General features: G+C 50.5%; 42 protein-coding genes (2 of these 42 running past the window's edge). 11 read left to right on the top strand and 31 right to left on the bottom strand.

All coding sequences use genetic code 11. The features are described from left to right. The 4 genes from ICL07_RS20570 to ICL07_RS20555 all read right to left on the bottom strand — a co-directional run. Positions 1-642, bottom strand: partial view of a SusD/RagB family nutrient-binding outer membrane lipoprotein gene (locus tag ICL07_RS20570; protein WP_223152043.1) — the 5' portion only. Its footprint begins 849 nt before the window's first position; only the first 642 of its 1,491 coding nucleotides appear in the window; it begins with the start codon at positions 640-642; its stop codon lies off the left edge, out of view. Positions 643-734: 92 nt separating this feature from the next. After that, complete coding sequence (locus ICL07_RS20565) at positions 735-4,136, bottom strand: SusC/RagA family TonB-linked outer membrane protein (protein WP_188089928.1); 3,402 nt, start codon at positions 4,134-4,136, stop codon at positions 735-737. Positions 4,137-4,214: 78 nt separating this feature from the next. Beyond that, positions 4,215-5,192, bottom strand: coding sequence for a FecR family protein (locus ICL07_RS20560; RefSeq protein ID WP_188089927.1), 978 nt, complete (start codon positions 5,190-5,192; stop codon positions 4,215-4,217). Positions 5,193-5,300: 108 nt separating this feature from the next. Then, positions 5,301-5,885: an RNA polymerase sigma factor gene (locus tag ICL07_RS20555; protein ID WP_188089926.1), complete on the bottom strand. Its 585-nt coding sequence runs from the start codon at positions 5,883-5,885 to the stop codon at positions 5,301-5,303. A 271-nt stretch (positions 5,886-6,156) separates the two neighbouring features. Here ICL07_RS20555 and ICL07_RS20550 point away from each other — a divergent pair, with 271 nt between their 5' ends. Both ICL07_RS20550 and ICL07_RS20545 read left to right on the top strand, forming a co-directional pair. Beyond that, positions 6,157-7,059 (top strand): SDR family oxidoreductase, encoded by a 903-nt coding sequence (locus tag ICL07_RS20550; RefSeq protein ID WP_188089925.1) that lies wholly within the window; start codon positions 6,157-6,159, stop codon positions 7,057-7,059. A 62-nt stretch (positions 7,060-7,121) separates the two neighbouring features. Beyond that, positions 7,122-8,033 (top strand): helix-turn-helix domain-containing protein, encoded by a 912-nt coding sequence (locus ICL07_RS20545; protein WP_188089924.1) that lies wholly within the window; start codon positions 7,122-7,124, stop codon positions 8,031-8,033. A gap of 55 nt (positions 8,034-8,088) precedes the next feature. On the opposite strand, the gene ICL07_RS20540 is transcribed toward ICL07_RS20545, so the two are convergent. The 5 genes from ICL07_RS20540 to ICL07_RS20520 all read right to left on the bottom strand — a co-directional run bounded on the left by ICL07_RS20540 (position 8,089) and on the right by ICL07_RS20520 (position 18,573). Then, positions 8,089-11,559 (bottom strand): carbohydrate-binding protein, encoded by a 3,471-nt coding sequence (locus ICL07_RS20540; RefSeq protein ID WP_188089923.1) that lies wholly within the window; start codon positions 11,557-11,559, stop codon positions 8,089-8,091. Between the two features lie 91 nt (positions 11,560-11,650). Then, complete coding sequence (locus tag ICL07_RS20535; RefSeq protein WP_188089922.1) at positions 11,651-13,102, bottom strand: RagB/SusD family nutrient uptake outer membrane protein; 1,452 nt, start codon at positions 13,100-13,102, stop codon at positions 11,651-11,653. Positions 13,103-13,131: 29 nt separating this feature from the next. Next, positions 13,132-16,401, bottom strand: coding sequence for a TonB-dependent receptor (locus ICL07_RS20530; RefSeq protein ID WP_188089921.1), 3,270 nt, complete (start codon positions 16,399-16,401; stop codon positions 13,132-13,134). Between the two features lie 253 nt (positions 16,402-16,654). After that, complete coding sequence (locus ICL07_RS20525) at positions 16,655-17,866, bottom strand: FecR family protein (protein WP_188089920.1); 1,212 nt, start codon at positions 17,864-17,866, stop codon at positions 16,655-16,657. A gap of 122 nt (positions 17,867-17,988) precedes the next feature. Then, entirely contained in the window at positions 17,989-18,573 is a 585-nt protein-coding gene (locus ICL07_RS20520; protein ID WP_188089919.1) for an RNA polymerase sigma factor, read from the bottom strand. A gap of 134 nt (positions 18,574-18,707) precedes the next feature. Here ICL07_RS20520 and ICL07_RS20515 point away from each other — a divergent pair, with 134 nt between their 5' ends. Together ICL07_RS20515 and ICL07_RS20510 are read left to right on the top strand one after the other, a co-directional pair. Then, on the top strand, positions 18,708-20,126 hold the full coding sequence (locus ICL07_RS20515) for a glycoside hydrolase family 30 protein (RefSeq protein ID WP_188089918.1): 1,419 nt from the start codon (positions 18,708-18,710) through the stop codon (positions 20,124-20,126). A gap of 16 nt (positions 20,127-20,142) precedes the next feature. Continuing rightward, positions 20,143-20,868, top strand: a complete 726-nt coding sequence (locus ICL07_RS20510; protein ID WP_188089917.1) for an NAD(P)-dependent oxidoreductase — start codon at positions 20,143-20,145, stop codon at positions 20,866-20,868. A 78-nt stretch (positions 20,869-20,946) separates the two neighbouring features. Here the strand turns inward: ICL07_RS20510 and ICL07_RS20505 are convergent, their stop codons facing one another. The 11 genes from ICL07_RS20505 to ICL07_RS20455 all read right to left on the bottom strand — a co-directional run bounded on the left by ICL07_RS20505 (position 20,947) and on the right by ICL07_RS20455 (position 43,919). Next, a complete protein-coding gene (locus tag ICL07_RS20505) occupies positions 20,947-21,966 on the bottom strand; it encodes a PQQ-binding-like beta-propeller repeat protein (protein WP_188089916.1) in 1,020 nt (339 codons plus the stop codon). 3 nt (positions 21,967-21,969) lie between these two features. Continuing rightward, positions 21,970-25,602, bottom strand: a complete 3,633-nt coding sequence (locus tag ICL07_RS20500; protein WP_188089915.1) for a Hint domain-containing protein — start codon at positions 25,600-25,602, stop codon at positions 21,970-21,972. Between the two features lie 9 nt (positions 25,603-25,611). Beyond that, the gene (locus ICL07_RS20495) at positions 25,612-27,909 is read right to left on the bottom strand and encodes a fibronectin type III domain-containing protein (RefSeq protein WP_188089914.1); all 2,298 of its coding nucleotides are present in this window, start codon (positions 27,907-27,909) and stop codon (positions 25,612-25,614) included. A gap of 39 nt (positions 27,910-27,948) precedes the next feature. Further along, positions 27,949-29,664, bottom strand: a complete 1,716-nt coding sequence (locus tag ICL07_RS20490) for a hypothetical protein (RefSeq protein ID WP_188089913.1) — start codon at positions 29,662-29,664, stop codon at positions 27,949-27,951. Positions 29,665-29,666: 2 nt separating this feature from the next. Further along, positions 29,667-31,010: a PKD domain-containing protein gene (locus ICL07_RS20485; RefSeq protein WP_188089912.1), complete on the bottom strand. Its 1,344-nt coding sequence runs from the start codon at positions 31,008-31,010 to the stop codon at positions 29,667-29,669. Positions 31,011-31,015: 5 nt separating this feature from the next. After that, a complete protein-coding gene (locus ICL07_RS20480) occupies positions 31,016-35,092 on the bottom strand; it encodes a T9SS type A sorting domain-containing protein (RefSeq protein WP_188089911.1) in 4,077 nt (1,358 codons plus the stop codon). A gap of 19 nt (positions 35,093-35,111) precedes the next feature. After that, positions 35,112-35,867, bottom strand: a complete 756-nt coding sequence (locus ICL07_RS20475) for a hypothetical protein (RefSeq protein WP_188089910.1) — start codon at positions 35,865-35,867, stop codon at positions 35,112-35,114. A 21-nt stretch (positions 35,868-35,888) separates the two neighbouring features. Continuing rightward, complete coding sequence (locus ICL07_RS20470; protein ID WP_188089909.1) at positions 35,889-37,982, bottom strand: fibronectin type III domain-containing protein; 2,094 nt, start codon at positions 37,980-37,982, stop codon at positions 35,889-35,891. Continuing rightward, entirely contained in the window at positions 37,982-42,622 is a 4,641-nt protein-coding gene (locus tag ICL07_RS20465) for a hypothetical protein (protein ID WP_188089908.1), read from the bottom strand. The genes ICL07_RS20470 and ICL07_RS20465 overlap by 1 nt, the downstream gene beginning before the upstream one ends. A gap of 317 nt (positions 42,623-42,939) precedes the next feature. Continuing rightward, entirely contained in the window at positions 42,940-43,482 is a 543-nt protein-coding gene (locus tag ICL07_RS20460) for a hypothetical protein (RefSeq protein WP_188089907.1), read from the bottom strand. A gap of 53 nt (positions 43,483-43,535) precedes the next feature. Beyond that, positions 43,536-43,919 (bottom strand): DUF4240 domain-containing protein, encoded by a 384-nt coding sequence (locus ICL07_RS20455; RefSeq protein WP_188089906.1) that lies wholly within the window; start codon positions 43,917-43,919, stop codon positions 43,536-43,538. Between the two features lie 239 nt (positions 43,920-44,158). Here ICL07_RS20455 and ICL07_RS20450 point away from each other — a divergent pair, with 239 nt between their 5' ends. From ICL07_RS20450 to ICL07_RS20430, 5 genes are all read left to right on the top strand, one after another. Continuing rightward, the gene (locus ICL07_RS20450; RefSeq protein ID WP_188089905.1) at positions 44,159-44,695 is read left to right on the top strand and encodes an SMI1/KNR4 family protein; all 537 of its coding nucleotides are present in this window, start codon (positions 44,159-44,161) and stop codon (positions 44,693-44,695) included. Between the two features lie 15 nt (positions 44,696-44,710). Further along, a complete protein-coding gene (locus ICL07_RS20445) occupies positions 44,711-46,018 on the top strand; it encodes an alpha-L-fucosidase (RefSeq protein WP_188089904.1) in 1,308 nt (435 codons plus the stop codon). Positions 46,019-46,151: 133 nt separating this feature from the next. Further along, positions 46,152-48,647, top strand: a complete 2,496-nt coding sequence (locus tag ICL07_RS20440; protein WP_188089903.1) for a glycoside hydrolase family 95 protein — start codon at positions 46,152-46,154, stop codon at positions 48,645-48,647. Positions 48,648-48,826: 179 nt separating this feature from the next. Further along, positions 48,827-51,949: a SusC/RagA family TonB-linked outer membrane protein gene (locus ICL07_RS20435; protein WP_188089902.1), complete on the top strand. Its 3,123-nt coding sequence runs from the start codon at positions 48,827-48,829 to the stop codon at positions 51,947-51,949. 25 nt (positions 51,950-51,974) lie between these two features. Further along, the gene (locus ICL07_RS20430) at positions 51,975-53,681 is read left to right on the top strand and encodes a RagB/SusD family nutrient uptake outer membrane protein (protein WP_188089901.1); all 1,707 of its coding nucleotides are present in this window, start codon (positions 51,975-51,977) and stop codon (positions 53,679-53,681) included. Between the two features lie 40 nt (positions 53,682-53,721). Here ICL07_RS20430 and ICL07_RS20425 read toward each other — a convergent pair whose 3' ends face one another. Continuing rightward, positions 53,722-54,978 carry a GNAT family N-acetyltransferase gene (locus tag ICL07_RS20425; protein WP_188089900.1) on the bottom strand — a complete coding sequence of 419 codons (1,257 nt, stop codon included), beginning with the start codon at positions 54,976-54,978 and terminating at the stop codon, positions 53,722-53,724. A gap of 100 nt (positions 54,979-55,078) precedes the next feature. Between ICL07_RS20425 and ICL07_RS20420 the strand changes: the two genes are divergently transcribed. Then, positions 55,079-55,768: a hypothetical protein gene (locus ICL07_RS20420; protein WP_188089899.1), complete on the top strand. Its 690-nt coding sequence runs from the start codon at positions 55,079-55,081 to the stop codon at positions 55,766-55,768. 63 nt (positions 55,769-55,831) lie between these two features. Here the strand turns inward: ICL07_RS20420 and ICL07_RS20415 are convergent, their stop codons facing one another. From ICL07_RS20415 to ICL07_RS20370, 10 genes are all read right to left on the bottom strand, one after another. Next, complete coding sequence (locus ICL07_RS20415; RefSeq protein WP_188089898.1) at positions 55,832-58,498, bottom strand: ferritin-like domain-containing protein; 2,667 nt, start codon at positions 58,496-58,498, stop codon at positions 55,832-55,834. A gap of 94 nt (positions 58,499-58,592) precedes the next feature. Further along, positions 58,593-81,686, bottom strand: a complete 23,094-nt coding sequence (locus ICL07_RS20410; RefSeq protein ID WP_188089897.1) for a non-ribosomal peptide synthetase/type I polyketide synthase — start codon at positions 81,684-81,686, stop codon at positions 58,593-58,595. A gap of 652 nt (positions 81,687-82,338) precedes the next feature. Further along, on the bottom strand, positions 82,339-82,737 hold the full coding sequence (locus ICL07_RS20405) for a barstar family protein (protein WP_188089896.1): 399 nt from the start codon (positions 82,735-82,737) through the stop codon (positions 82,339-82,341). Between the two features lie 3 nt (positions 82,738-82,740). After that, complete coding sequence (locus tag ICL07_RS20400) at positions 82,741-83,508, bottom strand: ABC transporter permease (protein WP_188089895.1); 768 nt, start codon at positions 83,506-83,508, stop codon at positions 82,741-82,743. Position 83,509: 1 nt separating this feature from the next. Continuing rightward, complete coding sequence (locus tag ICL07_RS20395) at positions 83,510-84,274, bottom strand: ABC transporter ATP-binding protein (RefSeq protein WP_188089894.1); 765 nt, start codon at positions 84,272-84,274, stop codon at positions 83,510-83,512. 9 nt (positions 84,275-84,283) lie between these two features. After that, positions 84,284-85,162, bottom strand: a complete 879-nt coding sequence (locus tag ICL07_RS20390) for a pentapeptide repeat-containing protein (protein WP_188089893.1) — start codon at positions 85,160-85,162, stop codon at positions 84,284-84,286. 203 nt (positions 85,163-85,365) lie between these two features. After that, positions 85,366-86,949, bottom strand: a complete 1,584-nt coding sequence (locus tag ICL07_RS20385) for a hypothetical protein (RefSeq protein WP_188089892.1) — start codon at positions 86,947-86,949, stop codon at positions 85,366-85,368. A gap of 59 nt (positions 86,950-87,008) precedes the next feature. Then, on the bottom strand, positions 87,009-88,817 hold the full coding sequence (locus tag ICL07_RS20380; protein WP_188089891.1) for an OmpA family protein: 1,809 nt from the start codon (positions 88,815-88,817) through the stop codon (positions 87,009-87,011). An 18-nt stretch (positions 88,818-88,835) separates the two neighbouring features. Continuing rightward, a complete protein-coding gene (locus ICL07_RS20375) occupies positions 88,836-89,837 on the bottom strand; it encodes a PorP/SprF family type IX secretion system membrane protein (protein WP_188089890.1) in 1,002 nt (333 codons plus the stop codon). 37 nt (positions 89,838-89,874) lie between these two features. Continuing rightward, positions 89,875-114,630, bottom strand: a complete 24,756-nt coding sequence (locus ICL07_RS20370) for a DUF8202 domain-containing protein (protein ID WP_188089889.1) — start codon at positions 114,628-114,630, stop codon at positions 89,875-89,877. A 549-nt stretch (positions 114,631-115,179) separates the two neighbouring features. On the opposite strand from ICL07_RS20370, the gene ICL07_RS20365 reads away from it, so the two are divergent. Further along, on the top strand, positions 115,180-115,343 hold the 5' end (the start) of the coding sequence (locus tag ICL07_RS20365) for a response regulator (RefSeq protein WP_188089888.1). It continues 502 nt past the right edge of the window; the window shows 164 of its 666 coding nt (coding positions 1-164); its start codon is at positions 115,180-115,182; the stop codon falls past the right edge of the window.

Below are 115,343 nucleotides of genomic sequence, written 5' to 3'. Positions count from 1 at the left end.
AACTGCTTTCTCTATCCATTTTTTCCCGTTGACAGGATCTGCCTTCATGATACGTAATCCCAGCCTCAGCATCAGGCTATTCGCAAAACGTCTCCATTTAGAGAGATCCCCCTTATACACGATATCAGCAGCGGTGGGCACTTTCCTGGCACTGTCCAGTGCCCTGGAAGCGTCTTCCAGCTCGCGGAACATATCTTCGTAAATCTGCTGTTGTGCATCATAACGGGGTGTAAAGAGGCGGTCCATGTAGCCCTTACCTGCTTCAAAGTAGGGCACATCTCCATACAGGTCCGTCAACTGGTGAGCCACATAGGCTTTAATGATACGGCCAATATGCCGGTAGTTGGCATAGGCCGTGTCTTTTCCGCAACGAGCTATCAGGTCCACTACATTTTTGAACGGGTTTTCATATGCCCATTCAAAATGGTATCCCTGGTAACCTCCCGGCATCGTCAGTGATGAATAGGCTTTCCTGTTGGTGACATGCATCACGAAAGCGCCTACAAAATCGCCCTGCGTATAATAGGTGTTGTCCAGCATATAAAGTTCAATAGCCGGAAGCATAAAGTCGGGCGTAGGATCAGAAACAAAATCTACGCTTTTGTTGATGTCCTCAAAATTTTTATCACAAGCGGTAAACATACCTGTTATTATTATCAGTAGCAGGTATGCACCATATTTCCTCATATTTCTCATGCCGGAATATTTTATTAGATATATGTTTGTAAAATTGATCAAAGTACCAGCTTCAGGGTTACGCCATAGTTCCGGGTAACGGGATACACCAGCCTTTCAATACCTTGCGCATTTCCGCTCGCCACGCTGCTTTCAGGGTCCACATTCTCCGTTCTCTTATAAAGCGTGAACAGGTTTCTGGCTACCAGCGAAAACGTGGCGCTGTTCACACCAATTCTACCCAGCAGTGATTGTGGAAAACGATAAGCCAGTGATACCTCTCTCAGCTTCACAAAACTGGCATCATAGATAAACTCCTCCGCGATATGTGACAATTGCTGGTAGTAACCACTGATGTTACCACTACCCGCCGGCGGATTGGGTGTTTTGCTACCGGGCACCAATACGGTATTCGCTTTTCCCTCCTTGTTCACCCCTTCGCCGGTCAGTCCTTCTTCACGCCCCGTCAGCGTCATTTTGTGCCTGCCATTACCCACAGAAATGGCGTTGGTCTCGGAATAGATGGAAGCGCCAAACTTGGCATCCAACAGGCAATACAGCGAAAAATTCCGATAAGAAAAAGTATTACTGAAGCCATATAGCTGATCGTATACGCCATTGGCAAGGAAATCATTTTTGGAGGTATACAGCGGATAACCTTTCTCATCATATACTTTTTCACCTTTTTCATTACGCAGGTATTTGTAGCCATAGATCCCGCCATAGCGTTGTCCCTCTTCCAGTTGTATGATTACCTCCCCGCTTTTGGCGCTCGCCAGTAATACAGGCGCGCCTTCTACGCCGTCTCCCAGCGCTATTACCCTGCTATTGTTTTTGGAAAAAGTGGCTGTCATATTCCAGTTAAACTCCTTGCCCTTTACCGGTGTAGCTTTCACCAATAACTCCACACCATTGTTTTGCAGGCGGCCTACGTTCAACAGCGCCGTACGATAGCCGGTACTACGGGAGACCGCTGTTTTTACAATATCATCACGGGTAGTGCGGTTATAATAGGCCAGGTCAAAGCCAATACGCCCCTGTAGAAAATCCATTTCAAGTCCCAGTTCATAATCAGACGACAACAGCGGTTTCAGGTTTTTATTAGGTACGTTGGTGGTACCGATATACTGCAGGTTGCTGGACCCGTACGCTGTCTGTGTGAGAGAATAGCTAAGGTCCAGCTGTCCCGGACCGGTATCCCCGCTCACTTGTGCGGTCGAAGCCCTGAATTTACCGAACGACACCAGCGCAGGCAATTTGAAGGCATCCGAGAAAACAAATGACAACGACGCAGAAGGATAAAACAGATTGTTGTTATGAAGCGGCAGGGTCGAAAACCAGTCGTTTCTACCAGTCAGCGTCAGGTACAGGTATTTATTCCACGACAGTTCCACGCTACCAAACAGTGAATTGGTCTTCTGGCTGGTTTTACTGGTAGACGGCTGTTTGGTGGCCAGGTTATTGAAGGTATACACGCCCGGCACAACAAAACTGTTACCGGAGGTGCTCACCTCACTGCGTAAACGTTCCAGTGTATTGGCGCCTGCAAAACCATTCACACTGAATTTACCGGCACTCAATGGTTCTACCCCTATGATGATCTCATAGTTATTAACAGCACTTTCTATGGTGCGTTCTTCCAGCTGTCCCAGTGGGAAGCTCGTATACATATTACCTTCCGGGATATACCTGTTGCGTGCGCTGGCGTAGTAATCGCGGGTAATCCTACCCCTGGCGTACAGCCAGTTGGTGAAAGCATATTTGAGGTTAACAGCGCCAATCAACCTGTTCTTGGTATCTGCTTCCTTTGTTTTATTGACTACATAGTAAGGATTGGAGATACCACTGGCATAACTGAATTCGGAGCCGTCCGGATTGTATCCGGGTTTAAGGGTTTCCACATCGATGCTGCCAGGCATATAAGCCAGTGAATAAAACAGGTTGGAGTTATTTCCTCCGATAAAAGGTCTGTTGTTTGCCTTTTCCTGGATATAATTCAATACCAGGTCTGTGCTGAGTTTACCAAATGTAGAGGAGAGTTTGCTATTAACGCTGGTACGACTAAACTTCGCGTTGGGCACAATGTCTTTATTGCGTAGATCGGATATCGAAATACGATAATTATGCTGGTTGGTATTGCCGGATAATGCTACTGTATTGGTGATGGTACTACCGGTATTAAAAAACTTTTCGTAGTTATTTTTCACCGGCCTAAAGGGCCGTACTACTCCATCAAATTGCATGGATGGGCTGCCGTCGAACTTTGCGCCCCAGCTGGAAGAGCTAAAAGCCTCTGCAGGCGTAGCAGGCGGCATATCGCCCGTACCGCTTTGTCCATATACATACTGGAAGTCGGTGGTGTTGATCAGCTTATCTACCAGCAGGGACGAGCTTACTTCAACATTCATTTTACCTTTGGCCGACTTTCCCGTCTTAGTCGTTACCAATATCACGCCGTTGGAAGCTAATGACCCGTATAGCGCCGCTGCAGCATTACCTTTCAGTACGCTGATACTTTCGATATCATCGGGATTAATGCCTGTAAGGCCGTCGCCATAGTCCACCCCACCATAGGCGTCCAGGCCTCCCAGCGTGGTAGAGTTAATGGGAATACCATCTATCACCCACAATGGTTGCGTGTTGCCGGTCAGTGAAGAAGCGCCGCGGATGATGACTCTTTTCGTGCCTGCTACACCGTTAGCAATATTTCCTATATCCACCCCCGCAATTTTTCCGGAGAGCGCGCTGATCAGGTTAGGTGTTTGTACGGTGTTTACTTTACTGCCATCGAGCGTAGCTACGGAGTAGCCCAGGCTTTTGGCATTCCTTTTCATATTGAGTGCCGTGACCACCACCTCATTCAGGCTACTGTTGGAAGCCGTCATCCGGATATTGACTACAGCCCTGTTTTGAACAGGCACCTGTCTTGTTTCAAAACCGGTATGGGAAATTAAAAGCACAGCCTTTTCAGCATCTGCCGTGATGTTGTATTCTCCTCGCCCGTTTGTTTGTACCCCCCTGGTATCCCCCTTCACCATTACGTTTGCACCCGGGAGTGGTTCACCTTCTTCTGTGGTGACCATACCGCTGATCTGCCTGGAGACTGGTGATGTTTCTTTCGCCCGGATAATGAGAATACTTTTTTGCTGCTGTATAAAAGTCGCATTTGTTCCTTTCAGCAGCAGATCCAATACATGGTCTGCCAGCTCCCGGTTGGCAGTGATACTTACCCGACGTTCAGGGTCCAGTACATCATGTTTAAATTCAATCGTCAAGCCTGTCTGCCGTTCTATTTCCCGGAAGATTTCCTTTAACGGCCTGTTGTTGTTCTGCAATGTAACCCTGGCTGTCTTTACATCCTGGGCAACCGCCTGCCGTATCGTTAACAGGCAGCATAACCCTACCAGTAAAAAAACGAGGCGCTTTGCATGAAATACATTGTTACATGTACCTGATTTCATAGATTTGTGTTGCTTTTAGAGTCATTAATTATTATTGATGGCACTGATACCATCCCGTTGGCGCGGGATGGTTTTTTTTTATAAGGGATGACATGGTTCTCCTTTCACAATGACGGTTTTACCCTGCAGTTCAAACTGCAGATCACCCAGCAGCGTTAGTTTTTCCAACGCTTCCGCAAGTGTGAGTTGATTGAATGTGGTAGAATAGATGCAGCGGGACAACGCCGGGTCTTTCAGCTGGAACTGTACCCCATATTGACGACCCAGTGTTTTACAAATGTCGCCCAGGCAGGCATCCTCGAAAACAAACCGGTTTTCCTGCCAGCCACAGATGGCGGCCGTATCTACCGGCGACAGTGCAAAAAGATGATCTCTATTGCCATATACTGCCTGTTGCCCTGCTTCCAGGAAGATGGTACTATCTTTTTTAAGCACCGGGTAACGCGCCGACACACTTACTTTACCGGTTTTAACGGCAACAGATATACTGTTTTCATCAGGATAGGCTTTAATATTAAAAGAGGTGCCTAACACCGTCGTTTGCACATTGCCTGACTTTACCACAAATGGTTTGGAAGCCTGCTGCACAATGTCGAAGAAAGCCTCACCATGAAGTACCACACTGCGTTCATGGGCATCTTCCGAGAATTGGACACGGCTATCAGCATTCAGATAGACGGTTGATCCATCCGGCAGACGTATTTGCTTACCGGTAGTTCGACTGGTCGTGTATAACATCCTACCGGCTTTATCTAACCGGTACACCCGGAGCATCAGCAGGCCTGTAACCAGCAGTACTGCCACTGCCGCGGCGTACCATAAGCTTTTCCGGTAAAATTTTCTAACAGGTAATATTCTTGCAGGTATGCCAGTACGTAATGCTTTCGGCAACGGACCACCCATCGCCGCCTCCCATTCTTCAAAGGGCAACAGTTCTTCCGCGGTGTTGGCTATATCATGATCACGCAGATAAAGCGCCAGTTTTCTTTTCTCCTCTTCCGAGGCAGTTTGTTGCAATACTTTACTGAAAAGGATTTTTATTGCGTGTTCGTCCATAGTTTCTGCAGGCCAGCTGAATGCTGTTCTGCTATTATATACACAGATAATATTCCGCACACGTAAGGCGACTGTGTTAACTTAATATGAACAACTGAGGCAGGAAAATTAAGGAGTCAGCAATAAGATCATGACTATATATAAAGTATCTTTTAACTCATTGCGCATAATGGTCAGTACATGTGATACATGCGTTTCAACTGTACGAATGGAAATGCCTAATTTTTCCGCTATTTCTTTATTGGAGAGGCCTTGTTCCCTGCTCATCTGAAACACCTCTTTTCTTTTAGGCGCCAGTTTGTCCAACACACGGCAGTATTGCCGGAATACCTCCTGGTAGGTCATCCCCTGGTATGCGACAGCCTCTACATCATTATAGGTATCCAGGCTGCCTTCGGGCACCAGGGTATAGGCAGTTTGTTTCCTGGCAAAGTTGATGATATGGTTTCGTGCCACCGTAAAGAGAAAAACTTCAAAATTTAAATCAGGGTCAATGTTGGCACGGAATTGCCAGATCTTAAAAAAGATATCCTGCAACAGTTCTTCCGCATCTTCCTTTCTGGGCACTTGCTTCTTACAGTAATTTAATACCTTGGCCCCCAACAATGAAAAGATGGTTTTAAACGCATCCTCATCCCCACTTTTCAGCCGGAGCACTAATGCTTGCGTAATATTGGAATAGGTAGCGTGCAAAATATTCTTTTCGCAAAAGTATACAAGCAGTGTTAAGCGAATATTAAAATACTGAATGCATAAACATTATTATTCATATAAATCATCCATTCCCGGGTCTATCCCTTCATTGTTCCGGGTGATGGTCCACAGGTTCCTGGCGTTGGCGGTTAGCTAAGATGTTTGTCTCTCGTAAAATAAACCCATTATTTTTTGGCTACAACAACCAGCGTTCCGGCTACCTGCGCCAGGCGATTTGTATCCACCTTTGTGATACAAAATCATCAAACAAATGAGAGTATTTGTAACAGGCGCCACCGGATTCGTTGGGACAGCCGTAGTACAGGAATTGTTATCAGCGGGGCATCAGGTAACAGGCCTGGCCCGCTCGGAAGCGGCCGCGCAAAAGTTAATTGACCTGGGAGCCGAAGTACATCGCGGTGACCTGAACGACATCCCCAGTCTACAGGCCGGCGCAACAGCAGCCGACGGGGTTATCCACCTGGGATTCATTCATGATTTCTCCCGTTTTAAAGAGATGTGCGCGGTAGATGGAAAGGCCATTGAAGCTATCGGGGAAACATTGGCGGGAACGGATCGCCCCTTCATCGTTACCTCCGGGACCGGCGTTATTGCAAAAGACAGCATCATAACAGAACAAGACCGTCTCCAGGACGATCATAGTCCCCGTAGCGCCACAGAAAGAGCGGTCGATAAAATCGTCGCCAAAGGTGTCAGGGCTTCCGTAGTACGGCTTCCCCCCTGCACGCACGGAGAGGGAGACAAAGGCGGCTTTATTCCATTGCTGACAGGTATTGCCAAAGAAAGAGGCAGCTCAGCCATGATCAAAGACGGCTCCAATGTATGGCCGGCCGTACACAAAGAGGATGCGGCACGGCTGTACCGCCTGGCGCTGGAAGCGAATGCCCCTGGAGGCACCCGCTATCACGCGGTAGCAGAACAAGGCGTTCCTTTTAAAATTATCGCAACGGCCATTGGTGAAAAACTGGGCCTGCCGGTTATCTCGTTGCAACCTGATGATATAGCGGCGCACTTTACCTGGTTTGCGTATTTTGCCCAGTTTAACAACCTCTCCTCGGCAGCTATCACCCAAAATATGCTGGGCTGGACACCTATCCATCCTTCCCTCCGGGAAGACCTGGAAGGAGATGTCTATTTCCCCGCGAATAACTAAATTTACATACAGGCGGCAATACTACCGGTACCGCCGCCTGTTGTATACCAATACATGAAACCATGACCACTCCTTTGCTCATCAGAACAATCTCCGATTATCACGCGCTGCGGGGACTTCCCAAGCCCAAACACCCACTCATCAGTGTGATTAATTTCGATGATCTGCGGGACACCTATGAAACAGGCGTACAAACGCTCCTGTTCGACTACTACTCTATCTCCATCAAAAGAGGCATGACCCACCGCTACCGGTACGGCCAGCAGGACTATGACTTCAATGAAGGGATTATGTTTTTCATGGCGCCCAGGCAGGTACTGAGAATTGAGGTGGACGAACACCATCAAACTCCCAGTGGCTGGATGTTGCTGATCCACCCGGATTTCCTTTGGAACACCCCACTAGCCGGCAATATCAAAAAATACGAATTCTTCGACTATGGCGTACATGAAGCCCTTTTTCTCTCCGAAGATGAAGAACTCAAAATCAATCAGATCATCGAAAATATCCGGCAGGAATATCATACCAACATCGATCAGTTCAGTCAAAACATTATTGTATCCCAGCTGGAAACACTGCTGAACTACGCCGATCGTTTCTATCGCCGCCAGTTTATCACCCGCAACAAAGCCAATCACCAGGTGCTGGAACAACTGGAAAAACTACTGGAGGAATATTTTAATAACGATGCTTTAATCAGTAAAGGATTACCGACTGTTCAATATATCTCCGACCAGCTACATGTGTCACCCACCTACCTGCGCAGCCTGCTGAAAATGCTGACCGGCCTGAATACCCAACAGCTGATCCATCAGAAGGTTATTGACAAAGCAAAGGAAAAGCTGAGCACGACGGATTTAACAGTCAGCGAAATTGCCTATGACCTGGGTTTTGAACATCCACAATCTTTTAATAAATTTTTTAAGCAGAAGACAAGTCTTACCCCGATGGAGTTTAAACAACAGTTTAGCTGACATAAAAAAACCAGGGTAGAAACCCTGGCTCCTTTATGAATCCACATCTTCGTTTTTACATTTTCACCACCTGCACCGTCTTTGTCTGATCTTCACCTTCCAGTCTCAGAATATAGGTCCCTGCCGGCAATGCGCTGATATCTTTATTGACCAGCCGCTCTCCTTTCGGAATATTCCACTGCCGGAGTATATTACCCCGTATATCCATCAGCGTTAGCAACCGATAGGATAAACCCTTTAAGTCTATTGTCAACCGGCCACTGGTCGGATTAGGATAAAACGCCGGATTTTTACCTTCTGTATCCACCACAGGATGCTGTGACTTATTCATCGTCATCATGGCCGGTGATGGATTGACCGCGCAATTATCCAGGCTGAACCAGTTGAATTTAAAGGTACCGGACAATACGTGCACACCGGTGTAACTCAGGGCCGGGAGCCGGATGGTATCGGTAATCGTTTTCCAGACACCACCGGTAGACGGAACACTGATAGTATCAAACTTAAAAGTGCTGTGGCCGATCCATATTTTAGCCGGTGCGGTAGACAGCACCCGGAAACTGATCGTATACCGCCCTGCTACCGGCACATTCAGGGTGCTGTAGGCAAACCAGTCGCCCGCCTTCAGGTTGGTAAAGTCCTGTCCGCCGCCGGTGTCGGTACAGGCTTCCAATACCGGTCCGGTAGCACGGTTGGATGCGCTTTCTGCTTCGTACTTATCATTAACGGAACAGGTATAGTCTAGCATCACAGTGACGGAAGCACTGAGGGTACCGCCACTGGCTGTTACCGTATAAGTGCCGGGGGTAACGCCCGCCGTGAAAACGCCGTTGGTATCGATGCTGTTTCCGCCGCCGGTGGTGGTCCAGACCGGCTTAAAGGGCAGCACATTATTTCGTTGGTCGTAGCCCGTGGCGGTAAATTGCTGCGATGCCCGCAGCGGCACTGTCACCGAATCAGGTGCGAGCTCAATACGCGTCAGCACCGGCGGCGTGGTTACATGCACCAGGGAGGTATCACGGACTGTCCCCACGGTGGCTATGACCAGGGCATCTCCGGCAGCGCTGCCGGTAAACAGCCCGTTGTTATCAACCGTACCACTACTACCCTGCACCGTCCACACCGGCGATATGGGGAATATGCTGCTATCGGCCCCATAGCCCGCTACAGTGAACTGCTGCGTTTGCCCGACAATCAAGGTAGCGCTGTCCGGTTTGAGCACCAGGCGTGACAACGGCAGGGAGTCCGCTCTTGCAATATTGAGCCAGTTGAAGTTCCAGCCGTCTTTATTGGAATTGATACGGATCGTTTGTTGGCCCTGTTCCAATCGTATAGGCGCCGAGGTGACCGTGATCCATTTCTGCCAGCCACCGCTGACAGGCAGGTTTACGGTTTGCAGGTTGACAGAATCCCGTTGTATCGTCAGGCTGCTGGCACTGGTAACGGCTACACGAAATTGTATCCGGTAGGTATCACTGCGTGGCACGTCAATATCGTATTCAAACCAGGTGTTGGTACCGATGTAACTTACGTCTACACCTCCGCCGATGTCTGAGCAGGGTTCTGTACTTCCGCCGTTGGTGTTGTCAAAACTCTCGGCCTGTATCTTCGCCGGCACCGGTTTGTAATTGGCGGTACGCAGGTTCACAAAGGCAACACCGGTTCGGGTGGTGGTATCTACAGTAGCCGTGGCCGTTACCTTACCGGAGCCGTTCAGGGTAGCGAGACCATTGGCCGTAATGGTATTACCGGCGCCGGTAATGCCCCATACCGGTGTGATCGTCATGGGACGGCCGTTCTGGTCCAGTGCCCTGGCGGTAAACTGTTGTTGTTTGCCAGGTAAAAAAGACAGGTCCGACGGCGATACCTTAATAGTATCCAGCACGGGGGTGCCGATACCTTTCTGGTAAATACGGGCATAGTCTACCTGCATGCTGTCCGGCCAGTCCGCATCTACGATGGCGCCACCCATCCCTCCGCCGATAGCCAGGTTCAGGATCAGGTGGAACTGCTGATCGAAAGGCCAGTCCTTCCAGTCCGTATGTGGGTTAGCGTAAGACAATACTTTGGCAGTATCATAATAAAAACGGATCGTATCCGGGGCCCACTCCATCCAATATACGTGATATGCGGTATCGGCATCCATTAGTTTTTTGCTGCCGGTGATACCGCCGCCGTTGGTCCAGTTGTGGTTTTGATTATGAATGGTAGCCATCACCGTGCCGAAGTTGTTGCCTACATGTTCCATCACATCCAGTTCCCCGCTTTTAGGCCAGGCGCCGTAAGCGCTTGTAGTAGGCATCAGCCAGATAGCCGGCCAGGAACCACGCGCACGGGGTAGTTTGGCCCTTACCTCTACTTTGCCATAACGGAAATCGAACTTGCCCTGGGTGATCAACCGGCCTGAAGACCAGGGCTCGGTGGTATTGCCGGTAGGATAATCTTTTTTGCCGGTGATGACCAGGCCGCCGTTTCTCACACGGGCGTTGTCATGGGTGATATCCGTATATACCTGTTGTTCGCCGTTGATCCAGGCTTTGGGGCGCGGGTCCACGGTCCATTTGCCGGCATCCGGCAGCCCGTCGGTATTAAATTCATCTGCAAATACCAGTACCCAATCAGGGTTCCCTTCAAACACTACATTTCCTTTTGCCGTGTAGGCAGTTACGTTAGTGGTGGTGAGTTCCTGTCCGGCAATATTGAGTTTGAGGGTCGTCCGGGAATAATTGGCTGGAGAATTGCCACTGAGCGTAATAAGGGCCGTAGTATCGTTTAGCCGTTGTACGTTACTGATGCCGACGCCTGCCGGCAAATTGGAAGCCGTCCAGTTGGCGGCAGTGAGCGTGGGTTTCAGAGTACCGCCACTTACCTGTGCGGTGAGTACCGCCCCGTTTTCATACCCCATGCGGATGGTGGTATCTTTCAATATAATAGCGGTGGGATTAGGTCCCTGTAAAAAATCGAAGTACAGGATACCGTTGGCTTTTTTACCGTCAATATACTGTATGGCGATGGTGTTAAAATCCGTGCGGGTTTTGACGCTTTGGAAATTGTAGGTGGCTTCTTCCCAGTGATTTACCCTGGAAGGTTTGAAGGTGAAGAAAACTGCCTTGCTGTAATTATTGCCTGGCTGCAGCTTAAACATGATCTCATCTAACGTGCTGGCATACACGAGCATTTTAAAGGTGCTGTTTACCGAAAGGTCGAAGGAGTCTTTCAGTTGAACGGAGGCGCTCATGTACTCGAAACAGCTGGTGTCTTTGGTAAATCTGGCAACCAGCGGGCTGGTGTTCAGGCCCGATGGATTGGGATTCGGAACGCCAAACTCCACTTTACCGGTAGTGGTATTACCGGCATAGTAGGTCCATTTGCCGGAGCAGGGCCCATGGCCTTCCATGTCGTCCAGCAGGAGATATTGTGCGTTCAGGGTGTTGCATAGCAGCATACACGGCCACCATAACAGCAACAGGAATTTCAGCGCAGACAGCCGCCTGCGTGTAACAGATTTTGGTTTGCCCGTTTTCATAACGTTTGGTTTTGTGGAGGGCCGGCGCGGTTTTCTCCCTGCGCCGGCCCGGGTTTATCATACCACACGGGGTCCTGGGTTCATCAGCGAATCATAAATTGGGATTGACCAGCGCATCAGCGCCGGGTATTGGCATCCAGTAATTGGCTTTGGTAATGGCGGCAGCAGGCTGCAGGTCGCCGGGGTCCTTGCCGGCATTGGCTGCTTCCACCTGTTCCAGTCTCACCAGGTCGAACCACCGGTTCCATTCACCGGCGAATTCCCAGGCGCGTTCATTGACAACAGCAGCCGCAAAATCGCCGCCTGACAAGCCATCCGGCAATGCAGGCAAACCAGCCCGCTGGCGCACGGCGTTGACTGCCGTATAGGCATCCGGGTTAGGCGTGCCGGCAGCGCGGGCCTGTGCTTCTGCATAAATCAGCAGCACATGGGCATAACGCATCATTATAACAGGGTTGTTGGACATATACACGGCTTTCTGACCTGACTGGATGGTGAATTTTTTATAATAGGGATGTTTGGTAGTAGTCTGCTGCCAGGGAATCACCGTACCGTCGCTCAGGGTGAAGGAAGTGCTGAAAGTAGCGTCCTTCCTGGGGCCTGCAGGGAAATTATTGAAGAATTTCAGCTCAGGAAAAAAATCACTCCAGCCGCCTTCATCTTCCGGCATGGTAGACAGGCCATAGAAGGAATTATAGGTAACCCAGTTGCCACGGGTAAAGAGGGTAAACACGTCTTCCACCGTACCACCGGCAAATATTTTCAGGTAACCGCCATTATACAGATCAAAGCCATAGACGCCTTTATTGTCGATCACCTCTTTGGCTTTGGCGGCTGCCTGGGCATATTTCGACGCGTTTTTCAGCGGCCATCCGGCTTCCGTGAGATAAACGTCCGCCAGCAATGCTTTAACAGATCCTTTGTTGGGCCTGCCGGAACTCCGCCGCCCATTGGGTACCCAGGCTTCTGCCTTCGTCAGATCATCTTCTATGATAGCATAGATCTCCGCAGGCTTGCTCTTCTTCAGTTTAAGATAATCCGGATTATACTTTTCCGATGGAATAACCGGCACCTCTCCCCACAACCTCGTCAGCCAGTAGTACGACAGCCCGCGCAGGAAATAGGCTTCCCCCACCATGGCATGAATGGTGTCTGTATTACCATCCAATACTTTGCTGTAATTGTTGATGATATTGGTAGTGGATTGTATGGTTTTGTAACAGCCCAGCCAGATAGGATTCATCCGGCTATTGAGCGATGATACATTGAAACGGTCATACTCCCGGAACTCTTCCTTATTAGAACCCGGATGGGTAGTGAGATCATCGCCGCCCATGGTCATCGCAATCTGCGAAACGGTGGTAAAGCCGCTGGTCCAGGGTACCAACAGACTGCCATAAGCCCCGGAAAGCACCGTTTCCAGGCCGGCCTGGCTGCTCACAGCATCATCGCCGGCTACCAGGCCTTGGGGACTTTCAGTCAGTTCTTTGCTGCAACCCGCTGCGAGCAACAGGCAAGTCAACAGATATATAGTGTATTTCATGTGAAATCGTTTATTCATAACGGTTATTGTTAAAAGCTCAGCGTAACGCCGCCGGTAATGGTCTTCGCATTCGGGTAGGCGCCAAAGTCAATACCCTGACGGATATCACCGCCGGATGAATTACTTTCCGGATCAATACCTGAGTAGCTGGTCCAGGTGACCAGGTTGGTAGCGCTCACAAAAATCTTCACCCCCAGGGTGTTCTTCATGGCCACTTTAGGCACATCATAAGCCAGGCTGACATTCTTCAGTCGCAGGAAATTACCTTTCTCCAGGAAACGGCTGCTCTGGGTGAAATTGCGGTTGGTAGTGCTGAAAGCCGGGATATCAGACGTTTCGTTTACGCCCGGAATATAACGGTCCTTGATTTCTGCCAGTGTAGCTTCACGGGCATCGCCACCGTAGTACATGGCAGCCGCTTTGTTGTAGTTCAGCCGGTCGAAGCCGAAAAGCCCCTGGAACAGCAGGTTCAGCGTAAAACGTTTATACGTTACCGTGTTATTCCAGCCAAGGGAAGTGGTGGGAATACCGGTACCAATCACATGGTAATCGTTCGCATCAATGGTACCGTTGTTGTCCACATCGAGGTAACGGGCATCGCCTGGTTTAGCGCCGTACTGGCTGGCTTTGGCATCGCCCGGTTTCCAGGTGCCCAGGTAGGTAAGTCCCCAGATAGCGCCCAGCGATTCCCCGGGCATAATCACAAACTCCGACTGTGGCGACATACCACCACCGATTTTGCGGGTATTGGGGTCAAAGATCCTGGTCTTGCCTTCGCCGAGGGAGATCACCCTGTTTTGTACAAAAGACACATTAAAGGCACTGTTCCAGCGTATAGCACGATCAATCACATCGCCTTCTACGGAAAATTCCCAGCCTTTATTTTGTACGGAGCCTACGTTCCGGGTAATAGCGTTACCACCGAGGTACATCGGCAGATTTTCCTGCAACAGCAGGTCCCTCGTATCTTTCACGAAATAATCCACGCCTATCGAGATCCTTCCTTTTAACAATCCGATATCGATGCCTGCATTTTTTTGTTCTGTCGTTTCCCATTTAAGGCCGGGATTGCCGATGTTGCCCATCACCAGTCCCACGATGTGGGAACTATTGTTGAAAGAGGCCGGTATATTGGAATAGGATGAAAGTGTACTATAGGAGCTGATAGCCTGGTTACCTGTCACGCCCCAGCTGCCGCGCAGTTTTAAATAATTGATAGCGGGTATCGCCTGCATAAAAGGTTCGTTACTCACCACCCATCCTGCCGACACAGAAGGGAAATAGCTGTATTTGTTACTGCCCTGGAATTTGGACGAGCCGTCACGGCGCAGCACCGCAGAGAGCAGGTATTTGTCGTTATAGGCATAGTTAGCCCTGCCTACCAGCGAAAACAGCGCCCACTTAGTGTAACCGGAACCGGGAGAACCAGGTGTTCCCAGGGCGAGGTTATTCCACTGGAAATTTTCATAGGTAAGATTGGATGCACCGGCAGAAGACCAGTTACTGGTGGACTGCTGGTATTCCGCTACCCCGGTGAAATCCAGGCTGTGTTTTTCGTTGAATACTTTATGGTAATTGAGGATATTGGTATTCTGCAGTACCATTTCCTTACTGTATCGTATGCTGGCGCTGGACACATTGTTATTGGTAATTTTTCCGCCAAAAGTTTTTTCTTCATACTGCAGATAGTTGGCGCCATATTGCAGGTTGTAGGTTAGTCCCGGCAGTATTTCAAATTTGAATCCACCGATCATATTGGCCAGCATTCTGTCTCTGACAGCGATCCTGTTCACCGTCAGCGCTACCGGGTTGTAGAACAGGGAGCCTACCGGATCACTAATCACAAAACTACCGTCCGGATTCCTCACCGGCGTAGTGGGCGCCCAGGTGATAGCCTGTGCCAGCGGGCTGCTGGGACCGTCGGCAGAGATATCGGTATTCTGCCCGGTACTGTAGGAACCGGTAATATTCAGGAAAGTGGAGATTTTGTTGGAGAGACTGGCGTTGATATTGGAACGCAGCGTGTAACGTTTATAGAATGAATTGTTGATGACACCGTCCTGGTTAAGATAGTTACCGGAAATAAAATAACCACTTTTATCATTGCCCCCGGAGAGGCTGAGCAGGTATTCCTGTGAGGGCGCCGCGCGGAAAATCTCGTCCTGCCAGTTGGTACCGCCTTTAGCGCGATAATCTGCGATCTGTGCATCGGTGAATTTAGGCGGTGTACCTACCGCTACGGCATGCGCATTGGCTGTTTCTGCAAAGTCCGCAGCATTGAGCAGGTCCAGTTTTTTGATCACCGTGGAAGAAGAAAGCCGGGTAGTAAAGTTTACTTTCAGTCCGCCTTTACCACCTTTTTTAGTAGTGATGAGGATAACGCCGTTGGCGCCCCGGCTACCATACAACGCAGTGGCAGCAGCGTCTTTCAGCACCTGTATAGATGCAATATCATCCGGGTTGATGGCGAAGAACTCCGCTCCTACAAAGCCGTCCACAATATACAGCGGTTCGTTGCTGCCATTGATGGAGTTGGAACCACGGATACGGATACGTACACTACCACCGGGAGAACCGGCTGCATTGGTCACCTGCACGCCGCTTACCCGTCCTTGCAGCACCTGGTCCAGGCGGTTTACCGGCGCATCCTTAAAATCTTTGGCGGTGATGGAAGAAATAGCGTTGGTCAGCGTACCTCTTTTTTGTTCGCCATAACCTACTACTACCAGTTCATTGATATTGGAAGCGGAAGCCTGCAGCGTGATGGACAACGTTTTCCGACCATTCAGCGGCACCTCTGTTTTATCGTAGCCCAGGGAAGATATTACCAACACGGCCTGACTATCCGGCGCCGTGAGGACAAATTCACCGGCTTCGTTGGTCACTACTCCTTTGGCGGTACCTTTCACCTGGATGGCGGCGCCCGGGATGGGTTCGTTTTTTTCGTTGGTCACCTTTCCTTTTACTTGCTGTGCCTGCGGGATAGATGTTTCCTCCGTAACGGCCTTCCGTTTCACGATGATCACGTTATCGGATATACTGTAAGTGAGCGGCTGGCCATGGAAGCAGGTTTCCAGCGCCTCCTGCAGGGAGGCGTTTTTGAGTTGCAGGCTGACTTTCTTCCCCTGGAGCATCTGCTCATCAGTATACAGAAAAGTATAACCCGTCTGTTTCCGGATCTCCTGCAAGATCTTATCCAGCGGGGCGTTCCGCTGGGAGATCGTCACTGTCTGAGAATACCCTGCTGCGTGTACCTGCAACAGGGCAACGGTCATCAGTAGCACCGTTAATTTCATCATCAGTAAAATTTTTTTCGATAATCGTGGAAATTTTTTGTCCCGGGCAGCACGAGGTCGCCTGCTTTGGGAAAAAAGCATCAATTGCATACATTTGTATGGTTTGGGTAAATAATGAATAATTGCCGCAAGCGATTGTACATACAAACCCAGGCTTCACCGGGAGTGGTACGAACACTCCCGGTTTTTTTAGGCTTGTATGGGTAAAGGGATAGCTTTAAGGACCCATAAGTATCAGTTTTTACGTAGCTTAATATCAGGGCGATACGATGATTTGCCGGCCACTGATCTCGAAATGCACCTCTCCTGTCATCTCCAGTATTTTTAACACCTGCGATACCGGCACGTTCCGGGGAATGATACCACGAAAGTGAGCGGGGACGGGCGATTTAAAGACCACGTCCACATTATACCAGCGGGATATCATACGCATGACGGAAGCAATATCATTACCTTCCAGTTGCAGGTAACCATTTTTCCAGGCCACCGCTTCTTCTGTATTTACATGTGGTTGCAGTGCCAGCAGGTTTTGTCGTTTATCCAGATAAGCTCCTTGTCCGGGCGCCAGCTGTTGACTTTTACCATGACTGTTGACTTTCACGGCTCCTTCCAGCAGGGTGGTTTTCACCATGTTTTCATCAGTATAGGCCATGATATTGAATTGGGTGCCCAGTACCGCCACTTCCAGGCTATCCTTGCCGGTATGCACAGCCACTTTAAACGGCGTAGCCGCTTGTTGGGCAACGTCGAAGTAGGCTTCCCCGGTGAGTTCCACCTGTCTGGTGGCGCCTTTAAAGGCTACGGGGTATTTCAGCGAGCTGGCGGCGTTTAACCACACTTTGGTACCGTCCGGAAGAGTGACCTGGAACTGCCCTCCCCTGGGGGTGCGCAGGGTGTTATATTGCACCATTGTCCCTGGTTCCGCGCCGGCAGCGGAGTATATCAGTTGTCCGCCGGCTGGTTGGGTGATATGGGTATTCCCCTGTTGGGTTAAAGCGCCGCTGGCGGTGCTGTCCAGCGATATGGTGCTGCCATCGGCCAGGATCAGCACGGCTTTGTTACCGCCGGGGGCTACATCCTGTTTAACAGGCGCCGAAGCGATGATCTCCGGGCGACGGGCAGCTGGTTTCAGGAGCCAATACGCGCCCACTGCCAGCAGTAATACCGCAGCGGCAGCAGCCGGCAGCCAGCGCCGGCGGGATGAACGGATCGGAATCACCGTATCTCCGGCCATCTCCGGTTTATCGGCAGTCAGAATCTTCCCGGCAATCCCGTCCCAATAAGCGGCGTCATAACCGGCAGTTGCATTGTCTGGCAGTTCCTGCAACAGCAACGTTTCCACCTGACGGGTGATGGTGCCGCTGTGATCCTCCCGGATCAGCGCCAACAGCTCTTCCATCTCCGAATCGGAAGCAACGTGCTGCAAAGCCTGCCGCAGCAGGTAGGTAAGGCGGTCTTGTGTTGACAAATTCAGATTGTTTTGACAGTTTAACGTGGTGATGTTGGTCTATTCTTCAAACGTGAAATCCCCCTTCTGATAAACAGACGCGCAAACCGGGATTTAGGACCTATGGAAAGAAAAAAATTTTTTTACACCCTTAACAGCCACAAAACAAGCAGCGGAAAAAGCAGTCCCGCCTGCTCCAAATGCTGGCGGATGGCGTGTAAAGAGCGTACCAGGGAGTTTTTGACCGTGTTGGGCGACAGGGAGAGCTGCGCCGCGATCTCGGGTATTTTCAGTCCCTGTTCCCGGCTCAGCAGATATATACGTTTAGCCTGCGGGGGTAGTTGCTGCACCGCAACGCCTACCTGTTCTTTCATAAAAGCATAGGCCATGTCTTCCTCCGGGCTAAAAACCGGTTCCACCGGGGTGAGCGCGGCCATGGCCTTATTATGCACAGCCTGCTTACGCAGGTAAGTGAAACATTGGTAAAAAACGATGCGCAGCAGCCAGGAGCGCGGCTGTTCTATCTCTTTTAATTTATCCCTGCTGATCCATAAACGGAGAAATGTTTCCTGGATAATGTCTTCCGTTACCGCCGCCGTTTTGGTGATACGGAGCACCAGCGCGCGAAACTGAGGCGTATAGATGTGAAAAAGCCGCCGGAAGGCCGCTTCATCGCCTTCGGAAATCAATTGAAAAAGTTCCTTGTTGTCATGTAAATACGCATCCATGCCGACCGCCTTGCTGCTAAAGTAGCAAAATAATTGATAGTTGTTGCCCGGAAGCAGAAAGGGACGCCCGGTTTTGAAACTTATATTTTCCTTTTATCTTACCGGCCGAAAAAGATACACGCGAAATTTTTTTTATGAAGATATATTTTAATGCGGCGCTTCTCGCAGGGATATTATCTGCCTGTAGCAGCAATAAAAACATCACCCAACAACATCCCGCCACGGTGCAAGCCTGGATCAGCAGCGGCGACCAGCAGTATTTGCTGAAAGAACAAACCGCCCTCCATTTCTCCGTTGATAACGCCAACGCTTATACGACAATTACAGTAGACCCCACCCAAACTTTCCAGGAGGTGGAAGGCTTCGGCTACACCCTTACCGGTGGCAGCGCACAGCTGATCAACGCCATGGAACCTGCCGCCAAAAAAGCATTGCTGCAGGAACTGTTCGGCACCGGAAGCCAACAGCTGGCAGTCAGTTATCTGCGCATCAGCATCGGTGCTTCTGATTTGAATGCGACTGTTTTTTCCTATGATGACATACCTGCCGGTAAAACAGATACCTCGCTGGCACATTTTTCCCTGGCCCCCGATATGGCCACAGGCACAGGATTGATACCACTGCTAAAAGAAATACTAAGCATTCATCCGAAAATAAAAATACTGGCTACGCCCTGGAGCCCTCCTGCCTGGATGAAAAGTAACGACTCCACCAAAGGCGGTACACTTCTCCCGAAATACTATCCGGTATACGCGCAATACTTTGTAAAATATATCCGGGAAATGAATGCAGCAGGGATTCCTGTCGATGCTGTCACGCCGCAGAATGAGCCTTTGCATCCCGGCAACAATCCCAGTCTGCTGATGGTCGCCGAAGCCCAACGGGATTTTATCCGCGATCACCTGGGACCGGCATTCGCCGCCGCCCGCATCCGCACAAAAATTATTGTATACGATCATAACTGCGACCGGCCGGATTATCCGCTGACCATACTGGCCGATAAAGCAGCCGCCCAATACGTTCATGGCAGTGCTTTCCACCTCTATGCAGGCGATATCAGCGCACTCAGTACCGTACACCAGGCCGCACCGGATAAAGCCATCTACTTCACCGAACAATGGACCGGCTCCAATGAAAAGTTTGACAACAATCTTCGCTGGCATCTTAAAAATGTGATCATCGGCGCTATGCGCAATTATAGCCGTACAGCGCTGGAATGGAACCTCGCCAACGATCCGCATTACAAGCCGCATACACCCGGCGGCTGTACCATGTGCCGCGGCGCCCTGACCATCGACGGTAATCATATCACGCGTAACGTTGCCTATTATATCATTGGTCATGCTTCCCGGTTTGTACCCGCAGGCGCTGTCCGAATCGGCAGCAACAACGAAGGCAACTTTCACAGCGTAGCCTTTAAAAGGCCTGATGGGCGCAAAGTGCTGATTGTATTAAATGACAGTAATGCCGAAGCCTCTTTTAACCTGCGTTGCGAAGGGAAACAGACAGTCGCCGTGTTGCCGGCTGCCGGCGTAGGGACTTATGTCTTCTAAAACGTTATATTAGGGTATGACTATCTTCATTACCGGCGCCAGCGGCGCAACAGGGAAACTACTGGTAGAACGGCTCATACAGGCAGGGCACCAGGTTAAAATTATCGTGCGGCCTGGCAGTAATATTCCTGATACCTGGAACAATCATGACAAGATAACCGTTATCAGGGCCGTTATTTCAGAGATGAATACAGACCAGCTGGCAGCGGTACTTGCAGACTGTCAGGCGGTGGCTTCCTGCCTGGGACATACCCCCAACCTGAAAGGTATTTACGGTAAACCACGAAAACTGGTGACCAATGCGGTAGCATTGTTATGCAATGCGATATTGAATAGCGCATCCGGAAAGCCGGTTAAGTTTGTGCTGATGAATACAGCCGGCAATAGCAACAGGGATCTGAAAGAACCCGTTTCATGGACGCAGAAAATAGTAATATCCCTGGTGCGTTTACTGGTACCTCCCCATGCCGATAATGAAAACGCAGCCGATTATCTACGGGTAAAAATCGGACAGCAGCATCCGGCTATTGAATGGGTAGCCGTTCGGCCGGATACTTTAACGGATGCAGCCCATACTACCGCCTACAGCATACGTGTGTCTCCTCCGCGCAATGCACTCTTTCAACCGGGCAAAACCAGCCGGATCAATGTTGCTCATTTTATGGCACAGTTGATAACGGATGAAGAACAATGGAACCGCTGGAAAGGGCAAATGCCGGTGATTTATAATGAAAACGTATAGTCGTTATGTGATTTTTCGTGTAATCGTTACAGATATCAATCCTGTCTTCCCGAATATTCATCTCCTATATATGCATTCCTATTCGAATGCATATATATGAACTGTCTTGTCGCTATCCTGGACAAACAGATACCGGTCATTGACCTCCGGCATATTTATCTGAAAAGCTTTTGTTTCAACCAGGAACAACTGCTCTACTTCAAAGGTATCCAGGTTGATAATTCCTATTTGTTTTTTACGGGGCTCGCAGAAATACAGTTTATTTTTTACAACCTTAAAGGCATTATAGACAGACACATCGTCCGGCAGCTGACCCGACAGGTCTATCAAATCTTTAGGCTCTCCTGTACCGGCATCCAGCAGTTGTATTTTTCTACCGCGCATGTACACGATATCATTACCATAAAACTGAACGTTTCCGCCGCCGTACAGCGCCGACCGCCGCTGCCAAACAATCTCCCCATTATCTCCATTCAAGGCTATATATTGCCTTCCCTTTGCATTTTCCTCCTCATTACAGCTGGCAAACAGGATCAACATATTATTCTTCACCGCAAAATCACCCGTAATATATCCTTCTTCCCACCTTTCTTCTTTTTCATCATAATACCGGCCTGTTTCACGGGCATCGAACTTCCACAAATCTTTTCCGGTATGAATATCAAAAACCACAAATTCCTTTTCCATGGTGGCTATTTCAAGCCAGAAAAAGATGTTTCCTACTGTACTCAGCAACTTGTCATTGACAATATTCAATATTTCGTGACCATCTTTAAAAATGATGTGCCGTCTTACCTCTTCTTCCTCGTCTATCTCCTCCAAACAAAGAATATATTCACCTCTTTTATATATGGATGTTGCATTGTAAGCGAAGATTTCCTGCAACCGGTCATCTTCTTTTACTTCAAAAAGTTTCTTGTCGATGTTTACATAGATCCCACTATCATCCACTTCAACATCAATATCTTCTCCGCCTGCCAACCGTTTTTTATCCTGCAGCACACTATATACAAACAACCCATCCTGTTGAATATAATATACCTTTTCACCCGATAAATAATAGGAACTAATATTTTTTAACTGATCAACGAGCTGCATAAATTATTTTATTTGAAAAATATCATTAAAGTTTTGATCCAGCATCTTTAAAAAAGCTGCCTTCGTGAGTTTGTTTTTACCTTTTGAAAATTTCTTCAACACTTCTGCTGAATAGTCAATATTCTTCAACGCGTCCGTCATCTGGCTTTTAAACGCAGCGGCGTCTATACCTCCCATGTCCAGCTTATCCTTATCAAACCACCATTTAATATCTTCTTTCAGATTATTGATTTCACTATTCTCCAGGTCATGCAGGAACTGTCTGGCAAAGTCAGTCGGCGGCAACGTTTGATATGATTTTAATTCATAGAAGATAACGGCTCTGCCATCATCAAATATCACATCATATCGCCTGAACACGCCATCCGGCACTTCAAATCTAATATGCGCAGCCGGGAATTCTGTCCTGTATCTCCTTAACGTAGTTAACACCCAGTTGGCTCCATCAGCGCTTCCATAGGAACTTTTCTGAAGGGCTGTCACGATCTGTTCAAATCCGCTACAACGCATATAGTCCCCAAAGTGGTCCAGATCTGCCAAAAACTCCCCTATCGCGGTGGCCCTTTTCTTTAGGGTTCCGTTAGTCAGGATAATCGTCTTCAGCTCTGCGGGGGATACGAACCCTTTGCTTAGAATGCTTTCAGCGGTCATTAAATGCGCCAGGTCAGCCCGGGCTTTTTTAGAGCTCTGCAATACCCGCCAGCTGTCGAGGCTTAACTCTCCGTTATCAAACTTAGTTAAAATATTCGTTTTGCCGTTGAGCTGTTCAGCAAACTTATCAAATTCGGCAGCCTGGGTAAACCGGCTACGCAACCTCGCCAATATCTGACAGGTATTGTGTACCACGATAGCCTGCGTTCCCACACAATAGTTATGGGTGCCGGACACCTCCATGTTATACACGGTAACGGTGGTATCTAATGGCAAGACAGCCAGCACCTTTAGCTTGTTGTTATCTGCCAGCCTGATCTCCCTGCCGGGGTAAAGCAAGGCGGCGCTCTGCCAGCCATCTTCGGTCAGGAACGGGTGTTCCGGCGTAGAAAACAGTGTATCCTTTCCGGCTATGATCCGTATAAGGCGGGAAGCTTGTCTGCGGAAAGTATGCAGTACCGGTTGCCATACAGTATCTTTCCTGTTGGTATCCAGACTCAGTACCTGGTCTGTTTCGTTCACCTGCTCAATAGGTTTTAACCCATTTCGTGTATGCACCGGCGTGCCCGCTACAAAACACGCGCCGCGTATGCAAACGATACTGCCATCTGCCTGTTGAATCACCAACAGGTCTTCCGTTACTTCACCGGCGTTTTCGGCCGACCGGAAATGGGCACCCTCCACGATATCCAGCACCTTACTGTTCTCACCCACTACTTCCGCGGTTTTATCAACTACCAGGGAGCCGTCTGCCAGCGTATGGGCCATAGCCTCATTTTTGTTGTCCAGAAAACGGATAATACCGTTTTTGCTTTCCTGTTTCAGGAAAGAGACATTCTTAAACCTTTCAATGGTCTGGGCAAACGCTTTATTCAACGTATTTTTCAGGCTGGCGTACCATGCTTTGCCATAACCCGCGGCTTCGCCGGCCTGCTCCAGTTCCCTGGAGAATTGTTTCATCTCATTCACTACTGCCGGCTGGCTCTCAGCCATACTCGCCAATGCCGGTTCTGCACGATAGTAACTTTCCAGGAACTCCGCTGCTTCCTGTTTGGCCACACGGGCTAACTGCGCATTTTTAATGGTAGCTCCAATGTTGGTCAACTGTAATAAGGCGGTGATGGCCTGGTATTTTTTTATCATGATAGCCAGATCGCTGCCTGGGGTTACAACGTCCGTATTCAATGCCAGATTAGCTACCGCGCCCACCTGGGCGCTGATTTCAATACCCCGGTAAATATAGTTGGCGACTTTTCCCAGGTAAACCACCTTGCTCACCGGTATGGCCAGCGTAAGTACATCGAGCCCCATCTCAATACCCTTCCCGATATCCTGGTTCATCTTTTTATCCTGCGCATATTGCAACACGATGGCAGGCACAAATTGTTCCCTGATGTCCTCGCCCTTTTTAGCCACCGGGCCCGCCACATCAGCCAGCAGGTTCAGGTCCGAACGATTGGTAAACGATACCAGGTCAAACGGCTGTAATGTTACCGGTCCTTCTTTTTCCCATACCGGGTCTTCATAACTGATGCTCGCCGTAACACCAGGAGCGCCATCCACCCGGCTGGATGCTGTTTTGGTGACATAGTGCGTGAGTTGTTCCTTGGACAGTACCAGTGAACCATCTTTCGCATTCACCGTCACATCATAACGGTTGGTCCCTACGGGCATGCGCGACACCAGCGCTAACGCATAACTGCGGTCCCAGATGATCTTACGTTTTTCAACGTCGGAACTGGTATAATACGCCTCCAGGGCATTGGCCAGGGCCGGCGACTTCATCGTCAGCCTGGTAAAGGCCTGCATCAACCGCTGATAATTGTTCTTACCCCACCATAGTACCTCGTCCTCCGTGTTATAGATGATGCTCTGCATCAGGCACCAGCCTATTTTAGGATTCGGCAGCGGAGCGCCATCCGGTCCGGGATAGGTGGGTGGTACTTTATCATTCAGCTTCTGCATGCTGGCAAGCAGGTCTGTGATCTGATCCGCCGGTGTGGCCTCCAGCAGCTGATTAATCATTGTCTCCCTGCGATCGGGTATATCTTCACCGGACAATACTTTCAGGGAATGTACCCGCTCCTCCAGCGATAACCCAATGTAATTAGCAGGGTCTATCGGTTTCAACAAACCCTCCATTTCAAAAGCGTTGTTTACCTGCAATATTTTGCCCCTTACATCCGCCAGCTGTATATATTCACGGTTATTACCGCCTATGCCGGCAATAAAAGTGCCCATAAACTGCTCGCCGCTTTGGTACGCTATGCCGGCAATGTAATTGCCCAGGAGCTTCTGATAGGAATCTGCATCCGTCGGTTGTTGTATGTTATGATGCGGGTAATACACCACGATTTCCCGGGCCGATTTTGAGTTGAAAAAAGTCCTGAACTTTAAAAACCCGCAGAATAAGGTGGTGACTGCACCCTGCTCTTTCAGGAAAGGCCCGGTAATATCCTTTATTACGGTCTCTGCTTCTGCCTGTGCCTGATGGGCGGCCTTGTTGTTAGCATCCTCTTCAAACACCCGGCCGGCAAAAAGATCCTCCAGAGTTGTTTTCGGCGGTACCTCCCGGTCAAAATACATCGGCACAAAATCTAACAGCAACAGGTAGGTTTTAATTTTGTTGCCCGGCTCTTCATTCAGCCGGCGCAACCGCGCATTAAGCGTATCCAGTTTCGTTATATCCTTTACCAACAGCTCACGGCCTTTTAGTTCACCTTCCGCCAACTGTTTCAACTCCCGCTGCTTGATAAATTCCCTTTCCGGCGGCGCATCTGCCGTGACGATATTGAGCACATACTCATTCCGCTCTGCATGCCCTTCCTGCTCATTACGCTGATTCTGCGCCTGCAATTGCCGGAACTGCTCACGCCCCCTGGCGATAATGTTGGCCAATACACTATCCCTGTTCTCTGCTACCGCTGTATGCATCCACAGCAGCAGCACCGGCAGTATCAAATATTTATAGAAAGTCTTCATCATCTGCTTACATTATTTGTCCAGTAATTGGATTAATAACTCATCGAGCTTTTCTTTCAGGGTTGTTATCATGGCGGTATCGTTCACCCCCGCCGCTCTTTGTTCATTGATAAAAGTGATCACACCCTTGCCGTTTACCTTAAACATGGTTGTAAACAAGCTGTAATACTGCTTTCCGGTGATGTCCCTGTCGAGGATGTTAACCGCGGTTGTTTTACCCACACCGATTTCAGCCTGACGGGCAGCACGTCCCAGGCGGGTAAAATCACTGTTGTCAGTATCCGTCAACGTTAGTTTACCGGTGGCTACGATGATGGCAGCGCCGGAAGTACCTGCACCTGTAGCGGGGGTACTGCTGCTACCCAGCTCTTTCCTTGCCCGTGCCGCATATTCATCAAATGCCTTCTTTTTCTCTGCGGCTGCCTGTTTCAGCGCATCCCGCTGCTGATCATAATCTTTCTTCAGCGCTTTCACGGCTTTCACCAGCAAATCGGCGACCCCTTTTACAAATGTTTCCTTCTCTTTGATGGCCGTATCTACCTCTTTCTTCGCCTGTTCAAATTTCTCTTTGGCTGTTTCCATTTCTTTTTTGGCCCTGGCTTTTTCTTCCGGGGTCTGTGCTTCTTCATAGGCTTTCTTCGCCTTATCATACTCCTGCTTGGCGCTCTCCAGGTTCTGCGCGGCGTTTTGCAATTTTTCTTTCAGCTCCTTTGGCAGCTCTTCTTCCGCCTGCCGGCGGATTTCATCCGCCATTTGTTTGATGGCCTGGTAATCCTTGTCAATACTCATTTTGGCCAGGTCGTTGACCACAGTGGCCAGATCGCTGAAAGCGTCTTTTACCTCTCCGACGTTTACTATCTGCCCTTCTGTAGGATCATAGGTGGTTTCTATCACACCCTTGATCAATTGCCCGTCGGTATTAACGCTGATATTGGCAAAACGCACCTTCAGCCGGTTATACCCCAGGAATGGCACCGTCACGTAACCGGCGCCGGTCAACGAACTGCCATTGCCGCTCACTTCCATCAGCTTCACCGGGAAGCCGCCAGCCATAATGGTTTCACCTACGGTCAACTGCTCAGCGGGTTTCCGGTTTTCAATTTTTATATCCGGTAATACCTGGCATTTACCACCTTTCGCGATGTCTGTAGGCGGAACGGTGAATCCACGGAGGTCACCGGCTGTTTTTACACCCGGCATACAATAACAGCTGACACGGTATTCATAATTTTTACCGGGAGAAACATCGTATAACATCGCCCTGGGCTCGGTGACTTTCGTGGAGAACCATTTTCCTTTTTCTGCCAGCCGGTATTCTACCAGGTATTCAAAAACACGGGGATCATTTTCCCATACCAGGCTCACACGGCCGCTTTCGATGGTGGCCGCTACCTGCTGCGGCGGGTTACAATTGTCCTGCACTTCAAATACCTGTATGTTGGAATAACCATTATTCACAAACAACACCGGGTCTTCTGCACCTTCCTTCCATACGGCCTGCACCTGCCAGGCGTATTTGTATCCGGGGTCCAGCTGGCGCGACAGCGCGTCCAGCCGGAAGGTGGTGCCCTGCGATATTTCCTCCTGTATAAAAGGCGGAGAACTCATAAAAGCGGCTTCCGGACTGATACCGGTATCCGTAATCTTCACCACCCGCAGGATATATTTCGTGTTGATCATCGCGAAAGGCACGCTCAGATGCCGGGGCGTCCAGTTGAAAGTAACAGACTGCGGCTGCCGGTAAGGCAACACGTCCTTATCCATCGGGAAATTCAACAGTGGCGCATCTGCCCGCCCCACGAAGGCGCTGTAAGAACAACAGTCTGTATTAAACGAGTTGGACACAACGGGCGCCGACAACGCCGCACCGGTATAGGCATGTACAACCTGGAAACAGAACTGGTAATAATCATCAGGCAGGGTGCCGGGCTGCTGCGGATTCATACTACGCAAAGGAAGCCCTGCGAAATAAACACCCAGGTCCTGCTCCCCTTCCAGGCGCAGGGGCATTCCCCTGTCCAGATGGAGAATCGGCTCCGTACCTCGCATGTTGCTCACCCACTGATTATTACCACTGCGAACAACCAGCTGTAGTTTCACATCCAGCACTGGTTGCTGCAGGTCGGTATTCAGCAGGGTGACACTCATCTTTGGCCGGCTGCCGGTATAAAAGGCAGACAGCACCACGCTGAGCGGCTCCCTGATAGCTACCTGTACCCGCACGGGGTAAGTCTGGCTGTACAATCGGTGCGCTGTCAGCTGTAACAACAGCACTGTCAGCAGCACATACAATAACTTTACATGTTTCATAAAACAAATTCCCTTATTCCCGTATACCCGTCATCGTTATTAAAAACTATAATTATATCCTACGGTTGCACTCATATCAGTTGTTTCCCCTTTCTGTGGCGAATGCCTCAACTGCTGACCAATATTAGCGCTGATATTATGCTGCTTGAGGAAGCGGTAAGCGCCGTTGAGCCGCAGGTTCAACACATTTCCTTCCGACCGCCCCTGGTTCATAGTAGTATTGTAAGCGCTGCTCAGGCTGCCGTTCACTTTTTTGTCGAAAAAACGGGCGCCGACTGTCAGCGTGGGGCCCCATGTGAAATAATCATCACGGCCTACCGTGTTATAACTGCCGTTTATCAATGCGCTGATCATGATCTGCCGTGGTAAAAGCTGCATCGTGTAACCGGCGCTCATGTCATACACCTGCGACCCCTGGCCCTTACGCAGCACGCCATCCTGCAGGTTGGCGGCGTCTACGAAGTTGAAACTGGCATCCAGCCGCTGGCTGCGTTTATCATTGGCTGAGAGTTGATAGCCGACATTGATCATGGCGTTTTGTGATACCTGCTTGATCTCCCTGGTAGTGTCCCTGTCCACCGGCAACATCTGGTTGATGTATTCAAACTGCGATTTAATACGCTGGTAGGTTTGATAATTGGACCAGGAGGTATTCACGTTTAACCGCTTGCCGTTATAGGCCAGGTTCAGGGCGCTGGTCATCCGTGATCCGGCCCTCGCCTTGTGATGGTCCAGGTCATCGCGTTCATACCCGGCGTTGACGGCTGCATTGACTTTACTGTTAAAAAATGAGCGGGACAGCCGTACGGAGATATTCTCCCGGTCGCCGGCAAAATATTGGTTTCCGAGTGATTTATAACCGGGGTCTATTCGTTCATAACTCAATCCCACAGCGCCATGACCAATGGAATAATCCATCCCTGCCTTCAGCGCTTTGTAATAGGTAATGGCGCCAGCTGCGGGCATAAAGGGCTTTAACAGATGACCATCGCCGGAAGCGGCATACACTGTTTTATCCCTGCTATCGGCTGTCAGCGCACTGTTGGCATATTCCATTGATAATACTAACCCTTTGCGTGGCCGCAGCGCGGCATTGATACTCACCACCAGGTTTTGCTGCGGAAAAATACCGGTACTGTCCGGCGCCTGTGTAAGGGAAGCGGCATCGTCTTTTGCATGAAACACGGTCAGGCCTATAGTATAGCGCTCCTGCGCGTAGTCAACTTTGGCGCCATATCCCATACGCCTATACGCAGCAAACCCCTGTATACCTTCTTCATAAGGCACTGCCTTTTGTAAGCGGCCATACATGGCGCTGAACTTCCAATGCCCTGCCGGCGTAAGGTCCACGCCGGCGCCGGTAAAAGGTTGTCCGCTTAAAGTATAGGGCGAAAAAGTCATGCTTACATCACCAATATGCCCCTGCACCCACTTGTAGGTGGGATGCAGACTTAAGCGATTGGGCAGCGTGGGCAGTGAATACCCCGATCCCACATTGGTAAGGTTAAAAGAGAAAGGCAGATCGATCAGTCCAAGGAGGTTCAGGTTAAGGTTGCCGTTCAGCATATAACCGAAGGACTGGCGCTCTACGCTGGCATTTCCGCCATAAAACATTGTATTGGCGCTAAAGCCGCCATTAATCTTATATGGCTTTCCTTTGCCAAACTGCCGGCCGATATTACCCAGGTCAATATGCTGCCCCAGCACATAGCCGGGGACCATCAGCATCAGGTATAGTAATAAGTGTCTCTTCATGATTACACCGGCATTTTCTGTACTTTGATGTCTGCCAGGATATAGGACTGCTGCCCCGCCTGTACAAACTGTTTAATGCTGATCACCCCTTTACGCCCGTCTTTTGTTTGAAAAAGTATGATCCTTGGGGTAACACTGTTATCAAAGGGCGTATCTCCGCTACCGTCGTCGGGTATACGAATTTTACGCAGGGGCGTATCGTCAGTCATGTTATCAAAATCAGCCGCGGAGAAGGTGATACCGCAACTGCAGCTCTCCTGTACATTCACCAGACGTGTAGCCATAGCGCCGGGGATGGCGCCCAGCGTATAGTATTGCGCCGAATCCGGTGAGAGGAATTTGGCGGAAGAGAATCCCTGGTTGATACCAAAAAACACCAGGTCGATGTCTTTACCCGCGTCCGTCAGGTCATCGCCTTTCCTGAATACCTGCCGCAGTTTGGTAGAATAGAAACAGCCAATGGCGCTATGTGCGCTGCTGATGCCCAATCGTATATCCTTCAATGTGCGCAGGTTGGTATTGGGTAGTACGGTGATGCTTTTGGTTACCGGTTTGTTTTCCTTTCCGTTGGAGGCGGTGAGCGTAACCTGGTAAGTACCCGGCGCTGTAAAAGTGATGCTGGTATTGCCAGCCGCAGGCTGGTCAATTATGCCGCCGGTGGCAGACCATTGCCAGCTCAGGCCACTGATGGTTTTGTTCTCCAGCGCGGCGGTGAGCGGTGCCTGCCCGTCTTCATCTTCAAAAGAAGGGATGATGTTAAACGCAGGCTGGAGTGCAGGCTTTACCGTTATACGGGTGCTATAGGTAAAATCTTTGCTGCCATTGTTTGCCACGAGGGTGATCGTATGTTCCCCCGGGGTGGCAAACGTTACCGGCGGAGGCTGCGGGCCTTCTGCCATGGCGGGTTCCCCGCCTTCAAAAGTCCACTTGTACGTGGTGGCTCCGGTGGTTTTATTGGTAATGTCCACCTGTACGGGTGAAAAGTCATTGATCCGTACTTTGGCATCAAAACCGATATCTACCAGTTTATCAGTTTCCACCGTCAGGGTTTTGTTTTGCCGCTGGTCGTCATTCCAGGCTTCCAGCGTTATTTTATGCGCGCCGGCCTCTTTAAAAAGGATGACACCAGGATTACGCTGCGTGGAGCCGGCGGGTTCTCCGCCATCAAAAGTCCACTGGTAATGGTCTGCGCCGGCGGTTTTATTAGTAATTTTCACGCTCACCGGTACGGTGCGGTTATTATCCGCCAGTTCCCAGGAAAAATCGGCTGTTACCGGGATGTCTACCTCTCTGCGGCAGGCTGGTCCCGTCAACATCAGCAGCGTTATATATACATACCTTCTCATGATCTTTATTGTATGATGATCTTGCGTGTATCTTGTCCCTGCGCGGTTTCCAGCACCAGCACATAAGTACCGGCGGGGAGTACCAGGCTATAGGGAATATTGAAAGCATCGGCGCTGGCCAGCTGCCGGTCACTCACCAGCGCGTGGGAAATGACGTTCAGCATCCGCAGGCGTACAGCGGAAGGACGGTCCAACGATATCCGCACGTTAAATTGTCCGCTACTGGGGTTGGGTACCAGGGAAAACTCTTTGATAAAAGGTGTTCGCGCATCGCCGGGATTGCCGAAAGACTGCGGTTCCAGCACGGTCACGGTTTTATGGAACGCCTGTATGCAATCGCCTACTTGCGCCTGCATACCGATGGTATAGGTACCGGTACGGTCAAAACGCAATTCTGCAATGGTGGCGTTCTGTTGCAATATCGTAATGCCCGGATCATCCGGCACCTGCCAGGTTACCTTTTCCGGCGCCGGATGACTGGTATTGACCAATGTTACGGGAACACCTCTCAACACTTCCGTTCTCACGACAAACTCGGCGGCTACCTGTTGATCATTGCGGGCGATACGGATTTTTCCTTCCCCGAAACAACCTTTGGCATCGGTAACGGTTACACGATAAGTGCCGGCTTTTTCCAGGGTAACCCCGGCAGTTACAGCACTGAAGCCGTTGTCACTTTCCCATTTGTAAACCGCCGCCGGATCCGCGATGGCTACGTTCACCGGCCACACCTGGTCGCGGCAAAGCGTTTTATCCGTTCCGGGATCTGCCGGCACCGGCGCGGGATCTTTCAGATGGAACAACTGTCCGCGCTGGCAACCATTGGCATCTGTAATAGTAATAGCATATCTGCCGGCAGGTAAATTGTCCAGGTCCCTGGTAGTGGCGCCGTTGTCCCATTGATAGCGGTAGGGCGTTTTTCCGCCGGTCACGTTCAGGTGAATATACCCGTTCGTATAGGCGTGGCAGACAGGTGAGCTACTATCCACCGTTGTTTTAAGTCCTGCGGGATCGTAGAGGTCTACTTGTTTTTGCAATTGACAACCCCGGATATCTCTTACCAGCAGCAGGTAACTGCCTTCCGGAATATTGCGCAAGGCGGGTGTTTTATCACCTGTAGTCCAGTTATAATCATACGGCGTAGTACCGCCAGTCACCGTGGAGGTAATGCTGCCATCACTATAAGTGGTACAACTGGCAGGCGTTGTGCGGAAGTTGATATTCAGTTTATCGGGTTCTACCAGCACAAACACCGGCGATAACGTTGAAATATTATTATAGTCTGTGATCTTTACCTGGTATACACCTGCCGTGAGGCCGGTCAGGAGGCTATCCGTAGCAGGCAGCGGTTCAAAATTGCTGCCGTTTTGTTTTGACCATTCATATTTATAAGGCAGTCCTGCAACAAAAGGAATACCTCCCCTGGCGGTTGCCATGACCTGACCGTCTGCAAAATCTTTACAGCTAACGTAATGATACTCGCTCAGCGCTACTGTCAATGGTAACGGCTGTTTCAGCAGGTAGCTCCCTGCGGCCATACAACCGGCCGTACTGCCAATAGCAGCGGTGGCGTATTGTGCATCCGTCACCTCCAGTGTATATATACCGTCGCCCAGGTTGGCTAAGGTCGTTACATAACCATCCGGCGTAACAGTATTGCTGCCATTTAAAAGCTGACCCTTGCCGTCTTTCCAGCGCACGGTATAGGAGCCATCGCCAAAAGCGGTACCACCGCGGATAGTAGCGGTAACGCTTCCATCGGTATAACCATAAGCCTTTGGATTGATGGTGACCACATCATTGATCGTGAGTGCGGCGGCAGGCTGGGCTACATATCCGGTGGCAACAACTTCACAGCCATGATCGTCCTTTACCTGCAAACGATAGCTGCCGGTAGTAAGTCCGCTGATAACAGCAGCACCGGTAACACCATTGCTCCAGGCGACCAGGTAAGGCAAGGTGCCTCCGGTGATGGCGGCACTCACACTGCCATCCTGCCCACCGTAACAGTTCACTGATTTAATGGTCAGCGGTGCTTGTAACAACACCGGTTCTGTAAGGGTAAAAGGTGCTGACTCCTTGCTGATACCGTTCTTATCGGTCACTTTTACTTTATAATTACCCGCAGGCAACAGCGTAGCGACAGCAGTGCTTTGTCCGAGGCTCACGCTGACGCCACCGGTGATACTAAACCACTCGTAGCGGTAAGGCGCCGCCCCGCCATAGGGAATACCCCCGGCCACCTTCGCTTCCAGCTCTCCATCACGGTCACCATTACACGAAATACGATGATGCAGTTGTATCGCTACGGTCAAGGGTGGCGGTTCTTCCAGGTTAAAGGTTTGTGTATAGGCGCAGGTAGTTTGCCCGTTGAGTGCTCCGCTGTAATTGGCATCTGTTACTGAAACGATATACACTCCAGCTGGCAGCGCGGAGAGCTGAGTGCGGTATTGGCCGGCGCCGTCTATACTGTTCACCGGTGTTAATACCGTTCCATCCTGCCGGGTCCAATTGATATTATAAGAGCCGTCGGGATTAGGCGTGCCGCCTTTCAGCACAACGGTAATGCTGCCATCGGCATAACCATGGGCTAACGGCGCTTCCATACCCCAGGAGGCAGCCTCCAGTGCAGCGGTTGGCTGTTGCAGGGTAACCGTGATGATTTTGTCTGTAGCATCCGTATTTTTCGCAGAACAGCCTTTACTGTCGGCTATCCTGATCGTATAAGTACCGGCTGGCAGGTTACGCAGGGTATGGCTGTCAGGATTATCGAAAACGACAGCAGGCCGCCAGTCGGCCTCACCAGCGGCTTTATAGTAACAAACAAACCCACCTTTGCCACCGGCGGCTTTTAAAGAGATCGATCCATCGCTGCCTTCAAAACAGGAAATATCACGTTTGGCGGTAGTACTGGCGGTGACCAACATAGGCGCGCTGATCGTAAACTGCCGGGTATGCCTTACCGGGTCGTCGCTGAATGTACCGGTACGTGGCTGATCCAGTCCTTTAGGATAATAAATTCCCTGCAACTGAATAGTATAGGCGCCCGGTAATATATCCTGTGGCCAGGTATAGCTCATATCCGCTGCTAGTACGGCGTTGGCTTGCTGATACGCCAGTTCCCCTTTGTCATTCAGCAGGTTAATGGTCAATCCTTCATTCGCATCTGCATACAACTGGCGGTCAAACCAGATCTTCAGTTTTCCTTTACCATCGGCACAAACAGGATCTTCAGTGCTGTGCCCCGTCATACCGGGAGATGACAACTTACAGGTCAGCGTAACCTTGGTACTAAAGGTATTATCACAAAGCCGTATGCGGAAGTAGACCTGCCCACCAATACGGGCGGCCTGGTCGAAATTGTCGCCCAGCAGCTGTTTCCCCGTAAAAGTAGCAGTAGGTGTCCCGTTGGCATATAACGAATAAGGGAAACTATTCCAGTTGTCGCCATCTGTAGAATATTCCCAGTTATAAAGCGAGGGAACAAATCCCTCCGGAGCGGACAGCTGCACTGGTGCGTTCTCCGGAAGAATATTATCTACATTACTGACTCCTATTTTATTGATAAATGGGAATGCTGAAAAAAAGTAGCCACCACTGCTTCCATCGGAGAAGGGGCTATAAAATGCCATACTACACGGATCTGTTACCGTAAATTTATGGGGGTTGGGATCGGGCGTCCAAAAGTGTCTGCCATTACAGGTATTACATTTACCGGAATTCCTTTTCTGGCACTTTACATCATACGTCATTTCTACCGAACGTACCAGCTTGGAAGGGGGAACAATAAAACTCTTCGCCTCCAAAATCTCAAAGTGCGGTACACATTTGATTTCATTTTGTCCCCAGTCCACCAATTTATCTACCTGTCCATCCTGGTAGGTAAGGTAAAATCGTACATAATCCCCGCAGGGCCATTCGTCTTCATGCTTATAGTGAAAGTTATAGGTAATCATATACCCACCATCCTGCGCAGTAGCAGGTAATATCCCGGCGATCACCAGGATAAGGCACAAGGAGTACTTTATCCAGGTCCTCCTGTTGAGATGCAATAGAGAAAGGGATAGTATAAATTTGTTCATAGGTCGGGATATAGATGAACTATTGCTGATATTCAAAAATGCTGGTGGATGTTTCGGTTGCCGATTTTATCATATGCCCTTGCGCGTTATACTCCTGCTGACCACCGACGGTGTCCTGCTCTCCGCTGTCATATATCGAATGGTAGCTAACAGGGTTATTGCTGCTCATGTTGTTTATTCCCATAGCCCGTTGGATGTAAGAGAAATCTTTTACATTGCCACAGACATTGGGTTTATCATCATAACCCCAGGTCGTCGTCTCCCGTAGCAGGTTAGCCACCCCGGTCCCATTATCGGAATAACGTTCATATTTGACCACATTCCCGTTACGCCAGGAGTATACGTGCCGTTCGCGTATTATGCTACCAACCAGCACATACACACCTGCAATTTTATTTTCCGCGTTATAAATCAGCGAATCGGTATTGTAAGGTTTGGTGGCATTGCCGTGGTAGTAACGTATTTTCCGGATACGGTTGTTTTCATATACATAAACCGCACTAATATCGCCGGTGGTAGCCATCGGATCTTTTGAGAACAGCAGTTTGGATAACCTGCCCTTCTCATACACAGGGAAAAACACATAATACTTCAGCCCTCCGTTAGGCAGCCCGTATGCCTGCACGATTTTATGCAACGTCTTGTTGGAATTATAGGTAAACACCACGGTATCTGTCAATCCATCGGATGTCGTGGTAATTTTACTGATATACGGAGGATCCATTCGAAAAGACAACGTCAATACCGCTACCACTAACAAACATATCTTCTGCATGAGGTTATATTTTTTTTACGTTTAATACTGAACTTCCAGTGCGGCATATTTTCCCTGGACACCATTCTTCAATACAGCTTTTATCCGGTACTCGTAGTTTTCACCGGTTTTCACCTGGCTGTCCACCATACGGCGTTGTCCGGCTGGCAATACCTTCCACAACAACATCGGTTTGCCTTTTAATGCACGATAACAATGATACTCCTGTAAATCCTCTATACGATCTGTCCAGGAGAGTTCTACATACCGTTGTTCCCTGTTGACATATGCCGTAAAGTTCTTCACCATATAGTCGTTAGGATTAGATGGCACGTGAATGGTGAGCGGAGCCAGGGGTTTGGACTCCAGCCCGCTGCTATCCCGTGCCAGGATCAGGTAACTGTATTGTTTTCCCCCTGTCACTCTCGTATCGGCAAAGGCGCTGGTAGTATCGGCAAACTGTTTTAGCAGCTGCCATTGAGTAGTAGCAGCAACGCCTTCCCGGCGGTACAATAAGTGCAGTGCTACGTCTTCATCGCTGCTGCGGGCCCAGGTTAGCAGCACGGTATCCCCTGATATTTTATATCCGCTGAAAACGGGTGCGCCAGGCGGAACGATGTCCGGTTTCTTTAGTTCCAGTACAAGAGAGAAAGGCGACTGGTTATATCGTTTATCCAATGCAGCCACTGCGTAATACACCTTGCTGTTAAGGCTTTTTAACACCACGGTATCATGATACAACGGTGAGGTGAGATGGATGCTGTCCAGCAGGGGACTTAGCTCTTCTCCCCAATTACTGGCCCGGAATACTTTATAACCCATTAAATCTTTTTCTGTATTGGCATCCCAGGTAAGCGTTACCGCACCCGTACTATCGATACTGCCTTTCAGGCCTGCCGGTGCCGCTGGTGGTATAGAATCCACCGGTTGAACGAGCACCGGAAAAGAGGTGGAGGCGCCACCATCTTTACCGATGGCTGTAATAGTAAAATAATTGGTAGCCTCCAGTTTATCATACACCAGCTTGCGGCTGGCAGGTGCAAGTCGCTCCAGCACCGGCACGTAAGGGCCGTCTGCTGCCAGGCCCTGGTTCAGTGTAAAACCGGTAATGAGGCTATCACCGGCCTGTTCAAAGTCCCAGGTTAGTTCCATCTCTCCTTTTTCATTCACATCACGGGTACGGATATTGGGGACATAGGCCAGTACATGACGCCCCTTTCCTTTGGCTTCCACAGAAGGCGGGCCGGCTTCGCCAAAGGGCGACAAACCGCGAACCCGGTAATAATAAACAGTATGATTGTCCCTCAGCGAATCTATAAAATACATGCGCGGAGAAGGGCGCTGATCTTTATTATTAAAGTTGGTGACCGGCGTGCGGTTTACCCGCTCAAAAGTCTTACCATCCACCGATCTTTCTATGGCCCAGGACACATAGTAGCTGGTGAGCAGGCTGTAATCCCAGCTCAGCACCACGCTCCGGTCTCCAAACAAAGCACCCAGGTCGGTCACTGCCGGTAAAGGCTGATGGTCTTTCAGGCCGATGAACACGCCACCGGAATCTATTTTCATTTTCGAAGCCGGTACCAGTGGCCGGATACGGTACAGGTATTTTTCATCTGGTTTTACGTGTACATCTTCCCAGCCCCAGCCTGCCAGCCGCGCAGCAGCAAAACTATGATCTGCCGCATATAAGGAAAAAGAAAAACGTTGTTCCAGTTCCTGCGACTGGTTCACCAGCTTCGCAATGCCTTTATCGTCTCCTCCGGTCACTTCAAACTTATCTCCGTAAATAGCCTGTGCAATGATCGCTGCATACTGGTCTTTTTGAGACGGCCCCTCCCACTCTTTCAAAGGTTTGGGCTTAAACGGGAATGCATATACCTGTCTTACCTCCGGCTGGTCGAGTACTTTACCGGCGCGGACTACGGTATAACGCCACAATTCAAAGCCGTATTGGTTACATAGTTTCCATGCACGAGGCGTCGTAGCCGCCCACCGCAACAGGATGCTGTTGCTGCCTGCCCGGGCAATGAGCTGCACCCTGGCAGTGTCCTTTCGCTGTGCATCGCTGCACAACGCAAACAACATACATATAGCCGTCACCATTAGTCCTCTGTGTATCCTGTCCTTCTTCATTACTTTATAGGGTTCATGTATTCAAAAATCTTACTGCTTCCTTTTTTACCACCTGGCAGTATGTACCGGTAAACTACCTTGTACTTACCGTAACGGATAAACGGATAATAGGCTTTGATCAGGTAAGCATATTTGCTCTGCTCCGGTGTACCCAGGTAACGGTTCACCAGTTGGTATTGCAGATCTGTGAAGTCTTGTTTGTAAACCAGCGGCAAATCGTAAACATAAGGCAACCTGGTTTGCAGTAGCCCCGGCACCGGCGATGCTTCCGGATTGGTGGCCGCCGCCAGGTAACTGCTCATTATCGTGATCGCTCTGCTGGGCACAATACCCCACTCTTCCACGTTCCGGTGTGTGAGATAAATCTCTTTGTTGATCGGGTAGTTCCAGTACAGCAGCGGATTAATATCTTCCCGGTAATAAGCGTCCTCCATAATAGCTTCGGGTTGTACCATCGGTTTATAATCAGTATAGGCAGTACCTGCCAGTTCAGCAGGTTCAAACGGTTCATAGCTGCCTACTTCCGCCTGCAGGCTAACCACATCGCTGCTTACTTTTGCGGCCAGGCCCTGCTGTAGCGCCAGGGATGCCATCTTATCCTCAAAAGTGGCATGTTTGCTGGTATGCAGGGCATAGGAGAGCAACGATTTAGCGATATCCCCACGGGTCACACTTTGCGCCTGGTTGTTTTTCACGGAAAAGCTGCCACCTTCTTCGTTGTCATTCCGGCTATAGGAAGCCACTGCATCACCGGTGTTGCTGCCGGGAGGAAGGGCCACCACATCCAGTTGATAACCGGCAGATCTCTTCAGGGCGGGCAGATCGTAACCCAGCTCCTGTGCTTCACTGTTATAACCGACAGAGGTCACCTGTGTACTACCGGCAACGGACATACGCAATTCATATTTCCAGCGGGAATCAAACAGGTAAGTCTGGCCACGTTTTAACCGGATATATCCCCGATCATATTCATTGCGATAAAGGTTACGCTGGTCTACTACCGGGTACGCATAAGCGATATTGTTCAGCGGGATGTAATCCGGTGCCGTAGCAGTGGTAAAGTTGACGGTTTCTACCTCCTCGCTTTTCTTGCCATTCATGTATACGGTTTGCCAGCTACCGCCTTTCAGTTCCTCAAAGCTCACTTTCACCAAGGCCTGTAGCTGTTTCTGTGGCGGTAATACTTCTTTGGAATAAAAAGACACCACATCGTTGTTGTCATTCCATTTCAGCGTGCCTGGAATTGTTTTTCCTTCCTCCGTTACGGTGAATTCATCCAGTTTGATCCGGTAGGTTTTGGCGCCGTCATCGCCATCTACGTCAAAAGCTTTGTTCAGCTTCATATTAAAGGCCGCCTGTGGTACGGCAAAAACGTCTATCTTATCCGATCCTGTTTTGGGTGTGAGGTCGGAAATAATTTTCACATCTACCGGGCTGCTGGCCGCTCCTTCTATCTCACATTCCTGGCCTATGGTCACTTTCATACGCATTTTACCGCTTACCAGTCCGCCTAAAACACTGAACTTCACGCCCAGGTAACCGCGTATCCAGGTAGGATTGGGTAGTTTGGCCTGCATTAATACGGCCGCGGCGCCCGACAGAATGGGGAATCGGGCTTTGATAAACCGCAGGTTCACCTTCACCCCCACTTCGCCCTGCAAATACACATAGGCCTGACCGTTAGCATACCATCCGTCAATACCGATGGGATCGGAGCTACCTTTACAATGTGCATCGCCATAGTCTTTCAGCATAATATCAAAACCGACACCTGCCTTGAAATTGGCATACAGGATCAGGAAGGTGAGATCGCCGGTTTCAACAGACAACCGGGCGCCGAATGCCATTCCACGGCCGTCGCCCAGCGCATTGAGATCGCGCATATAGTCCAGCTCCGACAGCTCCACACCGAGGATATCCGCTACTTCCTGCGGTGGCGGCGGTGATCCGGGAATCTTATCTCCCGCCATCAGGTAAGAGGAAACTTTCAGGCTGACGCTCCCGATACCAAAGCGGATGCCGATCGGATTGGTGGGCGTTCCGCAATGCATATACCATTCACCCGGACCAGCATGGAATACCGCCCATCCCGCGCGGTTACCGGTAGATATGCCCTGCAGCAGACCACCGGCCACGTTCAGATAAATATCGAAGTTGGAATGAAAAATGGAATGTTCAAAATCGTATTGCATGCCCAGGTAGGCAGACAACCCGTTCTCTCCGACGCGGTATTGATCTGAGGAAAACGCAGCCGCCACTTTGGTGGGATCTGACAACTTGAGTCTTTGCAACGCCTCTCCTGCCGCTCCCAGCTGGCCCATCACCTTATTTTCCAAATCCGCCAGCTTCTGGAATTTGCCGGCCAGGAAATCACCGGCATTGCCCATCACATTGGGTAGGACATTTAATATTTTCGCATAACCGAAGAAGCCGATATAGTTTAAACCTCCACTGTTATTAAATGCTACTTCCAGCGTTACGTCACCGTTGACCAATACTTTCTGGCCGACGGTAAACAACAAGGTGGCTTTGATACCCAGCCCGGTATTGGCATCCGGCACGTAGTTGACCCCGGTGGGTGAAGCCTGTAAATCCACACCGGATTTTTTCATATGGTAATAAGCGCCGCCGCCGAAGCCCTGCATATTCAGCATGGGCGGTAACAGCGGGATACCCAGCCCGAAATCAGCTTTAGCGTCTACATACCAGTAACGGAAGTCTTTACATCCGAACATAGCCCTCGCTTCAACTTTTATTTTACCGATGATATCTGCTTTGACACTGCCACTAACGGCGTCGCCATAAACAGGATCGTCATCGTAGATGTTCAGCTGACCGTCAATATTCAGGGCGCCCAGGTTCGCTTTTATCGCCACCTGTGACAATGACAAGCGGTCAAAATGCCAGCGCTGTGCCCCGTCTTCTTCGCTCATTTGTCCTATCAGCTGTATCCGGGTAGCGCCCCCAAACTTGCCTTCCATAAGGTTGAGCTTTACGCCCAGTATCAGCGCGGCCTGGCGTTCGCTGAGGGAGACGGCGATCTCGTTGATCGCAACCGGGAAACCGGCTACTTTTCCATCGTCCTTGTATCCGAAGTATTCCGCGGTAATCACCGGAGCTGTTGTTTGCAGGTGCAGGTTACGGAACTGGATACCTTTAAAGTTGACCAAACTGCGATCGTCGTTCGATTGTTTATTGCTGGCGGAGATTTCCAGTTGTCCGTTCAGCATGGCTTCCGGCAGGAAACGGCCATCGGCCACACGCAACTGTACCCAGCTATTGGGCAACAGCTCCGCTTTAGCCTTCCAGATGTTGAACGACAGTTTGTTCAGCGTTCCTACCTTCAGCATGTATTCATTATCCGCAGTAATCAGTGCGGTGTAAGCCAGTGGGTCTTTCGCTACCGGTAGACTGATAGTCCCGTCAAAACTGGCCCCTGTGAGATGATTGGCTTCCAGGTCCAGCGTAAAACGGTCTACCGTAAACCGCCAGCCGGAAGCGCTGCCGTCCGGCAATATATTGCCGGCGAAAAGATGTCCGGTCAACCCGTTGTTGTCTATCAATAACTGCGTAGCGCCAAAAGATACGCGGGTACCGGGTTTCGTTCGACTGGCGAACTGCCTGGGCAACACTACTTCCAGGTCTTCTATATATATTCCGCGCCACAGGTTCTCATCGCCGGGCTGCATATACCGCTCGCGGTAACCGGCAGGATACAGTACATCCGGTGCATTACGGATATCGCTACCATCATATACTGCCTTGCCTATATGGAAGGTAAATCCCTTTAACGGGGTTATCTCAAATGAAGGCAGACTAACACCCACCAATATATCATTCCAGTTACCGACAATGGTGCGGAAAGAGGAACGTACCAATGTTTTCTCATCTGCAATCCTTTCCCCTGCTGCATCTACCGGTACCATCATGCTACGGGGGAACATGATATCTGCCGATAATCCTAATTCCTTGAAACCGTTACAGTCAATGGATACATAAGTCATATCCAGTCCCTTTCCCGTTTGCAGGTCCAACGCGCCTTTCAGCACCAGCGCTGCCGTGCCACCGTTGATACGGATGGTATAATCTCCCAGCAGCACCAGTTTGGCATCTCCCTGGATATTTCCTTCATAGGACAGTTTAACGCCCTGTACGCCGAAGAACAGCTCCCCGGGTTCCTGTGGTATCTGTACCCTTGCGTACAGCGTTAGTTCCGCATAACCTTCATGGAAAGTAGCATTGCTGACGGCTATTTTCACCGTGCCGTCTTCATTGGACAAGCCAATGGGCAGTTCATTGAGGTCGTCCGGTTCCAGCCTGTTCACATAGTGGTTGCTCTTCTCCATTTTGAGGTACTCCGCTTTCGCTTTCTCTCGCAGCACATGCGTTTCCGGATCGCCAGGCGACAGGCTGGCCAGCTGTTCAGCGGTAAAAGGCATGGCGGCGACAGGCAGCTGCTGCGCCAATAGTTTATCTACCGGCTCAAATGTTCGTATATCCGGTACAGTGATAGCCGGCGACGATGCCGGCGGATATGTCAGGGGGGCAAGGTGTAGGGAGTCCTTTCCGGCCGCATGGGATAGGCGTGACTGTAACAATAACAGGCACAACACCAGCAGCCACGGCAAATTAATTTTCAAGCGTTGAAACAATTTACTGGTTTGCAATCATAGGTATAGCTATAAGGTTAACCATCCACCATCTGTATACACCGCTCCGGCATATACGATAGAATTGGGATCACCTCTACTGACAGGGTACTATCAATGGGCTACATAGGTATTTATTTACATTCAGGTACGGGATAATTCATCAATAACATGTAACAGCGCTCTATTACCTGCCAACAAATATATTGTATTATATATAATATAATCTAATTTAATATTAAAAATTTCTTTACACTAATGTAATCAAGGGGTAAGGGATGCCTGTGGATGCTGCAAACTTATCTGGTTTAAACATCTCTATAGGGTCTTTTTTCCCAGTTTCTATACATCTCTGTAAAATGGGATTGCAGGTCAGCTACACCTACCTGCATAGCGTGCTTACTCTGGTAGAAATCATCCATCGCGCCCATCATAACATAATAATCGTTGTGCAGCGACCTTTCGGGATCTTTATTAATATTCAGTAAATACTGTTCGGTCAAAAACATAGCATGCAGCCTGAACAACAACCCTTTCTCTACCGGGTCCTGTTCATCCGGCATCAGCGACTCCAACAGCTGAATGGCGGCGGTCACTTTATCGTCCCATTGACAAAACAGATGATTAAATTTAAACCTACCCTCCTCATCTCCCCCTTTCATCAATATCTGGAGCAGCTGCCATCGCCGGTTCCTTCTTTGATCGTAGGGCAGCAGGTTCCACGCCATCATTCCGGTCACCCTTTCAAGCGTATTCCTTTCCCTGAACAGCGCTTCGGTATTCACCTCCTTCATGGCCTGGCTGTAAACGTCTACCAGGGAAGTAAATAAATCATATTGCTCTCTCTCCAATGTATTTTCTTTTATAGGTGGATGTATGACGATTACCAAAAGTTTATCACGCCTCAATAAATACCAGTGGATTCCCCAAACTTATCTACACAAACTTCATCTGCAATACCATACAAAATAACATCTGTGTTACCGGTTACAGTACGGGGTATTTTTTCAGGGTGTTCCACGATATCGGCGTAAAACGTTTTTCCTCTACTCACAACCCAGTGGGAAATGTCTTCTATGCCATCTTCCGATTCCTCCATATAGTCTGTAAAAGGCTCGTCCTGTAGTTCCACGGCTGCATCTACAAACTGCTCCTGGAATCGCAGGATGTCTGCTTTATCCATAGCCAGCAGGATTTCCCGCAGGGTGTTTCTGTTCTCCGCTGCGCGGCTGATAATATCCCAAAACCAGTCGCTGATATGATCAAAATTAACTACTGCATTACTCATATATGTAAAAATAGTAATTAAATTAACAATCCCCGTTTTTGACACAAGTCAATGGTTTGATCATTATTTATTGGAAACCTGAGCCTCTAATTCTTCCCTATAACAACCCGTTCACAAAATGTACAGCTATATCCTGGAATACAGGATGACGGCCATCACCTCCAAACTCAGCAGCCTTAAAAAATGGGCTTGCCGAAGTTTTTACACCGATGCTAAAAAAAGTCACTACTTTCATTCGCATGTACGAGAAAATAGTAACGAATCATTCCCACACACATACACCAGGAGACAGCACCTACCTGGATACGTTCCGTTTCCCGGATGGACGCGCCTTTCCACCTTCCTATCAGGCATTTTGCAAAGAACTGGGCTATGGAAGGCTCTGCGAGCTGTTCCTCGTTTATGTGCCATTGGGTGATTACCCGGACTCCTGGCTGGTACAACACCGCAAAATAAAGTTTTTGTTTGATGACTATCTGAACCCGCCGTTATTTGTGATCCGTGAAGACCCGCAGGGAATTGAACTGATTGAACATGCCATACCATTCGCCCGCAGTGAAAACGAAGATTTTTTATTCTGGGATATGCGGCACCCGCTTCCCGACGGAGAATATCCTATCTATTGCACCGCTTTTTCTTCCGGTATTTATTTCGCCGGTAATTCTTTACCGGAATTTATCCGGAAGGTTACTTCCCCTGAACATTTCAAATCCGTTCTAAATTTCCATACACAGCCGCTGAAAGCGGTCTTTGAAGGATTTAAGGTACTGACCTGATCTAAAAAACCACTTATGAAAACAAACCACCTGTTCCTCTCGTTTTTGCTATCCGTCTGCGTTTCTTACGGGTACGCACAAACGCCGTCGAAAACAACCGCGCTCCGGCAGTTTATGAACGACCGCTTCGGCATGTTTATTCACTGGGGCCCCGTTAGCCTCCGAGGCGCCGAAATAGGCTGGAGCAGGGACAAAGAAGTACCTATCAGCGACTATGACAGTTTATACAAAGAGTTTAATCCCGTATTGTTTGATGCGGACGCCTGCGTTAAAGCGGCCAAGGATGCAGGGATGAAGTATTTAACCATTACCGCCCGCCACCACGACGGGTTTTGTTTATGGCCCACGAAATACACGGATTACAACATTTCCAACACGCCCTATCGAAAAGATATTGTAAAAGCCTTACAGGCAGCCTGTAAAAAGCAGGGCATCAAATTCTGCATTTACTATTCTGTATTGGACTGGCATCATCCTGATTATCCGCTTCATTCGGCCTACAACGCCCAGCCCGACCCAAAGTCGGATATGGGCAAATACGTGGCTTATATGAAACACCAGCTGAAAGAACTGATTGAGCAATATGATCCTTACATGCTTTGGTTTGATGGACAATGGGAAAGCCCCTGGACGGATGATTTGGGCAAGGAGATCTATGCCTATGTTACGCAGCTGAAACCTTCCATTATTACCAACAATCGCCTGGGGAAAGAGTTTGCAGCAATGGAAAACAAAAACATCGATGCCGGTAAAATGATAGGCGACTACGACACCCCTGAAAGAGTGATAGGTCGTTTAAATATGTCTACTCCCTGGGAAAGTTGTTTTACTATCTGCCAGCAATGGGCCTGGAAACCGAATGATAAAATGGAATCCCTGGACAAATGTTTGTCTATACTCTCCCAAACCGCCGGCAGCAACGGTAACCTGCTGTTAAACGTAGGTCCCATGCCCGACGGCCGCATTGAAGCACGGCAGGTCAAACGCCTGAAAGAAATCGGCGACTGGCTGAAACTCAACGGCACGGCGGTTTACAACACCCTGGGCGGTCCTTACGAACCGGCTAAAGACTATGTCACCACCCGCCAGGGCAAACGTATCTATATACATGTATTGAATACGCTTCTTCCGGAAATATCCCTGAAAGCTATTCCTGGTGTTCATATCAGGAACGCACACACGATGAGCGGCGCTAATGTAATGCTGACAACAACAGATACTACTTATCGGCTAACACTACCCACCGGGCTGAAAGGGAAATTACAATATGTGATTGCTCTGGAAACAGATAGTAATACAGAAACCCTTCCGATAGTGAAATAGTGCCCTGTTTCCTGTCGCTTCAAATATTAATTAATCAATTGCTGGTATTATTTTACCGGTGGCTGAAATTTGCCGCCGGTGATGCTATTTATTTTATAATTTCCTCCTGTTGTCCCTGTAAAACAACAGATGAATGTTACAACCTACAAGTTCCGCGTACAAACGATATAGCTGGATAACAGGAATGGTGTTATACGCCACTGCTGTACATGCGCAAACCGCCGCCCCTGCGGCGGAAAGGGCTACTGACGTCACCGCCAAATGGGAAGACAGGGCGCATTGCAGCGGGCAGGTGAATAAACCATCAGGTGAAAACATATTATGGTACCGGAACCCCGCCCGGGTATGGGAAGAAGCCTTACCGATCGGTAACGGCCGCATGGGTGCTATGATATTCGGCGGCGTAGCAGATGAACGGATACAGTTAAACGAAAGTACTTTATGGGACGGCTATCCGATGGATGCCGATAATCCAGCGGCCTTAAAATCCCTGCCGGAGGTAAGACGGCTGCTGTTTGAAAACAAAAATAATGAAGCTGTAAAACTCGCCGGCGAAACCATGCTGGGCATCCCGAAAAGAATAAAGCCCTATCAATCACTGGGAGAAGTGTGGCTGGACCAGCCTGCCACCGAAGCTACAGCATACAGCCGCAGCCTGGATCTGGCAACAGCCATAGCTACTGTAAAATATACCTCCAATGGCATAACATATGTCCGGGAGAATTTTGCATCGCTGGCAGACAACGCGGTAGTCGTAAAATTCACGGCCAGTAAACCCGGTAACGTCAACTTCAGGCTTACCCTGAAACGTCAGCAGGATGCCCATTGTATCACCGATGCAACAGATCCCACAGCGTTGCTGCTCGAAGGGCGGCTGCCTGTCAAAGATACCAGCGGCACAGCACGCGGCATCAAATTCGCCGCACGCGCCAAAGTGGTGACTAACGGCGGACGGATATACGTAAAAGAAGGCATACTGCATGTAGAAAATGCCAACGACGCTGTTTTATATATCACCGGCGCTACCAATTATCCCGGCCTGAAAAATCTCACTAAAGGCATCACCACTGTTAATACAGATCCGGTACAACTATGCCGCAGCCATGCGAAAGCAGTTGCCGCCAAAACATATAATACGCTGAAAACGGCGCATATCGCGGCATATCGCCGGTATGCCGACCGCTCCGCGTTACGTTTTGATACACCCGATACCGTAGCGGCTAACATGCCTACCGATGAACGATTGGCGTACGCTAAACGTACCGGTAGCCCCGATCCAGGCCTGGTAGCACTCTATTTTCAGTTCGGCCGTTACCTGCTGATCTCCAGTTCACAACCGGGGGTAATGCCGGCCAACCTGCAAGGCATCTGGGCCTGGCAGATGACGCCACCATGGAATGCCGACTATCATACCAACATCAACATACAGATGAACTACTGGCCGGCAGAAATCACAAACCTGAGCGAACTGCATCAGCCGTTGTTCGACCTGGAAGAAGAGCTGTCCAAACCCGGCGCCCGTACTGCACGGCAGACCTACGGCGCCAGAGGATGGGTCGTACACCATCTGACCGATGCCTGGGGTTTTACCGCGCCAGCCGATGGCCCGCAGGGAATATGGCCCATGGGCGCCGCCTGGCTGGCACAACATCTGTGGGAACATTATACTTATACAGGAGATAAACAATTCCTTTCCCGGCGCGGCTACCCTTTGATGAAAGGCGCGGCGGAATTTATACTCGACTTCCTCGTGGAAGCACCTGCAGGAACGGTTTGTGCGGGTAAACTGGTCACCAACCCCTCCTATTCTCCCGAAAATGCTTTCCTGCTGCCTGATGGTCAGCAATCCGTTTTTACCTACGGCGCTACCATGGATATAGAAATCATCCGGGACCTGTTGGGTAATTGTATCGCAGCAGCGCAGCAACTGGGCATAGACCGGGCTTTCCGGGATTCCTGTGCCACCGCGCTGCAACGGCTGGCGCCGGTGCGTATCAGTCCCGCTACCGGCCGTATCATGGAATGGGCGGAAGATTACAAGGAAGTAGAACCGCATCACCGCCACACATCTCACCTGTTTGGATTATACCCCGGTAACCAGATCACCATGGACGGTACCCCCGAACTGGCGGCGGCTGCCCGCAAAACACTGGAAGGCCGCGGCGACGATGGCACCGGCTGGAGCCTTGCCTGGAAAATCAATATGTGGAACCGCCTGCATGATGGTAACCATGCCTTTCGTTTGTTATCCGGACTGCTCACCAAAAAAACATTACCCAACCTCTTTGATAATCACCCGCCTTTTCAGATCGATGGTAATTTCGGCGCCACCGCTGCCATAGCGGAAATGCTGCTGCAAAGCCAGCACCGGAAAGACGACGGTACCTTTGAACTGGCATTACTGCCTTCCCTCCCCGATGCGCTGGCCAGCGGACAGGTGTCCGGACTGTGCGCCCGTGGCGGATTTGTAGTAGATATAACCTGGCAAAACGGAAAACTGAAACAGGCAACTATCACATCCAGACTTGGCGGCCCCCTGCACGTTAAGGCAGGCAGCCAATCTGTGAGTTATCCCACCCGGAAAAACGAAGTCATAAAGCTCAACAGTCAACTCATGAAAGTCATGTAAATTTTTTTTCACCGTTTATGCAAACCTTTGCATAAACTTCAACCAACATCTTTTTACAGCTTAAAACACGTTACTGAAAGAAACTTCAATACCTACAAACAACGGAAAACACAGGCAGCTGTTATGACTGCCCGACATCGCTTTATCACCAAAATATCTAACACAAAAAAAATCGTTTTATGGGAGGAATAGGGAAAACAACTATTGCCATCATGCTGGCACTTTGTGCTATGGTTGTTCGATCTTACGGACAGAACAATGCCGGCAATGTAAACGGCACCGTCACCGATCAGACGGGAACGCCATTACCCGGCGCTACAATAGAAGCTGCGGCTAACGGCAAACGGGTTAACATCGCCATTTCAGACAATGTCGGAAAATTTGTTTTTAAAAATTTACCGGCAGGCAACTACGCCTTTAATGTGAGCATGATTGGTTACGATACCAAATCATTTAAAGGATATAAAATTGTAGCAGGAGATAATCCGGCGCTGTCATTATCCCTGACATCTACTGTCAGTGAACTGAACAGCGTGGTGGTGATCGGATACGGTACCCGGAAAAGACAGGACGTCACCGGCGCTGTAGCCAAGGCGGACCTGCAGGTACAAAAACAATCACCCAACGCCAACGTGATGTCCTCCCTGAGAGGTACGGTACCTGGCCTCACGGTGGGACAGGTCAACAAAGCCGGCAGCGATCCTACCCTCATGGTACGTGGCCGTAACTCCATCTCCGGCACTACTTCCCCGCTGATCGTAGTGGATGGACTCATTTACAGAGGCTCGCTGACCTCTATCAATCCATCCGATATCGCCAGCATCGACCTGTTGAAAGATGCCAGTGCTGCCGCCGTATATGGCTCCCAGGCATCTAACGGCGTGGTGCTGGTCACCACCAAAAGCGGCGCCGGTATGGATAAAATCACCGTCGATTACAGCGGTTCCTATTCACTGCAGGAGATGACCAAGAAAAGCATGAAGCCTGCTACCGGTGCGCAATACGTTGCGAAACTGGGCGACTGGTACCTGTCTGAAAGCCGGGACCCCAACGATATGACGAAAATGAATCCTAACTGGGACCCCACTACGAAAATGCCCGGCATCGAAGCAGATAACTACCGCAACGGCTACGAAGCCAACTGGTGGGACCTGATGACCAACGCCAGTCCCAGGATTATGAACCATAACATCGGTTTAAGCGGTCGCTCTAAAAAACTCCGCTACTATCTCGGCTACGGTTACTTCGATCAGAAGAACCTCATCATGAATGATAACTACCGCAGGAACAGCGTACGTATCAATGTAGAGGCCAAACCGGCCGACTGGCTCACTATCGGCGCTCAAACAGGACTTTCTATCAACGACTACAGCGGCGTTTCTCCCAAGTTCTCTGATATCATGCAGCTGAAGCCCTACAACCTGCCCTTCGATCCTAAGACGGGCCAGATGCTGGAATTTTATCAGCAAACTACCACGCCTACAGCCCTGGAAGTACTCAGGAGGTCCAAAGACTATGACCGTAACCTCAACCTGATCGGCAACTTCTTCGCCAGCGTAGACATTCCATATATCAAAGGATTGAATTATCGCGTCAACTTCGGGAACAACTATATTTATGCCAACCGGTTTAATTATGATGCCCCTTCTGTAGAAGCTACCGCGTATAAGACCTATATGACGGATTATTTCCTGACCATAGACAACATCCTCACTTACAAAAGAGATTTCGGTAAACATGGCGTAGACCTGACCCTGTTATACGGTGCGGAAAAAAACATGCACGATGGTCTCAAAACATCTGCCGGTGGCATCACCAACGGTGTACTGTCCTACAACAGGCTGGACATAGGCGATCCTTCCCGTCTCACGGTGGGCAACAACCTCGACACCCTCCCCTGGCAGGAACAGTCTCTTTACCAGATGGCCAGGCTCTCCTATTCTTACGATAAAAAATATATCCTCACGGGTACTGTCAGAAGAGATGGTTTCTCCGGTTTTTCTGCCCTGCACAAATGGGCGACCTTCCCTTCTATTGCCTTTGCATGGCGCATGAAGGAAGAGAATTTCCTGAAGTCTGTCAGCTTCCTCGACGACCTGAAGTTAAGGCTCTCCTATGGCGCTACCGGTAACAGAACCGTAGGCCGTTATCAGACACTGGCCCAGATGAATGTTGGTTTATCAAATGGATACCTGTATGGCAGCTCCGGCGGCGCACAACTGGGTTCTTACCTGAGCCAGTTGCCCAATGCCGGTCTGCGTTGGGAAACCACCCGTTCCTTCAACACCGGCGTGGACTTCTCTTTCTTCAACAATCGTCTCTTCGGCTCTATAGACCTGTACTTCTCCAATTCCGAAAGCCTGCTGAACTCCAGGGCTACCCCCACCATCACCGGTTTCAACAGCTTCCTGATCAACATCGGAAAAATTCAGAACAGAGGACAGGAGATCAACATTACCGGTATACCGGTGAGCAATAAAGACTTCAAATGGGAAGTAAGCGCCAACTTCTTCCGGAACCGTAACAAAGTACTGGATATTGACGGCACCAAAAATAACCTGCTCAATGGCAGCGATCCGATCCTGAGCTACTTTATCGGTCAACCTTACGGCGTAGTATACGACTACAAAATCACCGGCATGTACCAGATCGGCGAACAAATCCCTGCCAGTCTTGCTGCACAGGGTTTCAAGGCAGGTCAGTATAAAGTGGAAGACCGCAACGGCGATGGTATCATCACCCCGGATGATAAACAGATACTGGGCAGACTGGACCCCTCCTACAGCCTCGGTATCTCCAACAGCTTCCAGTACAAGGCATTCCAGTTAAAATTCTTTATCAACACCATTCAGGGTGGCAAAAACGGATACCTGGGCGCGCCCGGTATCATGCTGCTCAATCCGGACAATATCCGCAACAACAACGGCTTTGTGTACGACTATTGGACGCCCAACAACCCCGATGCCCGTTACAGAAGCATCGCTGCCTACGTTGCTACGCTGGGTGAAAACTTCGGCCCGTATGTATCCCGCAGCTTTATCCGCCTGCAGGATGTAACGCTGACGTATACACTGCCAAAGGGATTACTGAACCGTTTAAAAATATTGCAGGCAGCCAGCGTGTATGTGAATGCTCAAAACCTGCTGACCATCACCAAATGGGACGGATGGGACCCTGAATCCAATCCGCCTTCCGGTCAGAAATCTTCCCTGGGCTTAAAAATGCCGGGCGGCCTCGGCCTTGACCAGAACGGTTATCCCGTGATGAAAAACTATTCACTGGGCGTAAATGTGACCTTTTAATGCTTTCACCCGTAAACTGTAAGAAATGAAAAAGAGATTCATCATATACCTGTTGGGCATCGGTGCAGTATTGTCTTCCTGCAGCAAAAGTTTTCTGGATGAAGATCCGCTGTCCATTTATACTCCCGATAACTCCCTGCAATCATCTATCCAGTTCCAGCAGGCCACCAACAACCTGTACAACGGTGTGCGGAATATCTACATGGGCAATATGAACCTGGATACCTATTTCGGGCTGTATTATGCCACGGACTTCGCTTATAACGGTACAGACTATGATCCTGCTGCGAAGTTAAACGCCTACAAGGCGACTATGGTACCCAGTTATTTAATTCCCGGCAATATCTGGACCGCCTATTATAAAATCATCTCCAATGCTAACCTGATCATCAGCCAACTGAATAAATCCACCCAGTTAAGCGACGCCGACAAAAACAGCTATATGGGTCAGGCATTGTTCTTCCGGGCTTATTGCTACAATGTACTGGCCAACCTGTTTGGCGGTGTGCCGCTGGAGCTGAACGAGCTCTCTGCTCCACGCTATGACTATGTACGCGCTACCAGGGATGCCGTTTATCAGCAATGCAAAAAGGATTTGTTACAGGCTATCGGCCAGTTATCCGATATCAACCAGGTACCGGATGGTACGGTGAATAAACAAATCGCCAAACATGTGCTGACAGAAGTACTCATTTCCCTGAAAGATTATGACGGCGCTATTGCCAGTGCATCAGAGGTGATCAGCTATTCCGGTGTATCGCTGATGAACAGCCGCTTTGGCAGAAGAGCTAATTTACCGGGAGATGTTTACCGCGATTTGTTTGAGTATAACAACCAAAACTATAGCACCGGCAACCATGAAGGCCTGCTGGTGATACAAACAGCGCTGAACAACTCCGCCGCCATCGGCGATCAAACTGCGTGGGCTGTGGTGCCCAGTATGGGTGGCATGCGGATCACCGAAACCACCACCAAAACCAAGATGAATCTATTGTTCAACGCTAAATTCGTGGACAGTATTTCTTCCAACGGCATCGGCTGGATACGTCCTACCTCCCACTTCTTTTATGAAATATGGACACCGGGCGATATCCGCAACTCTTCCTACAACATTGTCAGGGATATCCGGATTTCCGGTGTGCCTGCCACCTCTCCCGATTATGGCAAATGGTATGTGAAAGACGGTTACAAGGCAAAAGTGGCACCTGCCGACTACAGGGATACCATCCGCAACTTCTACCCGATAATCCGGAAAGCATCGCCATCAGCGGGGGATTTTGTATCTGCCGCTGGTCCGGCGATTCTCTCCAACCAAGTCAATCCTTTCGGCGGATTTTTGCTGAACGGCGCTACCCGTCTGTTTATACCGAAATACATGGCCCGTCTGGCAGAAACATATCTGTTAAGAGCGGAGGCTTATCTGGGAAAAGGACAAACACAGCTGGCGGCAGACGATATCAATGTGCTGCGTAACAGGGCACAGGCTACGCCAGCCACCGCAGGAGAAATCAATATAGATTACATTCTCGATGAACGCCTGCGGGAATTGTACATGGAAGAGTTCCGGGCAGTGACGCTCACCCGTTTAGGATTGTTGTATGACCGGGATAAAAGATATAATCCGAAATCCGGTCAAACGATTGAGATGTTTCATAACCTGTGGCCGATACCTTCCACTGAAATTACACAGAATACCGGCGCCGTACTGGAACAGAACAAAGGATATAACTAACAGGCATAAACGTTCCGGTCCTCTCAGGGGGCCGGAATTTTTATTTTGAGGGATTGTTTTGATAAGCTTTTATCAGGGCGATTATTTCTTTCCGATCAAAGAAATCCGCCCAACCTTCCGCACTGCTGTCGTGTATAGCATCCCTGATCGTCAGGTCGGGACCGGCCGCCAACACCAGTTCCGCCAATGCCATATCATTCCGCTGCACGGCTATGTGCAGTAACGTATACTGAAACGCCTCATACAGCCGGTTTACTTCTTCCGGCACTTTCTTCAACATCTCCGCAGTGCGGTGTTTCCAGCCTAAGTCCCATGCATGCAGCGCCCCATAATCGGCGCCGTGCGCAATCAACCATTCCGCCGCCGCGGGCTGCCGGCAATGCACAGCCAGTTCTATCAGGCGCATACCATTGCAGAGCGGGGCATTGAGGTCAGTTCCGGCGAAACGTTCCAGCGCTGCAATATCCCCTTTTCCCGTCGCCTCGGCCAGCGCGATCTGATCCCGTGCAGGCGGACGTGTAGTGAGCCTGTCGTCTGTAATCCACCAGGTAAGGCCATCGCCGAGCCATTGGAAACCCAGTTGTTCATACACCGGCCGGCCCATGGGATTGGCATTCAGTGTGGCATAATGATATCCTTTTTCCTGCGCGTAGCTACAGGCGGCGCTCACAATCGCCTTACCCACACCTTTTCCCCTGGCTTCGGGCACTACGCCCACGTTATAGATACCTGCCACGCCACCGCCGAATATCATCAGCGTTTGCGCCACAATATTCCCATTCAGCGTGGCCACAAAACGTTGGGCCGTTCCCGTGTTTTGCCGCCCTATGGCGGTTGAAGCACGGGTATCTTTGTTGGCATAAGGCAGATTTCCAATGCCCTCAAGGTCAGTATCGTTGTCAGGCAGTACCGACAACCCTTCCGGCGACGTATAGCCGGTATGGATAGCATGAAGGTCCAGCGCCATCCAACAGGGTTTCCAGCCGGTTTGGAAACCGCGTGCCAGCAACAAGACGTCCAGATCAGGCGTTTCAGCAGGGTCCAGCGACCAGCATTCGAGGCCTCTGTTCGGATGCGCCCGGTAAAAATCCATGATCTCATCCAGCCTGGTTACAGTGATAGCCGGAAAAAGTAAGGCGCCGCTATCTGTTGCGGGTATGTACGTCCAGCAGATACCTGCTTCATCATGCACCACACCGTTTCTCAGGCGGGCATCCAGCCGGAATAAAGCCCGGTGATTCTCCGCGATAGCGGCTTCCAGCTGCCGGGGAGTAGCGTTTTGTAACACGGTGTCCATAAATTTCGGGGATTGGTATCAACAAAATAGTACTAATTTCGGGAGGTAAAAAACAGGATTATCGTCCTATTGATTGTCAACCACCACAATTTACAACATCATGTCATTGTTCGACATCTTTAAAAAGAATAACCCGGTTTCCTACCAGGAAATTATTACGCAGTACCAGGAATTTTTTGAAGCCAACAAATCCCTGCCGTTGGGTTACTACGGCCTTATTCCATACGGTGAGGACACCAAGTCCCCTTTTCATGTGGCGCCGTACGACCGCGCGCTGCCGGTTGATTTCCCTTTTGAAGCAGCGTTTGTATGGGATGAACTGAACGATGAACAACTCATCGAAGAAAAAATGGGCGTTGTGCAATGCGGCAGTATCCCTATTGCACGGGAAGGCTGCGGCATATACTGGATACTGATCACCACCGGTAAACATGCCGGAGAAGTGTGGCTGGTAACGGAATCCGGCCTGACGCCCATTCAGGAGAAAATGGATTTGCAAACCTGGAAAGAAAACCAGCTAAAGAGCAACAATACCTTCTGGTACCCTGCCGTTGCGAACTGGGGACCCATACAAAACGCTTTTTTCCTTACCCATGCCGCTAAACAAATGGCTGCCAGAGAGGTGGAAGTTTTTGGCGTATCCAGTAGTATGTGCCAGAGCTGCCTGGATTATCTCTCCAAATGCGCGGTAAAATACCAGAAAGAATATTTTGTGACCGATCCTGAAGGCACCCGCATATTTGGGACAGATGGCAACATAGAAACCATAGGCCATGATCAGTCACTGTAACAACTATACGAAATAAAAAATCCGGTGCAGCCAATCGCTGCACCGGATTTTTACTTGTCACCTTTATGGCAACCGGAACGCGGGACCCGCGGTAGTCCCATCCTCCAAACCGGAAGGCGTTTCCATGAGTTTCTTCGCCAGTAGCGACAGTTCATACATAGAACCGATGGTTTCTGTCAGGAATGCCGGCTCTCCGTTGAAAGTACGGTTTAGTCCTTTCAGCAGCGACTGGTATGCCTGCGCAAATTGCCCGGACAACAGTTTGGCTAAGGAGCCATCCGGATAAAGCAGCGGTTGCGGATTGTCCTGCATGGGCCATACCCCGTCCTGGTCGAACGGTATTTTAGCGCCGGTATAGGAGAAGCCGGTACCATCCGGCCTCAGGCGTGCACCCGCCACAATTTCGGCGAACTTATAATAATGCGAGAGATCGCCCTCGCCGTTACCGGGGTTCTGCGGTGAAGCGCCCTCTCCCTGCTCCTTGATTTGTTCAATCGCATTGAGTGCATCTTCCAGGCTGGTGATGGCAAACAATCGTCCGCTTCCGCCCCAGTCTTTTACCTGGCGGTCTGCATGCCCAAAAGTGATTTTGCCGGCCTTGCTCAAGGCTGTCAACCCGGCACTGATCTCATTATAGAACCAGCCGATCGTATACAGGTTTTTCTGTTCCGGCCAGGTAGAGCGTGCCGCTTTCAGTTTGGTTTCGATCACATCTTCCGGCTCCTCAATGACCATAAAAGTATCGCGGATCTGTTCAATGGAACAACGGCGAAGACTAACGGTAAGCCCTGCACGAAGTCCGCCCGGTAACGAGCCGGGATACTTCGGTACAAAACCAGGGCGTACGAAATCAGGACTGCCGCCTACTGCGATGAGCAGGTTGGATACCAGGGCCATGTGCAGCATTTCTTCCATTACCACATCGCGTATCAACCGGCTTACTTCAGCATTTCTGTCAGGTTTAATGCTATAGAGCGCTGTCAGGTAAGGCGGTATGGTGGCGTGTTCCAGCTCAATAGCCGTTTGCAGGGCCAGTTTTAAAGACTCTACAGAATCGAGTTGCATATAACGCGGGTCCTGCAACCATTTGCGGATCATCGCCAGTTTACCGGCGGAGAGATCACGCGTTACCGGCATATAGTTTGGACTGGTAACGGGCAACTGAAAAATACCCTGCATCATATGCAGGCGCTCCATTACGGCAGCGTAGTTGGAAAGGTCCACCACTTTTTTCATCACCGGGTACAGGTTCGCATACTGCCGGAATATCGGTTCCACATGCTCTAACCAGGTAGGCGTGGTTGGTACAGGGTAGTCTGTAAACACCCGTACGAGCATAATATCCCGTCCGGGTACCGGCAACGTAGCACCGAAACCGTAGGAGATACAATATAGCTGTCCATCAATAGGACCACGCGGCGCACCCGGATCACTGGCGCTCATAGACAGTGCCGCAGTGCCATCTGCACCAGTGGTAATGGTGTCAACAAAAGTCAGCTGCGACGCCGCAGGGATGGACACAAACGGAACAGCGTCGTAAGGTGCAGATACAAATGAGTTGTCCGGCAACGGACTGTTATATAGTTTAATATTTTTGTTAGCCAGCGGTTTACCAAACTGGGTAACATAGAACTTCGCCGCCTGTGTTTCACCGGGGTTCATGCGGTAAATACCGTTATCTGCCCGCAACCACACGCCGTTGGCATGTTCCTGCAAGAGGAACTGTCCGCTGGCGGAATGGAATACACCGATAGGCCGGTTGACTACCAGCCGCAGTTTATCCGGTGTTAGCGGAACCGTGAGCACACCTGCCGTAGCAGCGTACCAGTTAGTGTCTTCATAATTGATTTCTCCCAGTATTACGGGAACAGCATCCGGCGTGGTAGTAGCGAGATATAGTTTTCCTACATCTGTAAGCGGGCCACCGGACTGTGTTACCCGCATACTGTTACCCAGGTCAATCTGTATGGCGGACTTATCGATCACACAGTAAGCGCTACCCAATGTAAAAGGCGCGCCTGCCACTGGAAACAAAGCCCTTCCGGACACAAAACGCAGGGGCTCCGTCGCCTGATACTGACCGATAGAGCCGGTGATACGACCAAACGTGAACAGCGGATCTGCCGCGTTACCGTTATAACCGTCGAGGTTGAATTTAATGCTGAGCGTTTCCGGAAGTTTGCCCTGGGGAGCGGTGGCAGCCAGTTCGTTCAGGAAACGGGAATTGGCGGCGTTTTTCCAGTTCGTCAGATACAGTACACTTTGATAACAGGAGGCTTCGCCGGTATCAAATAGCGGCTCATCGGCCCGCAGCCAGATATCGCGGTAACCCGCCGGTTCAAAATCACCGGTAAAACCGGTATCGGCATCGGCGCCCAGGTTGAGTTGAAAGCCCCATATTTCGGTGACCTGCTCATACGGGTCAATGTCCACCATCTTACCGCTAACGCGGCTATTGGCAGCACCAATCGGCATGCCTATGACAGGGTCCATTGCAGGATCATCGCAATAGGTGCCATCAGCATAACATACCCGATGAACAACACACTCATGTAATCTCCAACTCCCGCTCCCGCCGGGATTCCAGCCGCCCAGGCTGGAAAGTCTGCGAATGGTATCATCCGGTTTAAAATTTTCATTGTCATAGTGTTTTGGATAATTATTGACAGTAGGGACATCTGCCTGGAACTTCCCGGCAAAATGAAGGCGTGGAACCTGTAGATAACTCATAGATAGTATTTGATTTAAAATTGAAAAATGACGCGTTGAAATATCCCCCGGAAACCAGTGTTTCCGGGGGTGTTATCATCAGGTTAATATGCAATCAGGGAAGACGGTTGATGTTGATGGCAGGATCTTGCACCACCGTCCTTAAAATGGCCTCATAGCGCTGTAACAGCTGCCGGATGGCCGCTTCGGTAAATGCAGCCGTGCGGTACAGTATCTCTATTGTTAACCCTTCCGGACTTTCGGTGACGGTTACACTCAGATGATACTGGCTCACGAGGTGCGGCAACGCTTCCGGCGAAGCAATAGCCTTGCCGAGATTAAAGGCCGGTTCCGGTGGTGTGTTTTGCAACACGAACATGATATTAAAGAAAGGATGGTGGCCTGTCTGCCATGATCCGTTAACAGCAGCTACCACATTGGCAAACGGCAGGTCCTGGTGCTCATAGGCATCCAGTGTTGTCCGTTTCACCTGTTGCAGTAAGGCGCTGAAAGAAGGATCCCCGGAGAGGTCACTGCGCAGTGCCAGGAAATTCACAAACAGTCCGATCACGTTCTCGGTTTCATGTTGTGTTCTTCCTGCGATGGTAGTACCGATGCAGCTGTCCTCCACTCCGTTTTGTGCATACATCAATGCATGGAAAGCAGCCAGTGTAGCCATAAACAGGGTAACGCCCTGTTGTTGTGCCAGCGTATTCAGCCGGGTACTCAATGTTGCATCTATGGTATGCGTCAGCACGGCGCCATCATCCGATACGGTAGCTGTTGGCTCGGGCAGGCCCTGCAACTGCTGTTGCCAGTATTGCACGCTCTTATCCGCAGCACCGGCTGCCAGCCAGTTACGTTGCCACAGTGCATAGTCCGCGTAGCGGATAGCCGGCTGCTCCAGCGCCCATGATACGCCGCTGGCAAATGCCTCATACAGGGCTATCAGCTCATGTAACAGCAGCGATACCGACCAGCCATCGGATGCAATATGGTGGGTCGTCAGCAACAACAGGTGATCCTGCTCTGTGGCCGACAGGCTGATTAAATGCGCCCTCAGCATATAGTCTGCGGAGAGATCAAATGGCGTATAGAACAACTCTTTCAGAAAATGCTGCACGGCAGTCTCCTCTCCTTTCTGCAAGGTTTTCTTCTTCACCACGTTCAGTTTCCAGCGTTCCGGCTCCAATACCACCTGGTAAAGTTGTTCTCCCGTTTTCCGGAATACCGTCCGCAACGTTTCATGTCTGCCGACGATCGTTTTAAGCGCCTTTTCCAGGGCTTTGGTATCAATAGCACCTTTCAACCTCCAGGCATTCGGCATATGATAGTGAATGCTGCCATGCAGCTGATCGATGCGCCATAGATACTCCTGCGCTGCGGATACGGGCACCTGTGCGGGCAGTTCTGCCACTCTTTCAATAGTTGGCAGCGCTATTGTCTTTTCATCACGATGTTGCAGGTAAGTCGCCAGGGAGGCTATGTCCGGCATCCGGAAGAATTCCTTCACAGTCACCACTTCGTCAAGGCGGTTGCGGATAGCAGATAGCACCCGGATCACCAATAACGAGTGACCGCCCAGTTCAAAGAAATTATCGTATATGCCTATCCGTGGTAGCTGTAATAATACAGACCAGATCTCCTGTAATACAGTCTCTGTTTCATTGCGGGGCGCTACATAACTGGCTCCTGACAACGCGGTCATATCCGGATTGGGCAAGGCACGCCGGTCCGTTTTTCCGTTGGCCGTCAGCGGCATGGCCGAAAGCGCTACCCACACGGAGGGGATCATATAGTCCGGCAGTTTTGTTTTGAGGTATTGAATCAGCTGCGCCTTATCCTGGTTTTCAGCGGGCACAAACCAGGCCACCAGTTTACGTTCGCCGGTATAGGGCTGGTGAGCAGCCACATCAGGCTTCACCTGCACTACCGCCTGTTTCACCAGTCCGCTTTGTTGCAATACCACTTCTATTTCACCAGGTTCTATACGATATCCGCGGATCTTCACCTGATCATCTTTACGGCCCAGATACTGCAGGTTACCATCGGGCAACCAGCTGCCCAGATCACCGGTTTTATACATCCTGCCGTTCGTGGCAGCAAAAGGATCTGTCACAAATTTTTCTGCCGTCAACGCAGGCTGATGCAGGTACCCGCGAGCCAGACCGGCACCGGCAATACAAATTTCTCCTATAGCTCCTATGGGCGCCAGTTCCCCGTTACTACCGGTGAGGTATATACGGGTATTATGTACCGGTTTGCCGATCAGCACTTCCTTGTTATCCGCGAAAGTATAACTGGTGCTGTAGGTGGTAGATTCAGAAGGACCATAGAGATTCCGTACTTCCATTCCTTCCAGGAACGGGCTTCTGATCACTTCAGCGGGTATTGGCTCTCCCGCCATATTCAGTACGCTGATAGCCGACAGGTCCATCTTCGCCGTCAACAGGCTCTGAACCACACTGGGCACCGTATTGAGCAACACCGCGGTATCTTTTTCAAGCCAGGCCGGCACTTCCAGGCCGTTTTCCAGTATGCGCAATGGTATCCCGGTACTTAGCGGCAGGAAGAGTTCAAACACGGACAAATCAAAACAAACGGACGTTGTCGCATACACGATTTCAAACGGACTGGCAGCAAATTCCTGTATACTCCAGCGGATGAAACCATACAGGTTATGATGTTCGATGACCACGCCTTTAGGCCTTCCCGTAGACCCGGAGGTATAAATCACATAGGCGGCGGTATCCGCCGCAGGCAATGTTTCCAGTGCCGTTACCGGTCCGCCGGTATAACCCTGGAATACTGTTTCCAGTACCACTATATTAGCGGCGCCTCCCAGCAACGATACGTTGCTTTGGCTGGCAACAGCTACCGTGGCAGCGGTATCCTGCAAAATGTATCCGATACGTTCTGCCGGGTATGCCGGGTCCACCGGCACATAAGCCCCGCCGGCCTTCAGAATGGCCAGTATGGCTACTACCATGTTCGGCGAGCGGTCCACACAAACGGGTACCAGCGTTTCTGCCTGCACGCCCACCGTGATGAGGTGACGCGCCAGGTAGGTAGCGCGCCGGTCCAGCTCCTCGTAGGAAAGCCTTTCGGTTCCCCGCACGACGGCCGTTGCATCCGGCGTGAGCGCCGCCTGTGCAGCCAGTAACTCCAGGATGGTTTTATCAGCAGGGTAAGGCATAGCGGTGTTGTTGAACACCTCCAGCAACGTATTTTTCTCTGCGGCGTTCAGCATGTCCAACTGGCTGACCGGTGCAGCCGGCGACGCCACAACAGCCTGTAACAGCTGTTTAAAATGGGTAATCAGTCTATCAATGGTAGCAGCGGTAAACAAGTCGGTAGCATATTCCAGGAAACCAGTCAGTACACCGTCTGCTTCTTCCATGGACAAACTCAGATCAAACTGACCCGCTGTCTGCACAGCCGATTCGGCGGCTATTTCCAGTCCTTCCAAACGTATATCCGTTACCGATGGCATGTTCTGCAGCATAAACATCGCCTGGAATAATGGAGCATGGCTGAGATTACGTTCTTTCACCACTGCTTCCACTATCTTTTCCAGCGGCACTTCCTGATGATCGTAGGCACTGAGCGCAGTTTGTTTTACCTGCTGCAACAACGCTATGAAGGACGGATTATCCGACAGATCGCTGCGTAACGCCAGCGTGTTAATGAAAAAGCCAATCAGCCCTTCTGTCTCTTTCCGTGTTCTGCCAGCGGTAGGCGTACCGATACAGATATCGGTCTGCCCGCTGTAGCGGTGCAACAATACTTTGAACGCAGCCAGTAAAGTCATGAACAAGGTGGTTTGCTGCCGGCGGGACAACAGCTGCAGTTGTGTCGTCAGCGCAGCATCTATCTTAAAGCTGGCAGCCCTGCTACGATTGCTTTGCACGGCCGGCCTTGGATAATCCAGCGGCAATTGCAGTGTATCCGTTCCCGATAGTTTTTGTTTCCAGTAGCCCAGCTGTTCTTCCAGTACCGCTTCCGGTAATGATGCACGTTGCCAGATGGCATAATCGGCATATTGAATAGCCAACTCCGGCAATTGCGGGGCCTGATCGGTGACAAACGCCTGGTAGTATTCCTCCAGTTCTCCGGCGAGTACAGACATAGACCATCCATCGCTGGCGATATGGTGAAGCGTCAGCACCAGTACCTGCTCATCAGTGGTGGTATTCACCAGCACAGCTCTCAGCATATGGTCGCGCGAGAGGTCAAAGGGCTGGTTCACCAGGGCCGTGATATCCTCAGTGGTCAACGGCTGTTGCACAGTGATCGTTTCCAGGCTCCATTGGCCTTTGTCCAACACCTGCTGGTAGGGAGTGCCGTCTATGGTGATGATCACGGTACGCAGTACTTCGTGTCGGTTCACAATTTCCTGCAAGGTGCGGGACAGGGCATCTATATTCACCCCGCCTTTTAAATGCAGCACTACCGGCATATGGTACGATATGCTGCCTTCCAGCTGGTCGATAAACCACAGGCGTTCCTGGGCGTACGACAGCGGTATGTTCACCGGCCGTTCTGCTGCTGTCACCGGTATCAGCCCGGTCCCCGGCTGCAGATTTACTGCCAATGCGGCAATGGTATGATGCCGGAACAGTGTTTTCACCGGTACGTCGGCAGAAAGCAGGGTGCGTATTGCAGCCTGCAGACGCATGGCGAGCAGGGAGTGACCACCCAGTTCAAAGAAATTATCGTATATCCCTATCTGTTGTATGCCGAGTAATTCGCGCCAGATAGTAGCCAGCTGCTCTTCCGTTTGGTTACGGGGAGCTACATATCCCTGAGCAGGCAATACTCCGGTATCCGGGTGTGGCAAGGCGCGTTTATCGATCTTGCCATTAGTGGTCAGCGGCAGTTTATCCAGGGGGACCAACACCGCCGGAATCAGGTACTGTGGCAGTCTTTCACGGAGATAAGCCACCAGGCCTTCGTTATCAAATACATCCACCGGAACGATGTAACCGGCTAACCGCGTATCACCATTGGCATCGGTATCTGCGATAACGGTGGCATCCTTCACCAGCCCGGAATCCAGCAACATCCTTTCTGTTTCGCCCGGTTCCACCCGGTACCCCCTTATCTTCACCTGGTCGTCTGTTCGGCCCAGGAATACGAGGGTACCATCCGGCAACCAGCGCACCCTGTCACCGGTTTTATAAATCCGGTCACCGTTTTGACTGAAAGGGTTGGATATAAATTTCTCTGCTGTTAATGCCGGCTGGTTATAATAACCACGGGTTACACCGGCGCCGGCCAGCCATAATTCGCCGCCCACGCCAATAGGCGCCAGCTGTCCAAATACATCTACCACGTACGCCTGTACGTTATCCAGTGGTTTACCCACCGGCAATATCCCGGCGTGACAAGGAGCATCTTCTGCGTATGGATACAATGTAGCGGATACCGTCGTCTCAGTAGGTCCGTATACGTTATAGAAGCTGGTCAGACTGCTCCAGCGTGCCGCCAGTTCCTGCGGACAAGCCTCGCCGCCGCAGAGGATACGTTTCAGCCCTCCATACCGCGCGGGAGTGATATTTGCCAGGAATCCGGGCGTACATTCCAGGTGGGTGATGCGTTGCTCTTCCAGGAAACGTTCAAACAAACGCGGATCTGCCAGTATCGCGGCTGATGGTATCACCAGGGCGGCGCCATTCAGCAATGCGCTGAAAATCTGTTCTACAGAGGCATCGAAAGTGTAGTTGGAGAACAACAATACCCGTTCATCCGGCTCAATGCCTAAACGCCGGCTGTTGCCGATGATCAGGTTCACTACCGACCGGTGTTCTGCCAGTACGCCTTTAGGCTGACCGGTAGACCCGGAAGTATAAATCACATAAGCCGGATCTGACGGCTGCAGGGTAACGGCGGCCAGGGCTGGTATATCTTCATCCGGACTATTCGTATCTATCACCTCAATTTCCACCGGCAGGTTAGCTACCCCATTGGTCACCAGCAGTGACGCGCCGGTATCCTTCACTATATAAGCCACCCTTTCCTGCGGGTACTCCGGATCTATCGGCACATACACTGCTCCAACCTTCAGCACACCCAATATCGCGGTAATCATATCTGCAGAACGGGAAATATACAACGGCACTAACGTTCCCGGCTGTACGCCTTTGTTTTGTAAGTGTGCTGCTATCCTATCCGAATGCTGATCCAGCTCTTTGTAAGTCCGGTTTTCCGTACCGGCTACTACCGCAGCAGCATCCGGTGTGAGCGAAACCTGCGCCCGGAAAAGGTCTACCAGCGTGGCATCAACCGGCCAGCGGGTGGCAGTCTGATTAAACCCGGTCAGCAACTGTTCTTCTTCCACAGCATGCAACAGCGGCAGCCGGTGTATCTGCGTTTCAGGCGCTGTTACAATCGCACGCAGCAACTGCCGGAAATGTTGTACCATTCGTTTAATGGTATCTGCATGGAAGAGGTCCGTGCAATATTCCAGTTGACCGGTCAATCCATTGGCACCTTCTTCTATCACCAGGGTAAGGTCAAATTGCGTCGTTTTTTTCTCTGCATCTTCCTGCGTCAACCGTACATTGCCCAGTTTGATTTCCGGTGCAGCGGGCATGTTCTGTAATACAAACAACACCTGGAACAGCGGACTATGGCTGATATCCCGTTCTTTCACCACGGTTTCCACGATTTTTTCCAGCGGCACTTCCTGGTTGTCGTAAGCACTGAGCGTAGTCGCCTTCACCTGTTGTAACAGGGAGATAAACGATGGCTGATTGCTCAAATCACTGCGCAACGCCAGTGTATTGATAAAGAACCCTATCAGTTTTTCCGTTTCCTGCAATGTTCTGCCAGCCACCGGTGTACCTACACAGATATCTTCCTGACCGCTGTAACGGTACAACAGCACCTTAAATGCCGACAACAGCGTCATAAAGAGCGTAACACCTTGTCTGCGGGACAATGCCTGCAGCTGTTCCGACAGTTCCCTATCGATCCGGAAAGCAATGGAGGCGCCGCGTATGCTCTGTACGGCAGGTCGCGGATAATCGGTGGTTAAGGCCAGGACCCCGGCGCCGGACAGTTTTTCTTTCCAGTAAGCCAGCTTATTTTCCAGCACAGCTGCAGAGAGGTAATCCCGTTGCCAGATGGCATAGTCTGCATACTGTATTTCCAGTTCCGGCAGTTGCGCTGCACGACCGGTAGCAATAGCCTCGTACAGCTCCACCAGTTCTTTCACCAGTATGGTGATAGACCAGCCATCAGCTGCAATATGGTGTAATACCACCACCAGCAGGTATTCCTCCGCTGACAGGGTAACCAGGTGGGCGCGCAGGGTATGATCAGTGGAAAGATTAAATGGTTGCGCCACCAAATTACCAGCAAGGGCATGCAATTGCGCCGGTGTATAAGCGCTGCCATCGGTAACGGCCAAACGCCATTGATGCTCCGGAAGTATTTGCTGGAAGGGCGTCCCATCCTCCCATCGGATCACGGTACGCAACACTTCATGCCGGTTCACGATAGTAGCCAGCGCCTCGTGCAGGGCTGCTATATCCAATGAACCGCGCAACCTCAATGTAGCGGGCATGTGATACTGTACACTTCCTTCGAGACGGTCAACAAACCACAAACGTTCCTGGCTATACGAAAGCGGAATACGTGCGGGTCGTGGCAGGGCTTTAATCTCCGGCACCGCTTCTTCATTTTTATGCTGTCGTTGCAGATATGCTGCCAGTTGTACAATGGTGGGATACAGGAAGAAATCTTTCACGGTTACTTCCACCGCTATTTTTTTGCGGATGGCAGAAACAGCTCTGGTAGCCATCAGGGAGTGACCACCCAATTCAAAGAAATTATCATGCGTTCCTACCTGGTCTTGTCCCAGCAACTCCTGCCAGATATCCGTGAGGAGTTGTTCCAGCAGGGTAACCGGTGGTTTATAGTTAATGAGACTTCTGCGCTGCATGTCTTCCCGCAACATCAGGAATTTACGGTCTACCTTACCGTTGCCGGTCAGGGGTAAACGTAACAACGCCACAAAATCAGCCGGCACCATGTAATCCGGCAGGCGTGCCTTCAACTGCTTACGGATATCCTGTTGCAACAATCCGCAGATATCGTTGAACAACGGGATATTCGCTACCGTAGCAGCTCCCGGAGTATGACCATAGGCCTGTTTCACAAATCCCTCAGCCGCATTTCTTTCCAGCAGCAGGTTCATCTTCAGGGGATCATCATTCAACAAAAACCGGTAATGATATCCCTGTTCCCTGGCCACGCGCAACAACTCCTCAGCGATATTGCTGCCGCTATCGGGCGTTGCGATATAGTTTGTCAGATCTCCCACTGTGAGCAGGGTGTTGTCTTTTATTCCTTTTTCCAATAATGTTTCTCTCCACAAACGTGGGTTAGGCACATCACGCAGCGCGATGGAAGCAACACCATTAGCCAGTTGTGTGAGGATACCTTTTTTGTCCACTATTTCATTCCACGGTATCCAGGCTGGCTCCAGCAGCGGTTTTTCGACACCTACATAAATTACCACCGTATAGCGGTACAGTGTCAGTTCATTCACATAATCGCCTTTTTTCAGCTGGATATCTACATGCGTCACCTCCGGATGAAGCGCTTTCAACTGGTAGAAATAATCAGGAGAGAAGCATAATTCTTCTTCTTTCAGCAGTTCCTGGTCTACGCCCCACATCAGTTCCCGTATATCGGTGCGGTCGTGGAACTTATCCAGCAACAACCGCGTTTTCAACAGCTTTAGCAACCGGTTGTCCCGCACATCGCCCAGCACGATACGGCCACCATCTTTTAACAAGGGGATACAATCCCGGATGATATCGGAGAGGTATTTTTTACCGGGGAAATACTGGACAACAGAGTTCAGTATAACCATATCGACTATATGATCCGCCACTTTTTCTATTTCGTGGGCAGCACCTACTTTCAGCACGGTTTCAGGGTATTCCCGCTCGCCTTTGCCGATGCGGCGGCGTATAGCGTCAACGGATACACTGGAAAAGTCCATACCCACGTATTTGTTGATATGGCCAGCCAGCTGATAATAGAGCAAACCTGCACCACATCCCAGTTCCAGCACCCGGCTTGGGTGTTCGGCCAGGATACTCTCTACCGTATCATCCAGCCATTTACGCATATCCGTTTCCGGTATAGGCTTTCCGGTAAAGGTGTCATTCCAGCCGGTGAGGTTGAATTCTGCTTCACTGTCTCCCGCCTCCTCTGTTCTGGCATACTCTGTTTCCCATAGCTCATGCCAGTTTTCCTGTTGTTGTTGGTATAACATTTCTTCCTGTTGCAGCACCAATTGATGATCGGGCACATAATAGCTGGTCAGCCGTTTGTGTTGACCGGCGCTGTTGGTATCGGTCTTAGCCAGTACCACGGACTGTTTCAGCAGTTCTATCTGTTGTAAGGCGTTTTCAATTTCCCCCAGTTCAATCCGGTGTCCGCGTACTTTTACCTGGTGATCGAGCCGGCCGAGGTTTTCGAGATTGCCATCGGGCAACCATCTGCCGAGATCGCCGGTGCGATACATGCGTACGCCCTCCCTGAAAGGATCGGTAACGAAGCTGGCAGCGGTAAGCGCACCTTGCTTCAGGTAGCCACGGCCCACACCAATACCGGAAACACAGATTTCACCCGCCACGCCTACAGGGCATAACTGCATGGACTGGTCCAGGATATAAATCTTCAGGTTCTGCAACGGTTTGCCCAGTGGGATATTGGTGCGCTCAGGCGCTTCATACATAAAGTAATGGGTGATATCATCCGACGCCTCCGTAGGTCCGTAAGCGTTAACTACCGGAACATGTCCATAGTCAGGATGATTAAACCATTGTTGCAATACGGGTTGACTGATCGCTTCTCCCGTTACCAGCAACCATTTCAGGTGATGTAGTTTCACCCGTATATCTTCCGCCAGTACGGTCGACAGATAAGAAGGCACCAATTCCAGGATCGTTACTTTATCTTTCTCCACTGTGCGGATCAGGGATACCGGATCAAGGATCAGCTGTTCCCGGTAAACGACGGTGCGACCACCATGTAACAGGGCGGCCAGCATCTGCCAGACAGATATATCAAACGTAAAAGAGGCAGTAAAGGCCAATACCGTATCCTGGTCAACTTTCAGATCAGTGGTTTTGGCATAGAGGTGGTTTAACATGCCTGCATGTTCTATCATGGCGCCTTTAGGTCTGCCGGTAGATCCGGAGGTGTAAATCACATAGGCCAGATCTCCCGGCGCCGGGCCGGTTACCGGTGCTGTCACTAATTCAGCGGCTGTCATATCCGGTGTCACCAGGGCTACCTCCAGGGATGCGAATTTTTCTTTTGTAGCGTCACTGGCGATCACTAACTGTGCACCGCAATCGCGCACGATATACTGTACCCGGTCTGCCGGATATTCAGGATCTACGGGCACATAGGCGCCGCCAGCCTTCAGTATACCTAATATGCTGATGATCATCTCCACGGAGCGTTCTATACACAACGGCACGAGCACATCTGTCGTAACGCCTCTTTTCTGCAGGAAATGCGCCAGCTGATTGGAGCGTTCGTCCAGTTCACGGTAGGTAACCGTTGTATCTTCCAGCGTAATAGCGATGGTTTCCGGTGTACGCACCGCCTGTTCTGCAAACAATTCCGTAAACGTACGGCCATCACCGGGATAAGCCACATCGGTATTATTGAAGGTATGCAGCAACTGTGTGGTTTCCTCCGCATGCAACATCGGCAGGGTGCCTATCCTGGTGGAAGGGTCTTTAATGATAGCCAGCAACAATTGTTTGAAGTGGCCGGTCATGCGCTGGATAGTGGCTTCGCTATAGAGATCCGCGCTGTATTCCACATAACCTTCCAGGATGTCTCCCGATTCTGTCAGGCAGCAACTCAGATCAAACAACGTAGTGGTATGTTCCAGCGGTTCGTTGGTCAGCTGTACCTCGCCCAGCCTGATATCGGGTACCGGCGGGGTATTGAAGAGTTCAAACATCACCTGGAACAGGGATGCCCTGCTCATGTCGCGTTGTTTTTCTACCACCTCAATCACTTTTTCAAAGGGTACTTCCTGGTGATCGTAGGCATCCAGCGTTGTTTGTTTCACCTGTTGCAGCAACGCGGTAAAGGAAGGATTGTTTGCCAGGTTGCTGCGCAAAGCCAGCGTGTTCACAAAGAATCCGATCAGTGGTTCCGTTTCCGGATAGGTTCTGCCGGCGATGGAGGTACCGGTGCAGATATCATCCTGGCCGCTGTAACGATACAGTAATACCTTGAATGCCGCCAGCAGCGTCATAAACAAGGTAGTACCCTGCTGTTTGGATAATTGCCGTAATTGCGCGGTGGTTTCCGCGTCGATGTTAAAGACGCTGATAGCGCCACGGGTACTTTGGATAAGCGGACGGGCATAGTCCGTCGGCAAATTTAACGGCTCTACACCTTCCAGCCGGTTACGCCAGTAGCCCAGTTGTTCGGACAGGAGTTCTCCCGTGAGGTGCTGGCGTTGCCAGATGGCATAATCCGCATACTGGATGCTGAGTTTATTCACCTTACCGGTACGCTCTTCCAGATAAGCGTTATACAGCTCTACCAGCTCTTTCACGATGATGTTCACCGTCCACGCATCGGAAACGATATGATGTAAAGTAACGACCAATATATGTTCCGTTGGCTCCAGCTGAATAAGGCTGGCGCGCAGCATATGATCTTTGGCGAGATCAAAGCGGGTATGTATCAGTTCGTGTATACGTTGTTTCAACGCCGCGGTATCCGTCATATAAGCGGCGCCGTCGATTTTCTGCAGCCGCCACTGGTCTTTCGGCATCACGCGCTGATAAGGATGTCCGTCTTCCTGTAAAATAACGGTACGCAGCACTTCATGGCGGTTCACGATGATCATGAGCGCGGTAGCCAGCGCACCGGTATCCAGTTGGCCGATAAGTCTCAATGCTGCCGGTACATGGTATTGTACGCTGCCTTCCAGCTGATCAATGAACCACAAACGTTCCTGGCTATACGAAAGCGGGATACGTTCGGGCCGGATACCCGCTACGATCGCAGGGCGCTCCTGCCCTTTGCCGGATTGTTCCAGGAAACCGGATAACAGGCTCACGGTAGGGTAAGCAAAAAAATCGTTCACCGTTAATTCTGCGCCCAGCGTTTTACGGATAGCACCTACCAAACGTATCGCCAGCAGAGAGTGACCTCCCATCTCAAAGAAATCATCATTCACCCCGATATTGTCCATCTCCATCAGGTCTTTCCAGATATCGATGAGTTGTTGTTGTAACGCAGTTACCGGCGCGGCATCATCACCGCTACCTTTATACGGCGTATCTTCCTTGCGGGTGAGGTATTTCCGGTCTACTTTACCATTGATCGTCAGTGGCAGGTTAGGCAAGGCCACCAGGTCGGCAGGAATCATGTAGTCCGGCAAGTGTTGCGACAACTGTGCACGCATGTCTTTTTGCAACAGGGCACAGATGTCTGCATACAACGGCGTATTCGTGTAGGACTCACTGCCGGAATACAGCCGGTCCCAGGCTGGCTGGGCCACAAATCCATGCTGCGGTGTTTTTTCCAGCAACAGGTCTATCGTGAAAACATCTTCGTTCAACAGCCATCTGCTATGATACCCCTGACTATCGGCTATCGCCAGCAGCTCTTCCACTACGGGTATCTGTTCATCTTTCTGATCGATAAATTTTAACAGATCACCGGTAGTAAACACCTGGCGATGGCTCATTCCCTGGTTCAGCCGTATTTCCTTCCACAAACGCGGATTGGGAACAGCCCGCAGCGCGAGCACCGGTTCATTTTTTTCCAGTTGACGAATCAGCTGTTGTTTATCAGCGATATCGTTCCAGTCGCGCCATACCGGCCGTTGCCACACTTTTTCAATGCCTACGTAGAGCGTTACGGTATAACGATATAACGATAGCTCATTGACATGCGCCGCGTTTTTCCATTGTATTTCTACATGGATAATTTCCGGGTACAGGTTTTTCAGCCGGTGGAAGTAAGCCGGAGAGAAACACAATTCTTCTTCTCTCAACAGCTCCTGTTCTATATTCCAGGCGAAATCGCGAACAGGTGTTTTTTCCTGGTATTTATCCAGCAGCAAACGGCTTTTAAACGAGGGTTGCAAACGGTCGTCTCTTACGTCGCCAAGAACGATGCGTCCTTTTCCATTGAGCAGCGAAATACCCGTGTGCAGCACTTCCCGGAGATATTCTCCACCAGGGAAGTATTGTGCAACGGAGTTGATAACGATCAGATCTACAGACTCCTCTCCCATTACCGTCGCTATCTCATGGGCAGCGCCTACCTTCAGCACTGTTTCAGGATAGGGACGTTGTTCTTTGGCAATCCTGGCAGTGATTTTATTGATCGCCGCCTGTGAGAAGTCCATGCCCGTGTATTTCTTCACATGTGCCGCCAGCGAATAATAAATCAGGCCTGTACCACTACCCACTTCCAGCACTTTTTCAGCCGGATAGGACAACAATACAGATATGATATCATCCAGCCATTCCCGCATATGTTCCGCCGGGATGGCTTTACCGGTGAAGCTGTCATTCCAGCCGGCCAGGTCAAATTCTGCTTCCGTATCCGGCGGCACCACCGCATTGCTATAGGCCGTTTCATAAAGCACCTTCCAGTCGGCTACCTGCTGGCGGTATAACACCTGTTCCTTCTCCCGGATACTTTGCACCGCAGGCACATAGTAGCCTACCAGTTTATTGGCTTCAAACTGATCTTTTTTCACTACTACACAACTTTCCGCCACATCGGGCAACTGGTTCAGCGCCTGTTCCACCTCTCCCGGTTCTATGCGGTAGCCGCGTACTTTTACCTGGTCATCTTTACGACCAATGTAAAGCAGGTTACCATCGGGCAGCCATTTGGCCAGATCGCCTGTTTTGTACAAGCGGGCACCAGGCACAATACCGAAAGGATCTGCAATAAATTTTTCCGCCGTGAGTGCCGGTTGATGCAGATAACCTCTCGCTACACCGGCGCCACCGATGTATATTTCACCTGGTACACCTACCGGGCATAATTGCTGGTATTCATTCAGAATATACAACTGTGTCTGATCGATGGGCTTACCGATAGGTATACCATGACTCAGCGCCGTTACATCGCCACCGGTACGGAATGAAAAGACACTGCAACCTACAGTAGCCTCCGTAGGCCCGTACTCGTTAATGATCTCTACATCGATATCTTTATCGATCAGGAACTGTACCTGGCTCAGGTGCAATGCCTCTCCTCCCAGTACCAGCTTCTTTGCGAACCAGGCGCCATGATGGCCGTCGGCCACCGCTTCCAGCAGGGGCATGTGCGCAGGTGTCAGTTTAATAAAATCATATGGCGCATGCGCACCGAAAGCTGCATCACTGAAAACCTCCGTTGCTTTTTTGGTACCGGCTACAATGGATTTACCCTGCAACAACGGCATCAACAAGGCGGTCACCGCCGCATCAAACGTATAGGACAGGTGTACATAACTACCGGACACATCTTCCTGGCTGCTGAGATAGGCTGTTTGACTATTGACCAGATAATTCAGCAATTGCCGGTGTTCTACCATCACGCCCTTGGGTTTGCCGGTAGAACCGGAAGTATAGATGATATACGCCAGCGAAGCAGGGTTTACTTCCGGCAAAGCTGTCGTATTAATATCTTCGGCTACCCCGGTACCATCTTCCTTCAGTGTAATCAGCTGTACACCGCTGCCGGTTTCAATACCGGCTACGCTGCTGATTACTACGGTAGCGGCGGTGTCTTCCAGGATAAAGGTTTTCCTTTCTTCCGGAAAATCGGGATCAATGGGCACATAAGCGCCACCGGCCTTCAGCACGGCCAGTATAGCGGTGATCATGGCAATGGACCTGTCAGCGTGTATGGGTACCAGTGATTCCGCTTTTACTCCTGCTTTCCGGAGATATAGTGCCAGCTGCCCTGCTCTTTGATGCAGCTCGCGGTAGCTGAGCTGTTGACCGTTCCAGACTACGGCTGTCGCATCGGGCGTGTTCGCTACCTGCGCATCGAAACGGGAAACAAACGTTTCATTTTTTCCCAACAATACGGGACCTTCCGTATGGTTAAATTGTTTCAGCAGCTGCTGTTCTTCGGCCTGGTGCAGCAAACGCAGTGTTCCTACCCGCTGGGATGGCTGTTGTACAATCGCCTCCAGCAGCACCTGGTAATGACTCACCATGCGCCGGATAGTTGCTTCACTGAACAGGTCGGCGCTATATTCCGTTTCCACCAGGATACCATCCGGTTTTTCCTCTACCGACCAGGAGATATCAAACAGGCTGGTAATACGGGCTACCGGCTCTCTTTCCGCTATAATATCGCCAAAGCGCAGCTCCGGGGCCTCCGGTACGTTCTGCATGGAGAACATGATACGGAAGAGCGGGTTTTGATTCGCATCCCTTTGTCCGGAGATCGCATTCACTACTTTTTCAAAAGAGATATCCTGGTTTTCGTATACTTCCAGTGTCGTATTTTTTACCTGTTGCAGGAAAGTCAGGAACGAAGGGTTACCTTTCAGGTTGCTGCGCAGCGCATAGGTGTTGACAAAGAAGCCAATCAGCGATTCTATTTCGGGTTGTCTGCCTGCTATTACCCCGCCTACGCATATATCTTCCTGACCGCTGTAGCGGTACATCAGCACTTTGAAGGCACTGAGCAATATCATGTATAAGGTAGCGCCCTGTTGTTTTCCCAGTTGCTGTAACTGCAGGGTTAACGCTTTGGGAATGGTAGCGGACACAAAGCCGCCGCGTTTAGTCCTTACCGTGGGTTGTGTATAGTCTGCCGGCAGTTGCAGCAGTTCAATGCCTTCCAGCTTTTTCCGCCAGTATTGCAACTGTTTTTCCATGATGGGACTATCTGCGTGTAGCCGTTGCCATATGGCATAGTCCACATACTGCACCGGTAGCTCCGGCAACTGTTGCGGGCGGCCTGTGGCGTGCGCTTCGTAGCCTGCCAGCAGTTCTTCCATTACGATATGTACCGACCAACCATCAAAAGCGATATGATGCATCACCAGCACCAGTATATGCTCGTCGGGCGCAATGCGGATCACCGCAGCCCTCAGCATATGGTCTTTTGCCAGATCAAAAGGACGGTGCACAATGGCTTCTATGCGGGCATCCAGGGTGGTTTCCATAGTAGTGCCGTCTACAACTTCCAGTTGCCATTGGTCTTTTTCCAGTACCCGTTGCCAGGTATTACCGTCTTCTCCCTCGATTACCGAACGGAGTATTTCATGTCGGTTCACGATACTACGGAAAGCGTAGCTCAGGGAATCCTTATTCAGTGTACCTTTCAGGCGGTAAGCGGCACGCTCATTGTATTGTACGCTGCCTTCCAGCTGATCGATGAACCACAAACGTTCCTGGCTAAACGATAAAGGGATACGCTCCGGTCTTTCCTGGCGCGTTATTGCCTGCAACGTTTCTTCTTCCCATGCCGCTACAGTTGTTTCGCGGGCAACCGGCACAGCTGGTTGCGGCAGGAAACCGGCTCCCTGCAAATCGTGGATACTGTCTTTGATAGCTTTGCTGATCCGGCGTACATCTTCGTCTGTATGCGCATCAGAGAGGAAACAGGTCCTTCCTTCCCATACATAAATACCCTTATCCAGCAGATGATAGAAAAAGAGATCCATATTGGACGTGATGGCGAAATAAAACAGAGAACCGAAGTGATGTACTTCCATCGGTACATTATTCTCCCGGAAGAAAACAGACAACTCCTGCACCAACTTCGCCGTACGGGCATTCAGTTGCTCCTGTAGTACAGGGCCTCTCCGGTGCAGCTCTTTCAACAGCGCCAGGGTGGCCGACATACTCAGCGGATGCTTACAAAAAGTACCGGCAAAGAAAGTAGTATCTGTAGCGGGATAGGAATCATCCCCATACTGCCATACACCGCCGTCCAGCGCGTCCATATACTTGCGGCTGCCAGCGATAATGCCTATGGGCAACCCTCCGCCTGCGATCTTGCCATAGGTAGCCAGATCGGCCCTTACGCCAAAATGTGCCTGAGCGCCACCCGGATGAATACGGAAACCGGTGATCATCTCATCGAAGATCAGCGCGATATCTTCCGCTGTCGTCATCGCACGCAGGGCGTGTAACAAGGCCTTGGGCTGATAGCCTGGTTTACGGCTCTGCACCGGCTCCACCAGCACGGCAGCGAGTTCGTGTTTATGTGTGCGGATCTGTTCCACCACATCGGGATGATGATAGTCGAATACCAATACATCGGCCACCATGTTATGTACGATGCCTAACGCCATAGGCACGCCGGCATGAGAGCGTTCCAGGTCTTCCGGCGCCGCCAGGGTACCATCGAAGTGACCGTGATAAGAGCCGGCAAAGACAGCCACCTTTTTCCTGCCGGTCACGGTACGGGCCAACCGGATGGCGGTCATGACCGCTTCGGTACCCGAGTTATGAAAACTGGCGCGGTCTGCCCCGGTGAGCGAGGTAACCAGTTCAGCCACCTGTCCGGCAAGCGGTGTTTGCGGTCCCAGTTGAAAACCCTGTTGCAATTGCTGCTGAAGGGCGTTCACTATCACCGGAGGACAATGCCCCAGCAGGTCCACGCCAAACCCCATGGCCAGGTCGATGTAGGTGTTACCGTCAATATCGGTGATTGTTGCACCGGCAGAAGAAGCCGCCTGTATCGGATATACCAGTTCTTTGGTAGAAAAACGGAATCCTGCAGAGGCGCGGTTGTCTGCCAACACCGGGCGGTACTGCTGCGTGAGTGCTTTGGATTGTTGTGTTTTAAGATTATAGCGGCGGATAAATGCATCCAGGTACTCCTGTTGGGCAGTGCTGTAGCCCGTTTGCGCCGGACGGGTTTCTATTTTCGGGAAAATGGACCGGTGCTGTACCGGCGCTTTCGTCACTTCCGCGATGGCGGGGGTACCGTTACCGTTAGTCTGCACAGGCTCGGGTACCGCCGGTACATGGCTGACAGGGGCCGCAACCGGCTGCCGTTGCAATGGGCCGGTACCAAGATATTGCGACAATAACCCCAGCTGTTGTTCCAGCACATCAAACAATCGCTGTGATACAGCGGTTTCCGGCGGTGCCGGCGGATGCACCACGCCATTGGTTTTCACCGGTGCTACATTTACTACCGGCTGCGGGGCGGGCGCCGCTATTACCTCCGGCACCGCCGCAGGAGCAGCCACCGGCTCGGGTACAGCCGCTGCCGGTACCCGGGCCACGATGTACTCCGTCATCAGGTGAAGGGAGGTCAACGTTTCAAACAGCTGCCGGATACTAAAGTTGACGTTGTACTTTTTCTCTATTCTTCGGACAGCACTCGCCAGTACCAGCGAGTCTGCGCCCATTTCGAGAAAACGGGCATGTATATTAATATTGGCAGCCGGAATTTTAAGCAGCCTGCTGAATATATCCGTAACGTCCCGCAGTATGGCGGCACGTTGATATGATACCTGGTTCGTTTCAGTCATAACCTTACTTTTAAGTTCGTATTGCGAATGGGTAGTATCAGTAGTTTCTTTTTCACAGGCCCAGTAACGTTGCCGGTTAAACGCATATAGCGGTAACGGTATACGCCGGTAGCCAGGATGATCAAAGAGCTGTTGCAATTGAACGGGGAATCCTTTTACATACAGCGACAGCAGGGCCTGCAGCATCATGTTCCAGGAAGAATGTCCCAGCTTCATACAGGGCAATAGGTGGTCTTCCGCATAGGTGGCGCTGAGTTGCACCATAGACAAAAGGTTGGGCTGCGGTCCCAACTCCATCAGCGTTTCCCCGCCCAGTTGGGTGATGGTCTGCATACTCTTCGCAAACTGCACCGGCGAAACAATATGATCGCACCAGTACCGGTAATCCGTTACTTCCTGCGTCACCACGGTTCCGGTGATGTTGGAAATCAGTTGCAGCTGCGGTGTGCGGAAAGTGATCTGTTTCGCTACTTCCCGGAATTCCGGCAGCATAGATTCCATCAGGGGCGAATGAGAGGCCTGTGCAATCAGCAGTTCACGGCCATTGACACCAGCTGTTTCCAATGTTTTCAGCACATCGGATACCACCTGTTTTTTCCCGGAGATCACCGTCAGCGCGGGACCGTTGATAGCTGCGATAGCGATGTCACGGCCGTAGGGACTGATCACAGCCGCTACCTCCGCTTCGGTGGCAAAGACAGTAGCCATGGCGCCGGGTTCTTTCACCGCCTGCATCAGGCGCGCTCTTGCCGTGACCAGCTGCAGCCCTTCGTCCAGGGTAAATACGCCGGCCACATAAGCAGCGGCATATTCTCCCAAACTGTGCCCGGCCACAATAGCCGGTGTGATGCCCCATGATTTCCATACTTCCGCTAATGCGCAGGAGATAACAAAGACGGCGGGCTGGAAATAGGTCATTTCCCGCAGCAGTTCATTGGAGGCGTTCTTCTCCATCCGGTACAATAAGGTGGTCAGCGAAATACCCCATTGCGTTTCCAGCCAGGCATCACAATGATCTATCACCTTCCGGAACACCGCGTTGTGCTGGTAGAGTTCAACACCCATATTCCAATACTGCGAACCGCCACCGGTGAAAAGCCATACCAGCTGGCCGTCCCGTGGTTGTACCATAGCCGACAACACCTCTTCTGCATATGGATTTTCGGCATAAGCGCGCAGCTGCCGCGTGATATCCGCTACTGAAGCTGCCTGAAAAGCGATGCGGTATGGATGGGCATCTCTTGTATGGAAAGTACTGTAGGCGATATCGGCTACGGCATCATGGGAATGCTCCAGGGTGGCGAGGTAACGGGCGGCCAGTACCTGCAAGGCAGCCGGCGATTTTGCAGAAAGTGTCAACGGATAAGATGGCCATTGCGGCGGCATTGTAACTATCGTGTCAGTAGCGGGCGCCTCTTCCAGGATAACATGCACGTTTGTGCCGCTCAGTCCAAAGGAACTGATGGCTGCACGTCTTAAATCGCCGGTAGCGGGCCAGGAACGCAGGCGGTCCACTACCTGCAGGCGCATATCATTCCAGGGAATAAAACTGCTGGGGGTATTAAAATGCAGCGTAGCAGGTAACTGCTGATGTTGCAACGACAATACGGTTTTGATTAGCCCGGCGATGCCTGCCGCTGCTTCCAGGTGGCCGATATTGGATTTCACCGCGCCCAATAACAGCGGATGATCCGCCGGACGGCCCTGTCCATATGCTGCGTGCAGCGCCTGGGCCTCCACCGGATCGCCCAGTTTGGTACCGGTGCCATGTGTTTCTACGTACTGTACGGCTGCTGGTTCCAGTCCTGCCTGCCGCAAGGCTTTCCGGATCACCTGTTGCTGCGCGACGCCGTTGGGTGCAGTCAGCCCGTTACTTTGTCCGTCGTGGTTTACAGCCGAACCGCTGATCACGGCAAGGATGGTATCTCCATCGGCCTGCGCATCGCTGAGGCGTTTTAAGACGACCATCCCTGCGCCCTCTCCTCTTACATAACCATCAGCCTGTTCATCAAATGCATGGCACTGCCCTGTGGATGACAGCGCATTCATGCGGCACAGTTGTATGGTCGTTTCCGGCGTAAGCATAAGATTGACGCCGCCAGCCAGCGCCAATGAACACTCTCCTGTCAACAGATGCCGGCAGGCTTCATGTACGCTCAGCAAAGAAGAAGAACAAGCAGTGTCCAGCTGCAACACCGGACCGTGAAAGTCAAACAGGTAAGCAATCCTGCCAGCGGCGACACTTCTTTGCAACCCGAGGCTGCTGAAGGCATCTTCAAACAAAGCCGGGGAGGTATGCTCCCGGACAATCTGCTGATAGTCGTCGGTACCGGAACCTACAAATACGCCGGTGTCGCTGCCTCTCAACGCCGATGGAGCGATACCCGCATGCTCCATCGCTTCCCAGCATACTTCCAGCAACAGACGTTGTTGCGGGTCCATCCCCGCTGCCTCCCTGGGTGAAATGCCAAAGAAGAGGGGATCAAACTGGGCCACCTGCTCAATGAAGCCGCCATGGCGGGTATACATCTTACCCGGCTCATCTTCCGCCGCGCTATAATATTGCTCCACGTCCCAGCGGTCCTGCGGTACAACGGTAACGCCACTACGCTGTTGCCGTAGCAGGTCCCAGAAAGCCGCCGGACTGTCCACTCCGCCCGGGAAACGGCATCCCATACCGATGATAGCAATCCGTTCATCTGTGCGATGGCGATGTAATGCGTCTGTTTGGGCAGTGGTAGTATGACCGGAAAGATGCGTAGCCAATGCAGTTACCGTAGTATAATTATACACCAGCGTTTTATCTACCGGCGCCTGCAGCCATTCTTCCAGGTCAGCGGCCAGCATCACGGCATGCATGGAGGTCATACCGTATTCTGCAAAGGGCTGGTCCGTCGATAAGACTGCTACGGGGAGTTTAAACCGGTCCTGCAGCCATTTCCATAACCAATCCCGTACAGCCGTAAAGGATAGTTGATGGCTGGGAGTGCCTGCTGCCGGTGCAGCATCCCGGATCTCACGAATGACGCCTTCATAGGCGCCCTGCCGGTATTCTTCCGCAAAAGTGTATCTTTTTACTTTTCCGCTGGTTGTTTTAGGAACCTTCCTTACCGGCAACACATGTTTCACTTCCAACCCCAGTCGGGAAGCAACACATCTTTTAATGGCTGCCGCCACAGGCAAAAATTTCTCTATGGAAGATTTATGCAGCACAAAAACGATGATCGCTTCTGTACCCATTGTTTCATCTGCAACGCCACAGGCCACTACCTTTCCGGCTTCTATGCCATTCCATCGTTCGATGGTATGTTCAATATCGTGTGGATATACATTCATACCGTTGACGAAAATGATATCTTTCGAACGTCCTGCTATAAAGAGGTGTCCGTCAAGCTCAAAACCGGTATCGCCGGTATTCAGCCATCCGTCGTGGATAACGGCCGCGGTAGATACCTCATTATTGTAATACCGTGCCGTCACGGCGTCGCCGCTGATGTTAATCCGGCCCAAATGGCCTTCCGGCAAAGGCTGACCGGCATCATCGGTAATACGCACAGCCACACCGCCAATTACTTTTCCCAGGTTGACCACTTCTATACTGTCAATGGCCTCCTCATGCTGCGGTGCGACGGTTACCGCCTGCCCGGTGACCAATGAATCCCTGCGCACGAATACACTGCTGAATAACACGTCAGGATCAGTAATACTTACCTGCAACGTTGCTTCTGCCAGCCCGTAGCCGGGCGACATAGCTGCGGCGCGTAATCCATAATTACCCATCACTGTTAAAAACTGATGACATAAAGATGCAGATATCGGCTCTGCGCCATTCATGACGAACCGCAGCGCGGAAAGGTCCAGTTCCGCACCTTTCTCCGGCGTAAACTGGTTCAGGTAATATTTATACCCGAAGTTGGGAGAACCCGTTACCGTAACGCCGTGCTCCGAAATCTTCTGCATCCACAGCAAAGGATTTCTGATAAACAGATCGGTGGGCATCAGGTAGTGGTTAAGTCCGGCAGCAGTCGGATACAGGTGAAATCCGATAAGTCCCATGTCATGTGTGAGCGGCATCCAGTTCAGATGGCTGTCCTCCTGCGTAAGCCGGTGGCTGGCAATCGCCGCGTACATATTGGAGAGAAGATTGCGGTGTGTAAGTACCACCCCTTTGGGATTACCGGTAGATCCGGATGAAAACTGTAAAAAGGCGATCGTTTCCGGGGTAACGGGAACGACTATACCCTTTTTACCCGTGTCTTCTTTTTCATCTGTAAAAACAACGCTGTCAAAGCCCTGGCTGTCGCCGGCTGATGACAACAGTTTCTCATAATGGGCGCGTTTAACGGCTAATACCGGCTTATCCAGGAAACGCTTTATTTTATACAGCTTCTGTGCATTTTCACCTTCATAGGTGACAGCCACCGGTACTGGTATAATACCACCCAGCAAACATGCCCAAAATACCTGTAAAAAAGTAGCCTGGTCTTCTATCTGCAACACCAGTTCCATTCCTGGTGTCAGCCCTTTATCCTGCAGATGCGCGAGCCATGACAGGGCATCCGCATATAGCTGCCGGTAAGATAGAAAGGTTTCCTTGTTGCTGCCCGTAATAAAAGTGACGCCTTTGTTGTGTTCATCTTTAAGTCCGGTCAATAATTGTTGTAACGTCTCCGGACGCGATGTGTGATCCATAAACAATGCAATTTTTTAAATGGCTCCGCCATGATCCATGGCGAAAGCCATGGACAAAAAAGAAATTACATAACATCTTAGCCCGGGGTTTTACCCCCAGGAACGCTGATAACAAGGCATAGCTGTCGCTATACTAAGTACAGTCGCTTAATTCAGATTTTTTTTACAGCGGAAATAATGATGGTGAAACAATCAATGGCTCGGGCCTAGCCATTGTAATAGAAAGTTTAGAATAAAAAACCTGCAAGTGAAACAGGCCTCACAGCGGTGTCAATAAAGGTGTGTGTCTTTAATGTTTTCAGAGTGACATAAATGGTTTTCTTTTAAGACAGATGAATGCAGATAGTTTTCCGTTCCTTATTTTATTTAGCCAGATAAGCAGCTGGCCGTTGTGGTTAAAATATAGCGTTAAAAAAGTATGACCATTTGATAACATACTAAAAGTAGGAAAAATTATTTAGCAAAAAACAAAAAAAATGTCGAACGGAAATATAAAATACAAACGAGACACTTTCATACCAGCATCCCCGGCGGATCAGCTACAGTACTGCATCATAACCGCATATCAAAACGTGACACAAAACATACACAAGAAATTATCTACTACAAAATACATTCTCTGTTATAACATGAAACAATGGATGAAAAAGTATTAACGGGCAACTAAAGTTATATCCGGATGGTCTGCAATGATTTCCATTAATATATCAAAATAAGTCTGTCCCCGGCCCTGGTTGAGCGCTTCGAGCTTCTCCCGGAAAAGCGCTTCATTAAACGCAGGGCCGGACAGTAATTTATCTTCATAATATTTCCTGGTAGTATCCACTCCTAACGCTTGTTGGCTATGTGCGATATCTTGCCAGATCAGTTGCATGGGTTCATTCATCTTAACCGCGCCAAAACCGCCATACAACAGGTCATTAAACCCGTCCAGGCTATTGCCCAGTTGCCAGTCCTCACCGGTCATGAATACACGATTTATCTCTGCATAGAAATCAGCTATGCTGTTGATACGGTTTCCTTCTATGATAAATTGGCTTGGTGCCGTCATCTTTTAACCTCTTTTATTATACACTCTCATCGCAAAGATATAAGCCCATATCGTAATCGCCACACACCATGCCATCGCCACCCAAATTTCCTTGCCTACCGGTTGGTTAAACATCAAGGCCCGGATCGTTTCTACGATCGGTGTCACCGGCTGGTGTTCGGCGAAAGCGCGAACGGCGGCCGGCATCGTGTCTGTAGGCACAAAAGCGGAACTGATCAACGGCAGGAAGTGAATCGGATAAGCGATCACACCCGCGCCATCTACGGTTTTGGCGGACAAACCAGGAATTGCCGCAATCCAGGTCAGCATCATCGTAAACAAAGCCAGTATGCCCGCTATGGCCAGCCAATTTAATACCCCCGCGGGTGACCGGAATCCCATCAGCAATGCTACCAGGATAATTACCACCAGCGACATCGCATTGGAAACGAGGGAGGTCAGCACATGCCCCCATAAAGCAGCGGAACGCGCAATAGGCATGGAATTAAAACGTTCAAATATACCCCGTTGCACATCGGTAAACAGGCGGTAAGATACATAACCGGCACTGTTGGCAATCGCTATGAGCAGTATGCCGGGCAGCAGGTAATCTACATAATGATCTGTGCCGGTGTGAATGGCGCCGCCCAACACGTATACGAACAACAACATCATGGCAATAGGCATGATCGTAACGGTGATAATGGTATCCAGGCTGCGGGATACGTGGCGCAGCGAACGACCCAGCATCACCCCCATATCAGGGAAAAAATAAGTTTTGACGGTTTGCATGTTACATTGTTTTTGTGCCTGTGATGGCCAGGAAAATATCTTCCAGGCTAGGCTGTTTTTCAATATATTCTACCTGTGCGGGCGGGAAAAGCGCTTTCAGCTCCGCCAATGTGCCGGTCGTGATAATTTTCCCCTGGTGAAGAATGGCAATACTGTCGGCCAGTTGCTCGGCTTCGTCCAGGTATTGGGTGGTAAGGAATACCGTAATACCACTGTCGGCCAGCTCCCGGATAACATTCCAGACTTCTATCCGTCCTTCAGGATCGAGGCCGGTAGTAGGTTCGTCGAGGAACACCAGCCTCGAATGCCCTACCAGGCTCATGGCAATATCAAGCCGGCGGCGCATGCCTCCGGAGTAGGTGGAAGCCCTGCGGTTGGCGGCCTCCTTCAAACCGAAACGCTCCAGCAGATCATCAGCGATGAGGCCCGGTTCCTGTAAATGCCGCAACCGGGCAATCATGATCATGTTTTCCCTTCCGGTCAGGATCTCATCTACTGCGGCAAATTGCCCGGTGAGACTGATAGATTCCCGTACATGAGCGGGTTGCAGGGCCACATTGAATCCGTTTACTATCGCAGTACCGCTGTCGGGCTTCAGCAGGGTGGATAATATTTTGACGATCGTCGTTTTACCGGCACCGTTAGTACCCAGCAACGCGAAGATACTGCCGGCTCTTACCTCGAAATCCACCCCTGTCAATACCGGAAGTTTTTTATAGGACTTGGTCAGCCCTTTTACCGAAATAGCCATTTTAACTTGTGACATAACATTTTCTTAGAGGGTGATTAATGTGATAGCAGTCAGGTCGGCCTTACCATTTTTCAGGAACTCGTAAGTCATCCGGTCTGCCTGACAATCGATAAACTGGATACGTTTTAAACTTCTGCCTTTAAAAAAGGTATTAGTAAGCGTTGAGCTCCGGAAGATGGTCTTTGAAAAAGTACAGTTTTCAAAATAGCAGTCCTCCACGGTACCTTCAAAAGTAACTTCCATCAGGTCGGTGCCTATAAACGCCGTATGACTCAGCACCGCCCGGGCCAGCGTGGTTTTGTGGCAGCTGGCGGATTTAAATTTCGCGCCGGTAAAATCAGCACCGGTAAAATCGCAGTCATTCAGGTAACTGGAGAGCTGGGCTTCTTTCAGGTCACAGTCTTTAAAGATGTCGCCCACCATATGGCAACCCTCAAAGCGGCTGCGGCTCATATCGGAACCGGAAAAATCGCAGTGCTCGATATTATTGCCTTTGAGCTGAAGTCCCGCCATATCTGACCCGATAAATTTGCAGCGCTGCATATTAGCGGTGCTGATTTTTTCATGCAGGTTTTTCAGCCCGGAGAAGTCCGCATCTACCCAGCTGCCGAGGGACATATCCCAGCTGAGTTTGTCTTCCTGTTTTTCGGGAGATAATACAGCCGTTGTGGCAGCTGGTTTTTCTACCACCGTAGCGGGAAAATTCTGTGAAAAATAGTTCAGGTCAACCCCTAATATTTCTGCCAGCCGGTTCATGGTAATAATATCCGGAACGGATTCCCCCCGCTCCCATTTTCCTACCGCCTGCGGACTGATAAATAATTGTTTGGCGAGGTCCGCCTGGGATATATTTACCTGTTTTCTTGCCTGGGCAATTTTGCCTCCAATGATCTTAGCTTCCATTTGCATTTTTTTTGATACAACAAAGATATCCGGGTTCATTTCAGCATCCATCAAAAGCATCACTCCTGTTAGTTGTAAGTTCGCTACTCATCGTTGTAATTCAACAACCAGAAGTTGTATTAGTTGAAAATCAATGATATGGACATAAAAAAACCCGGTACTTTCAGCGCCGGGTTATAGTATTTAACTGCTTTTAAAGCTATTTATATCCCTCTGTCCTCGAATTTTTCCGGGATTTTATACCCATTTTTAAACGGTACTACCGTCTTTTCCAACGGCAGGTTGTGCGCATTGCTGCAATTGCCGGCTATAATCACGAGACGATAGTTGTCTTCCTGTGCTACCGGCTGCATGGACCACCTGGTATACTTGCAGTAGGAGTTGCCAACCGGACTGTCATATGCATTCGAGTTCACTATGGAGAAAGCCTTTGTCAGCTGATCGTTGTTAAAGGCCAGTACATCATCCCAGGAGATATTGCTGCCCATATGGGTAATACCACCGGACAATACGATGCCCGTTGTGCCGGTACCCAGCCTGGTCAGCCTGTCGAAAATACCGGAATTGCCATACATGCCGCCACCGCCGGCATTCAGCAGGTGGTCCGTATGCTGCCAGTTGCCATCTACATTTTTAAATACCCATACGTCTACCCAACCGGTTGCCGGGCCGCCACCGGCCGGGATACCGTTGCGGAAGGTCGCCAGACAATAGGTATGGCCATCCTGGCGGAAAAATGCCAGCGAATCAATGTCGCGGTTTATCTTATAGGAGCCTTCCTCAGTTGGCACGGTATCATAGGTCGCTTTGGTGAGTTGTTCCACCTGTGCCGTACTGAAGCCGGGCTGTGCAGGCAACAGCTCCATGCGGGGGATAAACACCTGTCTGATCTCTGCATAGATGGTATTCCTCAGGCTTTCCACCGATTTTTCGGTAGCCAGCTTATCGAGAAAAAGTTTGACAATAGCGCCGGTTTTGGTATTACCATGTTGCTGTACAAAAGAAAGATATGTTTGTTTATTCCCGGGTATCAGGGAGCTGATCTCCTGGTGGTTGTCGAAAGAGGGGGTATTGTCTTGCCCAAAAAGATAATCCCGGCAATACATTTCAAAATTTTCCCGGGCGTTGTCTGCCAGTATGCTGTTGGGGTAGGTGGTCAGGAACTGTTCCCAGTGCAATGCCCGCTGACCGATCAGGCTAAAAGGGAGCATCAGGCCGGCATCTGCACTGTACAAGACAGTATCTTCATCCGCGTTCAGCTGCAGATAACTACGGTAGTCTGCCGGCAACGAGGTTTTAAAGATTTCGGTATAAAACGTGGGTTTGGTACGCAACTCCGTATATCCCTCCCCGATGTTCCAGGGCTCTATGCCGGCAGTCGCCAGCAAGGTAACGGTGGGGCGTACACTATCGGGCAGTACAATGGCATTCTTTTCTTCCGAATAATAATTAACATACACATTCAGCCATCCGCCTTCATTTTCGGTGATACCCGTCAGCGCGGAATCCACATAAAGCGCCAGTCCATTATACAACCGAACGGCAGCCTCCGGGCTGATACCGGGAAGTTGCCGTTCAATCTCTTTTTTTCTGCTGATCAGTTCAGCTACATATGCTTTCGTGGCTAAAGCCGGCTCCTGTGACTGGTTATGGGCCAGTGAGTCCGTTTTCGCCTTTTTTTGTCCGTTATCTGTTTTTTTATTGCCCCAGTTACAGGCTGCAAATAAAACAATGGATAATAATACGCCGGGAATCAGGCCCCGGATTTGGGTAGATGTACAGGTCATAAAATTTTAAAGCCGTGATAAGTGCCGTAAGATACAGAAACCGCGGCAATTAAACTGCCTTACCATTTCACCCGCAGCTCAGAACGCCGGTTCTGCCGGTAGTCTTCTTCTTTACAAGGCACACCATCCTTACAACCGTTCACCGGATCGTTTTCTCCCCTGTTACTATAATAGAGGTGTGTAGGACTGATACCTTTATGGGACAGGTAGTCTATCACCGCAAAACAACGCAGGGCTGACAGGTCAATATTATATTGATCACTGCCACGGCTATCCGCAAAAGAGGTGATCACCACTTTCCAATCGGGGTGCCGTTTCAGCACTGCGGCCACGTCGTCCAGTATCCTGCGGGAATCGGCGAGCAGGTTAGCACTGTTATAATCGTATAAGAATTTCAGGGATTCCAGTTTCTTTTTATCTGCCAGCTCTTCGGCCGTATGCCTTTTAACTAACTGCGGCGGTAGCTGCTCCGTTGCCGGAGGCTCGCCATGTCCGGTAGCCGGCGGTGGTGACAGCGGTTGACCATTCCGGCTGAAATGATCGGGGCCTGAGAAATAATAGACATCATCCCTTCCCTGTCCACCCTGCCTGTTGGAAGCCAGGTAACCTTCGTTACCATCGCGCTTCAATACCAGCCCTATATCGTCTGCACCGGAATTATATGGCAACTTCATGTTTTCAGGCGTATCCCAGCCGGCTTTCGTTCCTTTCACCCGGTAGATATCGTATCCTCCCATGCCAGCATGACCTTTACTCGAAAAGTAAAGCATACCGTCTTCATTGATGGTGGGAAAGGTCTCCGCAGCGACGGTATTGATCCTGTCGCCGCAATTGACCGGCGTTCCCCAGCTGCCGTCTGCCTGTTTTTCCGCATACCAGATATCCGTCTGCCCTTGTCCGCCGGGACGGTCGGACACAAAATAGAGTATATCGCCGCCGGTACTTAACACTGCGTGACTGGAAGAGTATCCCTCCATATTAATACCGGGTATCAGCACAGGCGTTTCCCATTTGCCGTTCTTTTTCACCGACTGGTAAAGTTGCAGGTGCCGTACCCCGTTCACCGGACCTTTACCGGTGTATGGCACGTCTTTGCCCTGTATATTAATGGTAGCATACAAAGTGTCTTCCGTGCGGTTCATACATACCGGGCCAATATTATAATGGTATTTACCCAGCAAGCCCGGTACCAGCTCTTCCAGATAGGCGTTGCCGTTATTCCCGGCTTGCTGCCGGTAAACGTAGGCTTTGAAGTAAGGCTGCTCCGTACGTTTATCGATGGGCGGGTTGGCTTGCGAACCGCTGTTCAGCGCCAGGGAACGGTACCCGTTCGACATCAGCAGTAATCCCTGCTGCACCACCCCGCTCACCACATCCGAACCGGCGGTATTCAGTTCCCCGAGCCGCTTTAACTGCACCGGCGCCCCTTGCCTGCTCCACACCGCGGCGCTGTCGCAGCTTATCAGCGCGATCGCCTTTAACTGCAGACTGTCGGCCTTTGAGGTGGCAAACAATGCATACTGCGCTTTGGCGGCATCATACTGCTGCAGTTGCCGCAGGACTTCCCCGTAGGCAAAATAAGCGGCAGCCGGGCGGTCCGGACGCTGTATAATTCGCTGGTAGGCATCAGAAGCTTCTTTGTAGTAACCGATCTCCTGGTAGCTCCGGGCCATTTTCATCCACTGGTCCACCGGCATCTTATCACCCTTATTACGGGCAATACGGTTATAAATCGCGCCTGCTGTGGCATACTCCTGGCGGGCGTAAGCCGCTTCTGCCAGCTGCAACAGGCTTTTCTGCTCCTGCGCATATAAGCGGGAAGCGGTGAGCCATATCAGCGGAACAAGGATTATCGTGCGACGTATCATACGGATAATAAGTAAGGTTTAAAAATACCGGGGATTCTTCACGGTGTAGTTTTTCGATGGTATCAAAAAGCCCAGCGAAATTTCATGCGATCCGCCCTGGTAGCTGGCCATTTTATTAATGGTAAGATCATAGGCGTAACCGATACGCAACTTTTCCGTGGCGTAAAACTCCACCATGATGCTGGCCGCATCGAGCTCGCTCAGGTCCTGCTGCAGGTTGGTTTTCTTCCAAATGCCCACACCGGTACGATAGGATGCACCCACCCATAACTTCTCACCGATCAGCAGGAAAGCGTTGATGTCTACGTTGGTAGGACCTTTAAAATCTTCCTTGATCAGGATGGATGGTTTCAGCTTAAAATTTTCTCCCAGCGGAAACATAGCACCGGCGGTAATATACAGGTGCTGTGTTTTGCGGATGGTAGCATAATTGTTCCCTTTCCAGTTGTACCGGGTGCCGTCTGTATACAGGGAAAACAGGTCCATCACGGAAGCGCCGGCATAAAAGCGGGGTGTATAGTAGTATACCCCGAAGCGGGCATCGGGTACCCATACGCTCTTTTTGCCCAGTGGGATCGCCATGTCTTCATTATCAATGTATTGCAGGGCGTTACCATCAATGGAGTACTGGGTAACGCCGCCGCCTATACCGAAACAAAGCCTGCGGGTATCCTCATCATCCAGCGGGATGCGGTAAGAATAGTTGCCGTACAGCGACAGCGCCTCCTGTGGTCCCAGTTTATCGAATAACATCTGCACTCCCAATCCCACCTTGTTATCGCTGGCAGGCGTCACCCCGTCGAGCGATACGCCCCCGGTACGTGGCGCACCGGGGAATCCGGCCCACTGATGACGATAGGTGGCATTCAAATACAAATCTTCTTTATAACCTGCATAGGCGGGATTAACACTTAACCCGTTGAAGATGTACTGGCTGAACTGTATGTTCTGTTGCGCCACGCCGTGCATCCCTATTGCCAGCAGCAAGACCATTATTCCCGCTCTGAGTACTGTTTGCATCTTTTACTTTTTTTGTAGCAGATATAATTGTTATCTCTTACCGTAGTATTGTTATCCAACCTTTGTATTTCTTAACGCCGTCCGGCTTCCTTACTTCCAGGATATAGTAGTAGGTCGCTTCGTTCAGGTTGGAACCGTTCCAGTCGTTGCGGTAATCTTTGGACTGATATACCATACTTCCCCAACGGTTGTAGATATAGATCGCCGATCCGGGGTATTTTTCCAGGCCACCGATAATAAATCTTTCATTTTTACCATCACCGTTTGGTGTGATCACGTTCGGGAATGAGAGGTCGGATCCTTCTATCGCCACACGCGATACCGCCACGTTATTGGTACTGTCGGCATCCGGCATGTTGGTACTGTAGGCACTGGCTTCGTTGATCAGTTGTCCGCCTTCAATCACGCGGGTGGTCAGCGTCATTTGTACCGATGCGCCAGCCGCCAGATCGCCGATGTTCCAGGCTACCAGTTTGGTGTCTGCCGATACCACTACTTCTCCCCTTTCGGCCGCTGTATGGGTAGGCACATCCAGCTGTACCGGCAGGCGGTCTTCCGCCCGTATGCTGGTCACCGGTAGGTTACCGGCGTTCTTCACCGTGATACGGTAGGTCAGGTTCTGACCCATACGGTAAGGACCTGTAACCGGTGCGACGATCTCTTTGGTAACGATCAGGTCACCGGCCATTTTATCGGTATCCGTGATGGTGACAGTGGCTTCCTTCGCTGTACCCGTGGTGAAGGTGTAGCTGGCGGATGTTCCGCCCGTCAGCATGAACACGACTGTTTCCGGTTCTTCCACTTCGTTATCATTCAGCACACTAACAGGAACGGTTACACTGCCGGCGCCTGCCGGTATGGTAATCTTACCGGTGATGGCGGCGTAGTCTGCATCCGGAGTAGCACTGCCGCTGATCATATATTGTACCGTGATCGGCTCTGCCGTGCGTTTGCCGCTGGCCAGGCTGATGGTAAATTCGCCGTTAACGCCGGGTTCCACTGCATCCGGCTTGCTGGCGGTCACTACCAGGCTCAGATCTGTGTTGTCATCATCCGCGATGTTAACGGTGGCGTTGCTGTTAGCACCCACCGTATAGACTATATTGGATGATTTACCACCGGAAATAGTGAGTACCACTGTTTCCACGGGTTCTATCAGATCGTCATCGGACACATTCACGGGGACGGTTACACTGCTTTGGCCTGCAAGTATGACTGCGGTGCCGGTAAGGGCGGTGTAGTCGCTGCCCGCAGTGGCCGTACCGGTTACGGTATAGGTAACGGTAATATCTGTCACCGGTATTTTACCACTGGCCAGGCTGATGGTGAACTCACCCGGTGTAGCCGGTTCAGCAGCATTCGGTTTGCTGGCATTTACCGCCAGGTCCAGGTTTTTATTGTCATCATCCGCGATGGTTACAGTAGCGGTGTTAGCTGCAGCTGGTTTGAAGACAAGGCTGCCTGCCGTTCCGCCGGTACCGGTTATCACCACTGTTTCATCCCCTTCAATCAGCTGGTCATCGCTAACGGTCACCGGAACGGTTACATCATTATGACCGGCCAGTATGATGGCGGTGCCGCTGAGCGTCGTGTAGTCGGTACCGTTGATAGCAGTACCTGCTATGGTGTAGGTAGCGGTGATGTCCATCACAGCGGTTACATCTTTCGGGAGACTGATACGGAAGCCGCCATTCGTGTTCGGTTCTGCACCATCTGCGTCTTTGGTAATGCTCAATACCAGCGTCGCATCCTGGGTTTCATCATCGAGGATGTCCACGGTAGCGCTGCCCGCAGCGGTGAAGGTGAAATGATCTGAGCTGGCGCCGGTTTGTGTCAGTATCACCGTTTCTGTTCCTTCTATGATTTTATCATCTGCTACGGTGACATCTATATTCACGCTGTCCTTACCTGCCGGGATGATAGCAGCGCCGGTAAGCGCTGTATAGTCGGCGCCTGCGGTAGCTGTACCGGCTATGGTGTAATTCACTTTAATTTCTTCCGAAGAAGTAACGCCTTTCGGCAGCTTAATGGTAAAGTAACCGTTGGTGGAAGGTTCTGCACCATCTGCACCTTTGGAGACGGTCAGCACCAGTTTAGCCGGTGTTTTGGTTTCATCATCTTCAATATTCACGGTAGCTGTATTGTTACCCGTGAAGCTGAAGTGATCGGAAACACCGCCATTCAGGGTAGCCGTCACCGTTTCTGTGATTTCGATGATCTCGTCATCCATTACTATTACAGGAATGGTTACGGAAGGCTGGCCCGCTTTGAGCACTACCGTGCCGGTGAGGGCTTGGTAATCCGCATTTGCAGTAGCACTGCCGGCCACGGTGTAGCTTACGGTGATGTCTTCTGAAGAAGTGATATCAGCAGGGAGACTCACCTTAAAGCCGCCATTGATATTTGGTTCCGCACCATCTGTGTCTTTAGCGATGCTCAGTACCATGCTGGCCGGGGTGATACTTTCATCATCCGCAATATTAACAGTAGCCATGCCTGAACCCGTAAAGGTCATGTGGTCTGAAGCGCCACCGTTTAACGTCATGGTTACTGTTTCCGTTTGTTCGATCACCTTATCATCTTTCACATTAACGGGCACGTCTGCTTCGCTTTTACCGGCAGGAATGATGACCGTTCCGGTGATAGCGGCGTAATCATCACCACTGGTAGCGGAACCACCGATAGTATAATTCACCCGTATCTCTTCCGCCGTTCTGATACCATTTGGCAGACTGATAGTAAAGCTGCCGTTGGTAGCCGGTTCTGCGGCATCTGCTTTTTTAACAATATTCAGGGTACGGTTAGCTGGTGTATCTTCATCGTCGATGATATGAACAGTTGCGCTGTTGCCACCGGCAAAGGTGAAGCTGGTTGATTTTCCGTTGGTGATGGTCAGCACTACGGTCTCAGTACCTTCCAGCAGGTCGTCATCCAGTACCGGTACAGGGACCGTCACCTTATTCACGCCGGCAGGGATCAGTACGGAGCCACTCAGCGCCGTGTAGTCATCGCCGGCTGTAGCCGAGCCGCCGATGGTGTAGTATACTGTCACTGGTTCGGAGGATTTAATATCTCCCGGGAAGCCAATGGTGAACTCACCCGCGGTACCTGGTTCTGCCCCATCTTTGGAAGCCGTTACCAGTATTACCTTGTTGGCATCGGTGTTATCATCGTCCGCAATATCCACGGTGGCCGTGTTATTACCGGTGAAGGTAAAGTGACCCGAAGCGCCGCCAGCGAGTGTAATCTCTACGGTTTCTGTATTTTCTATCAGTTGATCGTCGATAACCGGTACCATAATGTCAACGCTGTCTTTTCCGGCAAAGATGACGGCACTGCTGCTGATCGTTGCGTAATCCGTACCAGCGATAGCTGAACCAGCGATGGTGTAGTTGACGGTTACGTTTTCTGCCACGGTGATGCCTTTAGGCAGGCTGATCGTGAACATACCGTTGGTAGCCGGTTCTGCGGCATCTGTCGCTTTCTTCACCGTCAGTACCCGGTTGGCAGGTATATCATCGTCATCTGCAATATTCACCGTAGCATTGTTGTTACCGGTGAAAGTAAAGCTGGTGGATTTACCGCCACTCAGCGTCATCGTCACCATTTCAGTGCCTTCGATGATCTTATCATCCCCGACAATCACGGGAACGGTTACACTACCTGGCTGACCGGCCGGAATAGTAATCACTCCGGTGATGGCTTTATAATCCTTATCAGGAGTAGCAGAACCGGTAATGGTGTAATTCACGGTGATCTCTTCCGTACAGGTAACATTTGCCGGCAGGCTAATCTTAAAGCTGCCATTGGTACCTGGTTCCGCTGCATCGCCATTGTTGGTAACGGTCAGTACCCGGTTGGCAGCGATATCGTCGTCATCGGTGATATACACGGTAGCGCTGTTATTTCCCGTGAAGACGAAGTGGTCGGATTTACCGCCGTTCAGTGTCATGATCACCTCTTCGGTGCCTTCAATGATCTGGTCATTGCTGACGGTTACCACTACCGGTACTCCGCCTGGTACTCCTTTAGGGATCACCACCGAACCGTCCAGTGTAGCATAGTCAACACCGTTTTCAGCGGAACCGCTGATGGTATAATTTACCGTGATGTCTTCTGAAGCGGTGTACCCTGCAGGCAGACTGACAAAGAAGCTACCGTTAGTGGCAGGTTCAGCGCCATCGGCTTTTTTAGTCACCAGCAATACACGATTAGCGTCGGTATCGTCATCATCAGCAATATTCACGGTAGCCTCCGCGTTGGTGGCGCTGGCGGTGAATACAAAGGTGTTGCTGGTGCTGGCGCCGTCAATGAGCGTCATCACCACGTTTTCACTGCCTTCGATGATCTTATCATCCATCACTTTAACGATAACGTCTACACTGTCTTTACCAACCGGAATGATAGCGGTACCATTGAGGGTTTCGTAATCAACGCCGCCAATCGCATCACCGGAAATTTTGTATTTCACGATAACATCTTCCACACAGGTAATGCCTTTCGGCAAGCTGATGGTGAATTTACCGTTGGTACCCGGTTCCGCGGCATCGCCTCCGTTTTTCACACTGAGCACGCGGTTGGCCATTGTATTGTCATCGTCTGTGATATTCACAGTTGCACTACCCTCCGTACTGGCTGGTACCAGCGTAAAGTTGGCAGAAGAAGCGCTGGCAGCCATAATAACAACATCTTCTGTTTTTTCTATGATCTTATCATCTTTTACCTGTACCGGTATGATCACATTGGTGGAGCCGGCAGTGAGCAACACACTTTTGGTCAGTGCTGCATAGTCATCATCTGCGGTGGCGGAGCCGGCAACCGTGTAATAGATCATAATATCTTCTGACGCGGTGTAATCCTTAGACAGACCGATTGTGAAGGAACCGTTTGTGGACGGTTCTGCACCATCCACCGGATCGGTGACCCGGATGATCAGGTTTGCCGGAACGTTATCATCGTCCGCGATGTTCACCGTCGCAGTACCGTTAGTAGTGCTGGCCGTGAAGCCGAAGTGTTCACTGGAACCACTGGTGAGTTTCATATCTACCGTTTCAGTGATTTCAATCACCTTATCATCCAGCACAGGTACAGTTACGGTTACTTCTCTTTTAGTAGCGGGAATAGTAGCAGTACCGCTCAGAGCCACATAATCCGCTTTGGTGGCAGCCGAGCCACCGATAGCAGTACCCGTTATCTGGTAGTTGACAGTGATGTCTTCTGTTGCATAGATATCCGGCGGCAGACTGATCGTGAACTCACCATTAGTACCCGGTTCTGCGGCATCGGCGGTTTTTCTTACAGACAGTACGCGGTTAGCCGGATTGTTATCATCATCCTCTATGTTCACGGTAGCAGTACCGGTGCCGGTCCAGATGAAATGTGCGGAGGTACCGCCATCAAGCGTCATGATCACGTCTTCGGTGATTTCAATCAGCTGATCGTCGGTCACGATCACCGGCACGGTAACATCCGGGTGATTGGCTTTAATCACCGCCGTACCACCGAGAGTCTCGTAATCCGTTCCATTAAGGGCACTACCGGTTATTTTATATTTCACCGTTACATCCTCTGATGCGGTATAACCTGCCGGCAGTTTAATAACGAAGGAACCGTTAACATTCGGCTCGGCGCCGTCATTGCCTTTGGTGACGGTCAGCACGAGGTTAGCCGGCGCACTGTCATCGTCGGCGATATTCACGGTAGCATTGCCGGTACCGGTGAAAGTAAAGCTGCTTGATGAACCGCCTGCCAGCGTAGCTTCCACCGTTTCAGTAGGCTCAATGATAAAATCATTGGATACTATAACGGGAACGTCTACACTGCTTCCGCCCGCAGGAATGATAGCTTTTCCTGTCAGCGCGGTATAGTCATCACCCGGGGTAGCACTGCCCACCGCTGAGTAAAGAACGGTAATGCTTTGTGACGTTCTGATATTATCAGGCAGACTGATGGTAAAGCCGCCATTGGTAGACGGCTCTGCTGCGTCTATTACCGGTTTGATAGTCAGTACCAGGTTAGCCGGATTCGCAGCTTCATCATCTGTGATATTGACGGTAGCGGTGGCGTCTGTGCTGGCCGGTACAAAGCGGAAATTATCGCTCTTACCGCTCACCAGGCTCACCACCACGTCTTCTGTCGGTTCGATGAGGTTGTCATCTTTAACAGCGACGATCAGATCCACCGTGGTCTCTCCTGCCGGCAGTTCTATGCTGCCGCTGAGCGCATCGTAGTCATCACCGGCGGTAGCTGAACCAGCAATGGTATAGTTCACCGTGATGGGTTCTGAAGATTTATAAGTACCCGGCAGGCTAATGGTAAAGGCCCCGTTGGAAGCTGGTTCTGCACCATCATTTTTCTTTTTGATGCTCAGTACCAGGTTAGCCGGTGTATTATCGTCGTCCAAAATATTCACTGATGCCATGTTGTTTGCACCGGCAGTCAGTGTAAAGTGATCACTGGCACCATCTTTCAGCGTCAGCACCACTGTTTCAGTTTGCTCAATGAGCTGATCATCTTTAACGGTTACCGGTACTATTACACCGTCGCTGTTAGCCGGGATGATGGCAGTGATACCGATAGGTTCATAGTCAGTGCCATTTTCCGCAGTGCCAGTGATAGTAAAGTTGACGGTCACCGGTTCATCTATAGTTATCTTATCCGGCAGACTGATTTTGAATGCGCCATGGGTAGCCGGTTCCGCTGCGTCAGCGATCCGTTCCACACGCAGGACCAGGTTGGCCGGTATACCATCGTCATCTGTGATGTTGACGGTAGCGTTGCCGGTACCGGTGTATGGCGCCGCACCTGTTCCGCCGTTGAGCGTCATGGTCACGGTTTCTGTCAGTTCAACAATGTCGTCATTCTTCACATTCACGGGAACGAATACACTGTTGTCACCCGCCAATATGGTCACGGTATGCGTGATGGCTTCGTAATCCTTATCAGGAGTGGCCGTACCACTTATGCTGTAGTTTACGGTTACCGGTACTGCTGCGGTATAGTCCTTCGGCAGACTAATTTTGAACTTGCCGTTGGTACCCGGTTCGGCAGCATCGCCGTCGTTGACAATGGTCAGCACACGATTAGCCGGGATATCATCATCATCCGCAATGTCGATGGACGCTGTTTTGCCGGAAGGATCGGCGGTGTAGACGAATCCGGGAGAAGTACCACCGGTAACGGTGAGTTCAACGGTTTCTGTGCCTTCTATGATCTTATCGTCGATCACGGGAACCATCACATCTACATCATGACCATTGGCAGGAATTACCGCGGTGCCGGTCAGCGTCGTATAGTCTTTGCCGTTTTCAGCGGTACCTGCGATGGTGTAGGTCACCTTAACAGGCTGTTGTGAATACACATTGGGCGGCAGACTAATGGTAAATGCGCCATTAGTGCCCGGTTCTGCGGCATTTGTTTTCCTGGTGACGCTCAGTACCTGGTTAGCCGCCGTGTCGTCGTCATCAGCAATATCCACGGTAGCAGTGCTGTTACCGGTTGATGGTGTAAAGACGAAATTGCTGCTGATGCTCTTGCCGCCAGTCAGGGTGATAACTACGGTTTCAGTACCTTCTATCAGCTGATCATTCTTAACAAGTACTGGTATAACAGCAGTACCCGGTTGACCGGCCAATATCCTGGCGGTGCCGTTCAGCGGTTGATAATCGTCGCCGGCGGTAGCGGTGCCATCAATGGTATAGGTTACGTCGATGTCTTCGGAGGCGGTATAACCGGCCGGCAGACTGATCGTAAACTCACCGGGAGTACCTGGTTCAGCGCCATCGGCGGTTTTCTTCACCAGCAGTACGCGGTTAGCGTCTGTATTGTCATCATCGGTGATGTTGATCAGGGCGTTATTGGCCGTACCTGGCGTGTAGTCAAATCCGTTCCCGTCTTTACCGCCTGTCAGTGTCAGTATAGCCGTTTCCGTAGGTTCGATGATTTTATCATCTACTACCACCAGCGGAATGGTAACGCTGTTACTTCTGGCCGGCAGCGTAACGGTATTGATCGTATAGTCGTCGTTCAGTGTAGCGGAACCGCTCATCGTGTATTGCAGCGTAATAGCCGCCGCGGAAGTATAATCATCCGGCAGGCTGATGGTGTAAGCGCCATTGGAGCCTGGCTCTGCGGCATCGGTTTTCTTCACGACGGTCAGTACCTGGTTGGCTGCTTTCGCGTCATCGTCTGCTATGTCAATGGTAATGTTATCCATCGTCACGTCAGGCTTAAAGATGTAGGCATTATTAACAGCATCTTTGGCACTGCCGGACAAGATTGTAATCTTCACGTTTTCCGTCAGCTCAATGATCTTATCATCTTTTACGATGAGTGGCACCGATACATTGGGGCTGTTGGCTGGTATGATAATATCACCCAACGCCTCATAATCTTCGCCGGAAGTAGCGGTACCGGATACACGGTAACCGATGGTAACAGGCCACGCGACAGTAGCGCCATTCTTGAGCTGCACAGTGAAATTACCGTTCAGAGCAGGTTCGGCAGCATTGTTACCGGCAACGATCTGTATGTCGGCACTGCTGGTAGCGTTCACATCGATGATATTGACTACCGCGCCATCAGCGGCCTGGTCTATCGTGAATGGCAGGGCACCGGAGACGGCGTTGGTGAGTTTTAATATCACCGTTTCAGGTCCTTCAATCTTATTATCATTTATCGCATCTACGTCAATAAATACTTCATTGGCGCCCGCCGGTATCACAATTTTACCTGCTGTCAGGTTTAGTAAATTATAATCATCAACGTTGTCGGCAGTACCTGCCAGAGAGAAACTCACCACCACGTCCTGTGAGCTGGTCACATTCGGCGGCAGGGAAATCCTGTACTGACCATGGGTAGTACCTTCTACGGCATCCGATACTTTCGTCAGCAATACCACATTACTGTTGGATAAATAGTCATCGTCCGCGATGTTCACTGTAGCGAAACCGCCACCACTGGCCACCGTATAGTTGAACGGACCATCGTTACCACCGGTGATGGTCAGGTCCACCGTTTCCGTAGGCTCAACAATCTTATCGTCGATCACATTCACGGTAACAGTGGCATCTGTTTTACCGGCAGGGATAGTAATAGTACCCAACGCCTGGTAATCCCCGGTGGAAGTAGCAGTACCGGATACGGAGTAAGTCACCGTAATATCCCTGGCAGAGGTGATACCCGCAGGCAGGCTCACCAGGAAACTACCGTTGGTGGCTGGTTCTGCGGCATCGGCCTTGTGCGTAACCGTCAATACCTGGTTAGCAGCTGTATTATCATCGTCATCTATTGTCACCACCGCGTTTTTGCTGGTAGCGCTGGCAGTATAGTTAAAGCCGGCGCTGGTACCACCGGTAATAGTGAGACTCACATCCTCCTGCCCTTCAATGATATCATCATTGATCACGGTCACGGGAACGGTTACACTCGGCTGACCAGCCAGAATGGTAGCTTTACCTGACAGCGTGTTATAATCCTTGCCATTGGTAGCGGAGCCAGCGATGATATAAGTCACGGTGATGTCTTCCGATGGGAGGATATTTGGCGGCAGGCTGATTTTGAATTTGCCGTGGGTGCCTGGTTCTGCGGCGTTGCCATCGTTGGTAACGCTCAGTACACGGTTAGCCGCGGAGTTGTCGTCATCCAGGATATTCACCGTAGCAGTGCCGTTGGTTGGACTGGCCGTATATGCCAGGCCTCCGCCGTTGCCGTCGGTCAGGTTCATGATCACCGTTTCGGTGTTTTCCACCAGCTGATCATCGATCACCTCAACGGGCACGGTTACACTGGGATCTCCCGGGAGCAGGGTCGCAGAGCCGGAGAGGGCCTTATAATCGGACCCACTGGTGGCTGTGCTGGTACCTGCAATGGTATAGTTGATCGTAATAGGTGCGGATGCCGTATAACCGGTAGGCAAGCTGATGGTAAAGGCACCGTTGGTACCTGGTTCTGAAGCATCGCCGCCGTTGGTCACCTGCAGTACCTGGTTGGCCGCGATGTTGTCATCATCGGCAATATCAGCGGAAGCATTACCATTGGTGGCGCTGGCAGTGAAAATAAAGCTGGTGCTCTTTCCATCGGCCAGGGTGAGCGTGATGGTTTCTGTGCCTTCTATAATTTTGTCATCTGCAATCGTTACAGGAATCAATACATTATTATCGCCTGCAGGCAATAATACGCTGGTAGCCAGGGTCGTGTAGTCTTTACCGTTGGTAGCTGTACCACTGATGGCATAGTTAACCGTTACCGGTTCGGACGAACTGATCTTACCTGGCAGGCTCACCTTGAAGCTGCCGCTGGTAGCCGGTTCTGCGAGGTCGGCTACTTTTTCGATACGCAGCACACGGTTAGCGGCAGTATTGTCGTCATCGGCAATATTCATCGTTTCCTTGCCATTGGTCGGGCTTGGCGTGAATACGAGGCTACCGGATTTACCTTCGGTAATGGTTACCTCTACGGTCTCTGTATTCTCAATGAGGTCATCATCCATCACGTTGACCGGCAGGGTAACCCCGTCCGCATTGGCCGGGATGGTCACGGTACCGCTCAGGGCAGCGTAATCCTCCCCAGCAGTAGCTGAACCGGCTACGGTATAAGTGACGGTAATCGGCGTGGAGACGGTGACATCTTTTGGCAGGCTGATTTTGAAAGTATTATGCGTGGCCGGTTCGGCAGCATCGCCGTTTTTGGTAATGCTCAATACACGGTTGGCCGGTACATCATCGTTATCAATAATATTAGCAGTAGCAGTACTTTCCGCAGCATCCGGCGTAAAGATAAAGTCAGCAGAAGAGGCGCTGTTAATGGTGATTATCACGTTTTCAGTACCTTCTATGATCTGATCATCCACGACAGTACCTTCTATAGCGGCGGAAAGATCGCCGGCAGGCAACGTAACTGTTCTGCTGAAGTCTGCCGCCGTTACGCCATTATAGTCGGTACCTAATATAGCGTTACCGCCGATGGTGTAGTTAATAGTGACAGGTTGAGAGATGGTATAACCATTCGCGGGAAGTACTTTGAACTTCACCGTGTTGCCGCCTTCTGCACCATCATGCTCTACCTGCACCCGTATGATTCGGTTAGCAGCGGTTGCATCGTCATCGGCAATGTCCACAGTCGCGGCGGTAGCGCCCGGAGCAGCTGTAAAGGCAGCGCTGCCGGCGGTTCCTCCGGTAAGGGTCATGATAACGGTTTCTGTAGGTTCAATGATTTTATCATCGCTCACCGTTACCGGTACGATCACAAAAGGTTGACCAGCAGGGATAGTAGCGGTGGCGTTTATGGCCACATAGTCCGCTCCGCCGGTAGCCGTTCCCGTTATCGTATAATTTACCGTAACAGGCTTCGATGAGGTGATATTGGCAGGCAGGCTGATTTTAAATCCGCCGTTGGTACCCGGTTCGGCGGCATTGCCGTTGTTGCTCACGCTCAGCACCCGGTTGGCCGGTATATTATCGTCATCTTCAATATTAGCAGTTGCTTTTTCATTGGTTGTGCTGATGGTATAGCTGAAGTTCGTTGAGCTACCCTTGGTCAGCATCACTTCTACGGTTTCGGTATCTTCTATTTCCTGGTCGTTGATCACGCTGACAGGCAGCGTGATGTTGTCACGTCCTGCAGGAATAGTGGCGGTGCCGGTTAAGGCGGTATAGTCCTTATCTCCGATAGCAGATCCTGCTACGGTATAGGTCACAGTAATCGGCTCAGACGGGAACACCCCTTCCGGCAGACTGATCTTAAACAGTGCATTGGTACCAGGTTCCGCCCCATCGTTGACTTTGGTGATGCTCAGTACCCGGTTGGCCGGTGTATTGTCATCGTCCAGGATATTCACGGTAGCCTTGTTATTGGTGGGGTGGGCAGTGAATACAAAGCTGGTACTTTTACCGCTGGCAACCGTCAGGTCTACTGTTTCGGTGTTCTCCATCAGCTGATCGTTGATCACGGTAACAGGAACGAGTACACTGTTCTGACCTGGCAGGATGGTGGCGGAACCGCTCAGGGTTTCATAATCCGTGCCGTTGAGGGCAGTGCCGCTGATGCTGTAAGTAACCGTTACCGGTTCAGATGCAGTAATATCATCCGCAGGAGTGGCGCCTTTAGGCAGGGTTATTCTGAACTGACTATTGGTAGAAGGTTCTGCCGCATCTCCCCCATCGTTGATCACACTGAGTATGCGATTAGCCGCCGTATTATCGTCATCGGTGATATTAGCGAGGGCGCTTCCGTCTGTACCACTGGCAGTGAAAACAAAGCTGGTACTGGTACCGCCGCTTAGCGTTACGGTGACAGTCTCTGTGTTCTCAATGATCTTATCATCGATTACCTTGACTGGCAGGGTAATGCTGTTCTGTCCGGCATGCATCAGGACCGTCGTGCCCAGTGACGCATAGTCTGCGCCACTGGTGGCGGTTCCGGAGGATGTATAGGTTATGGTTATATCTTCAGCAGCAGTGATATCCTTAGGGAGGCTAATAGTAAACTCCCCATTGGTGGATGGTTCTGCAGCATCAATGGTCTTTTTGATACTCAGCACCCGGTTTATGGCCGTATTATCGTTATCAGCTATCGTTACAGATGCGCTGCCGTTATCGGGGCTGACCGTATAAGTAAATTTATTACTGCCGCCGCCGGTGAGCTTCACATCAACAGTTTCGTCCTGCTCAATGATCTGATCATCTATGACTGTAACGGGCAGGGGTACACTGCTGACGCCCGCCGGGAAAGTAAGGGAACCGGTAAGGGTGTTGTAATCCGTTCCATTGCCGGCACTACCGCTTACTTCGTAGGTAACGGTTATGGCTTCTGTAGGTTTAACATTGCCCGGTAAACTGATGGTGAACCCTCCATGGGTAGACGGTTCTGCTGCATCAGCAGCTTTCTTCACGCTCAGTACCAGGTTGGACGGTATATTTTCATCATCAATAATATTCACGGTAGCGGTGACAGCACTGGAGCGCGGTGTCAGCGTATAATGGTCGGTGCTGCCACCTGTCAGTGTTACGTCCACTGTTTCAGGCATTTCCAGTAAATCATCGTCCATGACCATTACGGGCAGGATGACGCCCGGCTGGCCGGCTGGGATCAATGCTGATCCGCTCAGCGTAATATAATCCGCGCCAGGCGTGGCCGTACCGGCAAAGGTATAGTTCACCCTGATATCTTCCGAGGAAGTAACACCCGCCGGCAGGCTGATGTTGAAGGCACCATTGGTAACAGGCTCTTTCGCATCTTTGGCCCAGGTAATACCCAGGGTTGTTTTAGCCGGATCATTGCTGTCATTATCAATAATGTTCAGCGTAGCGTTGGATTGTGTGCTGCTGATATGATAAGGGTTGCCGCTGGTAACGCCGGTAGCGGTGTTCAGGGCAACGGCTACATCTTCCGTGATTTCAAGAACGTTGTCATCCGTTACGATAACGGGCAAGGGTACACTGTTGGCCCCTGCCGGGAAGGTAAGGGTACCGGTCAGTGGCGTATAGTCAAGGCCGTTAGCAGCGGAGCCGGTCACGGTATAATTGACGGTGATATCTTCCTGTGCAGTAACGGTTCCAGGCAGACTGATGGTGAAGGCGCCATCCTGTGCCCCTTCTTTACCGTCCTGTCCTTTGGTGATGGCCAATACCTGGTTGGCAGTGGTGACGCCGCCAAAAGTGGAGAAGTTACGGATGCCGCTGAACTCAACGTAATCCACGCCATCCTGTTGACCGGTAGCCGAAGGTATCAGTTCACTGATATTGGCCAGGCCTTCCGGCGCCAGATCTGCCAGGGTGCTGGCAATATCGCCGGTATGTTTGAACCATGCCCAGCGTTGGGCACTGGTTACGCCGCGGGTACCGGAGAGCATATTTTCCGCATTGGTTTTTTCTGCCGGGTTCCAGAACAGGCGGAGGGTGACGCCGCCGTTCGCAGTCAGGTCGGCGCCGGTATAACTGATCTGTACCAGTCGGCGCATCAGTTGTGTACCGTAATCGGTGCCGCTGTTTTTGCCCAGCGCCGTGTTCATATTCCTGTTTACATCCACGAGGGCGGACAGTTTTGTCACATCCATCGTGTTGCCGTTCAGGGTAATGGAGGCAATATATTTATTGGCATCAGCCGGATCGATGAAATACAGGGTACCTTTATCGATACAGGTAGCCGCTACCGTCCTCACCGTAGCATCCGGTACCAGCGTAGCGGTACGTTGCAGGTGACTGGTAACGAGGGTAAATACCACGCCATCTTTCAGGGTGCTGACATTATCAAAGTTCACGATGCCTCCGTTGAAGCCGGATGCAGGTATTTCAGTTACAGCACCGGTAGTAAAGTCACCATCGCCATCTTCATCCACCAACACAGTGAAATCTGCTGCAGTAGTACCTTTCACTGTGATGCCGTTTAGGTTAAACTGCAGGCTGAGTGGCTGGGTATTCACATCGTAGTTGGTGAACTGTGTTTTCCATTCCTGTGTGAGACGTTCAGGGATACAGCTACCGACCGGCAGGTCTGTTCCGCTAACGGTAAGGGCGTTACTGTTGCTGCCCAGCAGCACATAACTTTTATCCGCACCGAAAGTATTGGTATTCTCCGCGTTGGTAGCTGCGATGGTACGCATGCCGATGGTCAGGATAGCACCTGTATGGATACTACGGGATTGTTTCTGTGTCAGTCCTTCCCTATCGTCGCGGCCAATACCGAAGATATTGTTTTTATAAGTGCCGTTGCCGGTGGCATTCCAGATCACGGAGCCGTCTGTAGCCAGGTAGTTCTGTGCAGTAGACTGGTCCAGCGTGATACCATATTTAACACCCAGGTAAGATTCTACTTTTTGAGATTCCGTTGGGGTGAGGGCTGATTTATAAACGATCAACTCAGGGATTTTCCCTTTGAAGATGCGGTTATCGAAGCCACTGGCATCTGTGGTGCGTCCTCCCAGCTCAAAGAATGAACCATCTGCCTGCGTTGCGCAATTGGTGCCTAATAGCGGACCTTGTTTTCCATTCAGCCAGGTACTTCCGCCCAGAGCGTTGTTTGCGCTGACGTAAAGGCCTCTGGCGATAACAGGACCTGCGTAGGTAGGTGTAGACTGCCCGACAGTACAGCCAGCACCGTCAAGGGCAAAATTACCATTGGATAAATAGTTCAATCCCCTGCCTGCGACCTGCGTCGTCCAGCTGCCATTGGAGCTCCAAACAGCTGTCAGGCCGTTTACCGGAAGTCCTGTAGGGGCAGCCACGGAGAAGATGGACAGGTTAGCAGATGTATTCCAGTTGACGGCAGCATCTCCCTTCAGGGATTTACCCAATGCGCCGGTAAAGTCCACCGACGGGTTAAAGTTAATACCATTGGGCACTTTGATGATATCCGCCGAAGCTGCGATAGGATCTGTATGAGCCTGTGGCGCCGCACGCAGTTCAGTACTCATAGAGCCGGCCTGGTTCAACCATTGTTCCACCTGGTTGCTGCCGTTCACCTGTACGTCTGCATCAGCTTTCACCCACAGCATTTCATTGGGTACACCGCCCGGCGCTGTTACATAGCTGGCGAAAGTAAAGTATTGTCCACTGTTCAGATCTGCGTTGGCAGTATAGCTGGCCACACCGTTTACATTGTTTTCAGTCAATTGAATAAACTGGTCGGCGCCATCAAATACATTATCGTTACTGATCACCAGGTAAGGTGTAGTAGCCACTTTCGGCAGCTGGTCTTTCCGCACGGCGATGATCACCCTACCTACCGTACCGGATTTCTGCACTTTCCAGATTCTTCCCATACGGGTGGTGACAGCCGGGTTGCCGTTGATAGCGGTGGCGAAGGTAGTAGTAGCGCCATCATCTCCCCATACCAGATAGGATTTATCTGCACCGAAAGTGTTGGTATTGCTCAGGTTATCCGCAGCGATACCGCCCAGGCCCACGATGGGCTGTAAGCCGGTGTTGACGCTCTGGCTTTGTTTCTGTGCCAGGCCTTCCACATCATCGCGGCCTATACCGGCAATGTTGTTTTTATAGGTGGCGTTGGCGTTGGCATCCCATACTTTGGTAGTGCCATCGGTAGCCAGATAATCAACCGGGGAAGTCTGATCTATCGTATAGCCGTACTTGATAGCCAGGTAAGTAGATACCCGTTGCAGTTCGTTGGTGTTTAACGCGGTGGGATATACGATAATATCTCCCAATGTGCCATTCCAGGCCTCACTATAACTATTCCAGGGCGCGCTGCCAACCGTAGCGCCACCGGCGACGGTATTCCACGCCTTGGCTGACGGTCCGCCCAATGTTTTCATTTTGCTGTACAGGGTAGCGTTACCGCCATTACCGGCCCATACGCCCACCATTTCATTAAATACGCCTGGCTGCCAATGCCCGGCTGCGCTGATCACATCATTGTTCCATCCTACAAAAATAGCAGCCCCGCTTCCGGCGACAGACGCAATACCACTGCCGGCGTTGTTAACGCCTCCGGCGCCGTAGGCAAGCATATATTCACCGGAGTTGAGATTTGTTGGGTTACCGGTACCGAAGATAGTCCTGGCGCTGGTGCCGCCTGGCAGTTTGGTGTAATCAAGATTCAGGTAATCACTGCCATCAAACTTCACCACCGGGTTGAAATTCGCGTTATTACCTGCGTTGTTCATATACCTGGGCTGGTTGGCGGCAGTAGCCTGTGTACCGTTGTTCAGGTCTGAAGCGTAATCGGTCCAACCGTTGATAGCCGTATTATCCGTTGTGCTGGAAGTACCGGCGTCTGCACGCAGCCAGAGGGAAGTACCCACTACTCCACCTGGTGTTTTGATGGCGGCGCCATAGGTAAAGAACTGCCCACTGGTCAGGTCTACATTAGCGGCGTAATGTTTTACGCCGTTGAGTGTCATAGCGGTTACCGGAATAAACTGGTCCGTGCCGTCGAAAACAGCATCGTTGCTGACGATGAGATATGTCTGTGCCGCATTGGGCAGCGCATCATAAGGCACGGCTACCTGTACGGCGCCCACGGTACCTGATTTCTGCACTTTCCATACTCTACCCATGCGATAGTTGGCTACCGGGTGACCGGTCAGCGGTGTTTTAAAGAGGCCACTGCCGGCATTGTCGCCCCATACCATGTATGATTTATCAGCGGTAAAGGCATTGGCATTACTGTTGTTTGTTTCTGAGAGATTATTGAGACCGATCGCCAGTTGCATACCGCTCATCGTATTGCGGGATTGTTTCTGGTTCAGGTCTTCGGCATCATCACGACCGATACCGGTGATATAATTCGTGTAACCGCTATTGGCGCCGGCATCCCATACGGTGCTGCCGTCCGTGGCCAGGTAATTGGTGGCGCCATTGTTAAGCGTGATACCATATTTGATGGCCATGTAGCTGTTTACTTTCTGTTGCTCAACCGGTGTAAGCGGACTGGTATAAACGATCAGGTCGCCCATACGGCCGTTATAGGAAACACCGTTGTTCGCGCCCAGCTGGAATGGTTGGCTACCGCCGGTGAATATGCTGGTATTATTTCCATTCTGCACATTTAAGCCATTCCTGTAAATAGATTGTTTGTTGGCGGCCAGGCTTACATTGCTGGTAGCAGTCCAGAGAATTACCTGATTGGTGATATCACCCGCATCATAAACAATGCGATTGCTGGTATATGGAGGATCCCAGTATACTTTGTTATCACCCCAGGTAGCGTGCAACGTAAACTGGTTTACACCAAGAGCAGGAGCCGGTTCTGTGAAAATGACAGTATTGTTGGCTACAGCCTGGCTACCTGCATAAAACGCGTAAGCGGTGTTGTAGCTGCCATTTTTCAGGAAAGAGTTACCATTCATCGCATGTGGTGCACCATTGAATTTCACCACCGGATTAAAGTTAATATTCGCAGCAGCATTGTCCATGTATATTGGCTGGTTGGCTGGTGTAGCCTGAGCCAAATTATTACCATTAGGGCTATAATCATTCCAGGCGCCGACAGGCGTATTGTCTGCCGTAGCGGAAGTAGCGATGTCTGCACGCAGCCACACCAGGTTGTTGCTGACTACCCCGCCCGGGTATTTCACCGGCGAGCCGAAAGTGAAGTATATTCCCTGCGGCAGCTCGCTGGAATTCAGGGTGATGGTTTTATCCGCAGTCAGCGGCAGTTCTTTATTGATCGTAGCAAAGGTAGGATCGGTGCTGATCAGCAGGTATACCTTCGTGCCGGTAGCATTGGCTTTCAGGGTAATGTTCTGGTCTGTCCAGCTGGTTTTACCCACTTTCCATACGCGTGGCAGGCGGCGGGTGGCATTGCTGCCGTTTACAACGGTAGTGTAAGAGGTTGCCGACTGGCCGTTATCTGCAAATACAAAGAAAGATTTATCGTTGTTAATCGTGTTTATATTCTGTTCGTTGGTCAACGGAATATTGTTACCCAAAGAAAGCGTCACAAAACCGGTATCTACGCTGAGGGATTGTTTGGTGTTCAGCGCGGTGGCATCATCTCTGCCGATGCCGGTGATACGGGATTTATAGATTGGATCGGCAGTCCAGTATTTGGAACCGTCGGTAGCCAGGTAATCGGTGGCGCCTTCGTTGATGGTGATTCCATATTTCAGACCGAGATAAGATTCTACCGACTGGCGTTCTGCGTCTGAGAGTATACGGTTATAAGCTACCACTTCTCCCATACCACCCTGCCAGTAAAATGCTCTGGCGGCCATCGTGCGGGAGCCGATAGAAACCAGGTTTTTGGTGAGTGGTGTTACCGTAAACGTTCCCTGATTATCGAGCTTGTGGTTCGCGAACATACGTATGCCATTGGGCGTATTGCTGGCCTGGGTAACGCTGAAAATATATGGTTTGTTAGCCTGGAAGGTGACAAGGCCTCCCATGCCCTGAACCGATGCGGCGTTCTCAATGTATTGTTGTTGCCCGGTGTTGACAACCCTGAATTCCATACCATGCGCGTCTCCTAATGCGCCGCTGCCCACCAGCTCTCTTACCGCTGCAAAGCCGGAGCCGCTGGCCACTGTAAAAATCGTGGCAGTGGATGGGTCTATACGGGTAGTATTGATATCGAGGAAGTCATCGGTACCATCGAATACAAGGCCATAGTTGAAGTTAAAGGCTTTCGCGTCGGTGATAGGTTGACTGGCGATCACACCCTGCAGCGCCTCATTACCCAGGTTGCTGTAATCGCTCCAGTTGCTGCCGCCGGACACACCGTCGTCTGCACGCAACCAGAAGGAAAGCCCGTTGGTAACACCATTCGGACCAGTGATGCTTTTGGCAAAGGTAAAATAAGCGCCATCAGCGAGCTGACTGCTGTTCAGCGTAATAGTACCATCAGCATTCATCGCATAAGCGGCATCACCTGCACCGAAAGTATTGTCGGCACTCACCAAAAGGTAAGTCCGTACGGAAGCGCCGGCCAGTTTGATGGTAATATCCTGGTCAGCCCAGTTGGTTTTCTGTGCTTTGAAAATGCGGGTCATGCGGCTGTTCACCTTATTAATACCGGTAACCGGTGTCTGGTAAGCAGTAGCAGCGGCGTCATCTCCAAAAGTAAAGAAGGAAAGGTCGTTGGCAATATTGGTTGTATTGGTTTTATTGGAAGCAGCAACGGCGGCACCGGCTGCGATGGTAACAATACCATTGTCAACAGACAGGGATTGTTTCTGCAGCAGCATGCCTTTATCGTCACGGCCAATACCGGTGATGCGGCTGGCATAAGCGCCTCCGGCAGTGGCTTTCCACATGGTGGTAGTACCATCGCTGGCTACATAATCCATGGGAGCATCGACACCTAAGGTAAGGCCATAGCGTAGCGCCATGTAGGACTGTACCTGCTGGCGTTCCAGGGTACTCAGTTTACGGGAGTATAATATTACCTCCGGCATATCACCGTTTAACACGGAATTGTGCCCGGCGCCGATATAATCTCTATTACCCACCGGCGATACAAAGTTTACTGCGTTCGTGTTGGCGGTCAGTAATATTTTACCATCGATACCCGCCGCCCAATCGTTGGCAGCACTCCATATATTCAGCAGATGCGGATTACGGACATTCATACCTGCGGGGTATGCAAAGTCCCTGCGGGCAGTATTGGAACCAAAGTAAGTATAGTGGTGATTATTGTTCCATACATACACGCCTTGTCCACCTGCGTAAGTTCCGCCAAATTCGAAAGGATAATTGACAGAAGCGGGATTGCTTGCATCGATATTGGAAGTTTGTATACTGAATATTTCACCAGCCGTGAAGGTATTGGCTACCTCCGGCTGTTGAATGAAATAGTTGCCGCCAGGTCCGCTGCCGGCGAAGCTGAGGCCGGGGTTAAAGTTAAAGGAAGCTTCTTTCCAGGTAATGGCTCCTGTGGTAGCCTGTGTCCATGTACGTTTGGATGTGCTCAGTTCCTTCCATTGTATAGCGTTGGTACCACTCAGTACTACTGCGCTATCGGCTCTTGTCCATACTTCCAGCCCACCTGCTACACCGGCTGGTGCAGCCTGCAGGATTGCGAAAGTAAAGAAAGTACCATCAGGCAGCTGATCACTGTCCAATGTAATATTGCCATTGGCATCCAGCGTATATACTTTGTCACCTGCACCGAAAGTTTCATCGTTGCTCACCAGCAGGGAGATGGTATTGTTTCCGCCGGTGAGAGATAAGGTGATAGGACTTTTAGCCCAGTTGGTGCGATCTGTTTTAAAGATACGCGCCATGCGTACGGTTAAATTAGTCAGACCGGTAACTGCCTGGTTATATTTGGCTGGCTGGCCGTTATCACTGATCGTAAAGAAAGAAAGATTGTTGGTGATATCCGTTATATTCTCTGCATTAGCGGTAGCCAGATTGCTGCCGATACCAATGGTTACATTGGCGTCGTCCAGCTGTGACAGGCTTTGTTTCTGCAACAGGGTACCGTTATCATCCCTGCCGATACCCGTGATACGTTCACCATAACCGGTATTCTTAGTGACAGTCCACATTTTAGTGGTACCATCACTGGCCAGGTAGTCGGTGGATACACCGGCGGCATTTTTCAGCGTAAGCGCATATTTCAGCGCGAGGTAGCTGTTCACCCGTGCACGCTCAGTTGCACTTAATTGCCGGTTGTAAAGAATCACTTCGGAGATACGGCCATTGAAAACAGACCCGTGCCCCGCTCCGATCGCGCTGTTGCCCGCCGCACCTCTGCTGAAAGATACCGCAAAGGTATTGCTGCTGCCGATTGTTTTACCATCGAAATTCATGGCCCAATCGCCGGGAGCGCTCCAGTTATTTAATATGTGGGCTTTTTGTATGTTAATGCTTCCCAACGCATACCCAGGCCTTGCATTGATACCGAAGTGCGTATATACAGATCCGCTATACGGATAATGTTGTGCCATGAGCGTTGAGCCGTCACCGCCAAATTCATACGGGAAGCTGGCGGCTGTAGCTGTGGCCGGCGTATTGGAATACTGTACGGAGAATACTTCACCGGCAGTATAACTTTCCGTGAACTTCGGTACGGTAAAAAAGTTATCGCCCGCGAAGCTGACAGCAGGGTTATAGTTGATGCCGTTCTTTGCCCAACCAACAGCTGCCGCACTGTTGAGCGGCCATTCCCGCTGTGCTGCCTGGTCCTGCCATTTGAGGATATTACCGTCTGCCACCGTAGCACCGGCATCTGCTTTTACCCATGCCTGTAAGTTTGCCGCTACACCACCAGGATACCGCAGTTGCTGACCGAAAGTAAAGTAAGCGCCATCTGCCAGGTCTGCACTGCTCAGTGTAACCGTTCCCGTACTGCTAAGTTTCAGTTCTTTGGTAACAGTACCGAAAGCGGCATCTGTGCTGATGAGCAGGTAATTATTACCTGCCCCGCCGGCCAGTTGCAGCGTTATCTGCTGACCATTATCCCAGGCAGCAGTTTTCTGTACGCGCCACACGCGGCCCATACGCTGATTGGCATTGGCGCTGGTAACGGCAGTGAAATAACCGGTATTTCCACCATTATCGCTAAAGGAGAAGAATACCTTGTCCTGCGTAAAACTATTGCTGTTGGCAGCATTGGAAGCGGCAATCACATTACCCAGCGCAATGGTAACGATACCACTGTCCTGGCTCAGGGACTGCTTCTGGTTCAGCATACTGCAATCCTCACGGCCAATGCCGGTGATACGTCGGCCATAACCTGTGTTGCTGGCAGCGGTCCATATTTGAACGGAACCGTCGCTGTTGATATAATCTGTTGCACCGCCATTGAGTGTAATACCGTATTTGATCGCCATGTAGGATTCAATACGTTGTATTTCCGCCGGTGTCAGATCACGGTTGTAGATGAATACTTCCGGTACAAATACTTTAGAAAATTCCGAATAGGCAGCGCCGCCCACATCCAAAGTCCATGCGGTAGCGCTGGAGGTGGGACCATTTTTGCGTAATACGCCGTTGCTTTTAAATTCGTATGCGCCATTGGCCGCTCTTTCAAAAGAATAGAGCTTACCTTTTGCCGTAACGGCGTTACCGGCATCCAGCCAGGCTTCTACGTACATACGATTCTCCATGCCCGCATGCCAGCCCATTAATTCATTACTACCGGAACTGGTGAATACGCGGCCTGTCTGGGAGCCTTCCAGCTGCCCCATCCCCATGATGGAATAAGCGCCGGATACCGCAGCCGTAGCCGGTACCAGGTGAGCGTCGTTGCCATCATAATAAATAGCCGGATTGAAGTTGACTATACCAGTAGTATTGTCCGGATCACCAACTACTGTCATATGATTTGCGTTACCGGAAATATCCCCCCAGTTGACGCCATTCACCGCCTGATCTGCCCTGTACCAGGCTACCACACCGCTATTCACACAAGCTGGTCCTCTGGAGGCCATCGGAATACCATTGCTAAACTCGGAAGTACCACAGGTATTGGCGGGTATGCGCAGCGTAGCTGTCCAGAAACCCAGGCCGGTAACACCCGGACCGGCATTATACGTGATCGTTTGGGTGGAAGTACCGGCAGACAATCCTGTTAAAGTCGTAACATAATATTGCCCGCTCGTTTTATTCGTAGCGGGATCGTTGGCATAAATATCAACGGTATATTGTGCACCGGCAACTATGTTCGGGATAGTAAGCTGTAACTGGTACTGCCCTCCCCCCTGCGCCGTGGAAGATAACAACACCGGCACTTTACCCGCAGCCGCGGTATAACTACAGTTACCACCGGCCAGTGAGATACCGGCAGCAGTATTATTATATATAGCGTTGCCGGTAATAATCACTTTGGTAGGCGCCACGTTAACAATACCCGCGCCACCATTGTCATGTATCACACAACCATCCACCTGCGCGTCTGTTACGCCGGCACTACCATAAAACCAAACACCGTGGTTAATGTTACTAACCACGGTATCGCCACTCAGGTCCACATCCGTCAGGGCATTGCTACCATTAACAACGATACCTGAGCGTTCATGACTATAAAACGAAGAACGGACGATATCTACATTATTCCTGGGAGCATCGCTGTAAAATTCAATCCCGTCAAAGTTTCGGGTAAATTTGGAATTGGTCAGCTGAAAATTGGTGGCGGCCCCCACTACAGAAATACCATCTACATCAAATTCATTAAACGTAACATTGTCGATCTTTACGCCGGCGGCAGCAGCATAAAAGCCAATGCCAACATCTGCGTCTTTTGTGTTGGAAATTTTGTCGCCGTTTAATATCGTGTTGGTACAGGTAAATCCATTGACTGTACTCTCAAACCGGATATGGGCATTTCCTCCATACTGACCGGGTATCCGGTTTTCTATTACTGCCTTATTGATAGTGATATTGCTGGCAGCGCCATTGAACCAAATGGCATGAATATCGTTCTCATTAATATTGATGTCATCAATGCCGATATTGCTGGTTGTATTAACAAAGCGGATAGCATAGTCCCCATCGTCATCCGACCCGATCACGTCCATGTCTATGCTGGTTTTTTTGACCTGAAAGCCGGTAGTGATGAAATCACAATAGATGCCCTGCGATACGCCACTCCATAAGCTATCAATGGTCACATTGCTGATTAATACGTTATTCGCCGTCTCTACAGCCCCTCCGCTGTTATTGAGCACGATAGCATTCTGAAAGCCGCTGATATTACTGTTGGTCAGCGTAAATCCGTTTACAGCTGCATCGCGGAATACAATACCTTCTGCTCCGCGGGTATTGTTTGCCGTACTGAGCTGGACGTTGTCCATGATCAGGTCGGTCTGCATGCCCCCTGCAAAATAAAATGCCCGTCCGATATGCGCAGCACCTGCGGGCTCTACATCGGTGGAAGAGATATTTCTTACCGTCAACCCGCTGGAGGCTCCCTGTACCCGCATAAACGCATTCAGGTAGTTGCCCACCGTACTGAAAGAACGTATATTGTCTACCGTTACCCCTGTTGTATTGGGGAAGATGTCCACGTTAATGTCCCCGTTATTCTGTACCGTGAAATTCCGGATGGTCACACTGTCGGCATTAATCACAAAAGGATTAATAATGGAATTGGTACCGGTAGCATACAGGGTGATCTTATTCTGCCCATCGATGGTCAGTTTCTTAACCGTAATCGTTGGCAGAGAAGTCGCCAACGTGATCTGGCCATGTACGCTGAACACGATCTGGTGCGGACCGGCGCCCGCAGCATTCGCATCCAGGATCGCCTGCCGGAATGAGCCGGGACCTCCGTCGTTGGTATTGGTAACGGGAAATACGCCGGCAGCAGCCGTCATCGTCATTGCCATGGCAAATAACGCCAGTAACAACCGCTTGCCGCTGTTGCTGAAAGACCTTACATCGGGATTCATAACACTATTTAAGAGGGACATCATGCAATAAACATTGGGTAAAAAAGGGTCCGGGACCACCATGCTATACATAGCGGACCTGGGAAAGACCTGTCAGGATCTTTTTGCTCAGGACTTGATATGGATGATTATATACACCAGCAGACGACTTTTATCAGCCGGCACAGATCAAACACAGACAATTTTGGTTTTTACGAATAATGGTATTTGAGACAATGACAAACGGTAAAGTCCGCATGTTGTGGTAATCGCGTAAAATTTCCCATAGGAAAGTATTAAGGTTAGAAAAAGGATATGGGCCTCATTGGTTTCATCCTACAATTCACAGAAATGTTCACATGACTCAGCGGAACAATTCTGTAAACGAAAATAGATAAAGTATACATGACAGGTTGTAGTTACACCCTCAATACCCATGTAGTAGTTATACTACAAGACAAAATCACATCTTAAAAAGATTTATAAATAAAATATACAACGGAAGAAAAATATGCTAATTTAGAGGCGACAAAAGATCTATGCTACCCTCCCTGCCTAACTGAAACGGAAATGACACATGTATTGATAGCAGATGACCATTCTATTGTAAGACTGGGCATAAAACAAATTATCTGCTCCCTGCGCACTGACATGCTGGTTGCAGAAGCCAGAACATTTGACGAGACCATTTCTTTGATTGACGCACAGCATTTCGACCTGCTGGTATTGGACAT

Origin of the sequence: Chitinophaga qingshengii (assembly GCF_014529935.1) — a bacterium.
GTDB classification, from domain to species: domain Bacteria; phylum Bacteroidota; class Bacteroidia; order Chitinophagales; family Chitinophagaceae; genus Chitinophaga; species Chitinophaga qingshengii.
This window is presented reverse-complemented; position numbering and strand designations above follow the sequence as displayed.

Bases quoted from the DNA above. Each gene is read 5' to 3' on its own strand.
- ICL07_RS20395 (WP_188089894.1), bottom strand. From the start codon at position 84,274: ATGTCACAAGTTAAAATGGCTATTTCGGTAAAAGGGCTGACCAAGTCC.
- ICL07_RS20410 (WP_188089897.1), bottom strand. From the start codon at position 81,686: ATGGATCACACATCGCGTCCGGAGACGTTACAACAATTATTGACCGGA.
- ICL07_RS20545 (WP_188089924.1), top strand. From the start codon at position 7,122: ATGACCACTCCTTTGCTCATCAGAACAATCTCCGATTATCACGCGCTG.
- ICL07_RS20425 (WP_188089900.1), bottom strand. From the start codon at position 54,978: ATGGACACCGTGTTACAAAACGCTACTCCCCGGCAGCTGGAAGCCGCT.
- ICL07_RS20480 (WP_188089911.1), bottom strand. From the start codon at position 35,092: ATGAACAAATTTATACTATCCCTTTCTCTATTGCATCTCAACAGGAGG.
- ICL07_RS20440 (WP_188089903.1), top strand. From the start codon at position 46,152: ATGTTACAACCTACAAGTTCCGCGTACAAACGATATAGCTGGATAACA.
- ICL07_RS20515 (WP_188089918.1), top strand. From the start codon at position 18,708: ATGAAGATATATTTTAATGCGGCGCTTCTCGCAGGGATATTATCTGCC.
- ICL07_RS20385 (WP_188089892.1), bottom strand. From the start codon at position 86,949: ATGACCTGTACATCTACCCAAATCCGGGGCCTGATTCCCGGCGTATTA.
- ICL07_RS20380 (WP_188089891.1), bottom strand. From the start codon at position 88,817: ATGATACGTCGCACGATAATCCTTGTTCCGCTGATATGGCTCACCGCT.
- ICL07_RS20390 (WP_188089893.1), bottom strand. From the start codon at position 85,162: ATGGAAGCTAAGATCATTGGAGGCAAAATTGCCCAGGCAAGAAAACAG.
- ICL07_RS20450 (WP_188089905.1), top strand. From the start codon at position 44,159: ATGTACGAGAAAATAGTAACGAATCATTCCCACACACATACACCAGGA.
- ICL07_RS20405 (WP_188089896.1), bottom strand. From the start codon at position 82,737: ATGACGGCACCAAGCCAATTTATCATAGAAGGAAACCGTATCAACAGC.
- ICL07_RS20400 (WP_188089895.1), bottom strand. From the start codon at position 83,508: ATGCAAACCGTCAAAACTTATTTTTTCCCTGATATGGGGGTGATGCTG.
- ICL07_RS20430 (WP_188089901.1), top strand. From the start codon at position 51,975: ATGAAAAAGAGATTCATCATATACCTGTTGGGCATCGGTGCAGTATTG.
- ICL07_RS20505 (WP_188089916.1), bottom strand. From the start codon at position 21,966: ATGCAGCTCGTTGATCAGTTAAAAAATATTAGTTCCTATTATTTATCG.
- ICL07_RS20485 (WP_188089912.1), bottom strand. From the start codon at position 31,010: ATGAGAAGGTATGTATATATAACGCTGCTGATGTTGACGGGACCAGCC.
- ICL07_RS20470 (WP_188089909.1), bottom strand. From the start codon at position 37,982: ATGAAGAAGGACAGGATACACAGAGGACTAATGGTGACGGCTATATGT.
- ICL07_RS20530 (WP_188089921.1), bottom strand. From the start codon at position 16,401: ATGATGAAATTAACGGTGCTACTGATGACCGTTGCCCTGTTGCAGGTA.
- ICL07_RS20540 (WP_188089923.1), bottom strand. From the start codon at position 11,559: ATGAAAACGGGCAAACCAAAATCTGTTACACGCAGGCGGCTGTCTGCG.
- ICL07_RS20560 (WP_188089927.1), bottom strand. From the start codon at position 5,192: ATGGACGAACACGCAATAAAAATCCTTTTCAGTAAAGTATTGCAACAA.
- ICL07_RS20495 (WP_188089914.1), bottom strand. From the start codon at position 27,909: ATGAAACATGTAAAGTTATTGTATGTGCTGCTGACAGTGCTGTTGTTA.
- ICL07_RS20475 (WP_188089910.1), bottom strand. From the start codon at position 35,867: ATGCAGAAGATATGTTTGTTAGTGGTAGCGGTATTGACGTTGTCTTTT.
- ICL07_RS20435 (WP_188089902.1), top strand. From the start codon at position 48,827: ATGGGAGGAATAGGGAAAACAACTATTGCCATCATGCTGGCACTTTGT.
- ICL07_RS20550 (WP_188089925.1), top strand. From the start codon at position 6,157: ATGAGAGTATTTGTAACAGGCGCCACCGGATTCGTTGGGACAGCCGTA.
- ICL07_RS20500 (WP_188089915.1), bottom strand. From the start codon at position 25,602: ATGATGAAGACTTTCTATAAATATTTGATACTGCCGGTGCTGCTGCTG.
- ICL07_RS20535 (WP_188089922.1), bottom strand. From the start codon at position 13,102: ATGAAATACACTATATATCTGTTGACTTGCCTGTTGCTCGCAGCGGGT.
- ICL07_RS20375 (WP_188089890.1), bottom strand. From the start codon at position 89,837: ATGCAAACAGTACTCAGAGCGGGAATAATGGTCTTGCTGCTGGCAATA.
- ICL07_RS20445 (WP_188089904.1), top strand. From the start codon at position 44,711: ATGAAAACAAACCACCTGTTCCTCTCGTTTTTGCTATCCGTCTGCGTT.
- ICL07_RS20490 (WP_188089913.1), bottom strand. From the start codon at position 29,664: ATGAAGAGACACTTATTACTATACCTGATGCTGATGGTCCCCGGCTAT.
- ICL07_RS20415 (WP_188089898.1), bottom strand. From the start codon at position 58,498: ATGAGTTATCTACAGGTTCCACGCCTTCATTTTGCCGGGAAGTTCCAG.
- ICL07_RS20565 (WP_188089928.1), bottom strand. From the start codon at position 4,136: ATGAAATCAGGTACATGTAACAATGTATTTCATGCAAAGCGCCTCGTT.
- ICL07_RS20370 (WP_188089889.1), bottom strand. From the start codon at position 114,630: ATGAATCCCGATGTAAGGTCTTTCAGCAACAGCGGCAAGCGGTTGTTA.
- ICL07_RS20455 (WP_188089906.1), bottom strand. From the start codon at position 43,919: ATGAGTAATGCAGTAGTTAATTTTGATCATATCAGCGACTGGTTTTGG.
- ICL07_RS20420 (WP_188089899.1), top strand. From the start codon at position 55,079: ATGTCATTGTTCGACATCTTTAAAAAGAATAACCCGGTTTCCTACCAG.
- ICL07_RS20510 (WP_188089917.1), top strand. From the start codon at position 20,143: ATGACTATCTTCATTACCGGCGCCAGCGGCGCAACAGGGAAACTACTG.
- ICL07_RS20520 (WP_188089919.1), bottom strand. From the start codon at position 18,573: ATGGATGCGTATTTACATGACAACAAGGAACTTTTTCAATTGATTTCC.